Origin of the sequence: Microbacterium sp. (assembly GCF_031178445.1) — a bacterium.
Taxonomy (GTDB): domain Bacteria; phylum Actinomycetota; class Actinomycetes; order Actinomycetales; family Microbacteriaceae; genus Microbacterium.
This window is the reverse complement of sequence record NZ_JAPSIY010000002.1, coordinates 342,571-457,913: the sequence shown is the minus strand read 5'-3', so window position 1 is coordinate 457,913 and position 115,343 is coordinate 342,571. Positions and strand designations below refer to the sequence as shown.

General features: G+C 69.3%; 99 protein-coding genes (2 of these 99 only partly in view). 37 read left to right on the top strand and 62 right to left on the bottom strand.

Annotated features, from left to right (window positions below):
• Positions 1-313 carry the 3' portion of an alpha/beta fold hydrolase gene (locus RIN43_RS04955; RefSeq protein ID WP_309127773.1) on the top strand. The gene continues 974 nt to the left of window position 1, outside the view, so only the last 313 of its 1,287 coding nucleotides appear in the window; its start codon lies beyond the left edge, outside the window; the stop codon is at positions 311-313.
• Positions 314-368: 55 nt separating this feature from the next.
• Entirely contained in the window at positions 369-1,598 is a 1,230-nt protein-coding gene (locus RIN43_RS04950; protein WP_309127772.1) for an MFS transporter, read from the top strand.
• Positions 1,599-1,616: 18 nt separating this feature from the next.
• Here the strand turns inward: RIN43_RS04950 and RIN43_RS04945 are convergent, their stop codons facing one another.
• Entirely contained in the window at positions 1,617-2,981 is a 1,365-nt protein-coding gene (locus RIN43_RS04945; RefSeq protein WP_309127771.1) for a TIGR00366 family protein, read from the bottom strand.
• Between the two features lie 102 nt (positions 2,982-3,083).
• On the opposite strand from RIN43_RS04945, the gene RIN43_RS04940 reads away from it, so the two are divergent.
• Both RIN43_RS04940 and RIN43_RS04935 read left to right on the top strand, forming a co-directional pair.
• Positions 3,084-3,803, top strand: coding sequence for a DUF6882 domain-containing protein (locus RIN43_RS04940; RefSeq protein WP_309127770.1), 720 nt, complete (start codon positions 3,084-3,086; stop codon positions 3,801-3,803).
• Between the two features lie 76 nt (positions 3,804-3,879).
• Positions 3,880-4,428 (top strand): hypothetical protein, encoded by a 549-nt coding sequence (locus tag RIN43_RS04935; RefSeq protein ID WP_309127769.1) that lies wholly within the window; start codon positions 3,880-3,882, stop codon positions 4,426-4,428.
• Between the two features lie 3 nt (positions 4,429-4,431).
• Here RIN43_RS04935 and RIN43_RS04930 read toward each other — a convergent pair whose 3' ends face one another.
• Positions 4,432-5,319: a bifunctional methylenetetrahydrofolate dehydrogenase/methenyltetrahydrofolate cyclohydrolase gene (locus tag RIN43_RS04930; protein WP_309127768.1), complete on the bottom strand. Its 888-nt coding sequence runs from the start codon at positions 5,317-5,319 to the stop codon at positions 4,432-4,434.
• Between the two features lie 113 nt (positions 5,320-5,432).
• A complete protein-coding gene (gene glyA / locus RIN43_RS04925) occupies positions 5,433-6,707 on the bottom strand; it encodes a serine hydroxymethyltransferase (protein ID WP_309127767.1) in 1,275 nt (424 codons plus the stop codon).
• Positions 6,708-6,876: 169 nt separating this feature from the next.
• On the opposite strand from glyA, the gene RIN43_RS04920 reads away from it, so the two are divergent.
• The 6 genes from RIN43_RS04920 (at position 6,877) to RIN43_RS04895 (ending at position 14,172) form a co-directional block, all read left to right on the top strand.
• Complete coding sequence (locus tag RIN43_RS04920) at positions 6,877-8,394, top strand: beta-N-acetylhexosaminidase (protein ID WP_309127766.1); 1,518 nt, start codon at positions 6,877-6,879, stop codon at positions 8,392-8,394.
• Complete coding sequence (locus RIN43_RS04915) at positions 8,391-9,578, top strand: amidohydrolase family protein (RefSeq protein WP_309127765.1); 1,188 nt, start codon at positions 8,391-8,393, stop codon at positions 9,576-9,578. Before RIN43_RS04920 ends, RIN43_RS04915 begins: the two co-directional genes overlap by 4 nt.
• Positions 9,579-9,957: 379 nt before the next feature.
• Complete coding sequence (locus tag RIN43_RS04910; RefSeq protein WP_309127764.1) at positions 9,958-12,045, top strand: sigma-70 family RNA polymerase sigma factor; 2,088 nt, start codon at positions 9,958-9,960, stop codon at positions 12,043-12,045.
• A gap of 9 nt (positions 12,046-12,054) precedes the next feature.
• Positions 12,055-12,426: a YrdB family protein gene (locus RIN43_RS04905; RefSeq protein WP_309127763.1), complete on the top strand. Its 372-nt coding sequence runs from the start codon at positions 12,055-12,057 to the stop codon at positions 12,424-12,426.
• Positions 12,423-13,784: an FAD-linked oxidase C-terminal domain-containing protein gene (locus tag RIN43_RS04900; RefSeq protein WP_309127762.1), complete on the top strand. Its 1,362-nt coding sequence runs from the start codon at positions 12,423-12,425 to the stop codon at positions 13,782-13,784. Before RIN43_RS04905 ends, RIN43_RS04900 begins: the two co-directional genes overlap by 4 nt.
• Positions 13,777-14,172, top strand: coding sequence for an NUDIX domain-containing protein (locus tag RIN43_RS04895; protein ID WP_309127761.1), 396 nt, complete (start codon positions 13,777-13,779; stop codon positions 14,170-14,172). The genes RIN43_RS04900 and RIN43_RS04895 overlap by 8 nt, the downstream gene beginning before the upstream one ends.
• 96 nt (positions 14,173-14,268) lie before the next feature.
• Here the strand turns inward: RIN43_RS04895 and nagB are convergent, their stop codons facing one another.
• Genes nagB through RIN43_RS04880 form a run of 3 tightly spaced genes read right to left on the bottom strand, consistent with a single transcriptional unit; the run spans position 14,269 to position 17,184 of the window.
• On the bottom strand, positions 14,269-15,048 hold the full coding sequence (gene nagB, locus RIN43_RS04890; RefSeq protein ID WP_309127760.1) for a glucosamine-6-phosphate deaminase: 780 nt from the start codon (positions 15,046-15,048) through the stop codon (positions 14,269-14,271).
• Positions 15,041-16,003, bottom strand: coding sequence for an ROK family protein (locus tag RIN43_RS04885; protein ID WP_309127759.1), 963 nt, complete (start codon positions 16,001-16,003; stop codon positions 15,041-15,043). The genes nagB and RIN43_RS04885 overlap by 8 nt, the downstream gene beginning before the upstream one ends.
• Positions 16,000-17,184, bottom strand: a complete 1,185-nt coding sequence (locus RIN43_RS04880; RefSeq protein ID WP_309127758.1) for an ROK family transcriptional regulator — start codon at positions 17,182-17,184, stop codon at positions 16,000-16,002. The genes RIN43_RS04885 and RIN43_RS04880 overlap by 4 nt, the downstream gene beginning before the upstream one ends.
• 175 nt (positions 17,185-17,359) lie before the next feature.
• On the opposite strand from RIN43_RS04880, the gene RIN43_RS04875 reads away from it, so the two are divergent.
• Positions 17,360-18,820: a L,D-transpeptidase family protein gene (locus RIN43_RS04875; protein WP_309127757.1), complete on the top strand. Its 1,461-nt coding sequence runs from the start codon at positions 17,360-17,362 to the stop codon at positions 18,818-18,820.
• A 143-nt stretch (positions 18,821-18,963) separates the two neighbouring features.
• On the opposite strand, the gene RIN43_RS04870 is transcribed toward RIN43_RS04875, so the two are convergent.
• Entirely contained in the window at positions 18,964-21,180 is a 2,217-nt protein-coding gene (locus RIN43_RS04870) for an NADP-dependent isocitrate dehydrogenase (protein WP_309127756.1), read from the bottom strand.
• Between the two features lie 94 nt (positions 21,181-21,274).
• Between RIN43_RS04870 and RIN43_RS04865 the strand changes: the two genes are divergently transcribed.
• Complete coding sequence (locus RIN43_RS04865) at positions 21,275-21,733, top strand: GNAT family N-acetyltransferase (protein WP_309127755.1); 459 nt, start codon at positions 21,275-21,277, stop codon at positions 21,731-21,733.
• A 167-nt stretch (positions 21,734-21,900) separates the two neighbouring features.
• On the opposite strand, the gene RIN43_RS04860 is transcribed toward RIN43_RS04865, so the two are convergent.
• From RIN43_RS04860 to RIN43_RS04825, 8 genes are all read right to left on the bottom strand, one after another.
• Positions 21,901-22,725, bottom strand: coding sequence for a hypothetical protein (locus tag RIN43_RS04860; protein ID WP_309127754.1), 825 nt, complete (start codon positions 22,723-22,725; stop codon positions 21,901-21,903).
• A gap of 116 nt (positions 22,726-22,841) precedes the next feature.
• Positions 22,842-24,650: an ABC transporter ATP-binding protein gene (locus RIN43_RS04855; RefSeq protein WP_309127753.1), complete on the bottom strand. Its 1,809-nt coding sequence runs from the start codon at positions 24,648-24,650 to the stop codon at positions 22,842-22,844.
• Entirely contained in the window at positions 24,647-26,569 is a 1,923-nt protein-coding gene (locus RIN43_RS04850) for an ABC transporter ATP-binding protein (RefSeq protein ID WP_309127752.1), read from the bottom strand. The genes RIN43_RS04855 and RIN43_RS04850 overlap by 4 nt, the downstream gene beginning before the upstream one ends.
• Positions 26,570-26,914: 345 nt before the next feature.
• Positions 26,915-27,412, bottom strand: coding sequence for an MGMT family protein (locus RIN43_RS04845; protein ID WP_309127751.1), 498 nt, complete (start codon positions 27,410-27,412; stop codon positions 26,915-26,917).
• Entirely contained in the window at positions 27,409-28,923 is a 1,515-nt protein-coding gene (locus RIN43_RS04840; protein WP_309127750.1) for an AlkA N-terminal domain-containing protein, read from the bottom strand. Before RIN43_RS04840 ends, RIN43_RS04845 begins: the two co-directional genes overlap by 4 nt.
• Positions 28,924-29,219: 296 nt before the next feature.
• Positions 29,220-30,827: a bifunctional phosphoribosylaminoimidazolecarboxamide formyltransferase/IMP cyclohydrolase gene (gene purH / locus RIN43_RS04835; protein ID WP_309127749.1), complete on the bottom strand. Its 1,608-nt coding sequence runs from the start codon at positions 30,825-30,827 to the stop codon at positions 29,220-29,222.
• Between the two features lie 36 nt (positions 30,828-30,863).
• Positions 30,864-31,445, bottom strand: coding sequence for a phosphoribosylglycinamide formyltransferase (purN, locus tag RIN43_RS04830; protein ID WP_309127748.1), 582 nt, complete (start codon positions 31,443-31,445; stop codon positions 30,864-30,866).
• A gap of 43 nt (positions 31,446-31,488) precedes the next feature.
• The gene (locus RIN43_RS04825) at positions 31,489-32,748 is read right to left on the bottom strand and encodes a DUF6350 family protein (RefSeq protein WP_309127747.1); all 1,260 of its coding nucleotides are present in this window, start codon (positions 32,746-32,748) and stop codon (positions 31,489-31,491) included.
• A gap of 95 nt (positions 32,749-32,843) precedes the next feature.
• On the opposite strand from RIN43_RS04825, the gene RIN43_RS04820 reads away from it, so the two are divergent.
• Positions 32,844-34,334, top strand: a complete 1,491-nt coding sequence (locus RIN43_RS04820; protein WP_309127746.1) for an NCS2 family permease — start codon at positions 32,844-32,846, stop codon at positions 34,332-34,334.
• A gap of 53 nt (positions 34,335-34,387) precedes the next feature.
• On the opposite strand, the gene RIN43_RS04815 is transcribed toward RIN43_RS04820, so the two are convergent.
• Positions 34,388-34,804 (bottom strand): VOC family protein, encoded by a 417-nt coding sequence (locus RIN43_RS04815; protein ID WP_309127745.1) that lies wholly within the window; start codon positions 34,802-34,804, stop codon positions 34,388-34,390.
• Between the two features lie 78 nt (positions 34,805-34,882).
• Here RIN43_RS04815 and RIN43_RS04810 point away from each other — a divergent pair, with 78 nt between their 5' ends.
• On the top strand, positions 34,883-35,455 hold the full coding sequence (locus RIN43_RS04810) for a TetR family transcriptional regulator (protein WP_309127744.1): 573 nt from the start codon (positions 34,883-34,885) through the stop codon (positions 35,453-35,455).
• 101 nt (positions 35,456-35,556) lie between these two features.
• Here RIN43_RS04810 and sucD read toward each other — a convergent pair whose 3' ends face one another.
• Both sucD and sucC read right to left on the bottom strand, forming a co-directional pair.
• Positions 35,557-36,459, bottom strand: a complete 903-nt coding sequence (sucD, locus tag RIN43_RS04805; RefSeq protein WP_309127742.1) for a succinate--CoA ligase subunit alpha — start codon at positions 36,457-36,459, stop codon at positions 35,557-35,559.
• Positions 36,460-36,486: 27 nt separating this feature from the next.
• Positions 36,487-37,653, bottom strand: a complete 1,167-nt coding sequence (gene sucC / locus RIN43_RS04800) for an ADP-forming succinate--CoA ligase subunit beta (RefSeq protein WP_375163700.1) — start codon at positions 37,651-37,653, stop codon at positions 36,487-36,489.
• Between the two features lie 170 nt (positions 37,654-37,823).
• Here sucC and RIN43_RS04795 point away from each other — a divergent pair, with 170 nt between their 5' ends.
• Together RIN43_RS04795 and RIN43_RS04790 are read left to right on the top strand one after the other, a co-directional pair.
• Positions 37,824-38,498 carry a helix-turn-helix domain-containing protein gene (locus RIN43_RS04795; RefSeq protein WP_309127741.1) on the top strand — a complete coding sequence of 225 codons (675 nt, stop codon included), beginning with the start codon at positions 37,824-37,826 and terminating at the stop codon, positions 38,496-38,498.
• A gap of 47 nt (positions 38,499-38,545) precedes the next feature.
• Positions 38,546-39,775, top strand: a complete 1,230-nt coding sequence (locus RIN43_RS04790; protein ID WP_309127740.1) for an acyl-CoA dehydrogenase family protein — start codon at positions 38,546-38,548, stop codon at positions 39,773-39,775.
• Here RIN43_RS04790 and RIN43_RS04785 read toward each other — a convergent pair.
• Positions 39,772-40,593, bottom strand: coding sequence for a TetR/AcrR family transcriptional regulator (locus RIN43_RS04785; RefSeq protein ID WP_309127739.1), 822 nt, complete (start codon positions 40,591-40,593; stop codon positions 39,772-39,774). The genes RIN43_RS04790 and RIN43_RS04785 overlap by 4 nt on opposite strands.
• A gap of 86 nt (positions 40,594-40,679) precedes the next feature.
• Between RIN43_RS04785 and RIN43_RS04780 the strand changes: the two genes are divergently transcribed.
• Positions 40,680-41,075, top strand: coding sequence for a VOC family protein (locus RIN43_RS04780; protein ID WP_309127738.1), 396 nt, complete (start codon positions 40,680-40,682; stop codon positions 41,073-41,075).
• A 58-nt stretch (positions 41,076-41,133) separates the two neighbouring features.
• On the opposite strand, the gene RIN43_RS04775 is transcribed toward RIN43_RS04780, so the two are convergent.
• Positions 41,134-41,625, bottom strand: coding sequence for a hypothetical protein (locus tag RIN43_RS04775; protein ID WP_309127737.1), 492 nt, complete (start codon positions 41,623-41,625; stop codon positions 41,134-41,136).
• Between the two features lie 127 nt (positions 41,626-41,752).
• Between RIN43_RS04775 and RIN43_RS04770 the strand changes: the two genes are divergently transcribed.
• A complete protein-coding gene (locus tag RIN43_RS04770; protein WP_309127736.1) occupies positions 41,753-42,787 on the top strand; it encodes an ATP-dependent DNA ligase in 1,035 nt (344 codons plus the stop codon).
• 6 nt (positions 42,788-42,793) lie between these two features.
• Here the strand turns inward: RIN43_RS04770 and ligD are convergent, their stop codons facing one another.
• The 5 genes from ligD to RIN43_RS04745 form a co-directional block, all read right to left on the bottom strand.
• Positions 42,794-43,855, bottom strand: coding sequence for a non-homologous end-joining DNA ligase (ligD, locus tag RIN43_RS04765; RefSeq protein WP_309127735.1), 1,062 nt, complete (start codon positions 43,853-43,855; stop codon positions 42,794-42,796).
• A 72-nt stretch (positions 43,856-43,927) separates the two neighbouring features.
• Positions 43,928-45,067, bottom strand: a complete 1,140-nt coding sequence (locus RIN43_RS04760; protein WP_309127734.1) for an SseB family protein — start codon at positions 45,065-45,067, stop codon at positions 43,928-43,930.
• Positions 45,068-45,127: 60 nt separating this feature from the next.
• Positions 45,128-47,587: a UvrD-helicase domain-containing protein gene (locus RIN43_RS04755; RefSeq protein WP_309127733.1), complete on the bottom strand. Its 2,460-nt coding sequence runs from the start codon at positions 47,585-47,587 to the stop codon at positions 45,128-45,130.
• Between the two features lie 52 nt (positions 47,588-47,639).
• Positions 47,640-48,671, bottom strand: a complete 1,032-nt coding sequence (locus RIN43_RS04750) for an ABC transporter permease (RefSeq protein ID WP_309127732.1) — start codon at positions 48,669-48,671, stop codon at positions 47,640-47,642.
• Positions 48,668-49,657: an ABC transporter ATP-binding protein gene (locus tag RIN43_RS04745; RefSeq protein WP_309127731.1), complete on the bottom strand. Its 990-nt coding sequence runs from the start codon at positions 49,655-49,657 to the stop codon at positions 48,668-48,670. The genes RIN43_RS04750 and RIN43_RS04745 overlap by 4 nt, the downstream gene beginning before the upstream one ends.
• A gap of 37 nt (positions 49,658-49,694) precedes the next feature.
• Here RIN43_RS04745 and RIN43_RS04740 point away from each other — a divergent pair, with 37 nt between their 5' ends.
• Together RIN43_RS04740 and RIN43_RS04735 are read left to right on the top strand one after the other, a co-directional pair.
• The gene (locus RIN43_RS04740; RefSeq protein WP_309127730.1) at positions 49,695-50,087 is read left to right on the top strand and encodes a YccF domain-containing protein; all 393 of its coding nucleotides are present in this window, start codon (positions 49,695-49,697) and stop codon (positions 50,085-50,087) included.
• 61 nt (positions 50,088-50,148) lie between these two features.
• Positions 50,149-50,550 carry a pyridoxamine 5'-phosphate oxidase family protein gene (locus RIN43_RS04735; protein ID WP_309127729.1) on the top strand — a complete coding sequence of 134 codons (402 nt, stop codon included), beginning with the start codon at positions 50,149-50,151 and terminating at the stop codon, positions 50,548-50,550.
• 48 nt (positions 50,551-50,598) lie between these two features.
• Here RIN43_RS04735 and RIN43_RS04730 read toward each other — a convergent pair whose 3' ends face one another.
• Together RIN43_RS04730 and RIN43_RS04725 are read right to left on the bottom strand one after the other, a co-directional pair.
• Positions 50,599-53,478 carry a lamin tail domain-containing protein gene (locus RIN43_RS04730; protein ID WP_309127728.1) on the bottom strand — a complete coding sequence of 960 codons (2,880 nt, stop codon included), beginning with the start codon at positions 53,476-53,478 and terminating at the stop codon, positions 50,599-50,601.
• 109 nt (positions 53,479-53,587) lie between these two features.
• Positions 53,588-54,574, bottom strand: coding sequence for a glycerophosphodiester phosphodiesterase family protein (locus RIN43_RS04725; protein ID WP_309127727.1), 987 nt, complete (start codon positions 54,572-54,574; stop codon positions 53,588-53,590).
• Positions 54,575-54,661: 87 nt separating this feature from the next.
• Between RIN43_RS04725 and RIN43_RS04720 the strand changes: the two genes are divergently transcribed.
• Together RIN43_RS04720 and RIN43_RS04715 are read left to right on the top strand one after the other, a co-directional pair.
• Positions 54,662-55,594, top strand: coding sequence for a Bax inhibitor-1/YccA family protein (locus RIN43_RS04720; RefSeq protein ID WP_309127726.1), 933 nt, complete (start codon positions 54,662-54,664; stop codon positions 55,592-55,594).
• Between the two features lie 178 nt (positions 55,595-55,772).
• Positions 55,773-56,045: a GlsB/YeaQ/YmgE family stress response membrane protein gene (locus RIN43_RS04715; RefSeq protein WP_309127725.1), complete on the top strand. Its 273-nt coding sequence runs from the start codon at positions 55,773-55,775 to the stop codon at positions 56,043-56,045.
• Positions 56,046-56,110: 65 nt separating this feature from the next.
• Here the strand turns inward: RIN43_RS04715 and RIN43_RS04710 are convergent, their stop codons facing one another.
• Positions 56,111-57,391: an RNA polymerase sigma factor gene (locus RIN43_RS04710; RefSeq protein ID WP_309127724.1), complete on the bottom strand. Its 1,281-nt coding sequence runs from the start codon at positions 57,389-57,391 to the stop codon at positions 56,111-56,113.
• 2 nt (positions 57,392-57,393) lie between these two features.
• A complete protein-coding gene (locus RIN43_RS04705; protein ID WP_309127723.1) occupies positions 57,394-57,819 on the bottom strand; it encodes a YciI family protein in 426 nt (141 codons plus the stop codon).
• A 141-nt stretch (positions 57,820-57,960) separates the two neighbouring features.
• Here RIN43_RS04705 and RIN43_RS04700 point away from each other — a divergent pair, with 141 nt between their 5' ends.
• Positions 57,961-58,632, top strand: coding sequence for a DNA alkylation repair protein (locus RIN43_RS04700; protein ID WP_309127722.1), 672 nt, complete (start codon positions 57,961-57,963; stop codon positions 58,630-58,632).
• Between the two features lie 39 nt (positions 58,633-58,671).
• Here the strand turns inward: RIN43_RS04700 and RIN43_RS04695 are convergent, their stop codons facing one another.
• Genes RIN43_RS04695 through RIN43_RS04685 form a run of 3 tightly spaced genes read right to left on the bottom strand, consistent with a single transcriptional unit; the run spans position 58,672 to position 62,194 of the window.
• The gene (locus RIN43_RS04695; RefSeq protein ID WP_309127721.1) at positions 58,672-60,111 is read right to left on the bottom strand and encodes a glycosyltransferase; all 1,440 of its coding nucleotides are present in this window, start codon (positions 60,109-60,111) and stop codon (positions 58,672-58,674) included.
• A 5-nt stretch (positions 60,112-60,116) separates the two neighbouring features.
• The gene (gene guaA, locus RIN43_RS04690) at positions 60,117-61,703 is read right to left on the bottom strand and encodes a glutamine-hydrolyzing GMP synthase (protein ID WP_309127720.1); all 1,587 of its coding nucleotides are present in this window, start codon (positions 61,701-61,703) and stop codon (positions 60,117-60,119) included.
• Positions 61,700-62,194: a DUF3817 domain-containing protein gene (locus RIN43_RS04685; RefSeq protein WP_309127719.1), complete on the bottom strand. Its 495-nt coding sequence runs from the start codon at positions 62,192-62,194 to the stop codon at positions 61,700-61,702. Before RIN43_RS04685 ends, guaA begins: the two co-directional genes overlap by 4 nt.
• A 105-nt stretch (positions 62,195-62,299) precedes the next feature.
• On the opposite strand from RIN43_RS04685, the gene RIN43_RS04680 reads away from it, so the two are divergent.
• Entirely contained in the window at positions 62,300-62,929 is a 630-nt protein-coding gene (locus RIN43_RS04680; protein WP_309127718.1) for a glyoxalase, read from the top strand.
• A gap of 129 nt (positions 62,930-63,058) precedes the next feature.
• Here the strand turns inward: RIN43_RS04680 and RIN43_RS04675 are convergent, their stop codons facing one another.
• The 4 genes from RIN43_RS04675 to RIN43_RS04660 all read right to left on the bottom strand — a co-directional run bounded on the left by RIN43_RS04675 (position 63,059) and on the right by RIN43_RS04660 (position 71,688).
• Entirely contained in the window at positions 63,059-67,693 is a 4,635-nt protein-coding gene (locus tag RIN43_RS04675; RefSeq protein ID WP_309127717.1) for an ExeM/NucH family extracellular endonuclease, read from the bottom strand.
• Between the two features lie 163 nt (positions 67,694-67,856).
• The gene (locus tag RIN43_RS04670; RefSeq protein ID WP_309127716.1) at positions 67,857-68,657 is read right to left on the bottom strand and encodes an SURF1 family cytochrome oxidase biogenesis protein; all 801 of its coding nucleotides are present in this window, start codon (positions 68,655-68,657) and stop codon (positions 67,857-67,859) included.
• The gene (locus RIN43_RS04665) at positions 68,654-69,772 is read right to left on the bottom strand and encodes a GuaB3 family IMP dehydrogenase-related protein (protein ID WP_309127805.1); all 1,119 of its coding nucleotides are present in this window, start codon (positions 69,770-69,772) and stop codon (positions 68,654-68,656) included. Before RIN43_RS04665 ends, RIN43_RS04670 begins: the two co-directional genes overlap by 4 nt.
• A 227-nt stretch (positions 69,773-69,999) precedes the next feature.
• Complete coding sequence (locus RIN43_RS04660; protein WP_309127715.1) at positions 70,000-71,688, bottom strand: ATP-binding cassette domain-containing protein; 1,689 nt, start codon at positions 71,686-71,688, stop codon at positions 70,000-70,002.
• A gap of 389 nt (positions 71,689-72,077) precedes the next feature.
• On the opposite strand from RIN43_RS04660, the gene RIN43_RS04655 reads away from it, so the two are divergent.
• Entirely contained in the window at positions 72,078-72,923 is an 846-nt protein-coding gene (locus RIN43_RS04655; protein WP_309127714.1) for a type IV toxin-antitoxin system AbiEi family antitoxin domain-containing protein, read from the top strand.
• Positions 72,924-73,127: 204 nt separating this feature from the next.
• On the opposite strand, the gene RIN43_RS04650 is transcribed toward RIN43_RS04655, so the two are convergent.
• The 4 genes from RIN43_RS04650 to guaB all read right to left on the bottom strand — a co-directional run bounded on the left by RIN43_RS04650 (position 73,128) and on the right by guaB (position 78,083).
• Positions 73,128-74,591 (bottom strand): aminotransferase class V-fold PLP-dependent enzyme, encoded by a 1,464-nt coding sequence (locus RIN43_RS04650; RefSeq protein ID WP_309127713.1) that lies wholly within the window; start codon positions 74,589-74,591, stop codon positions 73,128-73,130.
• Positions 74,588-75,952 (bottom strand): MFS transporter, encoded by a 1,365-nt coding sequence (locus tag RIN43_RS04645; protein ID WP_309127712.1) that lies wholly within the window; start codon positions 75,950-75,952, stop codon positions 74,588-74,590. The genes RIN43_RS04650 and RIN43_RS04645 overlap by 4 nt, the downstream gene beginning before the upstream one ends.
• A 152-nt stretch (positions 75,953-76,104) precedes the next feature.
• On the bottom strand, positions 76,105-76,380 hold the full coding sequence (locus RIN43_RS04640) for a DUF2277 domain-containing protein (RefSeq protein WP_309127711.1): 276 nt from the start codon (positions 76,378-76,380) through the stop codon (positions 76,105-76,107).
• Positions 76,381-76,580: 200 nt separating this feature from the next.
• Positions 76,581-78,083 (bottom strand): IMP dehydrogenase, encoded by a 1,503-nt coding sequence (gene guaB / locus RIN43_RS04635; protein ID WP_309127710.1) that lies wholly within the window; start codon positions 78,081-78,083, stop codon positions 76,581-76,583.
• Between the two features lie 240 nt (positions 78,084-78,323).
• Here guaB and RIN43_RS04630 point away from each other — a divergent pair, with 240 nt between their 5' ends.
• Genes RIN43_RS04630 through RIN43_RS04615 form a run of 4 tightly spaced genes read left to right on the top strand, consistent with a single transcriptional unit; the run spans position 78,324 to position 82,406 of the window.
• On the top strand, positions 78,324-79,670 hold the full coding sequence (locus RIN43_RS04630; protein WP_309127709.1) for a branched-chain amino acid ABC transporter permease: 1,347 nt from the start codon (positions 78,324-78,326) through the stop codon (positions 79,668-79,670).
• A gap of 3 nt (positions 79,671-79,673) precedes the next feature.
• Entirely contained in the window at positions 79,674-80,651 is a 978-nt protein-coding gene (locus RIN43_RS04625; protein ID WP_309127708.1) for a branched-chain amino acid ABC transporter permease, read from the top strand.
• A 28-nt stretch (positions 80,652-80,679) separates the two neighbouring features.
• The gene (locus RIN43_RS04620) at positions 80,680-81,666 is read left to right on the top strand and encodes an ABC transporter ATP-binding protein (protein WP_375163705.1); all 987 of its coding nucleotides are present in this window, start codon (positions 80,680-80,682) and stop codon (positions 81,664-81,666) included.
• On the top strand, positions 81,663-82,406 hold the full coding sequence (locus RIN43_RS04615; protein ID WP_309127706.1) for an ABC transporter ATP-binding protein: 744 nt from the start codon (positions 81,663-81,665) through the stop codon (positions 82,404-82,406). Before RIN43_RS04620 ends, RIN43_RS04615 begins: the two co-directional genes overlap by 4 nt.
• 188 nt (positions 82,407-82,594) lie before the next feature.
• Here RIN43_RS04615 and RIN43_RS04610 read toward each other — a convergent pair whose 3' ends face one another.
• A complete protein-coding gene (locus RIN43_RS04610; protein WP_309127705.1) occupies positions 82,595-83,851 on the bottom strand; it encodes an ABC transporter substrate-binding protein in 1,257 nt (418 codons plus the stop codon).
• A 139-nt stretch (positions 83,852-83,990) separates the two neighbouring features.
• Positions 83,991-84,917: an EamA family transporter RarD gene (rarD, locus tag RIN43_RS04605; protein ID WP_309127704.1), complete on the bottom strand. Its 927-nt coding sequence runs from the start codon at positions 84,915-84,917 to the stop codon at positions 83,991-83,993.
• A gap of 159 nt (positions 84,918-85,076) precedes the next feature.
• Here rarD and RIN43_RS04600 point away from each other — a divergent pair, with 159 nt between their 5' ends.
• The 3 genes from RIN43_RS04600 to RIN43_RS04590 all read left to right on the top strand — a co-directional run bounded on the left by RIN43_RS04600 (position 85,077) and on the right by RIN43_RS04590 (position 90,439).
• Entirely contained in the window at positions 85,077-86,906 is a 1,830-nt protein-coding gene (locus RIN43_RS04600) for an Hsp70 family protein (RefSeq protein ID WP_309127703.1), read from the top strand.
• A 15-nt stretch (positions 86,907-86,921) separates the two neighbouring features.
• The gene (locus tag RIN43_RS04595; protein ID WP_309127702.1) at positions 86,922-89,468 is read left to right on the top strand and encodes a LuxR C-terminal-related transcriptional regulator; all 2,547 of its coding nucleotides are present in this window, start codon (positions 86,922-86,924) and stop codon (positions 89,466-89,468) included.
• 134 nt (positions 89,469-89,602) lie between these two features.
• Positions 89,603-90,439: an IniB N-terminal domain-containing protein gene (locus RIN43_RS04590; RefSeq protein WP_309127701.1), complete on the top strand. Its 837-nt coding sequence runs from the start codon at positions 89,603-89,605 to the stop codon at positions 90,437-90,439.
• Between the two features lie 475 nt (positions 90,440-90,914).
• Here the strand turns inward: RIN43_RS04590 and RIN43_RS04585 are convergent, their stop codons facing one another.
• The 5 genes from RIN43_RS04585 to groES all read right to left on the bottom strand — a co-directional run bounded on the left by RIN43_RS04585 (position 90,915) and on the right by groES (position 96,460).
• Positions 90,915-92,546, bottom strand: a complete 1,632-nt coding sequence (locus tag RIN43_RS04585; protein WP_309127700.1) for a dynamin family protein — start codon at positions 92,544-92,546, stop codon at positions 90,915-90,917.
• A complete protein-coding gene (locus RIN43_RS04580) occupies positions 92,543-94,405 on the bottom strand; it encodes a dynamin family protein (protein WP_309127699.1) in 1,863 nt (620 codons plus the stop codon). The genes RIN43_RS04585 and RIN43_RS04580 overlap by 4 nt, the downstream gene beginning before the upstream one ends.
• Positions 94,406-94,444: 39 nt before the next feature.
• On the bottom strand, positions 94,445-94,669 hold the full coding sequence (locus tag RIN43_RS04575) for a hypothetical protein (RefSeq protein ID WP_309127698.1): 225 nt from the start codon (positions 94,667-94,669) through the stop codon (positions 94,445-94,447).
• A gap of 102 nt (positions 94,670-94,771) precedes the next feature.
• On the bottom strand, positions 94,772-95,959 hold the full coding sequence (locus tag RIN43_RS04570; RefSeq protein WP_309127697.1) for a hypothetical protein: 1,188 nt from the start codon (positions 95,957-95,959) through the stop codon (positions 94,772-94,774).
• A 204-nt stretch (positions 95,960-96,163) separates the two neighbouring features.
• Positions 96,164-96,460 carry a co-chaperone GroES gene (gene groES, locus RIN43_RS04565; RefSeq protein WP_067242196.1) on the bottom strand — a complete coding sequence of 99 codons (297 nt, stop codon included), beginning with the start codon at positions 96,458-96,460 and terminating at the stop codon, positions 96,164-96,166.
• Between the two features lie 190 nt (positions 96,461-96,650).
• Here groES and RIN43_RS04560 point away from each other — a divergent pair, with 190 nt between their 5' ends.
• Positions 96,651-97,847: a class I SAM-dependent methyltransferase gene (locus RIN43_RS04560; protein WP_309127696.1), complete on the top strand. Its 1,197-nt coding sequence runs from the start codon at positions 96,651-96,653 to the stop codon at positions 97,845-97,847.
• Here the strand turns inward: RIN43_RS04560 and RIN43_RS04555 are convergent, their stop codons facing one another.
• The 11 genes from RIN43_RS04555 to coaA form a co-directional block, all read right to left on the bottom strand.
• Positions 97,848-98,975 carry a hypothetical protein gene (locus RIN43_RS04555; protein WP_309127695.1) on the bottom strand — a complete coding sequence of 376 codons (1,128 nt, stop codon included), beginning with the start codon at positions 98,973-98,975 and terminating at the stop codon, positions 97,848-97,850.
• Between the two features lie 37 nt (positions 98,976-99,012).
• On the bottom strand, positions 99,013-100,140 hold the full coding sequence (locus RIN43_RS04550; RefSeq protein ID WP_309127694.1) for a hypothetical protein: 1,128 nt from the start codon (positions 100,138-100,140) through the stop codon (positions 99,013-99,015).
• Complete coding sequence (locus RIN43_RS04545; protein WP_309127693.1) at positions 100,137-100,580, bottom strand: hypothetical protein; 444 nt, start codon at positions 100,578-100,580, stop codon at positions 100,137-100,139. Before RIN43_RS04545 ends, RIN43_RS04550 begins: the two co-directional genes overlap by 4 nt.
• Positions 100,577-101,635: a tRNA (adenosine(37)-N6)-threonylcarbamoyltransferase complex transferase subunit TsaD gene (gene tsaD, locus RIN43_RS04540; protein ID WP_309127692.1), complete on the bottom strand. Its 1,059-nt coding sequence runs from the start codon at positions 101,633-101,635 to the stop codon at positions 100,577-100,579. Before tsaD ends, RIN43_RS04545 begins: the two co-directional genes overlap by 4 nt.
• Positions 101,632-102,201, bottom strand: a complete 570-nt coding sequence (gene rimI, locus RIN43_RS04535; protein WP_309127691.1) for a ribosomal protein S18-alanine N-acetyltransferase — start codon at positions 102,199-102,201, stop codon at positions 101,632-101,634. Before rimI ends, tsaD begins: the two co-directional genes overlap by 4 nt.
• Complete coding sequence (gene tsaB, locus RIN43_RS04530) at positions 102,198-102,785, bottom strand: tRNA (adenosine(37)-N6)-threonylcarbamoyltransferase complex dimerization subunit type 1 TsaB (RefSeq protein ID WP_309127690.1); 588 nt, start codon at positions 102,783-102,785, stop codon at positions 102,198-102,200. Before tsaB ends, rimI begins: the two co-directional genes overlap by 4 nt.
• 35 nt (positions 102,786-102,820) lie before the next feature.
• Positions 102,821-103,300: a tRNA (adenosine(37)-N6)-threonylcarbamoyltransferase complex ATPase subunit type 1 TsaE gene (gene tsaE / locus RIN43_RS04525; protein WP_309127689.1), complete on the bottom strand. Its 480-nt coding sequence runs from the start codon at positions 103,298-103,300 to the stop codon at positions 102,821-102,823.
• Positions 103,297-104,397: an alanine racemase gene (alr, locus tag RIN43_RS04520; protein WP_309127688.1), complete on the bottom strand. Its 1,101-nt coding sequence runs from the start codon at positions 104,395-104,397 to the stop codon at positions 103,297-103,299. The genes tsaE and alr overlap by 4 nt, the downstream gene beginning before the upstream one ends.
• 58 nt (positions 104,398-104,455) lie before the next feature.
• Positions 104,456-104,821, bottom strand: coding sequence for a holo-ACP synthase (locus RIN43_RS04515; RefSeq protein ID WP_309127687.1), 366 nt, complete (start codon positions 104,819-104,821; stop codon positions 104,456-104,458).
• Between the two features lie 170 nt (positions 104,822-104,991).
• Positions 104,992-106,836, bottom strand: a complete 1,845-nt coding sequence (glmS, locus tag RIN43_RS04510; RefSeq protein ID WP_309127686.1) for a glutamine--fructose-6-phosphate transaminase (isomerizing) — start codon at positions 106,834-106,836, stop codon at positions 104,992-104,994.
• Positions 106,837-106,913: 77 nt separating this feature from the next.
• A complete protein-coding gene (coaA, locus tag RIN43_RS04505) occupies positions 106,914-107,855 on the bottom strand; it encodes a type I pantothenate kinase (RefSeq protein ID WP_309127685.1) in 942 nt (313 codons plus the stop codon).
• Positions 107,856-107,911: 56 nt separating this feature from the next.
• On the opposite strand from coaA, the gene RIN43_RS04500 reads away from it, so the two are divergent.
• The 3 genes from RIN43_RS04500 to RIN43_RS04490 all read left to right on the top strand — a co-directional run bounded on the left by RIN43_RS04500 (position 107,912) and on the right by RIN43_RS04490 (position 110,801).
• Positions 107,912-108,877, top strand: a complete 966-nt coding sequence (locus RIN43_RS04500; RefSeq protein WP_309127684.1) for a Ppx/GppA family phosphatase — start codon at positions 107,912-107,914, stop codon at positions 108,875-108,877.
• Positions 108,878-108,887: 10 nt separating this feature from the next.
• Positions 108,888-109,910: a UDP-glucose 4-epimerase GalE gene (gene galE / locus RIN43_RS04495; protein ID WP_309127683.1), complete on the top strand. Its 1,023-nt coding sequence runs from the start codon at positions 108,888-108,890 to the stop codon at positions 109,908-109,910.
• 69 nt (positions 109,911-109,979) lie between these two features.
• Positions 109,980-110,801, top strand: a complete 822-nt coding sequence (locus RIN43_RS04490; protein ID WP_309127682.1) for a hypothetical protein — start codon at positions 109,980-109,982, stop codon at positions 110,799-110,801.
• Between the two features lie 43 nt (positions 110,802-110,844).
• Here the strand turns inward: RIN43_RS04490 and RIN43_RS04485 are convergent, their stop codons facing one another.
• Entirely contained in the window at positions 110,845-111,747 is a 903-nt protein-coding gene (locus RIN43_RS04485; RefSeq protein WP_309127681.1) for a hypothetical protein, read from the bottom strand.
• Positions 111,748-111,822: 75 nt separating this feature from the next.
• A complete protein-coding gene (locus RIN43_RS04480) occupies positions 111,823-112,110 on the bottom strand; it encodes a PqqD family protein (RefSeq protein WP_309127680.1) in 288 nt (95 codons plus the stop codon).
• Positions 112,111-112,182: 72 nt separating this feature from the next.
• Here RIN43_RS04480 and RIN43_RS04475 point away from each other — a divergent pair, with 72 nt between their 5' ends.
• Positions 112,183-113,079, top strand: a complete 897-nt coding sequence (locus tag RIN43_RS04475) for a helix-turn-helix domain-containing protein (protein ID WP_309127679.1) — start codon at positions 112,183-112,185, stop codon at positions 113,077-113,079.
• An 18-nt stretch (positions 113,080-113,097) separates the two neighbouring features.
• Here RIN43_RS04475 and RIN43_RS04470 read toward each other — a convergent pair whose 3' ends face one another.
• On the bottom strand, positions 113,098-114,141 hold the full coding sequence (locus tag RIN43_RS04470) for an ATP-binding protein (protein WP_309127678.1): 1,044 nt from the start codon (positions 114,139-114,141) through the stop codon (positions 113,098-113,100).
• A protein-coding gene (locus RIN43_RS04465) for a polysaccharide biosynthesis tyrosine autokinase (protein WP_309127677.1) crosses the window boundary here: on the bottom strand, positions 114,138-115,343 show its 3' portion. 321 nt of this gene lie beyond the right edge of the window; only the last 1,206 of its 1,527 coding nucleotides appear in the window; the start codon falls outside the window, past its right edge — the gene reads right to left on this strand; it ends in the stop codon at positions 114,138-114,140. The genes RIN43_RS04470 and RIN43_RS04465 overlap by 4 nt, the downstream gene beginning before the upstream one ends.

Sequence of the window (115,343 nt, the reverse complement as noted above, 5' to 3'; positions counted from 1 at the left end):
CACCGGTGAGATGATCTTCCCGTGGCAGTTCGAGCAGGATCCCGCCCTGGTCCCCTTCGCCGAGACGGCAGAGATCATCGCCGGGTATGAGGGCTGGGCGCCCCTCGTCGACACGGCTGCGCTCGAGGCGAATACCGTCCCCGTCGCGGCAGCCGTGTACCTCGACGACATGTTCGTGCCTGCGGATCTGTCGCTCGAGACGGCGGCGGTGATCCAGGGCATCGGGCTCGACGTCACCAACCGCTACCAGCACGATGGGATCAGACAGGACGGACCGGCGATCCTGACCCGGCTGCTCGACCTGACGCGCTGAGCGCCGCACCTGCGGCATGCCAGGATGATCGGATGCTGCATATGAGGTCACGACGGTGAACCGCGCGTTCGCCGCGATGGGCGACCGCAATTTCCGCTGGTTCTTCCTCGCCAGGGCGATCACGATGGTCACCGGCTCGATGTCGGCGATCGCGCTGGCGTTCGCCGTGCTCGAGATCGACAACCACCCCGAGAGCCTGTCGTTCGTACTCGCGGCGTTCACGCTCAGCAACGTCGTGTTCGTCCTGTTCGGCGGGGTGGTGGCCGACAGACTCCCCCGCGCGCTGGTCATCCAGACCTGCTACGTGATCGATATCCTCTCGATCGGCGCGATCGCGGTGCTGCTGTTCACCGGCACCGCGACCATCCCGGTCATCGTCGGGCTCGCCGCCCTCAACGGCGCCTCGACGGCGTTCGTCCTGCCCGCGATGCAGGGCATCATCCCGCAGCTGACGACACCGGAGCACCTGCAGCAGGCCAATGCGATGCTGTCGTTCGTGCGCTCGACCGTCGTGATCGGCGGTCCTGTCATCGCGGGCATCCTGGTGACCACGGTCGGGCCCGCCTGGGCGATGATCGTGCAGGTCGTCGGCTGGCTGGTCGCGATCCCCGTCCTCGCCCTGGTCAAGCTGCCTCGGCCGGCCGGAGCCGGGCGGTTCTCGCTGTTCTCCGATCTGCGCACGGGGTGGAGCGAGTTCTGGAGCCGCTCCTGGCTGTGGACGATCGTGCTCGCCTTCATGCTGATGAACGCCATCCACGTGGGTGCGTGGGGCGTTGTCGGTCCGTACATCGCGAAGAACGACGAGCGCCTCGGCATCGCCGGATGGGGCTGGGTCGTCAGCGCCGAGGGCGTCGGCGTGCTCCTCATGACGCTCGTGCTGATGTGGTTCCCGCTTCGGCGGCCGCTGCGGTACGGGATGCTCGGGATGGCCGCTTTCGCGATCCCGCTGACAATGCTGGGCGTGCACCCCGCAGTCGTGCTGGTCGCGATCGCCGCCTTCCTCGCCGGAGCGGGAGCCGAGGTGTTCAGCACAGGCTGGAACGTCGCGATGATGGAGAACATCCCCGGCGACAAGCTGTCCCGCGTCGCCAGCTACGACATGCTCGGCAGCTTCGTCGTGATGCCGATCGGCACCCTGGTGTACGGCTGGCTGATCACGCGGGCCGACCCCGCCACCGTGCTCACCACATCGGCGATCCTCTACGCGGCGATCGCCCTCGTCACGCTGATCGTGCCGAGTGTCTGGCGGATGGGGCGGGTGGAGGCGGCGGCCGTCGCGAAGTGACGGCCGCCGCCCGCACGGTCAGAGACTGATGAGGAACAGGGCGGCCGCCATCACCACGCCCGACCCGAGCAGCGTGACGAACGTGTAGCCGAGGATGTCTCGCATCTTCAGCCCGGCGATCGCGAGCACCGGCAGAGCCCAGAACGGCTGGATCATGTTGGTCCACTGGTCTCCATAGGCCACGGCCATGATGGCGATCGCCGGATCGACGCCCAGCTGATTCGCCGCGTCGAGCATGATGGGTCCCTGCACGGCGAACTGGCCGCCGCCCGAGGGTACGAAGAAGTTCACGATGCCGGCTGAGAGCAGAGCGAGCACCCCGAAGGTCACCGGTGTCGCGATGGACACGAAAGCGTTCGAGAACAGCTCGATCAGCCCCGAGCTCACCATGATGCCGAGGATGCCCGCGTACAGAGGGAACTGCAGCAGGATCTCGCCCACGTTGGACGCGGCCTTCTTGGTGAGGAAGATCAACTCGAACGGGCTGCGCACGAGCAGCAGGATCAGGGCCAGGAACGACCAGTTCACGATGTCGAGCGTGAGTGTGCCCCCCTGCACGAAGTGCACCACGAGGTAGGCGACCAGTCCGAGGCCGAGGATGAGAGTCAGGATGCGGGACGCGTCGATCCGGTCGGCCGGGGTGACGACTTCGTCGCCGGCCTCGTCCATCCCCTCCGAGCCGACGTGCGCAGGCAGTTCGTAGACCGGCTCGCCCTTGCACGGCCGGATCATGAAGAAGAGCAGCGCGCACACAACGATCACGCCGAGCGCCGCCAGCATGTTCCAGCCCGAGAAGACGGTCTGCGAGACCGGCACCACCTCTCCTCCCAGGCTGGGGGCGAGGAACGAGTCGGGGGTGGCTGCGGTGAGCGGCCCCGAACCGGAGTAGCCCATGTGCCACACCACGAAGCCGGAGTATCCCGCGGCGACCAGCAGCGGGAAGTGCACCTTCATGCCGCGCTCACGCGCCTGCACGGCGATCTCGCGGGCGAGCAGCGTGCCGACGATCAGGCCCAGTCCCCACGTGATGAGGCTCGCGATCGCAGCGATCACGAAGACGAACACGTACGCGGTCGCCGCCGTGCGGGGCACGCGCGCCAACCAGGCGAGCAGGCGTCGCACCGGCCTGGTGTTGGCGAGCATGTACCCGAGAAGCAGGATCAGGCACATCTGGGTCATGAACGCGAGAAGCCCCGCGAGCCCGTCGCCCCATCCCTTGACGACATCGACCGGGCTGGTCCGGGTCAGGGTCATCGCGAGCACGGCGACGACCAGTGTGAGGACGATCGCGAAGGTGAGCGCGGATGGCACCCATCTCTCGAGGAAGCGGTTCACAGGGCGCATCACACTGCGCCGCTCAGGTCTGGTCTGCGTCGTCGGCATGACTGAAACTCCTTCGTTCCGGACGTGTCCTTCGACCATATCCATCCGCCCTGGACCCCGCAGATCCTGCCGATCCATAGCCAGCGCGACCAGACTGAGCCCATGACCTTCGAGATTCTCACCGCTCTCGCCGATCGGGCAGCCCTGTTCACCGCCCTCCGCCAGGATCAGCTGGCCGCCGCGACGGACGCTCTCGGCGAGCATCGCTGGGACGCGGACCTCGCCGCAGGCACCTTCACCTTCACTGCCGAGACGGATCCGTCGCGCACGCTCGTGGCCACCCCGCACCTCGTCGCCTCGATCGCACCTGGCCCCCGATCGCTGATGTGGTCGTGGGCTCTCCCACAGGGTGACCGCACCGGCGTCACGGACGATCTGCGCGCGTACGGCGAGCAGCACGGGATCACAGAGCTCACCACGGGCGAGGTCGCCTTTCCCGACGACATCGGCGACGACGTGGACGACTGGATCTCACGACTCGCCCACACCGTCGCCGGTGCCGCCGTGGAGATCACCGGCCTCTCGCCCTACTACTCCGCGCCCGCGGGCGGCGCGCGGGCCGTGCTGCTGCTCGACGCCCCGATCGAACCGCTCACCGTTGCCGCCGCCGTCGCCGCCCTGCCCCGCATCCTGTCCGGAACGGCGATGCGCGACCCTCGCGCATCGGTCTGGGACCTCGCCCGCCTCGCCGGGTGGACCATGGAGTGGACCGACGACGCGTTCAGCGGTGCCCTCGTGAGCGACAGCACGGGAACCGCGACCTTCCGGTTCGATGAGCAGGCTCGCATCAGCGGTGTCGAAGGACGAATCGGCGGCGCCTGAATCTCCGGGCCGCCCGCTGGCGCACTTCTCAAGGGATCGGATCGAGGTTCCGCAGAACTGTGCCACGCTGGATGCCATGAGGAACAGCATCATCCGCTTCGGCGCGCTCTACGTCTTCACCGTGGCGGTGCTCCTGGTGATCGGCCTGACGCTGGGGAGCGTGCGGGTCGGCCTGCACGCGCTGTGGGCGGGCGTCGTGCTCACCCTCGCGGCGCTCTTCGTCAAACCGGTCCTGCGCTCACTGTTCCGCAACGCCGCCGATCGCCGCGGCCGCGGTGGTCAGAAGGCCGTGCAGTATGCACTGGTGTACGCGGTGGAACTCGCCCTGTGGCTGCTGACGGTGTGGCTGACGCCCGTGCGCGCGTCCGGGTTCTGGGGCATCCTGCTGCCGCCACTGATCCTGCTGCTCGGCTGGGTGGTCTACGACCGGATCGACGACCGCCTGCACACTCAGGTGGGACGCGTCTACGACGCGGCCGAGGCGAAGCTGCGGGGCGCACCGGCGCCCACCCGCACGGCGGCGCCCTCCGGTTCTCCCGCCACCGGGCCGTCGACCGGACATCGAAGCGAGCCGGACGACGGGCTCACCCCGGAACAGCGCCGCATGCTCGACGAGCTGGGCTGAGCCTCACGCTCGCTCAGTGAGCCGCTCCGCAGCCTCCACGACGTTGGTCATGAGCAGTGCGACCGTCATCGGGCCGACTCCGCCCGGGTTCGGCGAGATCCAGCCGGCGACCTCCGCCACGTCCGGGTGCACGTCCCCGTAGACCTTCGACTTGCCCGTCTCGGGGTCGTCCTCCCTCGTCACGCCGACGTCGAGTACGGCGGCGCCCGGCTTGACGTCCTCGGCGCGGATGAGGTGCTTCACGCCCGCCCCCGCGACGATCACATCCGCCTGTCGAAGGTGAGGCGACATGTCTGGGGTGCCGGTGTGCACCTGCGTGACCGTGGCGTTGATGTCGCGACGGGTGAGCAGCAGTCCCATCGGGCGGCCGATCGTCACGCCGCGGCCCACGACCACGACGTGCTTGCCCTGCAGGTCGTAGCCGTTGCGCCGCAGCAGCTCGATCACGCCGCGGGGCGTGCACGGCAGGGGCGTGTGGATCGGCGCGTTGACGTTCAGCACCAGGCGGCCGAGGTTGGTCGGATGCAGGCCGTCGGCGTCCTTGGCGGGGTCGATCCGCTCAAGGATCGCGTCGGTGTCGAGGTGCTTCGGCAGCGGCAGCTGCACGATGTACCCGTGGCACTCGGGATCGGCGTTCAGCTCGTCGATCAGGGCCTCGACCTCGGCCTGGGTAGCGTCGGCCGGCAGTTCGCGCTGGATCGAGTTCATCCCGATCGCCTCGGACTGCCGGTGCTTCATCCCGACGTACAGCTGGGATGCGGGATCGGCGCCGACGAGCACCGTGGCGATACCGGGCACGACCCCGCGTTCGCGCAGCGCCGCGACCCGCTCGGCGAGCTCGGTCTTGATGGCGGCCGACGCCGCCTTGCCGTCCAGGATCTTCGCGGTCATGCACCGCTCCTTTCACACCGGTGCGAAACCACATTCCGCATGAGACACCGCGCCACACGTGGCGTCTCATGCGCGAATGGGCTTCTCACGCGAACAAGCCGATCCGGGCGCGCTTACTGAGCCAGGTCGGGGTAGAGCGGGAAGGCCTCGGCGAGGGTGGCGACGCGGGCGCGCAGCGCCTCGACGTCGGCGTCCGGCAGCAGGGCGAGGGCGATGATGTCGGCGACCTCCGTGAACTCGGCGTCGCCGAAGCCGCGGGTGGCGAGCGCCGGCGTGCCGATGCGTAGGCCGCTCGTGACCATCGGGGGGCGCGGGTCGTTCGGCACTGCGTTGCGGTTCACGGTGATGTGGATCTCGTGCAGCAGATCCTCGGCCTGCTTGCCGTCGATCTCAGCGTCGCGCAGGTCGACCAGCACCAGGTGCACGTCGGTGCCGCCCGAGCGCACGGCGATGCCGGCATCCTTGACGTCCTGCTGCGAGAGACGGTCGGCGATGATGGCGGCACCGCGCAGCACGCGCTCCTGTCGCTCCTTGAACTCCGGCGTCGCCGCGAGCTTGAACGCGGTGGCCTTGGCTGCGATCACGTGCATGAGCGGGCCGCCCTGCTGGCCAGGGAACACCGCCGAGTTGATCTTCTTGGCGATGTCGGCGTCGTTGGTGAGGATGAAGCCGGAGCGGGGCCCGCCGATCGTCTTGTGCACGGTCGACGAGACGACGTGCGCGTGCGGCACCGGGTTTGGGTGCAGGCCCGCCGCGACGAGACCGGCGAAGTGCGCCATGTCCACCCACAGGATGGCGCCGACCTCGTCGGCGATCTCGCGGAACTTCGCGAAGTCGAGCTGGCGCGGGTAGGCCGACCACCCGGCGATGATCACCTTCGGCTTGTGCTCGATGGCGAGCGCGCGCACCTCGTCCATGTCGATCATCGACGTCTCGGGGTTCACGCCGTAGGCGACGATGTCGTACAGCCGGCCGGAGAAGTTGATCTTCATTCCGTGAGTGAGGTGGCCGCCCTGGTCGAGCGAGAGACCGAGCAGCGTGTCACCGGGGCGGGCGATGGCATGCAGCACAGCGGCGTTCGCGGTGGCACCGGAGTGCGGCTGCACATTGGCGAACTCCGCTCCGAACAGCTCCTTCGCGCGGGCGATCGCGAGCTCCTCGGCGACATCGACCTCCTCGCAGCCGCCGTAGTAGCGGCGGCCGGGGTAGCCCTCGGCGTACTTGTTCGTGAGCACGGAGCCCTGCGACTGCAGCACCGAAACGGGCACGAAGTTCTCGGAGGCGATCATCTCGAGGTAGCCGCGCTGGCGGTTCAGCTCACGCTCGAGCACCTCTGCGATCTCAGGGTCGACCTCGGCGAGCGGGGCGTTGAAGTAGCGGTCGGTCATGACGTTCTCCTGTTCACACGGTGAAGGGGGTGTTCCTCATCGGCCCAGGCGCGCGGTCGATTCCTATGAGGCCGCTCCCCGGTGGTGACCCACCCAGACGCCAGTCGCGACGGTGAAAGCTTAGCGGATTCATCCAGAGCGCGAAGGCGTCGCGCGGTAGGTTTTGTTCATGGTCTTACCTGATCCGCTCCCCCTCGTTCCCGCGCCCCTGTCGGCGATCTCGGATGCGGGCCGCACGCGCCTGAGCGACAGCACGCGCGTGATCGGCGACGCGTCCGCCGCGGCCGCGCTCATCGAACGCGTCGCGGCCCGCTGCGGCATCCGCATCCCGCTCGTCGCGGGTGAGCCTCGACCGGGCGACGTCGTGCTGCGCCTCGACGCCACCTCGGGGCCTGCCGAGGCCTACCGTCTGCGCGTCGGCGACGTCATTGAGATCACCGGGGCGGACGCGGCGGGTCTCTTCTACGGCATCCAGACGCTGCTGCAGCTGCTTCGCGAGGACGACGAGGGCTGGGGCTGGCAGCGCGTGCGGATCGAGGATGCTCCGCGCTTCGCGTACCGCGGCATGATGCTGGACGTCGCCCGCCACTTCTTCCCCGTGGCGGAGGTCAAGGCCGTCATCGACCGCGCGGCGGCGCTCAAGCTCAACCACGTGCACCTGCACCTCAGTGACGATCAGGGCTGGCGCCTGCACATCGACTCGTGGCCGCTGCTCTCGCAGATGTCCTCGGTCTCGAGTGCGAATGGCGATCAGGGCGGCTGCTACAGCAAGGACGACTACCGGGAGATCGTGGCGCACGCGGCATCACGGCACGTCACGATCGTCCCCGAGATCGACCTGCCAGGGCACACCCATGCGATCGGGCTGGCGTATCCCGAGCTCGTCGAGGATCCGGTGATGAACGATCACCTGCTGGCCGACGCCGCGCGTCTGGGCCAGGCGCTTCCCGTCGCAGGCGAGCCCTACACGGGCTGGGGCGTCGGACATTCCAGCGTGCGCATCAGGCAGGAGCGCACCTGGCGGTTCGTGCGCGACGCGCTCACCGAGCTTGCCGAGCTGACGCCGGGCCCCTACCTGCACATCGGCGGCGACGAGTCGCTCGGCACGAGCAAGTCGGACTTCGCATACTTCATGGAGCGCGCCACCGCTCTCGTGGTCGAAATCGGCAAGACGCCTGTCGCCTGGCACGAGGCGGGCGCCGTCGACCGGATCGCGGAGGGCACCGTCGGGCAGTACTGGGGCCGTACTTCCCCCGAAGGCACCCATGCCGCCGAGGCGGCGCACTTCGTGCACAGGGGCGGGCGTCTCATCCTATCGCCGGCCGACGCGAGCTATCTCGACATGAAGTACTCAGACGACTTCCCCCTCGGCCTGTCATGGGCGGGCGTGACGGACGTACGCGATGCATACGACTGGGAACCGGCCGCGGTACTCCCGGTCGACGACGAGGCGATCCTCGGCGTGGAGGCACCGCTGTGGACCGAGACCGTGCGCAGCCTTCACGACGCAGACCAGCTCACGCACCCGCGCATCGCGGCCGTCGCCGAGCTCGCTTGGACGTCAGCGGACAACCCGGAGCGGCGCATCGATTCGCTGCGCCACCGCATCGGCCGGCAGGCACTGCTGTGGCAGTCTGATGGCATCCGTTACCACCCCATCGCCGAGATCCCCTGGAGCACCCGTTGACCGAAACCACAGACACGCATCGCTCACGGGTCATCCACTCCGCCCGCATCATCGACGGCGGCGCCATCACCGAGGACGCCTGGGTGCGCTTCGAAGAGGGCCTGGTCACGGCGCGCGGCACCGGCGCCGGCTGGACGGATGCCGATGAGGTCATCGACGCCACCGCCGCAGCGGGCGCGGACGCGGTTCTCACTCCGGGATTCATCGATATCCATGGCCACGGCGGCGCGGGCGCGGCCTTCGATGACGGCCTCGAGGCGATCCGCACCGGCCGCCGCATGCACCGTTCGCACGGGACGACCCGGGCCGTGGTCTCCCTGGTCACGGGAACGATCGATGATCTCGCCCGTCGGGTGGAAGAGATCGCCGACCTGATGCTCACGGATGCCGACATCCTGGGCAGCCATCTCGAAGGCCCCTTCCTCGACCCCGGCCACCACGGGGCGCACGAACCGAGCCTGCTGCGCCACCCGCAGGCGGACGACGTCGCCCGGCTGCTGGATGCCGGGAGGGGCACGGTGCGGCAGGTGACCATCGCCCCCGAGCTGCCCGGCGGCATGGAGGCGATCCGCATGATCGTGGATTCCGGTGCTGCCGCGGCTGTCGGTCACACGGACGCGGATGCCGCGATCGCGCGTGCCGCCTTCGAAGCGGGCGCATCGATCCTCACGCACGCGTTCAACGCCATGAACGGCATCCACCACCGCGCACCGGGACCGGTGCTGGCCGCCGCCGCGGATCACCGTGTCGTGCTCGAGGGGATCGCCGACAACATTCACCTGCACCCGCATGTCATCAAACTGCTCTTCGACGCCGCCCCGGGCCGGGTCGCGCTGATCACGGATGCGATGGCCGCGGCGGGCAGCGCCGACGGGCATTACGACCTCGGCGCGGTGAAGGTCACCGTGAAAGACGGCATCGCCCGTGCGGATGACACCGGTTCCATCGCCGGCTCCACGCTCACCCAGGACGTCGCGCTGCGCCGCACGGTGGAGGCCGGGGTCGACCCGACGGCAGCCGTGCGCGCCCTCACGGAGACGCCGGCCGCTGCGATCGGATTCGGCTCCTGCCTCGGCCGTCTGCAGGAGGGCTACATCGCCGACGCGGTGCTGATGGACGCCACCCTGTCGGTGCGCGGCGTCTGGAGCGGTGCTGCGCCCGCGCGGCTGCGTCACTCGGGCTGAGAGTTCCACGCGGAAAGCGAGCGGCCGCCGTGCTCCCCAGCACGGCGGCCTCTCGGTCCCCAGCGAGCTGGCCAGGTCCGGAAACTCCTCCCCCGAGGCTTCCGGAACCTGACCGATCGATGCGTCATACCTGGCATCGGGCCCTTCAGCCGCCGCCCCCCGGTGGGGCTTCAGAACCGCTCTACAGAATGAGACGACGAGGAACCCGGTTCATTACGCGGGTCCCGAAAAAGAATCCGAGATCGGCGGATGCCTCGTCTGCGAGTTATGCACAGGGGTGGCCGCGACCTGTTTTTCGGGTGAGAATGGATGAGGCGCGTGATGAATCGATGGTTCACGCGTCTCTTCTTGTGAGAGCGTTCCCGCGCTCACTGATGGGATGAACAACGTGCACGACCAGGACATGGATCGATCGGCCGCAGCGGACGCCGATCTCGTCCTGCGTACCCGCTCGGGCGATACCGAGGCGTTCGGCGAACTGTGGCGACGCCACTACTCGTCGGGGACCGCGGTCGCACGCTCGATCACCTCTTCCATCGATCCGGACGACCTGGTGCAGGAGTCGTACACGCGCATCTACCAGGCGATCCTGAAGGGCGGCGGTCCGAACGGGTCGTTCCGCGCGTACCTGTTCACCAGCATCCGCAACACCGCAGCCGCCTGGGGTCGCGCCCGACGTGAGACCGCGATCGATGAGATGGAGGCGGTTCCCGACCCGGACAGCACCGATCAGGCCGCCGACGAAGCGCTCGATCGGGGCCTCACAGCACAGGCGTTCCGCAGCCTTCCCTCGCGTTGGCAGGAGGTGCTGTGGTACTCCGAGATCGAGCGGATGAAACCGGCCGAGATCGCACCGCTGCTCGGGATGAAGGCGGGCGCCGTCTCGCAGCTGGCGTTCCGCGCCAGGGAGGGTCTGCGCGAGGCGTGGATCCAGGCGCACCTGCGCAGTGCGGCCGCCGGTTCCGACTGTCAGTGGACCATCGAGCACCTCGGCGCGTACTCACGTGGCAACCTGGGCACGCGCGACCACAAGCGGCTCGAGAAGCACCTCGATGAGTGCACTCGCTGCATGATCGTCGCAGCCGAGGCCAAGGACGTGTCCAACCGTCTGGCCCTCGTGCTGCTGCCCCTCGTGCTGGGAGCCACCGGCGCGAGCGGCTACCTCGCCACCCTGCAGGGCGGCGGCACCCCCATCGTGGCGCTCGCGGCGATGCCTTCGAACGTGGTCGAGGGGGCGGTCGTCGTCACAGCCGGCGGAGCAGCGTCCCTCGGCACCGGCGGCAGCGTTGCGGGCAGTGCGTCCGCCGGAGCCTCGTCCTCCTCCGCGGCCGGCGGGCTGAGCGGAGTCGGGGCGCTGGTCGGCGCCGGATCGGCGGCCCTCGTGGTCGCCGGCGTGGTCGCCGCCGCAGCTGTCGTGCCGGGCATGCTGCCTTCTGCCCCCGCGACCTCCCAGCCGAGCGCATCGGAGACGAATTCGACGTCCATTCCGTCCGAGGTGTCACCCGACGCGTCCATGACGATCGAGGACCCCGTGGTCATCGAGGTCGCCGACGAAGCATCCCCGGCCCCCGAGCCGGAGGAGGCGCCGGAGCCGCCGGCCGCCGAGGAGACCGTCGCTGCACCGGCCGCTCCCCCGCCCGTTCCGGTCGTCCCACCGGAGACCACCGAGCCGGGCACCGATCCGGGCACGGACCCCGGTACGGATCCCGGGACGAACCCCGGCACGGATCCGGGTACCGGTCCCGGAACGGACCCTGGCACGGATCCCGGAACCGATCCTGGCGAGACCGATCCCGGCACCTTGACCTGGGAAGCCGCGACGATCATCAGGGACGACCAGGGACGCATTCACTATCTCGTGCCGGTGCACGCCGCACCGGGCTCGACCGTTCAAGCACGGATGGTCCAAGCGTCGGCCGCGCGAGGAAGCGAGATCCTGCTCGACGAAGCCGGGACCGGTGTGGTCAGTCTGCGTCCGAATCCCATCGAGATCATCGGCGACGCGACGGTGTGGTTCCGCGTGATCATCGACGGTGTTCCCGGGGACTGGCAGAGCACGACGCTGTGGAGCCTCCACCAGCCCGGTTCGCTGCCCGACCCCGAAGACCCTGAGGACCCGGCGCAGCAGGTTCCGGAACCCGACGAGCCCTCCGCTGGGGAACAGCTGGGCGACGGCACACTGCCGGGTGACACGAACGTGCAGCCGCCGGCTGAGGAGCCCGCGGAGTCTTCGACTGCGCAGCCTTCGACCGAGCAGCCTTCGACCGAGCAGCCTTCGACCGAGCAGACGTCCGACACAGCGCAAGCGGAGCCGTCGACCGTCGCCTCCCCCGATCCCGCAGACACACAGGAGTCTGCCTCGGCCTCGGACGCGGTGAGCACCGCTGCTGCGGAGCCTGCAGACGCGGTCGCAGCCCTCACGACCGCCGTCACCGCGGCCGCCGAGGAGCCCTCCTCGGCCGAATAGACTGGAGTCATGGCCCAGGACTCCGTCACCGAACCGGGTGTGAACCGCCCGGCGCTCACACCGCTCGACATCGTCCGGACGCTGGTCCTCGTGGCCTCTCTCGCGACACTCGCTCTGTGGGGCTTCGCGACCTGGCCTCTGCCGTGGAACATCGTCGTCGGCATCGGCGCGCCCCTGATCGTGCTGCTCGTGTGGGCGCTGTTCCTCTCCCCCCGCCCTGTGCTGCAGCTGCACCCGTTCCTGCGTGCCGCCGTCGAGCTGATCATCTACGCCGGCGTGACTCTCGCGTGGTGGTCGATGGATGCCGCGTGGGCCGGAATCGCATTCGCCGTCGTGGCCGTGTCGGCCGGAGTCGTGGCGGGTCGTCGGGCCCTGGCGTGAACATCGTCGATCGTCTCCGCGACGAACTGGGCGAGATCGTCGACACGACTGCCGAATCGCTCGAAGCAGCGCGTGCGGATGCCAGCGGGCATCGATCCCCCGGCCGCCCCCTCGCCGTCGTACGCGCTCGCACCGTCGACGATGTGCAGCGCACCATGCGCATCGCCTCGCAGACCGCGGTGCCCGTGGTCGTCCGCGGGGCCGGCACCGGGCTGGCGGGCGCCGCCAACGCCGGACCCGGCGAGATCGTGCTGTCGACAGCCGACATGAACCGCATCCTCGAGGTACGCCCCGACGACCTCATCGCCGTGGTGGAGCCAGGCATCATCAACGCGGCGCTGAACGCCCAGCTCGCCGAGCACGGGGTGTGGTGGGCCCCTGATCCCGCCAGTCGCGAGATCTCGACCGTGGGAGGGAACATCGCCACCGGTGCCGGCGGCCTGCTGTGCGCCAAGTACGGGGTCGTGCGCGATGCCGTGCTCGGGGTGGACATCGTGCTCGCCGACGGCCGGCTGCTGCGGCTGGGCCACCGCACCGTCAAGGGCGTCACCGGCCTGGACCTCACTTCGCTGGTGATCGGCTCAGAGGGCAGGCTCGGCGTGATCGTCGGCGCCACTCTGAAGCTGCGCCGCCTGATCGAGGGCGTGGTGTGCACCCTCACCGCCTCGTTCCCGTCCGTCCGCGCGGCCGCCGCGGCCTCTTCCGCGGTGACGGCTTCGGGTGCGCAGCCGGCGATCATGGAGCTCATGGACGCCACAGTCCTGGCGGGCGTGCACGCGCTGCTCGGCCTGCCCGCACCCGCCCCCGGCGCCTCACAGCTGACCATCCAGACCGACGGACCGGCGGCGCGCGAAGAGGCCGAGCTCATCGCTCAGGTGCTCACCTCCGCCGGCGGGGCCGTGGCGCTCACCGACGATCCCGACGAGGGCGAGCGGATGCTGCGCATCCGGCGCTCGACCCACCCCGCTCTCGCGTCCATGGGCACCACCCTCATCGAGGATGTCGCCGTGCCGCGCAGTGCGATGGCGGCGATGTTCGACGAGATCGAACGCATCGAGCACGCGTACGGGGTCCGCATCCCGACTGTCGCGCACGCAGGTGACGGGAACCTGCATCCGAACTTCGTCTTCGACGGCGACGAGGTGCCTGCGCACATCTGGGCTGCAGCCGACGAACTGTTCCGCGCGGCGGTGCGCCTGGGAGGCACACTCACGGGCGAGCACGGCATCGGCACGCTCAAGAGCCGCTGGCTCGCCGAGGAACTCGGCGACGACCAGTGGGAGCTGCAGAGAAGGATCGTTCAGGTCTTCGACCCGCAAGGGATCCTCAACCCGGGGAAGGTGTTCGCCGATGCCTGACATCCACGTCAGCGCCGCCGTCGTGGTCGATGCCGCCGGGCGTGCACTCGTGGTGCGCAAGCGCGGCACCACCCGGTTCATGCAGCCCGGAGGCAAGCCTGAGATCGGTGAGACGCCTGCGCAGACGCTGGTGCGCGAGCTGGAGGAGGAGCTGGCGCTGCGCATCGACGAATCGCAGCTGCGACCGCTCGGCACCTTCGTCTCCGCCGCGGCGAACGAACCCGGCCATCGCGTGGTCGCGACGGCCTTCGCCGTGCACGCGGAACCGTCCGACGTCGTGGTTCAGGCCGAGCTGGCGGAGCTGCGCTGGCTGGAGCGCGGCGAACTCGACGCGGTGCCGCTGGCTCCGCTCAGCGAGGAGCATCTGCTTCCCATCGCCTGGTCGTGACCGACTCGCGCCGCCCCTGTCATGGGCGCGACGAGCCGGTGCATCGGGGCACGCGTCACAGCTCGCCTCAGCGCGAACGGCGAGTGAGCGTGCGGATCAGATGCCCTGCCAGGCGGGCTTGTTCGCGAAGGTGTACCGGTAGTAGTCGGCGAGCTTCAGCTCGGACGCCGCAGCTTCGTCGACCACGACGGTCACGTGCGGGTGCAGCTGGATCGCGGACCCGGGCAGCATGGCGCTCACCGGGCCCTCGACGGCCGCCGCGACTGCCGCGGCCTTGCCCTCGCCGAACGCTAGCAGCACCAGATGGCGGGCACGCAGGATCGTGCCCAGCCCCTGCGTGATGCAGTGCCGAGGCACCTCGTCGATCGAGTCGAAGAAGCGCGCGTTGTCCTCGCGGGTCTGCTCGGTGAGCGTCTTCACCCGCGTGCTGGACGCGAACGACGATCCCGGCTCATTGAATCCGATGTGCCCGTCGGTGCCGATGCCGAGGATCTGCAGGTCGACTCCGCCCGCGGCATCGATCGCCAGCTCGTAGTCATCGCCGGCGTGCTCGATGGTCTCCACTGCACCGTTGGGCACGCGGATGCGGGCGGGGTCGAGTCCCAGCGGCTCGATGACCTCGCGGGTGATCACCGAGCGGTAGCTCTCGGGATGTTCAGGGTCGAGGCCGACGTACTCGTCGAGCGCGAAGCCGCGCACCCGCGAGACGTCGTGGCCCGCAAGACGCTCGCGCAGGGCCTCGTACACCGGAAGCGGGGTCGAGCCGGTGGCCAAGCCCAGAACGGTGTCGGGCTTGGAGTCGATCAGCGCCACGATCTCGTCGGCCACGAGCGCGCCTGCGGCAGCCTTGCTCTCCACGATGACGACTTCAGCCATGAGCGATGATCTCCTTCTCGAGGGGTGTGTGCTGCGCGACATCCGCGCCCAGAAGCGCCGCCCCGATCGCCGAGACAGGCGAGGAGGCGGGGAGCAGTTCGATTCTCTCATCGAGCCCGAGTGAGAGCAGAAACGGCGACTCCGCGGCGTCGTCGCGCAGTGCCTGGCGGATGCGAGGTTCGATGCGATCCGCGAGCGCGGTCAGGCCCCCGCCGATCACGACCCGCTCGACATCCACGCTGAGCACCAGCGCGCGCACAGCCGCGGACACCCCGCGTGCGAGGTCGTCGCGCAGAGCGATCGCCGCTTCCTCCCCGGCATCCGCCGCATCCAGCACGTCTCTGACCGGGAAGGCCCCTCCACGAGCCCAGGCTCTCGCGATCGCCCCGCCGCCGCACAGCGTCTCGATGCATCCTCTCTGCCCGCAGCCGCAGAGCCGGCCGCCGGGATCGACGACGAGATGCCCCACCTCGCCTGCCGTTCCTCGCGCGCCGCGCCAGATGCGGCCGTCGATCACGATGCCGGCCGCGACGCCGGTGCCGATGTTCAGGTACGCCATCGGCTCCCGGTCGCCGTGCAGGGCTGCCGCTCCCAGGGCGGCCGCCTTGACGTCGTTCTCGACATGACACGGCGCGTTCAGCAACGCCCGCACCTGCGGCCCCACATCGAGGGATTCCACGCCGAGGTTCACGGCGTGCAGAACGCGGCCCGCGTCCGCATCGACGAGTCCGGGAATGCCGACGCCGATCGAACGAATCTGGCCGGCCGCCGCGCCCGCCTGCGCCGCGAGATCCTGCGCCGCCTCGGCGATCCCCCGGATCACGGCGACTGCGCCCCAGCCGGTGGCGCGGCGGGTGCGCGCGATGATCTCCCCGTCCGGCGCCAGGGCGACGCCGGCGATCTTCGTACCGCCCACATCCAACCCGATGCGCACACCCTCCACGGGCACGCTCACGACACTCCCAACTGGGCGGAGAGCACCATCACCGCAGCACCGCGCAGCACGATGTCGCGCTGATCGCTGAAGCGGATGATCACGTCTTCGAACACCCCGTCGAGGGTGCGCTCATGGAGCGTTCTCGTCGCGGCGTCGACGAAGGGGTCCGACAGCGCGGTGCGATCGCCGGAGAGCACCACCTCCGACAGATCGAGCGCGGCGACGATCTGAGCGATGCCGATGCCGAGCCGTTCGCCCGCCTGCCGCAGTATCGCGTCGCGTTCGTCCGGCGCGGCCGCGACCGCGTTCTCGAGCCTGGGCACGTTGACCCATGCCTCCAGGCAGCCGTGTCTGCCGCAGGCGCACTCGGGGCCGGGATCGGTGCCGACCACGACGTGCCCGATCTCTCCCGCGGCGAAGCGGCCGCCCACCAGCGGCTCTCCCCCGGTGATGAGCCCTGCGCCGACGCCGCGGCCGATGCGGATGAGCATCAGGTCCGCAGGGGCGTCGCCGAAGGTGTACTCGGCCAGCACGGCGGCGTTGGCGTCGTTGCGGGCCAGAACCGGCAGACTCAATTCGCCTTGCAGTCGGCTCTCGAGCGAGAAGTCCGACCATCCGAGGTTGGGCGCGCTGAGCACCACGCCGTCGGGCCGCACGACGCCGGGGGTTCCTATGCCGATGCCGAGCACGGGCCGCGTGGCGGCATCGAGCAGCAATCCGGCGAGCCTCCGAACGGCAGCGTAGGCGAGCTCAGGCTCCGCCGCGTCAGGCAAAGGCACCGAGCGGCGCTCGAGGACGCTGCCGTCGAGATCCAGCACGGCGCCCTCGAACTCCGCGGCGCCGGAGAGGTCGATTCCTATGATGTGGTGCCCGGTGCGGTCGATGTCGATGAGGATGGCCGGCTTCCCCGGCCCTGTCACCTCGCGTACGCCGATCTCGGTGACGATCCCGTCCGCGATGAACTCGGCCACCAGATCCGAGATGGTGACACGGGTGAGCCCTGTCTCCCGCGAGAGATCGGCACGGCTGAGCGCACCGCGGTGGTACAGCGTCTGCAGCACCAAGGCGCGGTTGTGCGCACGGGCCTGCTCCGGCAGCACCTTGGTGCGAGAGCGGAGCCTGCTGCCGGCGCCGAAAGAATGCGGGCGACCGCCGGTGAGCACGGCCCGTCGACCACCGCTCGGATCTGGTGAGGTCATATTTGTTAGTAGACCTTACGAACATCGGGCCCGCAACAGCGAGACGCCGTTGCACCGTGAGGTTACCGAAACGTTACCCCATCCCCCGCTCACACCGCCGGACGTTGCCCTGCCGTTATCGATGGTCCCGTACCATGAACCAAGAACGTCACGCTGATCATTGGGGGGTGAGTCCGTGACTGATGTGATCTCCGGACCCGACACGGGCGCACTCGACGCGCTCTCGTCCGACGCGCCCACCGAGGCGAAGCCTCCCATCGACGGCGACCGTCCGATGGAATGGGCGCCGAACGAACCCGCACCCAGGAAGCGCCGCACCGGTCTCTGGGTCGGCCTCGGCGTCGGCGCGCTCGTCCTGGCCGCCGGCGGCGCGTCCACCATCCTCATCGCGCCGGGCACGACCGTCGCCGGAGTGTCGGTGGGGGGCATGACTCCCGGCATGGCGGCAGAGGCCGTCAGCGGGCGCCTGGCTTCGGCGACGATCGAGCTCACCGGCGCGGGCGCAGGCGCCACGGTGAGCGGCGCCGACCTCGGCGCGAGTGTCGATGCGATCGCATTGACTGAGCAGGCCTTCGCCGATCGACCGATGTGGAACATCGGCTCCTGGATGGGCGAGCCCATCGTCGCCGATGTGACCCTCGACGCATCGGCCGCCGAGCGTGCTCTGCACGCAGCCGTCCCCGACAGCTTCGTCGATGCCGTCGATGCGACCGTCACCTACGACGCGGAGGCGAAGAAGTACGTCATGACCGCCGACGAACCGGGCACGGGCATCTCGGTGCCCGAGCTCGAGAAGGCGTTCACCGCTGCCGCGCTCGACGGCGACCTCGACTTCACATTCTCCGGCGACCCGACCGAAGCACCTGCCGACATCACGACCGACGAGGCGACGGCGACGGCCGACCAGCTCAACGGCATGCTCGGCCAGCTCGGCTTCTACGTCGGCGACGAGCGCACCGTTCCCGTCTCACCCGACGTCGCGTCGACGTGGCTCTCAGTGCAGGCTCTCGACGGCGAGCTGACGGTGAGCGCCGACTCCGCCGCGATCCAGACCGTCGTCGACACGCTGCCGAAGCTCGTCGACCGCGATGTGGTCAACGCCACGAACATCGTCGATTCCAAGGGCAACGTGCTGCGCGAAGTCACCCCTGGTAAGGAAGGCCGAGTGCTCGGAGACACCTCCGACGCGGCGACGGACTTCGCCGAGGCGCTCGAGAGCGGCGACGCGACGTTCGACCTGCCGGTGACCACCACACCGTTCGAGACGACCGCTCTGTACCGGCGCATCGAGACGGATCTCGGCAGCCAGCGGGTCTACCTCTACGAGAACGAGAAGCTCGTCAACTCGTGGGCGATCTCGTCGGGATTGGCGGAGACGCCCACTCCCACCGGGCGGTTCAAGGTGTTCGCGCACACCGCCCTCCAGGACATGGGCTGCTTCGAAGGCGCCGCCTACTGCACCGAGAACGTGCCCTGGAACACCTGGTTCGCTCCGAACATCGCCTTCCACGGCGCCTACTGGCACAACAACTTCGGACAGCGCATGAGCCACGGCTGCGTGAACCTGCCGCCGTCGCTCGCCAAGCAGATCTACGACTGGGCCCCCGTAGGGCTCGAGGTCTGGGTCCACAGCTGATCCTGATCAGGGTCGTCGGCCCGGACCGCCCCGGCATCGCTCCTGCGACGCGACGACTTCGGTGCGCTCCGACCCTTGCATCCGTGAGCGCATACGCGAGGAGGGCGGATGCTGCGCAGCATCCGCCCTCCTTCTCTTCGGCGTCAGATGGCGTCGATGACGGCGTTGAGCGTGGCCGAAGGACGCATCGCCTCGGTCACCTTCTCGGTGTCGGGGCGGTAGTAGCCGCCGATGTCGACGGGGGTGCCCTGCACGGCGTTCAACTCTTCGACGATCTGCTGCTCCTTCGCGGTCAGCGATTCGGCGATCGGCGCGAAGGCGGCGGCCAGGTCGGCGTCCTTGGTCTGCTTCGCCAGCTCCTGGGCCCAGTAGAGGGCCAGGTAGAAGTGGCTGCCGCGGTTGTCGATCGTGCCCAGCGCACGCCCGGGCGAGCGGTCCTCCTCGAGGAACGTGCCGGTCGCCGCATCCAGGGTCTCAGCGAGCACCCGCGCCTTCTCGTTGCCTGCGCGGTCGGCGAAGTGCTCGAGCGACGCGGCGAGCGCGAAGAACTCTCCGAGCGAATCCCACCGCAGGTAGTTCTCACCGACGAGCTGCTGCACATGCTTCGGCGCCGAGCCGCCCGCACCGGTCTCGAACAGGCCACCGCCGGCGAGCAGCGGCACGATCGAGAGCATCTTGGCGCTGGTTCCGACCTCGAGGATCGGGAACAGGTCGGTCAGATAGTCGCGCAGCACGTTGCCGGTCACCGAGATCGTGTCGAGCCCGTGACGCATACGCGCCAGCGTGTAGCGGGTGGCCTCCTCGGGCGCGAGGATCGTGATCGTCAGGCCCTTGGTGTCGAGCGTCGCCAGCCCCTGGTGCACCTTGGCGATGATCTGCGCATCGTGCGAGCGGTTCGCGTCGAGCCAGAAGACGGCCGGTGCGCCGGTGGCGCGGGCGCGGGTGACGGCCAGTTTGACCCAGTCCATGACGGGGATGTGCTTGGTCTGAGTCGCACGCCAGATGTCGCCGGCCTCGACCTGGTGCTCGATGAGGACGTTGCCCTCACCGTCGACCACCTGCACGGTGCCCGCGGCGGCGATCTCGAAGGTCTTGTCGTGGCTGCCGTACTCCTGCGCCGCCTGCGCCATCAGACCCACGTTCGGCACCGTGCCGATGGTGGCGGGGTCGAGCGGGCCGTTCGCGATGACGTCGTCGATGACGGCCTGGTAGACACTGGCGTACGACGAGTCGGGGATGACCGCGATCGTGTCGGCCTCTCCGCCGTCGGCCCCCCACAGCTTGCCGCCGTTGCGGACGAGAGCGGGCATCGAGGCGTCGACGATCACGTCGCTGGGCACGTGCAGGTTGGTGATGCCCTTGTCGGAGTTCACGTACGACAGTCGCGGACCCTCCGCCATGGCCTTGTCGAATGCAGCAGCGATCTCGTCGCCCCCGGCGACCTCGGCGAGCCCCGAGAGGATCGAACCGAGACCGTCGTTCGCACTCAGTCCGGCCTCGGCGAGCTTGTCGCCGTACTGCGCGAAGACATCCTTGAAGAACGCCTTCACCACGTGCCCGAAGATGATCGGGTCGCTGACCTTCATCATGGTCGCCTTGAGGTGCACCGAGTAGAGCACGTCATCGGCCTTCGCGGCTTCGAGAGTCTCGGTGAGGAAGGCGTCGAGGTTCTTCGCCGACATGAAGGTGGCGTCCACGATCTCCCGCGGCAGCACCTTCAGTCCCTCCTTCAGCACGGTCACGGTGCCGTCGGCGGCGGTGTGCCGGAACGTCAGTACATCATCGTGAGCGGCGACCCAAGAGCGCTCGTTGTGCTTGAAGTCGTCGTGCCCCATGGTCGCCACACGCGTCTTGGAGCCCTCTGCGAAGGGCTTGTTGCGGTGCGGGTGCTTCTTCGCGTAGTTCTTCACTGCGAGTGGCGCACGGCGATCGCTGTTGCCCTCGCGCAGCACGGGGTTGACCGCCGAGCCCTTGATCCGGTCGTAGCGCGCCCGCACATCCTTCTCATCGAGGGACTGCGGCTCGTCCGGGTAGTCCGGGATGTCGTAGCCCTTCTGCTGCAGTTCGGCGATCGCCGCCTTCAGCTGCGGGATGGACGCCGAGATGTTCGGCAGCTTGATGATGTTCGCTTCGGGGAGCGTTGCCAGCCCGCCGAGCTCTGCCAGAGCGTCGCCGACCTGCTGCTCGGGGGTGAGCTTCTGCGGGAAGGCCGCGAGGATCCGCCCGGCAAGCGAGATGTCGCGGGTCTCGACCTCGATCCCCGCCTGACCCGTGTATGCCTTGATGATCGGCAGGAAGGAGGCGGTCGCCAGTGCCGGCGCCTCGTCTGTATAGGTGTAGATGATGGCGTCGTCGGTCACCGGAACTCCGTTCGCGAGGGCTGTTTATCTCGATACCAAGATACCCGAGTCTCCTTTCCGACACGGATCCCCACGGAGGGGCTAGCCTGGGAGCATGACGGAACTGCGCGTGGAAGAACTCTCCGCGGCGACGATCGTCGCCGTCAACAATCTGTCGCTCAAGCCCGGGCAGGAGCAGTTCCTCGCTCCGGTGTCCTACGGGATCGCCTCGACGGTGGTGAACCCGCAGACGTCCTGGCAGCGGGTCGTACTCGACGGTGACGAGGTCGTGGGCTTCGTCAGTGCGAGCCTCGGTGCCGACACACCTGACGAGCATTTCCAGAACGTGCTCTGGCGGATCAACGTCGACGCAGACGATCAGGGCCGGGGCATCGGACGGTTCGCCGTCAACGCTCTCATCGACGAGGCCCGCGCGCGCGGCGTCGACCACGTGAACGTGATCTATGAGGCCGGAGCCGACGGACCCGAGGCGTTCTTCCGCCGCGTCGGGTTCGAGCCGGTCGGCGAGACCGAGTACGCCGAGGTCATCGCCACGATCCGAGTCACGGACTAGACCGGCGGCGGGATCCCGGATTCCCTCCCCCACCGGGGTCCCGTCGCCGCTTCACGCGCGCAGGGTTTCAGGCGGACTCCACCTGTGAAGGCTGCTGCGGCATCCCGCATCCTTCAGACCTGCCTCCGTCCTTCGGAATCGCTGCCGGGGCTGGCGACGGCCCGGGTTCAGCGTTCGTCGTCCCGGGGACCCCGGCGGCCGGGCCGGTCGTCGGAGCGTCCGCGCTCGTTCCAGGCGCTCAGCACCTCCGTGGTGCGGTTCAGTACCTCGGTGGTGCGCACCATGAAGGTGCGCGCGGCGTCGCGGAGGGCCTCGGGCACCTCGCCCTGGCGGGGTTCGCCGCGCACCGAGCGTTCGGCGATGTCGAAGCTGCGCTCCAGGCGCTCCACCGCGTCGCGGTAGGCCCCGTATTCGGATGCCGTGAATCGGGCCGCATCCGCCCTCGGGCGCAGTTCACGTGCCTCCTGCAGCGCCGCCAGGAACGCCGATGTGGTGGGGTGGCGTCCATCGCTCATCGCGGGGAACGCCAGGAGCTTCGCCGGGTCGGTCTCGTACTCCATCCAGCGGGCGAGCACCGCGTCGTGGCGGGCGCGAAGGCGATCGAGCGGAAGCTCGCCGCCCGCTGTCAGGGCGGTGCGCTCTGCGGTAAGACGTGCCCGGCCGGCCTTCACCCTGGCGGCCGCGGCCTTCGACTGCAGTTGCAGGTCGTGCAGGGCGCGTCGCGCCGCGGCGACGGCCCCCGCGTCCGCCCTCGACGCCGCCCGCTCGGCGACGACGCGCGCCACCTCGGCACGAGCCACTCGCACCGCGTCGGCGGCGGCCCTGGCCTCGTGCTGGGCGCGTCGCAACTCGAGGCGCGCAGCCTCGTAGCCGAGCCGCTTGCCGCTCACCAACTCACGCCTCCGGAACGCGGCGAAGCCGATCGCTCCGGTGCCTGCGGCAGCGGGAGCGATCCACCACAGCTCGGCGGCCGCCGCCAGGATCTGATCCACACCTTCAACCTAACCACGCACCACCGGCCGGAGAACAGATGGACGTGCCCGCCTGCGCCGACCATCGCGATCGGTCACCGGCGGGCACACGCTATCCCTGTTCGTCTCGGCAGGGCTCAGACCAGCGTCTGCTGCCACGCCGCGTGCAGCTGGGCGAACTTGCCCGTACCGCCGATGAGCGCATCGGGCGAGTCGTCCTCGATGATGCGTCCGTGCTCCATCACCAGCACGCGATCGGCGATCGCGACCGTCGAAAGGCGGTGCGCGATGATGATCGCCGTGCGGTCGGCCAACAGAGTCTGAAGCGCGTCCTGGATGAGCCGCTCGGACGGGATGTCGAGTGATGCGGTCGCCTCATCGAGGATCAGCACTGCCGGATCGGCGAGGAACGCGCGGGCGAAGGAGATCAGCTGACGCTGCCCCGCCGAAACGCGGCCGCCGCGCTTGTTCACGTCGGTGTTGTAGCCGTCGGGCAGCGACGAGATGAACTCGTCGGCGCCGACCGCGCGCGCAGCCGCGCGGATCTCATCGAGCGTCGCGTCCGGCTTGCCCAGCGCGATGTTGTCGGCCACCGTTCCGCTGAACAGGTATGCCTCCTGGGTGACCATCACGATCGCCCTGCGCAGATCCTTCGGATGCAGCATCCGCAGGTCGACGCCGTCGAGCGTGACCCTGCCCTTGGTCGGGTCGTAGAACCGCGACACGAGCTTCGCGAGCGTCGACTTTCCCGCTCCGGTGGTGCCCACCAGCGCGATCGTCTGGCCGGCGGGGATGTCGAGCGTGAAGTTCGGCAGGATCGTCTTCTCGCCGTTGTATCCGAAGGTGACCTCGTCGAAGCGGATCGCGCCACGCGACTCCCACAGGTCGACCGGCCGCTCCGGGTCCGGCACCGTCGGCTGCTCCTCGAGAACGCCGGAGACCTTCTCCAGCGCCGCCGTGGCGGACTGGTAGGAGTTCAAGAACATCGCGATCTCCTGCATGGGCGCGAAGAAGTTGCGCACGTACAGCACGGTCGACAGCAGCACGCCGACACCGAGCACGCCCTCGGACACCCGGATGCCGCCCCACAGCACCACCAGCGCCAGAGTGAGCGCCGCGACGGCCATCAGTCCGGGCTCGAAAGTGCCGAACAGCACCATCGATCGCCGGTTCACATCGCGATAGTCGCCGGCGATCTTGCGGAAGGTCTCGTCGTTGCGCGGCTCCTTGCGGAAGGACTTCACTGCGCGGATGCCGGTCATCGTCTCGACGAACTGCACGATCACTTTCGCGCTGATCACGCGCGATTCGCGGTACACCAACTGCGAGCGACGGTAGAACCAGCGCATCAGCAGCACCAGCGGGACGCCGGCGAGCGCGAGGATCGCGCCGGCCTGCCAGTCGGCGATGACGAGCGCGATGAAGGTGAACAGGCCGAACAGCACGCCGGAGACGAGGTTGTTCAGACCGCCGTCGAGCAGCTCGCGGATGGAGTCAAGGTCACTGGTCTGCCTCGAGATGATCCGCCCCGAGGTGTACGACTCGTGGAACTCGAGGCTGAGGCGCTGGGTGTGCAGGAAGATGCGTTTGCGCAGGTCGAGCAGCACCGCCTGGGTGATGCGGGCTGCGAGCACGACGTAGATCCCGATCAGCGCGGATGCGCTGATGCCGGCGATCAGGAAGATCGCCGTGATCATGAACGCGGGCATCCAGTCGCTTTCCTCGAGCAGCACGGGCAGCGCCCGATCGAGTCCGATGCCGATCAGAATGGGCCCGGCGACCTGCAGCGCGGTCGACACGACGAGCACGATCGCTGCGATCACGATGCGCAGGCGCAGCGGGTGGATCAGCGACCCGAGCAGGCGCAGCGATCGCTGCCTGATGGCGCGGCTCTCCTCCTTGGTGTAGTTGGAGCGGTCCTCGTCCTGGGTACCGGTGATGGTCATGCCTGCACCTCCTCTTCCTCGTCGACTTCTGCTTCGGTGACGGCGGCCTCCGCTTCCTCAGCGGCGTGCACCTCGGCGGCGTGCGCCTCGGCGACCGCATCCGTGATGATCGGGATGGCGCCGGTGCGAGCGGCCTCCTCGGCCTCGAGGCTCGAGATGACGTGGCGATAGTGCGCGCTCGTGCGCAGCAGCTCGCTGTGCGTGCCGACGGCGGTGATCCGGCCACGCTCGAGAAGGGCCACCCTGTCGGCCAGTGCGACTGTCGAAGGGCGATGCGCCACGATCAGCGCCGTGGTATCGGCAAGCACGTGCCGCAGCGCTTCCTCCACGAGCGCCTCGGTGTCGACGTCGAGCGCCGACAGCGGGTCGTCGAGCACCAGCACCTTGGGCTTCGCCGCGACGGCGCGCGCGAGCGCGAGTCGCTGTCGCTGCCCGCCCGAGAGGCTGAGCCCCTCTTCGCCGATGATCGTCTCCACGCCCTCGGGGAGCGAGTCGACGAAGCCGGCCTGTGCGACATCCAGGGCTTCGCGCAGCACACGCTCAGCCTCTTCGCTGTGCAGGTCGAGGTCCGCCCGGCCGAGCAGCACGTTCTCGCGCACGGAGGCCGAGAAGAGCGTGGCGTCCTCGAAGGCCATCGCGACGTGCCTACGCAGGTCCGACAGCTCCAGGTCGCGCACGTCGACACCGTCGAGGGTGACCCGACCCGCCGTCACGTCGTACAGGCGGGCAGGCAGCGTGGTGAGCGTCGTCTTGCCCGAACCCGTGAGTCCGACCAACGCCATGGTCTCGCCAGGGCGAAGCACGAGGTCGATGCCGTCGAGCAGGTCGCGCTCGGACGCACCGGCATCCTGATAGCGGAAATGCGCACCCTCGAAGGCGAGCTCTCCGCGCGGCTCGTCGATCCGCACCGGCTTCTCAGGATCGGTGATCGTGTTCGTGGCCTGGAAGATCTCGAACACCCGGTCGGTGGCCGTGCGGGCATCCAGCATGAACGAGAACAGGAAGCCGATCGACTCGATCGGCCAGCGCAGCACCGTCGCCATCGCGAAGAACGCGAACAGCTGCGGCAGTTCGATCGCTCCCTGCCAGATGAGCCAGATGCCCGAGATCAGGCTGAGGCCGAAGGCGATCTGCGGCATCAGGTCGAGCCAGAACCAGATCTCGGCGATGGCGCGCGCCTTGCTGAGCTCGGTCTCGCGCAGCGTCTCGGCCTGGCGGCTGAACCGGCTCAGGGCGTGCTTGCCACGGCCGAACGCCTTGAGCACGCGGATGCCGTGCACGCTCTCCTCGACGCTGGTGGCGAGGTCGCCGGCCTGGTCCTGGCTGCGCCGCGCCAGCGTGCCGTAGCGCTTCTCGAACAGGTAGCCCTGGATCCACATCGGGATGCCGGTGACGAGGAAGATCACACCGAGCAGCCAGTGCCATTGGAACAGCAGCACCGCGCCGATGATGATCGTGAGGATGTTGACGACCAGCAGGATCAGGCCGAACGCCAGCCAGCGTCGGATGAGACCGATGTCCTGCATCATGCGGCTGAGGAGCTGGCCCGACTGCCAGCGGTCGTGGAAGGAGACCGGCAGCGACTGCAGCCGCGAGTAGAGCTCGGAGCGCATCTGGAACTCGACCTCGGTGGCGGGGGTCAGCACGAACCAGCGGCGCAGCCAGACCATGACCGCCTCACCGAGCGCGAGAGCGAACACGGCGAACGCCCCCGCGAGGATCAGGCCGACCACGCCTGATTTCAGCGGGCCGGCCACGAGCTGCTCGAGCACGATGGGGATCATCAGGGCGATGACGGCGGCCCCGAGTGCGCTCAGCGCGCCACCGATGAGACGTCCGACGATCGGGCGGACGAACGGTTTCAGGCGCCAGAGTGCGGCGAAGGTGGACAGGGATGACGAGGATTGCGTGGCAGACATGACTCTCAGGCGTTATGAGCGGACGACGAAGACGGTGGATGGGATGCCGCGGCATCCTGAATCAGGCGGAGGACGCGAACGGAAGCGCGTCGCTCGCGGTTTCTAACGGCGCAGCAGAGGCGCGCGCGAGCCGAGGGCGATGAACTGCGGGACTGTCGAGATCATGGTGTCCTCCTCGGGATCGGCTTCGTCGGCCGGTCGGCGCGACAGCCTTCGAGCCTATTCCTATGAACCCGCTGGGGGCAAGAGGAATTCCTGTTTCCGGTCAGCGCTTTCCGGCACCGAGTGGTCGACGCCGTGGTATCGGCGCCGACCACTCCCGCCCCGCTCAGTCGTCCGTTCCGCTCAACGGGCTGCAGCTTCCCTGTCCAGCAGGCTCTGCTTCACATCGAGCCCCCAGGCGAAGCCGCCGAGAGAGCCGTCGGAGCGCAGCACGCGGTGGCACGGCACGAACAGCGCGGGCGCGTTGCGGGCGCAGATCGAGGCGGCGGCACGCACGGCTTGCGGGCTGCCGAGCGCGGTGGCGAACTCGGTGTACGTCAGCGGGCGGCCGGGCTCGATGCGACGCAACGCCTCCCAGCCTGCGTGCATGAGCGCAGTGCCGCGCTGATGCACGGTCACCCTGTCGATGGCCGCCAGGTCGCCGCTGTAGTAGGCGAGCGCCGCAGCCGCGGCATCCGTCTGGCCGTCGCGAACGGCTGCTGGACGCAGCGACGGGTGCACGCGCGCGATGATCGCGTCATGGTCGGCGCTCCAGCCCGAGGCCAGCACCCTCTGCTCGTCGTCGGCGAGGATCGTGAGGGCGCCGTCGGCGGTGTCGACGGTCTGAATGACAGCGTTCATGATGACTCCTTCTCGGATTCGGTCCTTCTCGCCGCACGCCGGGTGGGACGCACGGGTGCCGCACGCCACAGGTGCGCGGTGAGGTAGCTGCGCCATGGTGCGGTCCGGGCAGCCCATTCCACGACGCCCGCCGGGTCGTTCGGGATGCCGGCCGCCGCGGCACCGGCACGCATGGCCACATCACCCGGGAGCAGCACGTCCGGATCGCCGATGACCCGCATCCGCACGTAGTCGGCCGTCCACGGGCCGATTCCAGGCATGGCTAGCAGTGCAGCCCGCTGTGTCGCCGCGTCGTCGCCGACGCCAAGCGTCAGAGAGCCGTCGGCGAGCGCTGCGGCGGCGCCGGTGACGGCTCGGATGCGTGCCGCGGGACCTCGCAGCACCTCGGCCCCGCGCTCCGCGATCGCGGTCATGGTCGGGAAGAGCGTGCCGGAGGCCTCGCCGTCGCCGACGCGTTCGCCGAGGGCCTCGGTGAGGGCGGTGAGCGCGGTGCGGGCGGCGGCGACCGTGATCTGCTGGCCGATCATGGCTCGGATCAGCATCTCGTGCGGGTCGACGGCCCCTGGAACCCGGATACCTGGTACCCGGGCGACGAGGGGCCCGAGCTCGGGATGCACTGCGAGCGCCTCGTCGACGGCGAGCGGATCGGCGTCGAGATCGAAGAGCCGCCTGGCGCGAGCGACCAGAGGTGAGAGATCGCCGAGCCTGGTCAGCCTGGCGCGCAGACGCATGCGGCCGTCATCGCCGCGACGGAGCTCGAACCACGCCGGGCCGCCGGCCAGTCGCAGGTGGCGGGCGAAGCTGGATGTTCCGGCCTCCTCGGCGCCGGGGATCGCACGCGCGGCCATCCACGCGAAGAGTCCATCGGTGTCGATCGGGTCGCGGTGCGGCAGCAGCAGATCGATCGATCCGGGAAGTTGCTCCTGCGCCCCGGAACCGAGGTGGCGCCGGGCACGGAGCGCGCCCGGTGCCAGGTCGAACACCTCGCGGATCGTGTCGTTGAACTGGCGGATGCTGGCGAAGCCGGCTGAGAACGCGACGTCGGCGATGGGCAGGTCAGTGCCGACCAGGAGCATGCGTGCGGTGTGCGCTCGCTGCGCTCGTGACAAGGCCAGCGGCCCCGCACCGAGCTCTGCGACGAGCAGTCGGGTCAGGTGGCGGGATGAGTATCCGAGTCGCGTGGCGAGTCCCGTGACGCCTTCGCGCTCCACGACCCCGTCCGCGATGAGCCGCATGGCACGAGCGGCGAGGTCACCGCGCACGTCCCAATCGGGCGAGCCCGGCGCCGCCTCAGGCAGACAGCGTTTGCACGCGCGGTACCCCGCTTCGTGCGCGGCGGCGCTGGTCGGGTAGAAGGTCACGTTCGCTGCCAGGGGCGTGCGCGCAGGGCAGCTCGGCCGACAGTAGATGCCGGTCGACCTGACCGCGGTGACGAACTGCCCGTCGAACCGGGTGTCACGCGAGCTGATCGCGCGGTACCGCTCGTCGAAGGTCATCGTCGGTGCGTTCATGCCTCTACCCTGTCACGTCCGATTCCCGCCGGCTGGCGGAAATCGGACGTGACAGTTGGCGGGAATCGACGGCGAGACGCGCCTCGGCGCAGCGCGAAGCACTGGAAGGAGCTCAACACCGAAGGTCAGCGACCCTCCACCCCAGAGGCGCCCCGCGCGACCCGGAGGCTCGGCGCAGCGCGAAGCGCTGTAAGGAGCTCAACGCCGAAGGCCAGGGCCCCCGCACCTCAGAGGGGCCCCGCGCGCCCCGGAGGCTCGGCGCAGCGCGAAGCGCTGTGCCGAGGGGCGCGTGGGGATCAGTGGAAGAAGTGACGCTCGCCGGTGAAGAACATCGTCACGCCGGCCTTGCGCGCCGCATCCACGACCTCCTCGTCGCGCACCGACCCGCCGGGCTGCACGATCGCCTTGATGCCCGCGTCGATGAGCACCTGGGGACCGTCCGCGAACGGGAAGAACGCGTCAGATGCGGCGACCGAGCCCGCCGCGCGGTCTCCCGCCCGCTCGACGGCGAGGCGGCACGAGTCGACCCGGTTCACCTGGCCCATGCCCACGCCGACGGTCGCGTTGCCCTTGGCGAGCACGATCGCGTTCGACTTCACCGCGCGGCATGCCTTCCACGCGAAGATGAGGTTCTCCATCTCGGCGTCGTCCGGGCGCTCACCGGAAACCAGCTCCCAGTTCTTGGCGACCGAGACGATGTCGTCCGGGAAGCGGTCGGCGTCCTGAAGCAACAGTCCACCCGACACCAGGCGCACGTCCATGCGCTCCTGCTGCCAGTCGTCGGGCAGCTTCAGCAGTCGCAGGTTCTTCTTGGCCTTGAACACGGCGAGGGCCGCAGGCTCGAAGTCCGGCGCCACGATGACCTCGGTGAAGATGTCCTTCAGGTTCTCGGCCATCTTCAGCGTGACCGTTCCATTGGTGGCGATCACGCCGCCGTACGCCGACACCGGGTCACACTCGTGCGCTCGCAGATGCGCGCTCGCGATCGGGTCGAGCGCGTTGGGGGCAGTGGTCGCGATTCCGCACGGGTTGGCGTGCTTGATGATCGCCACGGCCGGCAGCACCATGTCGTACGCCGCACGCAGCGCGGCATCCGCGTCGACGTAGTTGTTGTACGACATCTCCTTGCCCTGCAGCTGTGTCGCCTGCGCGATGCCATGCCCGCCGGCGCGCGTGTAGATCGCACCGCGCTGGTGGGAGTTCTCGCCGTAGCGCAGTGTGGCGAGCCGCTCCGCCTTGATGGTCAGGTGCGCGGGGAGATCGCCGTTGTCGGCGAGAGTGCCCTCCGCGAACCACTGGGCGACGGCGGAGTCGTAGGTGGCCGTGTGCGAGAACGCTCGCGCCGCCAGCTCGCGGCGCTGGCTGAGTGTGGTGCCGCCCTCGGCGATCGCCTCGATGATCGCGGGGTACGACTCCGGCGAGACGACGATCGCGACGTTCGCGTGGTTCTTCGCGGCGGCGCGGACCATCGCGGGGCCGCCGATGTCGATCTGCTCGACGACCGCGTCGGGCTCAGCGCCGGATGCCACGGTCTCGACGAACGGGTACAGGTTGACGACCACGAGTTCGAAGGGCTCGATGCCGAGGTCGCCCAGCTGGCGCGCGTGGTCCTCGAGGCGCAGGTCGGCAAGGAGGCCGCCGTGCACCTTCGGGTGGAGCGTCTTGACGCGGCCGTCGAGCATCTCGGCCACTCCGGTGACGGCGGCGACGTCGGTCACCTCGTACCCGGCGTCGCGGATGGTCGCGGCGGTCGAGCCGGTCGACACGATCTCGACGTCCGCTTCGGCGAGAGCGCCCGCGAGCTCGAGCAGGCCGGACTTGTCGCTCACCGACACGAGTGCGCGGCGGATCGGAACGAGATCGCGGTCGCGGTACAGCGAGGGGTCCAGGCGGGGGCCGGCCATGGGAATGCTCCTTCGTTCGGGCGTTCTGGGGAGGGGTCAGGGGGCGAGTGTCAGCTCGCCGGTGGCGATGCGGCGCACCACGTCGATCAGCAGCCGCCGCTCGACGGGCTTGATGCGCTCGTGCAAGGTGTGCTCGGTGTCGCCGGGCAGCACGGGGATGCGCTCCTGGGCGAGGATGGGGCCGCTGTCGATGCCGTCGTCGACGACGATCACGCTGGCGCCGGTCTCGGTGACGCCGGCGGCGAGCGCATCCCGCACGCCGTGCGCGCCCGGGAACTCCGGCAGGAACGCGGGATGCGTGTTCACGATGCGGGGCGCATAGCGGGCGACGACGGATGCCGGCAGCAGTCGCATCAGTCCGCTGAGCACGATCAGATCCGGGGTCCACACATCGAGTTGACGGGCGAGCTCCTCGCCCCAGTGCTCCCGGCTCTCGTGCAGGTGGAAGGGGACGGTGAACGACGGGATGCCGAACTCTTCGGCGTGGGCCAGTCCGGGGGCGTCGCGGTCGGCGCCGACGACAACCACGCGTGCCGGGAAGTCAGGGTGGCTGGCGGCCTCGAGCAGGGCTCGCAGGTTCGAGCCGGTACCTGAGATGAGAACGGCGAGCGTCAGCACCGAGCCAGTCTACCGGGGCCCGCACTCGCGACCGGACGAGGAGTCAGTCGTCGAGCGCGGCCATCTCGGCTCGCCAGCGGTCGGTCCGCTCCTCTGCCAGTTCATCGCGATGTCGCGGTGTGAGCATCAGGATGCCGCAGCCGATCAGCACCTCCACACCGACCGCGAGCGCGAACGGCCCCGGCGCCGGACCCGCCTCCGCGAGCCGCCCCGGCCCGATCGATCCTGATGCGAGCACGGCGGCCAGCGCCGCCATGCCCGCCGACAGCGCGGCGACACCGGCGGTGATGGCGGTACGGGGCCAGAGTTCCTCTCCCTGACCCTCCCACACGAGCCGCGAGCGGATCATCCAGCCGGCGAGCGCTCCGGCGGCTATCGGCACGAGCACCGACACGAGCATCCAGATCGAGGAGTTCTCGGGCACGAGTCCCAGCACGGGAATGCCGGGCAGGACGCCCAGCTGTGTACCTGCCGGCGACACGGCGGTTCCGGTGCCGAGCGCGAACCCGGGGCCGGCGAACCAGCTCGCCGACCAGACGACGAGCGTAGGCAGATAGGCGAGGTGTCCCAGGGTCAGCATGACCGCGCCGAGCACATCCACGCGTGCCGCTTCGAAGAGCGAGATGACCTCTCCCCCGCGCAGCAGGGTCATCGCTGCGACGCCGAGCGCGCCTGCTCCGGCGAGCACCGTGACGACCACCGCGGCGCCGCGCACCGACTCCGCAGGTACGGGCGACCACTCGTTCCACCCGTCGACGATGTCGTGCACGCGGTCGACGACCCCGCCGTCGCCTTCCGCCCAGGCGTAGCGGATCGCCCCGACGAGGAGCCCTGCCGCGTACACGGCGGTGGGGATGACGACTCCTGCCCAGTGCGCGTCTCGCAGCACCTCGGATCGCGCGCTGAAGGTGACCACGGCGGCGATCGCGGCGAAGACCCCCGCACCGGAGGCGACGCCGACCGCCCATGCCCCCGAGGAGGCGGCTCGTCTGCCCGAACGGGCGGCGAACAGCAGGGTGAACAGCAGGATCGCGAGCGGCGGCACGGAGAGTGCGAAGCGAGCAGCCTCAGCCGGGATCGCGAGGTTCGACAGCAACTGCGCCGGCAGCACGACATCGAGCGGCACACCGTGCGAGAACCGCCATAGCGTTCCGCTGACCGGCCAGAGGGCGCCCCAGTCTGCGGCGAGCCCGAAGGCCAGCACCCAGAGCACGGTCAGCGGCGCAAGCAGGGTCGCCAGACCGACCGCCGCCGCGATGACGGCGTCGAGTGCGGCGAGAAGCGCGACGAGGAGGCGTTGCATGTCCTCTCGAGCCTACGACGGCGACCTGCATGCATCCGGGCGCCCACGCGCAGGCGCCGCGCGGACACGATAGGTTTTCTGCGGAGGTTCACCCGATGACAACTGGCCCTGCTGCCCCTGCGCGAGAAGCGCGACGCGACAACGAGCCGCGCAACGCGGTCGACCGATTCTTCGAGATCACGAAGCGCGGTTCCACCTTCGGCGCCGAGATCCGCGGTGGACTCGTGACGTTCGTCACCATGGCCTACATCGTGATCCTGAACCCGATCATCCTGTCCGGCACGCCCGACGTCGCGGGGAACGCCTTGGAGTTCGGTCAAGTCGGGGCGGCGACCGCGCTCACCGCCGGCGTGATGACGATCCTGTTCGGGCTTGTCACGCGCCTGCCTTTCGCGTTCGCAGCCGGCCTGGGCATCAACGCGTTCGTCGCGTTCAGCGTCGTCGGGCAGGTCACCTGGCCCGAGGCGATGGCGCTGGTGATGATCAACGGCGCGATCATCGTGCTGCTGGCGGCGACGGGGCTGCGGAAGGCGATCTTCGACGCCGTCCCGTTCCAGCTCAAGATCGCCATCACCGTCGGCATCGGCCTGTTCATCGCTTTCATCGGCTTCATCAACTCCGGCTTCGTCACGGCGACCGGCGCATCCTCGCCGCCCGTCGGCCTCGGCGTGAACGGTTCGGTCGCGACCATCCCGACCCTGCTGTTCGTGGTCACGCTCGTGCTGACCGGCGTCCTGGTGGCGCTGCGTGTCAAGGGCGGCATGCTGATCGGTCTTGTCACCGGCACCGTGCTCGCCGTCATCGTCGAGGCGATCTGGCATGTCGGCGCTCGCAGCTTCGACGCCGAGGGCAACGTGGTCAACCCCGGCGGATGGGGACTCACCGTGCCCGCGCTCACCGGTTCGCCCGTGAGCCTGCCCGATCTCAGCCTCGTCGGCCAGGTCGACTTCGCGTTCGACTTCGGCAAGGTCAGCGCCGTGGCCCTGGTGATGATCGTCTTCACGCTGCTCTTCACGAACTTCTTCGACGCGATGGGCACCATGACCGGCCTCGCCAAGGAGGCGGACCTCGCCGATGAGAAGGGCGACTTCCCGCGGATCAAATCGGCGCTGGTCGTGGAGGGCGTCGGCGCGATCGCCGGTGGTGCGACCTCGTCGTCGTCGAGCACCGTCTTCATCGAGTCGGGCGCCGGCATCGGCGAGGGCGCGCGTACGGGACTGGCGAACGTCGTCACGGGTGTCGTGTTCCTTCTCGCGATGTTCCTCACCCCTCTTACCTCGATCGTGCCGACCGAGATCGCGGCGGCCGCGCTGATCATCGTCGGAGCGATGATGATGGCCCAGATCCGCCACATCGACTTCGGAGACTTCCGGGTGCTGCTGCCGGTGTTCCTCACGGTGACGGTCATGCCGCTGACCTACTCGATCGCGAACGGGATCGGGGCGGGTTTCGTGAGCTGGGTGGTCATTCACGCGCTCTCCGGCAACGCCCGTAAGGTCAGCCCGCTGCTCTGGGTGGTGGGCGCCGGCTTCCTGATCTTCTTCGCCCGCGGGCCGATCGAGATGCTCTTCGGCGCCGGTCTCTGATCGACGATGACGAGGGGGTGCGGATGCTGCCGGCATCCGCACCCCCTTCGCGTTCATTCGCTGATCTGGCCGATGTAAGCGGCTGCGAACTCGGCGGACGGCTCGATGGGCTCGATGACGTCGATGAGCACCCCGCCCGGCGCCTCGACGATGAAGTGCCGCTGCCCGAAAGCCTCATCCCGGAGGGTGAGCCGCTCCACCAGGCCGTGTCGCCCCACGAGCCGGGCGTGCTCGGCGGCCGCATCGGCGACTTCGAAGTTCAGCAGCATGCCCTGCACGGGTCGCCGGAAGCCCTCGGGGATGGTCTCGTGGCCACGGTCGAGCACGGCGAGCTCGCCAGCGTCCGAGGTGAGGCTCACGTACCACTCGCTCTCGAACGTGGTGTGGAACCCCAGGATGTCGCGATAGAAGGCGGCTGACGCCGCCACGTCGTCGACCATCAGCACCGGATAGAAGCTGGTCACAGTCATGCAGATCTCCTTTACGTACACCAAGTATGTATCTCTGCGACTACGATACATACGTCGCGTACGTAAAGGAAGGCCCTCATGCCAAGAGCCAGCGCAGCGGATGCCGCGGCGACCGCCGCTCGCATCCGCACTGTCGCCGCGCAGCGGTTCGCCGTCGACGGGTACGCCGCGACGTCCGTCGATGACGTCGCCACGGATGCCGGGGTGACCCGCGGCGCCGTGTACCACCACTACGACTCGAAGCCTGGACTGTTCGCCGCCGTGGTGGCGCGGTTGCAGCAGGAAGTCGCGGATGCCGTCGTGCAGGCCGCGGGCGATGGCGCCGGGGACGACGGACTGCGACGCGGGAGCCACGCCTTCCTCGATGCGATCACCGCGGACGGACGGGCACGCGTGCTGTTGCGCGACGCTCCGGCGGTGCTCACCTGGGAGACGTGGCGGGAGACCGACGCACAGACCTCGGCGGTGCACCTCCGTGAGGCGCTCACCGGTGCCGGCGTCGCCGCCGACATGCTCGGCGCCACCACCGCCCTGCTGTCCGGGGCGATGAACGAGGCCGCACTGTGGCTCTCGGAGCGCGCGGGCGACGCGGCGGCGCGGACCGCGGCCCATCGGGGTCTGGACCGGCTGCTGGACGCCGTCGTCGACTGAGCGAGTATCCGCCCTCTCCCCCGCGTCGGTGCCGGTGGTCGCTCCGGGAATGACGAAGGCCCCGGGGTGGAGCCCGGGGCCTTCGTGTTCAGCCTAGCGGATCAGAGTCCGGCGATGATCTCGCGCATCAGCGCGGCGGTCTCGCTCGGGGTCTTCCCGACCTTGACTCCGGCGGCCTCGAGGGCCTCCTTCTTGGCCTGTGCCGTGCCCGCAGAGCCGGAGACGATGGCGCCGGCGTGGCCCATGGTCTTGCCCTCGGGCGCGGTGAAGCCCGCCACGTAGCCGACGACCGGCTTCGACACGTTCTCCTTGATGTAATCGGCCGCGCGCTCCTCCGCGTCGCCACCGATCTCGCCGATCATGACGATCGCCTTCGTGTCGGGGTCGGCCTCGAATGCGGCGAGCGCGTCGATGTGCGTGGTGCCGATCACTGGGTCGCCGCCGATGCCGATGGCGGTCGAGAAGCCCAGATCGCGCAGCTCGAACATCATCTGGTAGGTCAGGGTGCCCGACTTCGACACGAGGCCGATCGGCCCCTTGCCGGTGATGTTCGCGGGCGTGATGCCTGCCAGCGCCTCACCGGGAGTGATGATGCCGGGGCAGTTCGGGCCGATGATGCGCGTCTTGTTGCCCTTCGACTTGGCGTAGGCCCAGGCCTCGGCACTGTCGCCGACCGGGATGCCCTCGGTGATCACGACGAGCAGCGGGATCTCGGCGTCGATGGCCTCGATCATCGCGTCCTTGGCGAACTTCGGCGGCACGAATGCGACCGACACGTCGGCGCCGGTCTTCTCCATCGCCTCCGCGACCGAGGCGAACACGGGCAGCTCGACCTCGCCCTCGTGGGGCTTCTCGTGCGTGACGGTGGTGCCGGCCTTGCGTGCGTTGACGCCGCCGACGATGTTCGTCCCCGCCTTCAGCATGAGTGCGGTGTGCTTGGTGCCCTCGCCGCCGGTGATGCCCTGGACGATGACCTTGGAGTCCTTGTTGAGGTAGATCGACATTTCTCTCGTTCCTTCAGTCTCGTACCGTCAGGCGTTCGCCAGCTCGGCGGCCTTGTCGGCGCCCTCGTCCATGCCTGCGGCGAGGGTGACCAGCGGGTGGTTCGCCTCGGCCAGGATCGCGCGGCCCTCTTCGACCTGGTTGCCGTCCAGTCGCACGACGAGCGGCTTGGTCGCCGAGTCGCCGAGGATCTCAAGTGCCTTCACGATGCCTTCCGCGACCGCGACGCACGACGTGATGCCGCCGAAGACGTTCACGAAGACGCTCTTGACCTGCTCGTCACCGAGGATGACATCGAGGCCCGAGGCCATGACCTGCGCGTTCGCGCCGCCGCCGATGTCGAGGAAGTTCGCCGGCTTCACTCCGCCGTGGTTCTCGCCGGCGTAGGCGACGACGTCGAGCGTGGACATGACCAGACCCGCACCGTTGCCGATGATGCCGACCTGACCGTCGAGCTTGACGTAGTTCAGTCCGGAGGCCTTGGCCTTAGCCTCGAGCGGGTCGGCAGCAGCCTTGTCCTCGAGCTCCTCGTGCTCGGGGTGGCGCACCTCGCTGCCGTTGTCGTCGAGCGACACCTTGCCGTCGAGTGCGATGATCTCGCCGTCCTCGGTGCGAACCAGCGGGTTCACCTCGACGAGCGTGGCGTCCTCGCCCTTGTACACCTCGTAGAGCTTGACGAACACGTCCGACACCTTCTCGATGAGGTCTTCGGGGAAGTTCGCCTCGCGGGCGATCTCGACGGCCTTGGCCTTGTCGATGCCCGTCAGCGGGTCGACCTCGACGCGCGCGAGCGCTTCGGGCTTCTCGACTGCCAGCTGCTCGATATCCATGCCGCCCTCGACCGAGCACAGGCTCAGGTAGGAGCGGTTGGCACGGTCGAGTAGCACCGAGAAGTAGAACTCCTCGGCGATGCGGGCGCCCGCGGCGACCATCACGCGCTTGACGACGTGCCCCTTGATGTCGAGTCCGAGGATCGCCTTCGCGGCCTCGTACGCCTCGTCAGGGGTCTTCGCGACCTTGACACCGCCGGCCTTGCCGCGCCCACCGGTCTTCACCTGCGCCTTGACGACGACGACGCCGCCGAGCTTCTCGGCCGCTGCCTTCACCTCCTCGGGGGTGTCGGCGACGATGCCGGCGAGAACCGGCACTCCGTAGCTTTCGAAAAGGTCTCGTGCCTGGTACTCGTAGAGATCCACGTGCTGTCCTTCGCTGGTTGCGGCGGTTGGGACGCGACAGTTCTGTCGGGTGTCGATAAGATTCGACCCGATTGACCAGCCTACTACCGCTGGACACCGCGAGTTGACGGGCTCCCCGGCATGCGTCACAGCGCTCCGCCGGCGGCCGCAGAGGGCTAGGCTTCTCTGCTATGACCGAGCACGCCGATGTGTCACGCGCACGCACTGCGGTCGTCGCCGCAGCCCTCGAGCTGTTCTCCCGCCACGGCTTCGAGCAGACCTCCGTCGAACAGATCGCCAAGGCGGCCGGCGTCTCCCGATCGACCTTCTTCCGCCAGTTCGGCGGTAAGGAGGACGTGGTGTTCACCGACCACGACTCGCTGCTCGACGAGCTGCGCACCTTCCTCGACGAGCCGCACGATGATCCCTGGGCTGCGGTCTGCGAGGCCTCGGAGCGCGTCTTCGGGCACTTCGCGCGGGACCCGGAACTGGCCAGGCACCGGTATCAGATCGTGCGCGACGTTCCTGTGCTGCGCGAGCGCGAGATCGTCACGGTCTTCCGATACGAGCGCCTCTTCGACGAGTACCTGCGCGATGCGCTCCCCGGCATCGACCCGATCGACGCCGTCGGGTACTCGGCCCTCGTCACCGCCGTGCACAACCACGTTCTGCGTCAGCTGCTGCGCGGCAAGCGCGTTCCCCTGTCGACCCTGCGCACCGCACTCGATGACGTGCGCAGGCGCTACGGTGTGCTGCCCGAGTCCTCGCAGGCCGCGACCGATGATGTGGTCGTCGCCGTCTTCCCCCGGTCGATGCCGATCGCCGAGATGTCGCGGCGCGTGCAGGCGGAGCTCAGCCATAGCTGACACTCAGTCCCGAGATATCTGACACTCAGTTCGGGTAGAGTGCCGCCATGAGCAGCGCATCCTTCCCGGGCGAGAGCGTCGAGCGTTACGACGTCACCTCGCGGCTCGAAACGGACTACTACGCGGTCTTCGACGACATCTCCGAGCGCGATCGCAGCGTCTGGGACCGCGCCAGGGCGTACGTGGACGAGGTGGCCCCATTGATGGTCTCCGCGTGGGACCGCGCCGAGTACCCGCTGGAGGCTGCGAGGAAGCTGGGTCAGTACGACCTCGTCGTCGACGGCATCGACCACCCGGATCTCACCCGCATCTCGCCTCTCGCCGCTGGGCTGGTGAACATGGAGATCTCACGAGGCGACGGCTCGCTCGGCACGATCCTGGCCGTGCAGGGCGGACTCGCACTGCGCACGCTGGCCCTATTCGGCAGTTCCGAGCAGCAGCAGCGCTGGCTGAAGCCGGTCGCCGAGGCGTCGGTGCTGGCCTCCTTCGCCCTCACCGAGCCCGATCACGGATCGGATTCCGTCTCGCTCGAGACCACCGCCCGTCGCGAGGGCGGCGAATGGGTGCTGCGGGGCGCGAAGAAGTGGATCGGAAACGGGGCATCCGGTGGCATCACACTGGTCTGGGCGCGCGTCGACGATGAGGGCGCCGACGACCACGGCGACGTGCGGTGCTTCCTCGTGGATCAGGAGGCGCCGGGGTATCGGGGCACAGTGATCGAGGGCAAAGCGTCTCTGCGCGGCATCCACCAGGCGCACATCCGTCTGGACGACGTCCGCCTGCCCGCCGACGCCGTCCTGCCGGGAGCGAAGAGCTTCAAGGATGCGTCGGTGGTGCTGTACTCGACGCGATCGGGCGTCGCCTGGTCGGCGCTCGGACACGCCACCGCGTGCTACGAGGCGGCCCTGTCGTACTCGCTTCAGCGCGTGCAGTTCGGCAAGCCGCTGGCCAAGTTCCAGATGGTGCAGGAGCGTCTCACGCACATGCTGGAAGATCTGACGGCGATGCAGCTGTACTGCCGCAGGTTGGCCGACCTCGAGCAGTCCGGGCTGCTGCGGCCGACCCAGGCGTCGCTCGCGAAGTTCCACAACACCCGTGCGGCCCGCCGCATCGCGGCCACCGCGCGCGACCTGCTGGGCGGCAACGGGATCCTGCTCGAGAACGGGGTCATGCAGCACATGGCCGATATCGAGGCCATCCACACTTACGAGGGCACGGAGAGCGTGCAGGCGCTCCTTCTCGGCCGCGACATCACGGGCATGAGCGCCTTCGCCTAGTCAGCCGCCGGGGGCGGCGACGGCGGGCTGACCGGGTCGATCAGCGTCGGACAGCGCCGCTCGATCAGCCTCTCCAGTCCATCCAGGGCGCACGCGAGCCCGAACGCCCAGGAGCGCTCGTCATCCCATGCCGAGCCCTGCAGCTCGCCCGCGGCCGCGCCGATGCGCACCGCTCGCGGGTAGGCCGAGGGGTCGAGCGCCCGCGCGAGCACCGGCTGGTTGGCGGCCCACCAGTCCGCATCGCTCATCGCCGAGTCCGTCGTCGCACGCTGAGCGTCGTGCGCGGCCCGGCAGTGCGACTGCACGAAGCCGAGCAGGAAGGTCAGGGCCGCGTCGACATCGGCGTCCGAGAGTCCGGTGCCGTCGAGCGATGCGAGTTCGTATTCGTACTTCGCCATCAGGCCCGGGCCGAGCGGCGGACGGCTGAGCGCGGCGACCTCTGTCATCCACGGATGCTGCGAAAGCAGCATCCGATTCGCCTCCGCAACCGCCGTCAGTCGTTCCCGCCACGACTCCGCGCGCCACTCACGTCGCGGCATTCGTGCGTACAGCGCGTCGACCATCAGATCGAGGAGCTCGGGTTTTCCGGGCACGTAGGTGTACACCGACATCGCCGCGATGCCGACGCTTTCGGCCACGGCGCGCATGGTGAGGGCGGCGAGCCCGTTCGCGTCGGCGAGCTCGAGCGCGGCATCGACGATCTGCGACACCGTGACCGACCGTGCCGGGCCCTTCCGAGGCGCGGTCTGGGCCGGCGTTCCCCAGAGCAGTCTGAGCGTGACGCTGGGCTCCCCCGCCCCTGTGCGATGGGGATTCATGGACGACATTCTTGCATTATCTCACCGTACGCGTTACGTTGTACAACGTACGCCGTACAGCGTACGATGAATAGAGGAGTCCACGCATGCATGTCACCGAATCCGCGATCTCACTCAACGTCCCCGATGTCCAGGCATCCGCCGAGTGGGTGCAGTCTCACCTCGGCTTCCGCGTAGCGATGGAAGCCGACGGCTTCTGCTCGCTCTCGCATCCCGACGCGGGCTTCAACCTCATCTATCTGCGGGTCGGGCTGACGACGTTCAAGCCGGAGGCGATGGCAGGTCGCGCCGCAGGCCTGCTGGTGGTGTTCACGGTCACCGACATCGACGCCGAGTACGCCCGCCTGCGGCAACAGGGAGTGCAGATCGTCACGCCGATCGAGACCGAGTCGTGGGGAGAGCGCTATTTCCAGATGAGCGACCCCAACGGCGTCGTCTACCAGCTCGTGCAGTGGATCCCGGTCGAGCAGTCCGGCGAGTGACAAGCGAGCCGCCTCGAAGCGCTCGTCGAACCGAGTGAGGTAGTGCTGGAGCGTGCGTTCAATCGCAGCCGCAGGCGCCGGAAGGGCCGCGCACCATGAAGCACACGTCGCACACCCCGTAGTCGCGTTCGACCGGCTTGGTCGCCCGAGGAGCGCGGGGCTCCGCCTTCGGCTTCGGCGAGGTGCGACTGCCGGAGGGACGCTTGGCCGGGGCCATGCCTGGCAGTTCACTCGGGTGCGTCACGTAGAAGTACGGTGCGCGGCCCTCGCTCGGCTGCAGCTTCAGTGCACCGGAGGGCAGCACGACCTGCTCGTCTTCGGTGAACCCGTTGGTGTACGTGCGTCCGATGTGCAACGGCGCGCCCTCTCCGCGGCGCAGGGCTTCGATGTAACGGCCGCGGTCGATGAACGCGGTGACGCCGACGGCGTCGACGACGGCGCCGATGAAGGCGTGATTCTCTTCGGGGATACGGTGCGCGCGCAGCGCTTCGGCGAGTGATCGGTACGGGCGGGAGGTTCCTGCGGGCGTGGGCCCCTGGACTTCGTTCATCAGTTCAAGGATCCCACGTCGAGCGCGGCCCGGGTTACCACTTCCCGACGCCACACCGCGGGACGGGGATCCGCGAGCGACGCTCCCGTCTCTCGCGTCGAGCACGCCGCGCAGGCAGGATGGTGTCATGTACGAGATCCCTGCGCCGATGCTCGCGAAGGCCGCTGCGGCGGTGCCGGACCCCGCGAAGAAGCCGATGCTGTATGAACCGAAATGGGACGGATTCCGCGGCCTGGTCGCCTGGGACGGGGACACGCTCGAGATCGGATCCCGCGGGGCCAAGCCGCTGACCCGCTACTTTCCCGAGCTGGTGGAGCAGCTCGCCGAGATACTCCCCGGCCCGTGTCTGCTCGATGGAGAGATCGTCGTCGCGACCGGTGCGGCCGGAGCGCAACGCCTCGACTGGGAGGCTCTCAGCCAGCGCATCCATCCTGCGGCCTCACGGGTGGCCAGGCTCGCGGTCGAAACGCCCGCAATGTTCGTCGCCTTCGACCTGCTCGCCGAAGGAGACGAGGATCTGCAGCAGCATCCGTTCCGCGAGCGCCGGGCGCGGCTCGAGAGGCTGCTGGCGGACGCTCGGCATCCGCTTCACCTCACCCGGACCACCGAGGATGCGGAGCTCGCACGCCGCTGGCTGGCGGAGTTCGAGGGCGCGGGCCTCGACGGCGTCGTCGCGAAACCGCTCGACGATCCGTACGCACCAGGCAAGCGCACGCTGATCAAGGTGAAGCACGCCCGCACCGCGGATGTGGTGGCGCTCGGGTACAGGGTGCACAAGAGCGGCTCCGGGGTCGGCTCGTTGCTCGTCGGGCTGTTCGACGAAAGCGGTACGCTGCGCCAGGTCGGAGGCGTTGCCGCGTGGAGCGATGCGATGCGGCAGAAGCTGGTCGAAGAGCTCGATCCGCTGGTCGAACGCGACGAGACGGGCGGGGCGGTCACGGGCGAGGGCGAGCGCTCACGGTTCAGCGGCGCGAAGGACGTCTCGTTCGTGCGACTGCGGCCGGAGCTCGTACTCGAGGTGCGCTACGACCAGCTCGAAGGCGCCCGTTTCCGGCACACGGTGCAGTTCGAGCGCTGGCGCCCCGATCGGGATGCGGCGTCATGCACTTACGCTCAGCTCGACACCGTCGACGGCTACGATCTCGCCGACGTGCTGACCTGAGCGGGGTCATTCCTCGACGCGGTTGCCCTCTTCGTCCCAGTTGGCCGCGACCTTCTTGCTGGGCTGCACGCGCGGAGGCTCGCCCGGCATCTTGGGGAACTCCGGCGGAAACGGCATCTCTCCGAGCCCGTTTCCAAGGTCTCGCTCCCACCACTCCAGCAGGGTGTCGATCCGGCCCGGTGCCGACTGGATCTCGGCCCACGGGTCGCCGATGTCGGCGAGACGCTGCGGGATGCTGCGCACCGTGAAGGCCGCCGGATCCACGTCGTCGAGCTCGTCCCACAGCAGCGGTGTCGCCACGGTGGCGTTCGGTAGTGCGCGCGGGCTGTACGCGCCCGCCATCGTGCGGTCGCGGTTCGCCTGATTGAAGTCGACGAAGATCCTCTTCCCGCGCTCCTCCTTCCACCAGTTCGTCGTCACCTGATCCGGCATGCGCCGTTCCAGTTCTCGCCCGGCGGCGATCACGGCGTGACGGACGTCGAGGAACTCGTGTTCGGGCTCAATGGGGCAGAACACGTGCAGCCCGCGGTTACCGCTGGTCTTGATGAACGGCTCGAGCCCCGCCTCGCGCAGCACCTCGCGCAGCCCGTGGGCGGCGACGACCGCGTCGGCGAAGTCGGTGCCAGGCTGAGGGTCGAGGTCGATGCGCAGCTCGACGGGGTTGTCGGTGTCGGTGGCGAGCGACGACCACGGATGGAACACGACAGTGTTCATCTGCACGGCCCAGACGATAGCGCTCGGCCGGTTGAGCACGATCTGCGGGTGACGTCTGCCGCTGTTGTACGTCACGGTGACGGCGTCGACATAGTCGGGCGTGCCCTTTGGGGGGTTCTTCGAGAAGAACTCCTCCCCGCCGATGCCGTCGCGGAAGCGCTGGAGTGAGACGGGGCGGTTGCCGTTCGCGTTCAGAAAGGGGCCGGCCACGAGCTGCACGTACTCCGCCAGTTCCGCTTTGGTGATGGGCCCGCCTTCGGCATCGGGCCAGACGGCCCGGTTCGGGCTCGACAGATCGACTTCGCGATCTCCTTCGGGGTCGGCGACGGTCACGGTCACGCGCTCAGAGGCCATGATCCGACCTTAGGCGGTCGCGCCTTCGTCCCGGTAGTGGTGCGGCGGCCTGATGCTCACCGGGCCGGAGAACTACTCCGCGTCGAGATCGACGGCCAGCACCATGACCGGCGCGAGAGCGTCGCGCTCGACCGCGAGCGAGGGGCCGGCCACGTCGATCAGCACCCCCGCGATGTCGGGATGCTGACTGAGAACCTTGCCGAGCTGCTCGGGCGGGAAGGGCATCGGCTTGTCCTTGCGGCCGAGGACGACGACCTCGAGCGGGTGCGAGAACACCTGCAGGAACCGGCGTCCGTCGGCGCTGCGCGCCTCGGCGATGCCGATCGGCTGGCCGCTTCCGCCGTCGTTCACCGCGACCCACGTGCGCTTCTTCGCGAGCACCTCGGCAACGCGGGCGGGCGTCGTCTCATCGCGCGGCGCCGCGAGGAGCGACTTGAGCTGCGTATCGTCGTCGCCCTGCTCCAGTGCCCGCTGCAGCAGCTCGGTGGGGAACACCGCGCGGTGCGGAGCGGAGCTGTTGTCGATGATGATGCCGGTGAAGCCGCCCGAGACCACCTGGCGGTACACCGAGGCGACCGGTTGCGCGATGGCCGAGGTCGCCGCAGCGTCTTCCTCACCCTGCACCGAGGCACGCAACGCCGCCCCCGAGGTGTAGGCGAGCATGAACGAGCGATCGCCGTCACGAATGACGCCGACGGACAGCGGCTTGCCGGCGGTGAGCTGCTCGCGTGCGTCGCCGTGCACCCGCAGGTACAGATGCCCTTGCAGCGACTGCCGCATCACGCCGAGCAGCTGCTCGTTGGTCGCGCCGTCCTCCAGCTGCGCCAGCGCCTCACGCAGCAGCACGTTGTCGTCGAGCCCGTCGACCGAGTGGGTCTGCTCGGGCGGCAGCGCCGGTGCGAGCGGAAGCCGGGGGGCTGCCGCCGGGGTCGCCGGCACGGCCGCGGGCCCCGCTGACGCACTCGACGTCCTCTTCGCAGCGCGCGGCGGCTCGACCTGGGAGGGCTCCGCAGGCAGGCTCATCTCGGGGCCGGCCTCCGCGCCCACGCCGCGAAAGGCCTGCACCGAGATGCCGACGCTCGGTGCCGGCTCGATGGACGCCTCCGGCTCCGCGACGGACTGGTCGGCCGCATCCTCCGCGTGCTCCTGATCGACCGGCAGACCTGCGTCCTGGGTGTCGACGGACTTCTTGCGGCGTGAGAAGAGGGCCATATCTGCCAGCCTAACCCCGCCTCGGCGCGCGATCCGTCCGGTGCCGGACGGGACGTCTGCTCAGAGTTTCGTGATGGGCGCGATCTTGATCAGCAGCTTCTTCTGCCCAGCGCTGTCGAAGCGCACATGCGCGATGCGCTTCGCGCCCTCGCCCGTGACGGCCTCAATACGACCTTCACCGAAGTCGTCGTGGCGGATGCGGTCGCCGGCGGCCAGCTCGAGGTCGCCGTTGTCGCGAACCTTCCCTGTGACCTTGTTCGGGAAACGATCCATCGCCGTGGACAACGGCTTGAGCTGGTCACGCTTGGGCAGCGGGCTGACTCCGAAGCGGTCGCCTCCGCCGAATCGATCGCGTCCGCCGGGGCGCGCGTTCAATGCGCGCGACTGCATGCCGCCGCGCGAGTTCACGTCGCCCGGCGACTGGCGCCAGTCGATCAGGTCGGCGGGGATCTCCTGCAGGAAGCGGCTTGGCATCGCCACCGACACCTCACCGAACTGCGCCCGCGTCATCGCGAGGGACAGGTGCAGGCGCTTACGCGCACGGGTGATGCCGACGTAGAACAGCCTCCGCTCCTCCTGCGGGCCGCCCGGCTCACCGGCCGAAATGCGGTGCGGGATGAGGTCCTCTTCGACACCGGTGACGAACACCGCGTCGTACTCGAGCCCCTTGGCGGTGTGCATGGTCATCAAGGAGACGGTGCCGGACTCGTCGTCGAGGTCATCGGCGTCCGACACCAGTGCCACCTCGGTGAGGAAGTCGACGATGGTGCCGTCGGGGTTGTTGCGTGCGAAATCCCGCGTGACGGCGATGAACTCGTCGAGGTTCTCGAGGCGTGCTTCGTCCTGAGGATCGCGGCTGGCGCGCAGCGCGTCGAAGTAGCCGCTCTTGTTGAGAAGCAGGGTGAGGCCCTCGGCGACGGACGTCGCCGAGGGCAGCTCGCCGGAGGCGGGCAGCATGATCGCTGCGGCATCATCGAGAAGCGCGTCGAGCTGGGCGATCGCCGTCTGCAGCTTGGGACCTACGCCGAGCTCACCGGGGTGGCGCAGGGCGTCGCGGAAGCTGATGCCGTGCTCCTCGGCGAAACGGGCGATCGACGTCTCGGTGACGTCGCCGATGCCGCGGCGAGGCTTGTTGAGGATGCGGCGCACGGCCATCTCATCGGCGGGATTGGCGACGGCGACGAGGTAGGCGAGCGCATCCTTGATCTCGGCGCGTTCGTAGAACTTGGTGCCGCCCATGATCTTGTAGGGCACGGCCGAGCGGATGAAGATCTCCTCGAGCGCACGCGATTGCGAGTTGGTGCGGTAGAACACCGCCATCTCCGAGTAGGGGATGCCGGCGCGTCGCAGCGCGTCGACCTCATCTGCGACGAACTGCGCCTCGTCGTGCTGCGAGTAGCCGGTGAATCCGACGATCTTCTCGCCGGGGCCCTTGTCGCTCCAGAGGTTCTTCGCCTTGCGGTCGAAGTTGTGGCCGATCACGGCGTTCGCGGCCGAGAGGATGTTCTGCGTCGACCGGTAGTTCTGCTCGAGCAGCACGACCTTGGCCCCGGGGAAGTCGCGCTCGAACTCGCTGATGTTACGGATGTCGGCGCCGCGGAAGGCGTAGATCGACTGGTCGGAGTCGCCGACCACGGTGAGCGAGGCACCCGCGGACTGCTCATCTGCGCTCGGCTGCGGCTCGGGTTCGAAGATCATCATGCCGTTCGAGGCATACGGCTCCGGCGCCGACCCCGAGACCGGTCGCGTGAGCTCGTGGATCAGCGCGTACTGGGCGTGGTTGGTGTCCTGATACTCGTCGACCAGAATGTGGCGGAAGCGTCGACGGTAGGTGTCGGCGACTTTGGGGAACGCGCGGAACAGGAACACCGTCTGCACGATCAGGTCGTCGAAGTCGAAGGCGTTCGCCTTCTGCAACGCCCGCTGATAGTCGGTGAAGATGTCGGCGAACTTCCGCTCGGCAGGGTCCGACAGGTTCGCCTGCCGGGCGAAGCCCTCGGCATCCGTCAGCTCGTTCTTCAGCTTCGAGATGCGTGATTGAGCGGCTCCGGGGGTGAGCCCGTAGGCGTCGGCCTCGTGCTCCTTCACGAGCCGCTTGAGCAGCGCTCGCGAATCGCCCGAGTCATAGATCGTGAATGACCGCGTGAAGCCGAACTGCTCTGCTTCACGGCGCAGGATGCGCACACACGCGGAGTGGAACGTGGAGATCCACATGCCGCGTGCCGTTTCGCCGACGAGCGCCTCGACGCGCTCGCGCATCTCACCGGCCGCCTTGTTCGTGAAGGTGATGGCGAGGATCTGGCTCGGCCAGGCCTCTCGTTCACGCAGGAGCAGCGCGATGCGGCGGGTGAGCACGCTCGTCTTGCCCGAACCGGCACCGGCCACGATGAGCAGCGCCTGACCGCGGAACGTGACGGCTTCCCTCTGCTGCGGGTTCAGCCCCGCGAGCAGAGCGTCACGCCCTCCGTCCGAAGGGTGGGGAACGGTGGTCGAGGGCACGATGAGAGGGGCGTCGGTCATGGCCTTACGAGTCTAGGCGCGGTGACCGACACCGGTATCCAGCGAGGATCCGTCAGGCGATGCGCGTGCCCGGCGGCAGCCGTCTTGCAGGAGTGCGCGTTCGCGCCCAGGCCGCGGCGAACAGACCGCCTGCGATCAGCACCTGCACCCCCAGCCCGACGAACCAGCTCGGCGCGCTGCTCTCGACAAGGTCCTCCGGTGTGCGCCCTTCGGCCGGGCCGTACTCGAACCCTCGATCGCAGGGATCCCAGCGCTCGGGCACGGGCGGATGCTGCGCAGCGCGCACCCCGGTCTTGATCTGTCCGAAGAGATCCTGCGGATAGCCATCACGGAACTCGACGGGGGTCGCATCGGCCAGCACGACGAACGGGTTCGCCGCCAGCACTCCCCACACAAGATCGAACCGGGGCGTCTGCTGCTCGAACTCGTCCCACCGATCGCACACTGGCTCGCCGGTCTGCTCGTTCCACGGACGCTCATAGCGCACCGTCTCTGTGCGGATCGCCGTTCCCGCGAGGGCGAACACGATGAGCGTGCCGATGACGAGTGCCGCGACGGCGAGGTAGGTCGTGGCGATGGAGAACAGAGGGCGGGCGATCAGCCCGCTCAGCCCCACGCCGATGGTGGCGACCACCACGATCTCGGCCAGCAGCACCAGGATCGAGACGAGGAACATGCCAGGACTGACCCCGCCGCCCAGCAGCGACACGGCCAGGAACGGCAGCGCGACGAGCAGGAAGGCCGTTCCGGTCGTGACCGCGGCCAGGAGCTTGCCGAACATGATGTCGCCGGTGGTGGCGAGCGTCACCTGTATCGGCGCGAGCGTCGCAGCGTCGCGGTCGCCGTTGATGGCGTTGCCGCTGAGCGTCGGAGAGACGAGCACGACCAGCAGCAGGACGAAGTTCACGACGATCGAATAGACCCCCGCGCTCGGAGCCTGCTGGAAGGAGAACACCGCGAACGAGAGGCCGGTGATGCCCAGCAGCAGCACTGCGAAGACGCCGAGCAGCACGTACCAACCGACGCTGCGCAGGCGCTGGGTGAGCTCGAGCCGGGCTATGGTGACGATCCGCGCGAGACTCATGCGCCTGCTCCTTCTGCAGGGAGCACAGGGGGCGGAGGCGGAGCTGTCGCGGGCGGCGGAGCTGTCGCGGGAGGCGGCGATGTCGCGGGGTGCTGCAGCGAGAGGAACACGCTCTCCAGCGCGCTCTGCGCCGGAGAGAACTCCAGCACGGGCAACCCGGCCGAGACCAGTCGGCGCAGCCCCTCGACCGCCTCGCTCTCGTCGGCGAAGGGGAGCAGCGCGTCGCCCCTGTCGTCGGCGACGGACTCCGGGGGCACGCCGAGCGCTTCGGCGACCGCCGCCACGGCGGCGACGGCCGAGCTCAGCCGCACGCGATAGGTGCGGTCGGCAGGGCCCGCACCAGGGTCGACCACCGACCCGGCGACAAGGAAGACGGCGTCATCGATGACCTCCTCGAGCTCCGAGAGCACGTGGCTCGAGATCAGCACGGTCGTACCCTGTGCCGCGAGGTGACGCAGCAGCAGGCGCAGTTGCACTCTCGCTTCGGGGTCGAGGCCGGACGCCGGCTCGTCGAGCAGCAGTACGGCGGGCCCGTGCACGAGGGCGCGCGCCAGGCCCAGCTTCTGCTTCTGTCCCCGCGAGAGGACCCGCGCTGGTGACGCCGCGTGTTCGGAAAGGCCGACGAGCTGCAGCAGGTCGTCGGCGCGACGGGCGGCGTGCTCCGCGCTCAGGTCGTGCAGCCGCGCGGTGGTGATGACGCTCTCGCGTGCGGTGAGCGACGGCCACGCGCCGAGCGAGTCGGGCATCCATCCCAGAATCCGCCTGACCGATGAGGGATCCGCTACCGGGTCGACGTCGCCGATGCGGATCGTGCCGTCATCGGGTTCGAGCAGTGAGGCGAGCATCAGCAGCAGTGTGGTCTTGCCTGCGCCGTTCGGCCCGACCAGGCCTGTGACCCGCCCCGGTCTCGCCTCGAAAGTCGCGTCCCTCACAGCGTGCACTGCGCCGAATGAACGCCTCACTCCCTGCGCGACGATTCCGCTCATGGCCTCACCCTAGGCGACGGGTGCGACAATCATGTGCATGCGCACGATCCTCAACATCATCTGGGTCATCTTCGCCGGCTGGGCACTCTTCCTGGGGTACGTGTTCGCCGGCATCCTGCTGTGCGTCCCGATCGTCACCATTCCGTGGGCGATCGCCTCGTTCCGCATCGCGCGCTACGCGATCTGGCCGTTCGGGCGGCAGATCGTCGACAGATCCAAGTCGGGCGTCGGTTCGTTCCTCGGAAACGTGCTCTGGGTCGTGCTCGCCGGATGGTGGCTCGCCATCGGGCACATCCTGTCCGGCATCGCGCTGTGCATCACCATCGTCGGCATCCCGATGGGAATCGCCGACTTCAAGATGGTGCCCATCTCGCTCATGCCCCTCGGCAAGGAGATCGTCTCCACCCGCACAGGCCCCTTCGCCCGCTGAGCCGTCGAGGGTACGATCGTCCCACGGCGGCCCTCCCCCGGTCGTCGTGGAGGTGAACGCCATGATCGGCATCATCGATGAGGACGAGTGCTTCGCCCTTCTGCGAACCACGACGGTCGGACGGGTGGGCTTCGTGAATCGCGGGCGCATCGAGATCATTCCCGTGAACTACCGACTGCACGGGCGGGAGCTGCTGCTGCGCACCAGGTCCGACGGTGTTCTCGCCGGTCTCCCTGAGGAACCCGATGTCGCCTTTGAGGTCGACCATCACGACGACCTGGCCGGCGCGGCCTGGAACGTGCTGCTCAGCGGGCACGTCGAGGCCATGTCCCGCGAGCAGGTGGAGGCGCTGCCGGCCGCCGAGCGCGTGCATCCGTGGGCCGGCGGAGAACGAACACTCTGGCTGCGGTACGTCCCCGATCGCGTCTCCGGCCGGAGGGTGCGACGACCGCAGACCGGATGAACATGCGCCTTCACCCCGTGGAGGACCACGGGGTGAAGGCGCGGGGCGTCACGCCCGGCGTCGCCTGGCGACAGCCAGCGCGCCGAGCGCCAGCAGAAGCAGGCCTGCGAAGGCCGCGGCATACGGCGATGCGGAACCGGTCGTCGCGAGCGCACCGTCCTGTGCGCCGGGCTCGACGTCGGCCGGCCGCTCCGGGCCCTCGGCGTCGGGATCCGCGCCCGGTTCCTCACCACCGGGCTGCTCGCCCCCGGGCAGTTCGCCACCGTTCGCACCCGGCAGGGTTCCCACTCGCAGCGCCTCCGCAGCCAGCCCGTCGGCGAACCACCACACCGGTCGGGTGCCGTCCTGCGACAGCGAGGCAGGCGCCGTGGCGAATCCCTCGTTGTTGATGTCCGGCATCCCGGCGGGGCGTGCGAAGTGCGCGATCGCAGGCGCTGCAGTGCCGTTCAGCGTGATCTGCGCCGACCGGCCCTGGCATCCGTCGTCGCACACCGCCCACAGCACATCGAGCACCGAGTCGTAGTCCAGACCCATTACGCCGGCCAGTCCGGGAGCGATTTCGGCGATGAGAGTCGCCGATCCGTCCGAGCCGAGGGCGAACGCGTACACGCGTCCGCCGTCCTCCACTGCGACGAAGAACAGCCCGTCCCCGTGTCCGGGATGGTCAGCCGGGCGATAGGCCGCGTTCCTGGTCTGGTCGAACAGAGCACCGGCGAGAACGTCGTCCGGCACCCACTCCACGGCTTCGATGCCGAGGTTCGCGCCGACCGCGGGCAGCAGCGCGGTGAGATCCCACTCCCGCTCGGCAATCAGGTCGCCCGCCGCGGCATCCGGATCCACCTTCAGCACGACATTGCGATTGACGCCCTTCGCACTGTTGTCACGCTCGGCGGCGACGTAGACGGCGCCGTCGTCGTCCACCGTCACACCCTCGGTATCCGGCCCCGCGGCGCCCGGGTCACCTGCATCCTTCTGGAAGCGGATGCGCTTGCCCTGCTCCCAACCGGCGAGCTGCTCGACCGAGCCGTCTGACGACGCCTTCAGCTTCCAGAGCCGGCCCTCGCCGTTGTCGATGCCCCACAGGAAAGCACCGTCGGCGGTCTGCTGCACATCCAGCCCCGAGCTGTCTTCGAGAAAGGTCGGGCTCGTGTCCAGCGCGCGCACCTGCTGCGATCCCGGCCACGGCGACACGGCGGTCTCCCCCGCGCAGGCGTTCGTCGTCCCCTTCGTGGACTCAGCTGTCACCGCGAATGCACCGGTCGTGTCGGGGCAGCGCCCCCAAGTGCTCGCCGCGTGGCCGGGTCCCCAGGACGTCTCGTCGATGAGCCGTTCCCCGTCGAACAGCCGCACGGCGTCTGCGCTGCCGAGCCCGAAGCCGAGCTGGTCGCGCTCCAGGACGAGTCGACCGCCAGATGCGATCCTGGTGCCGTCAGGGATGCGGTACTCATGCGCCTCGTCGTCGTCCTTCACCACGACGCCCGAGACGTCGAGCGGCTCCGAGGTCGGGTTCACCAGTTCGATCCAGTCGTCCGGCGAGCCGCCGTCCGACTCCACCTCGTTGATGCGAACGGGGTTGCCGCAGGCGTTGCGCGCGCCCTTGGTGGACTCCGCGAGATCGACGAACTCGCCCGTACCATCAGGGCAGCGCGCCCATACGCCGCCGGCATGAGACGCGTAGACGTACTCGTCGACGGTCGCTCCGTCCGCGTCGCGGAGCGTGACCGTGTCGCCGCCGCCCAGGCCGAAGACGAAGTCACCGGGCTGGTCGAACACGAAGAGCGCGCCCGGCTCGAGAATCGTGCCTGGCGCGAGCGGGATCGTCTCACCGGCGTGGCCGACCGGGTCACCGTCCATCACCGACCAGCCCGACATGTCGACCGCGGCCGTGCCGGTGTTGATCACCTCGACCCAGTCGGTGTCGTCGCCGTTGGACTCGATCTCGTTGATCGAGACATCCGGCAGCACGCACGAGTTCGAGCCACCCGGGGTCGGGTGCGCGAGCACGAGGGCCCCGATCCCGTCGGGGCAGCGGGCGAGCGTGGCGGCGGCGAAATCGCCGTCGATCGCGGCATGACCGGCCCAGGGGCGGGTGCCATCGATCAGTGTCCCGGCTGGATCGAAGAGCCTGATGCGATCCGCGCTGCCGATTCCGATCGCCTCACGGAACGCCGCCTCGGATCCGCCCACGAGCCCGAGCGTCGCCTCGTCGACGACCAGGAATCCACCAGGCTCGATCGCTGCCCCGGGCGGGAACCGCCAGCTGTGGTCGTCGGAGTTGTCGCGGACCTCATATCCCGAGACGTCGAGAGCGACCTCGCCCGGGTTGTGGAACTCCACCCAGTCGGCCGGCTGCGAATCGACCTCATTGATCAGGATGGCTCCGGCGGCGGGCGGCGGCTCCGCACCGAACACGTTCGGGCCGCCCTTCGTCGACTCGGCGGTCATCGACCAGACCGGCACACCATCGACATCGCGCACCCCCCAGCTCGGCAGGGCGTGCGTGTCGGCCGGCCAGGTCGTCTGCAGCAGCGGGTTCGCGCCGTCGGCACCGCCGGGGGCGAAGACGCGGACGCTGTCGCCCTTGCCCAGGCCGAACTCGAAATCGCCCTGCCCGGCATCGTCGGCCGTGTCGATCACCAGATACGCGCCTGGAGGGACGATCGTGCCGGCGGGAAACGCATACGGGTTCTTCGGACTCTCGTCCTGCACGATGTAGCCGCTGAGGTCGACCTCGCGATCGGTGGGGTTGTGGAACTCGATCCAGTCCCCGGGGCTCCCGCCGCTCGAGATGACTTCGCTGATCCGGATGCCGAGTACGGCGGCTGCGCCAGGGTCGGCGGCGTGGACGGCTGTGGGCGCAGCGAGCAGGGCGGTGGCGCTCAATGCGCCCACCGCCATCGTCGCGAGCCCGCGATGAATGCGGGACATGAGGCTCCAGGGTGGAATCGGACGGGTCCGACCCAGATCACCGGGTGCGGCTTACCGCCGGGGAGCCGGGCGGTGTCCGCCCGATGAACTCGGGGTGACCGGGCCCCTGTCAGTCGCGGAAGAACGCCACGCCGAGATCGGGATGATCGACGAAGACGCCGTCGATCCCCGTGTCGGCGATCGTTCGCCACTCGGCCTCGTAGTCGCCGAACGTCGCCTTGCCCTTGCCCGCGCGGAACTGCGCTGCGAGGAAGGCGTTCTCGGGCCGGCACGTCCAGGTGAAGACCTTCAGGCCGCGGGCGTGCGCGTCCGTCACGATCGTCGCGGACGCGTCCAGAAGCATGCTCTTGCTGACGCTGACGCCGTCCACGACACCGGCAAGCCGATCCAAGCCCGCCGGCGTGACCTGCGAGCGGTAGGTGGGAGCGGCCCTGCCCATCGCGTAGACGAGGTCGAAGGGCCTGCCCGATGCCTCGATCAGGTAGACGTACGACGCCGCGATGCCCTCGCGCTTCAGGCGTTCGAGCACTGTCCGCTCGAACGCCTCGATCACCAAGGGCAGTTCGCCTCCGGCCCAGCCGCCCTGCCGCAGATCGCGCACGATGAGCGGCACGAGGTCGAGCCCGATGCTCTCGAAATAGGTCGCGTGCTTGATCTCGAGCACGATGCCGATCTCGCGGCCGTACTCGTCCGACCCCGACCGGATCAGCTCGAGCAGGTCGCTGAGCCGCAGGATCGGCTGGACGTCGTCGAAAGTGGCGCTGGAGCGCCGCAACCGCGGCAGCCGCTCACGCGTGCGCAGGGTGGAGAGCTCGGCCCAGGTGAAGTCCTCAGTGAACCAGCCGGTGAGCGAGACGCCGTCGATCTTCTTCGAGGTGCGGCGAGAGGCGAACTCCGGATGCTCCGCGACATCCGTGGTGCCCGAGATCTCGTTCTCATGCCGCAGCACGAGCACGCCGTCCCTGGTCGCGACGACGTCGGGTTCGACGGCGTCCACACCCATCGCGAGCGCGAGTTCGTAGGACGACCTGCTGTGCTCGGGGCGGTAGCCGGGAGCACCGCGATGCCCGATGACGAGCGGCGATTTCCTGGGCACGCTCACAGCGTAAAGCACCCCGCTCATAGCCTCCCGCCGGTATCGTTTAAGAAAGCGTTGACCGATCCCTCGGGAGCAGAGGCCACCATGAGCAATTTCGCATTCAACAATCCGGCGTTCCAGCAGGACCCGCGCAACGTCGCGACCTACCCGGGTGGCAAGCAGGCCGCCCAGCCTCAGTACGCGCCGCCGCCCGCTCCGGGCGCAGCGCAGACCGCCTCGTTCCAGCACGCGGGCATGGATGCCGCTGCGAACGCCCAGCTCGAGGGCATGTACGCGGCCCCGCCCGCCGGTGCACTCGAGACCGACCGCATGTCGGTCGAGGACACCGTGTGGAAGACGGCCGGTCTGTTCGGCATCCTGCTGGTGACGGCCGTCGTCGGCTGGGTCTGGACCGCCACCGGCTTCTACAACACCGGCCAGGCCGACTTCGTGCCGTGGATCGTCGGCGCACTCGGCGGATTCGTGCTCGCCATGGTGATCACCTTCACCTCGCGCAAGAAGATCCGCCCGGCGCTCATCTGGGCTTACGCGGCGTTCGAGGGCTTGTTCGTCGGTGGCATCTCGGCCTTCTTCGAGATCATCTGGCCCGGCGTCGTCATGCAGGCCACCCTCGCGACGCTCGCCGTCGTCGGCGTCACCCTCGCGCTGTTCGCCAGCGGCAAGGTCCGGGCCAGCGCGAAGATGACGAAGATCGTCATGATCGCGATGGTCGGCTACCTGGTGTTCTCGGTGCTGAACCTGATCCTGATGTGGACCAACGTGCTCCCGCAGGACCAGATGTTCGGTCTGCGCAGCATGGAGGTCTTCGGCATCCCGCTCGGCGTGATCATCGGCGTCCTGGTCGTCTTCATGGCTGCGTACTCGCTCGTGATGGACTTCGACCAGATCCAGCAGGGCGTGCGCAACGGTGCACCCCGCAAGTACGGCTGGCTGGGTGCGTTCGGCATCATGGTCACGGTCGTGTGGCTGTACGTCGAGATCCTGCGCATCCTCGCGATCCTGCGGGGCAACGACTGACAGATCTTCTTCTGAAGGGGGCCGCTCTCGATCGGAGAGCGGCCCCTTTTCGCGTCAGGGGAGACTCATAGCCCATTTCGGGATGCGGCCACAAGGGGTTCACTTCTGCACGTCGGATCGGGCATTCTTGTGTGCACACACGGCAACCCGCCGTGACACACAAAGAACGGAGACTCACATGGGCTTCCTCGGATTCCTTCTTCTCGGTCTCATCGCCGGCGCGATCGCCAAGCTGATCCTGCCCGGCAAGCAGGGCGGCGGCTGGATCGTCACGCTGCTGCTCGGCGTCGTCGGCGCACTGCTCGGCGGTTGGATCGGCGGAATGATCTTCGGCCGCGGACTTGAGGAGTTCTTCGACCTCGGCACCTGGCTGCTCGCGATCGGCGGATCCATCATCGTCCTCCTCATTTACGGCCTCATCGTGGGCCGAGGAGACCGCAGCAGGGCCTGATCTCCGCCCCGAACCGAGAAAGGCAGGTCCCCGCAAACGGGGGCCTGCCTTTCCGCGTTCCCCCGTCAGTTGCGCGCCTTCCGTTCGAGCAGCGCGCGTTCCCTGTCGTTCCCGGCGAGCCCGGCGGCCACTGCGAACTCCGTTCGCGCCTCCTCGGTGCGGCCGAGACGCAGCAGCAGCTCGCCCCGGGTGGCGGGAAGCAGGTGGTATCCCTTCAGCTTCCCTCGGGCGATCAGATCGTCGACGATGCGCAGCGCGGATGCCGGGCCCGTCGCCATCGCCACCGCCGCGGCCCGGTTCAGTTCGATGATCGGTGACGGCGTCAGCCGTCCGAGAGCCTCATAGAGGACCACGATGCGGTCCCACTCGGTGTCGTCGACAGATGTCGCGACGGCATGGCGCTCGGCGATGGCGGCCTGCAGGGCATAGGCGCCGCGACCCCGCCCGAGTGCATCCGCCTTCGCCAGGGCGGCCCGCCCGCGCGTGATGGCAGCGCGATCCCAGCGCGTGCGGTCCTGATCGGCGAGCAGCACGGGTTCGCCGTCGGCGTCGACACGCGCCGGGAAGCGTGCGGCAGTGAGTTCCATCAGCGCGAGCAATCCGAGCGCATCCGGTTCCCGCGGAACCAGTCCGACCAGGATGCGCGCCAGTCTCGTCGCTTCGCGTCCCAGATCCGGCCGCATCCAATCGCCGCCCCCGCTCGCGGTATGCGCTTCATTGAAGATGAGATAGAGCACGCCGAGCACGGCGCCGAGACGCTCCCGGAACTCCTCGCGCGGCGGAAGCTCGAACGGCGCCTTCGCGGCGCCGAGCGTCTTCTTGGCCCGCACGATCCTCTGCTGCACGGTCGCCACCGGAACCAGGAACGCGCGGGCGATCTCTTCGCTGGCGAGTCCGCCGACCACTCTCAGTGTGAGGGCGACCTGCGCCTCGCGCGAGAGCACAGGATGACAGGCGATGAAGATCAACCGCAGCACATCGTCGTCGATCACATCCGGGTCCCACGGCAGAGCGGCGGTCGCCTCGTCCTGGTCTCCCTCGACATCATGCGCGATCACGGCGAGCCGCTCGTCGTAGCGCTCCCTGCGGCGCCATGCGTCGATCGCTCTCCGCTTCGCCACCGCCGTGAGCCAAGCCGCCGGATTGCGAGGAACCCCGGCATCCGGCCAGTGCTCGAGCGCTTCGGCCAGGGCGTCCTGCGCGAGGTCCTCGGCGAGCGCGAAGTCGCCCACCATCCTGGTGAGCGTGGCGACGATCTTCGCCGACTCGATGCGCCAGACGGCGGCGACGGCGCGCCCCGCGGCATCCTGCACTGCGGGGCGCACCGTCGAATCGTCGTCGCGCATGGTCAGCCCTGAGCGCGCTGGGCCTGCTCCTCGCGCCAGCCTGCTTCCTTCTCGATCCACTCGTTGTCGGCCGGGAAGTCCTCCATCTCGGTCACCCGACGCACCTCGAGGAACGCACCGGGTCCGAGCGGAGCGCGGCTCGCCCACTCGGCGGCCTCTTCGCGGGTGGCGACCTCGATGATCCAGAAGCCGTTGAACAGCTCCTTCGTCTCGCCGTACGGTCCGTCGGTGACCAGCGGCTTCTCGGCGCTGAAGTCGACGACGAACCCTTCCGCCGCATCGGTCAGGCCCTCGCCCGCCAGCAGCACGCCCGCCTTCATCATCGACTCGTTGTACTTGCCCATCGCCTCGATGACCTGCTCGAAGGGCATCTCCTCGTAGGCCTTCACAGCCTCGTCGGTCGCGCGCATGATCAGCATGAACTTCATGGTTCTTCTCCTCTTCAGGGGCCGTCTCTCGACCCTCTCACTGAAGACGTCGAACGAGAAGACCGCAGATCGACATCTCCGAGAAGATCTTGCGAAAGATCTTCTCCGCGTCCCTGCGCCGTCGCGTCCTACGCTGGTGCGATGGCAGCATCCGCACGGGTCATCGCCCACATCAGAACGCAGCTGCGCGCGGCAGCGGACCCTGCGCGGGCGCCCGTGCTGCAGGCATATCTGAAGTCCTCGATGCCGTGCCTCGGGGTGCGCGTGCCAGAGGTGCGCTCGCTGGTGAGACAGTGCACAGCGGACGTCCTCGACGCCGACGTACTGCAGCAGGTCGCGCTCGAACTGTGGCGATCTGCCGAGTTCCGAGAGGAGCGCCACGCCGCTCTCGCGATCATGGCGCTGCGACCGCTGCGTGGAGACCCGGCGACTCTGCCTGTGCATGAGGAGATGATCCGCACCGGTGCCTGGTGGGATCTCGTCGACGAGGCGGCGCACCGGCTGCGCGAGCTACTCGATGCGAATCCCGCCCAGCTGGCCGTGACGATGCGGATCTGGGCGGACGACGAAGACCTCTGGATCCGTCGCGCGGCGATCATCTGCCAGATCGGTCGGCGGGATGCGACCGACCGCGAGCTGCTGGAGTATGCGATCGAGGCGAACATCGACGATTCCGAGTTCTTCATCCGCAAGGCCATCGGATGGGCGCTGCGCGAATTGGGAAAGTCCGACCCCGACTGGGTGCGGACGTTCGCCGCACGGCGTCCGCTCTCCCCGCTGTCGCGACGCGAGGCCCTGAAGCACCTGGGCTGACGGCCGGACCCGCGCCCGCGCCCGTCCCGTCCGTCGCGCTCAGCGGCGCTGCGGGCCGTCGAGGGCGGCGCGCACGGCGCCTGCGAGGGCGGTCATGGCGGCATCCTCACTCCACGCGGATGCCGCCGCAGGCGCCTCCCCGGCCAGCCGTTCGCGCAGCTCGGCATCGGTGAGCACCTCGCGGACGCCTTCGGCGAGCGCCTGCTCGTCGCCCGACGGGATGAGCAGTCCCCCACCGCGGCGGAGGACGTCACCGGGGCCGTAGCGCACGTCGTAGGAGATGACGGGGCAACCGGCGGCGAGCGCCTCGACGATGGACAGGCCCTGCCCCTCGAACGCTGTCGAGGTCACCATCAGCGAAGCGCGGCGGAGGACCGCCGCCGGGTCCTCGGTACGGCCCATGAGCCGCACCCGATCGCCGGCCGCCAGGCGATCCATCAGCTCGCCGAGCTCCCCGGTCGAGGGGCCGTCTCCCCAGATCTCCAGCCGTGCGCCGGGAACGTCTGCCATGAGGAACGCGCGGACGAGGTGGTCGATGCGCTTGCCCGGCGCGAGACGCGACATGCTCACGACGAGACCCGGCTCGCGGGCCGAATCGTCCGCCGCACCGAGCCGGATCCCGTTCGGCACCACGAGGTGCTCGGCGTCGTCGCCGAACCGGGCCACGACGTCGTCGCGCTGCGCCCGCGTCGGCCAGGTCACGGCGTCGAAGCGGTCGCTGATGGCGAACCAGCGCGCCCACAGCGGGTTCAGGGCGGCTTCCGGCGTGTAAGGCGGCTCGAGGTGCATGGTGTGGATCGCGTGCACGATGCGCACCCGGGGGTGCGACCAGTTCGCCAGCAGCTCGCCGAGCTGACGCGACTCGCAGATCACCACGACCTGCCTGCCTGCCTCGTCGGCGACGTGATCCAGCCAGGCGCGATACAGGCCGCCGAAACCGGGTAGGGTGCCGACCTCCACGCTGCGCTCGTCGTACACCCGCACCGGAGCCGCGCTCAGATGCCAGTCCGGATTCCCGTGAATCACGGGCAGGGCCGCGAAGGGCCGGCCCGCGGCATCCGTCAGCTCTCGGTACGCGTCCGCGACGTCGAGTCCCGCGCCGGTCGAGTGCGCGGCATCCTTTCGGGCGAGCGGTCTGTTCGCGTCCTCATCCGGTGCCTTCGTCGTCGCGGCGGCGACTCGCAACCAGCCGGCAGCACCGCCATCGGGGGCGGCGGCTTCGTCGAAGAGATTGCGCAGCTGGATGCTGTCGGGCAGCATCCCGAGACGGCGGAACTCGCTGCGATGCGACGCGTGTGCGCTCGCGTCCCCGGGGTCGAAGGTCAGCACCTGCACGTCGGCACCGCGCTCGGCCATCTGCCTGGCCCGTGCCGCCGTCGCGATGGTGTAGCCACCGTCGAGACCGGGGATCAGCCGGGTGGACAGCACGAGAAACGCCGCGTCGGGGAAGAAGTCCTCCCCCGGCGCGGCGTCACCCATGCGGTCTACTCCCACTCGATGGTCGCCGGCGGCTTGGAGGTCACGTCGAGCACGACCCGGTTCACCTCGCGCACCTCGTTGGTGATGCGGTTCGAGATGCGGGCGAGCACATCGTACGGAAGTCGGGTCCAGTCGGCGGTCATGGCGTCCTCGCTCGAGACCGGGCGCAGCACGATCGGGTGGCCGTAGGTGCGGCCGTCGCCCTGCACGCCCACCGAGCGCACGTCGGCGAGCAGCACCACCGGGCACTGCCAGATGGCCTCGTCGAGACCGGCCTTCGTGAGCTCCTCACGCGCGATCGCATCGGCCTCGCGCAGCACCTCCAGCCGCTCGCGGGTGACTTCGCCGATGATGCGGATGCCGAGCCCGGGGCCGGGGAACGGCTGACGACCGACGATGGCCTCGGGGATGCCGAGTTCGCGGCCGATCGCACGCACCTCGTCCTTGAACAGGGCGCGAAGCGGCTCGACCAGCTCGAAGTCGAAGTCGTCGGGCAGCCCGCCCACGTTGTGGTGCGATTTGATGTTCGCGGTCCCCGCTCCCCCGCCGGACTCGACGACGTCGGGGTAAAGGGTTCCCTGCACCAGGAACTTCACGGGAGCCCCGCCCGAGGCCTTGGCCTCTTCGACGAGATCGCGCTGCACCTGCTCGAACGCCCGGATGAACTCCCTGCCGATGATCTTGCGCTTGGTCTCGGGGTCGCTGACACCGGCCAGGTGTCCGAGGAAGGTGTCGGCGGCGTCGACGGTGATCAGGCGCACACCGGTGGACTCGACGTAGTCCTTCTCGACCTGCTCCCGCTCGCCCTTGCGCAGCAGACCATGGTCGACGAAGACCGCGGTGAGCTGGTCGCCGATGGCCTTGTGCACGAGAGCGGTGGAGACGGCCGAGTCGACGCCTCCGGAGAGCGCGGAGATGACGCGGGCGTCACCGACCTGCTCCCTGATGCGTTCGATCTGCTCGGCGATCACGTTGTCGCTGTTCCAGTCGGCGGGCAGACCCGCACCCTTGTGCAGGAAGTTCTCGATGATGGCCTGGCCGTGATCGGAGTGCTTCACCTCGGGGTGCCACTGCACGCCGTACAGCTTGCGCTCCTCGTTCGCGAATGCGGCCACCTTGGTGGCGTCGGTGGTGGCGAGCACCTCGAAGCCCTCCGGTGCGCGGGCCACCTGGTCGCCGTGGCTCATCCACACGTTCTGCTCGGCGGGCTGGCCAGCAAGCAGAGAGCTCTGGTTGTCGGGGATGTGCGCATCGGTGGCGCCGTACTCGCGAAGACCGGTATGTGCGACCTCGCCGCCGAGCGTCTGCGCCATGTACTGGAAGCCGTAGCAGATGCCGAGTGTCGGCACGCCGAGGTCGAACACGGACGGATCGAGCTGCGGAGCACCGTCCTCGTAGACGGACGACGGGCCGCCGGACAGGATCAGTGCCACGGGGTTCTTCGCCGCGATCTCCTCGGCGGTGGCGGTGTGCGGCACGATCTCGCTGTACACGCCGGCCTCACGGACGCGTCGTGCGATCAGCTGGGCGTACTGCGCCCCGAAATCGACGACGAGCGCGGGGCGCTGCAGGGTCTCGGTCTGTTCGGTCAACGGGCACCTTCCGTGGCAGAGGTAGTGGCATGCGGGGCTGCGTTCGTGGACGCGACAGCGGCCTCACGCGAGTCGAGGTAGGCCTTCACGTCGCGCGCGACGCGCGTCTCCATGAAGAAGGAGAGAAGCGGGATCACGCCGCCGAGGGCGAGCATGATGAACCGCAGGAACGGCCAGCGCATCAGGCTCCACATGCGGAAGCACGCGAAGAGGTACACGACGTAGAACCAGCCGTGCGCGATGAGGATGCCGAGCGAGAGGTTCACGCCGTCTCCGGTCGACTCCAGGCCCTCAGGGCCTTCGACGACCTCGGCGAACCAGAGCAGCCCGCCGGAACCCCCCGCGAACAGCTCGAGGTGGATCGGCGTGTACTTCAGCACCATCTCGGCGACCAGGAGGAGCAGCATGACTCCCGTGATGATCGATGCGATCTGGTAGAACTTCAGCGCACCACGGATCGCCGGGAAGCTGGCGGCTTTCGGTTCGGGCATGCGTCCATTCTAGTCGGCGGCCTTCGGCTCGGATTCCGGGCCGGAACCGGGATCGGTCAGGAATCGAGAAGCGGCCCGGGTGGCGCCATCCGTAGCGTCGGAGCCATGACGAACACAATCGACTCCATCACCCTCGACGTCGCCGACATCCCCTCGGCGCAGGCCTTCTACGACCGGGCGTTCGCCCTCGGCGACCGCCTGCGATTCCGCACCTCGGACGCCGAGACCTCCGGCTTCCGCGGCTACACGCTGTCGCTCGTGGTCTCGCAGCCCGCGAACGTACGCGCCCTCATCGACGCCGCCGTCGCGGCCGGTGCGGCAGTCATCAAGCCCGTCACGAGATCGCTGTGGGGCGTGGGCGGCACCGTCCAGGCTCCGGACGGCGCGATCTGGAAGGTCGCGACGTCCGCGAAGAAGGACACCGCTGCCCCGAGCCGTTCGATCGATGAGATCATCCTGCTCATCGGCGCCGAGGACGTCGTCGCCTCACGGGCGTTCTACGCCGGGCACGGCATTCCCGTCGCGAAGAGCTTCGGCCGCAGCTACGTGCAGTTCGACACGGGCTCGAGCCCGATCGGTCTCGGCCTGTACCGCCACGCGTCGCTCGCCAAGGATGCGGGAGTCCCCGCAGCCGGTACGGGCTCGCACCGGCTCGTGGTGAATGGGAGCATCGGGCACCAGGTGGATCCCGACGGGTTCCTGTGGGCGCCGGCCGATGCGCTCGCCGAAGTCTGAGTCGGCTCGTCCGCTGACCTTCCCCGGGATGCCGGCCGCCGACTCGTCCGCGCCGGCCAGCATCCTGGACCGCGACGGAGGCCGCCGGGATCACTCCCGACGGCCTCCGTCTCCTGCTGGCTCAGAGCCTCAGAACCATCCGGTGAGGAGGTCCCACAGCCAGTCGAGGACGTCCTTCACCGCGCCGCCGATCCCGCCCTTGCGGTTGACGTGCACCGTCGCGGTGGCCTCGTCGCCGTCGGCCTGCGAGACCGCGACGGTGTACTTGCCGGGCTGCGCGTTCGCCGGCACCCGCACCTCGGTGGCGAACGAGCCGTCCTCGCCGATCTGCACCGTGCCGAGGTCGACGGCCTGACCCTTCTTGGGTCGCAGCTCGATGCTGACGGTCTCACCGGGCTGATAGTCGGAGCCGGTGATGGCGAGAGTCTTGCCCGCAGCGACCTTCGCAGACCTGAGCTCGATCGTGCCAGCGAACTCGACTGCCTCCTCGCCACCCGCGATCGTGAACGGCACCTGCGCGCTCGTGCCCGTAGAGGCGACCGACACGGTGAGCGGCTGGTCGCCGGTGACGCCCTCCGGAACGGTGAACGTCAGGCTCGCGCGTCCGACTTCGTCGGTGGTGTCGACGACCGTGGTGTCGATCGCCCCAGACGCCAGTTGCGTGTCGCCAAGGGAGACCGTCACGTCTCCGGGAGCGGGCTCGCCCGCGCTGAACGCCAGCGACGACAGTGAGAGCGTCACCTCGTCGCCCGGTCGGTAGCCGTCACCGGATGCGGTGCTGAGCACCGCGCCCACCGCACGCTGCGCGTAGTCGGGCGCCGACGTGTTGTTCGCCGCGAACCAGTCGACCATCGATTGCAGGTCGACCTTGCCGGTGTCCTTCTTGTCCGTCCCCTCGGCGAAGGTGAAGAAGTTGTCTCCGCCGCCGGCGAGGAACGAGTTCGCCGCTACGGTGTACGACGCCGCCGGGTCGATCTGCGCCCCGTTCAGGGTGATCGAGGTGATGCGCTCGCCCTGCGCCGCGTTCGGGTCGTAGATGTACTCCAGCCCCTTCGAGACACCGAGCTTCAGGAACGGCCGGCTGGCGTCCGCGGGCTGCCATTGCTCCTCGAGCACCGCCTTCACCTGCGCGCCCGTGAGGGTCAGGGTGACCAGCGTGTTGGCGAACGGCTGCACCGTGGCCGCCTCGCGGTAGGTGACGTTGCCGTCGGGGTCGCTCGTGCCGCTCGACGCGAAGGTGAGGTTGGCGCGGATGCCACCCGGGTTCATCAGCGCGAGGTCGGCGCCGGTCGCCCACTTCTGCACGTCGGCGACGAAGTTGCCGATCGTCGACTCGCCACCGCGGTTCTCGGTCTTGCCGTCGCTCTGACGAGCGCGGTTGAAGTCCGCGGTGATGTCGCCGACCTTGACGGCGCCGAGCACGTCGGCCTCCTTCTTGGCCGCGTCGACGATCGCCTGCACCTCGGGGACCGCCGGATACTGGGCGACCCAGGTGTCGTCGACCTTCTTGGTCAGCGGCCGGATCTCGTTGACGATCGAGAGAAGCTCCTTGCTCTCGCGGTCGACCTCCAGGCTCATCACTCCGAGGTTCTCGCCGTATTGCCCCGCCGAGACGACCGGGCGGCCGTCGATGACGTGGTTGTACGCGAGGTGCGTGTGCGCCGAGACGATCGCGTCCACATCGTCATCGACGCCGTACACGACCTCGCCCAACGGGGTCTCGGGCGTGATGCTGTCGGGCTCGACCGTCGTCGCTCCCTCGTGGACGAGCAGGATCACGACATCGGCCTCGCCGTTGGCGGCGTCGCCGTCACGCAGGTCGTCCGCCACGGCGTTGACCGAGTCGACGATGCTGCGGACCTCGAGATCCTTGATGCCCTCGGGCGATACCAGCGAGGGCAGGTCCTCGGTGACGGCGCCGACGAATCCGACACGCACCCCGTCGAGCTCCTTCACCCAGGCCGGTGCGAGAGCGGTCTCGCCGGTCTCGGTGAGGAAGACGTTCGACGAGATGTACTCCCAGTCGGCACGCTCCTGCACCCGATCGCGCAGGTCGGCCCAGCCCTGGTCGAACTCGTGGTTGCCTGCGGCACTGACGTCGAGTCCCGCCGCGTTGAGCGCATCGATGGTCGGATTGTCGTCCTGGATGAACGACGTGAACGTCGATGCTCCGATCAGGTCGCCTGCGGCGGCGAAGATCGTGTTGGGGTTCTCCTCGCGGAGCTGCTGCACCGCTCCGGCCAGCACCGCGGCTCCCGCACTGGCGTTGTCGGCTTCGATGCGTCCGTGAAAGTCGTTGATCGTGGCGATGTCGATGCTGACCGGCGGCTCATCGGCCGAGACGCCCACCACGATCGGGTCGTGGTCGCTGGAGCGGAACGGGGTTCCCGACTCGGTGGCGCCGAACGCGTAGCCGCGGTCGCTCCACTCCGGTGAGTTGATGCTCCACACGCCCGCACCGGTGATCGACGCCGCGAGAGACGGCGAGGCGATGACGTGGTCGAGCGAGCCCAGCTCGCCGTCGAACGTGTAGGTGTACTGGCCGTCTGTCCTGTCGGCGACCAGAGCGCTCCACCCGGCCGCGCTGAACACGTCGATCGGATCCTCTTCGCTGTAGGCGTTGAAGTCGCCGATCAGCAGCATGTCAGTACTGCCGGTGTCCTCGGCCAGCCGGTCGGTGAACTCGAGCAGCGACTGGGCCTGCCGGACCCTGTCGGCGTTGAAGTGACCCTGCCCGTCGGCTGGTTCGGCGCCGTCTCCCGACTTCGACTTGAAGTGGTTGGCGACGACCGTCACCGTGCGGCCGTCGATGTCGAAAGCCTGCGCGATCGGCTCGCGAGCGTTGCCCCAGACGGTCTCATCGGTGATGGTCGCACTGGCGCCCTCGGGCGTCACCGCGTCCTTCTTGTAGATGATCGCGTTGGTGATGAAGTCGGTGGTCGCAGCATCCGTGAGCGGTTCGGGCGTGGGCACGAACGCCCACTCCTCGCTGCCCGCGGCGGCGTTGAGGCCGTCGACGAGGTCTGCGAGCGCGGAGTCGACGGGCTTGCCGAATCGGATCGAGTTCTCGATCTCCATGAGCGAGACGATCTCGGCGCCCGTGCCGTTGATGGCGGAGACGATCTTCGACTTCTGGATGGCGAACTGCGCGGCATCCGCTGCGCCGCGCGCGTTCGAGTTCTCCGACTTCAGCGTCGTGAAGTAGTTGTACACGTTGAACGAGGCGACCTGGACGTCTCCGCCCACGGAGGGCGCTTCCTCCCGCGGGTTGGCCGTCGTGAACGAGATCTTCGCCTCGTCAGGGGACTCGCTCGACAGTGGCGTCACCGGCTGCAGTCGCCAGTCGTCGAAGCCGTACTGGAGCACGAAGCCCTTCCCGCCGAAGTCGACGAGGTCGCCGTTGCGCACCACGGTGTCCTTGCGGAAATAGGGCTGGTCACCCGGGTGCGCGGCGTTGCCGACCTGAACGCTGTAACCATCGTCGAGAAGGATGCGATCGGCGCGGTTCGCCTCGGCGATCGCGTCGGCTTCGGCGCCGGGGCGCTTCAGCTCGGTGCTCTTCACGTTCAGCTCGCCCGGGTTGAGCCACAGGGTGCCGTAGTTGTAGAGCTGGTGGCTCGAGGCCACCGCGTAGTCGCCGGTCGGCGTCACGAGCATGCTCTCGTACGCCTCGCGGTCGTCGCCGACCACCGTCGCAGGCAGCGGCGTCGCGGCGGGTACGCCCGCATCCGCGGTGACGACCGAGACGCCCGCGGCGGACGCCGGAGTGATCTGCGTCTGCCCGAAGTACTCGCTCACCACGCCGGTGACCGACACGAGGTCGCCGATCTCGCCGGGGACGGACTTGCCGTTCAGGTAGACGAAGACGCCGTCGGATGCTCCCGGTGTGGCGTCATGCTCCCCGCCGGAATCCCGGCTCTGGATCACCACTCCGCCGTATCCGCCGGAGCGGTGGTCGGCAGTGATGACCCCCTCCACCGTCACGGTCTCGCCGTTCAGCGGCGACGTGCCGCCGGTGCCCTGCACCTCGGCGATGGTCGCCGCGGTCGGCTCGGTGCCCGGGTCGGTACCGGGGTCGTCGTTCCCGGAGTTCTGCGGCGTGACGTCAGCCGAGAGTGAGAAGTCCGCGCTGTTGTCGTCGGTGTCTGCACCGTCGGTGCGGTTCAGCGACTTCACGTCGCGGTTGCTCGAGGGTGCTGCTGCGGCGGCGCCCTCGAAGGTGTTCGAGGTGCCGTAGCCGAGCACGTCGATCACCGCGTCGGATCCGGCGACGGAGCCGGTCGGAAGCGTGACCGCCGCTTCGCCCTCGACCAGGGCGATGGTGCCGGCCGAGCCGCTGACGTTCAGGCCGGTGCCGACCGCGTCGGGAGCCGGCAGTGCCGCACCGGCGGTGCCGTTGCTGCCGCCCTGCACCAGGAAGTACCCACCTGCCGGGATGACGCCGGAGAGCGGCACGACGGCGGTCGATGCGCCCGTGCCGCTCGCCGACCGGTACTGCAGCGACATGCCGTCGAGCGTGATGTCGGCGGACGTGGGGTTGTACAGCTCGACGAACTTGCTGGTGAACGCGGCGCCGGCGCTGCCGCCGGACAGGTACGCCTCGTTGATCACCACGCCGGTGCCGGCGGGGTTGGCGAATGCGGGCACTGCGACGAGTGAGCCGAAGCCCAGCCCGGCGGCCGTGGCCATGGCGAGGGCGCAGATGCGCCCCCTGCTCCTGTGCGAGACGAGAACCGTGCGGCTGGCGTCATCGGGGGCGGACATCATCAATGCTGTCTCCTCGGTCGGGTCGGACGACGGGTCTCGTGAACCCGCCGCCGCACGCGCACCGAGTGGTGCACGCGCACGGAAGCGACCCTAGAGCGGTTCACCGACATCCGGCAAGCATGTTCGTGAAGCCGTCACGCGACGGTCACCGAACGGTCGTCTAACCCGCGGACTCCTCGAACTCCTCGACCTCGCGCTCCCAGGCGTCGCGCGCGAGCCGGTACCAGAGGTAGAACGCGAAGCCGGCGAACACCGCCCATTCGGCGGCGTAGAAGACGTTCAGCCAGTTCACCGGTGACTTCTGCTCCGGTGGCGGAGAGGCGATGTCGACCAGTCCCGCAGGCGCCTCGGCCGACGCCAGATACGGTCGGTAGACGGCGAGCTGCTCGGTGTCGTGCCACCGGCTGAGCAGCGCGGCCGTCGACATGCGTCTGAGCTCGTACGGATCGCTGCGCGGCGGAAGCTCGACGCCCTCGTCGTCGATGACCCTTCCGGTGATGCGGGCCTCCGCGGCGCCGGCGGCGGCGAGTTCGCCTGCCGCGGCGTTCGCCTGCTCGCGGGTCTCAGCCCAACCGAGCGCCACGGCGATCGAGGTGCGCTCGGCGACGCGCAGCTGTCCTGTGACCCAGTAGCCCGCGGCTCCGTCGTTGAAGCGTGCCGACACGACGATGAAGTCCTCCGGCACCCAGGTGCCGTTCGCCTCGACCCGCTGGCCGCCGAGCGGTTCGGGCAGGTACTGGCCCGGCTCGACGACGTCGTGCAGCGCACGCACCTGCTCGGTCGCTCCGGGCTCGGGCGGGTCGGTGTCGATGGCGCGGGCGAGCTGCCACTGGCCGAGCCAGGCGAAGACCCCGGCGACGACCAGGCAGAGCAGCAGTGTGCCGATCCATCGCGGGCGCAGCATCACCTCGCGCAGCGTCGGGGGGAACGCCGGCGGCACCTCAGGCCCGGAGGAGGTCATCCCTGCTCGTACGGCGCGAGCACGACCTCGACCCGCTGGAACTCCTTGAGGTCGGAGTAGCCGGTCGTGGCCATCGACTTGCGAAGCGCCCCGATCAGGTTCGCCGTGCCGTCGGCCACGGGCGCGGGACCGTACAGGATCTCCTCGAGCGTGGCGATGCCGTCGACGGGCACACGACGCCCGCGCGGAAGCTGCGGGTGGTGCGCCTCAGCACCCCAGTGGAAGCCCCGCCCTGGAGCATCCGTCGCCCGCGCCAGCGCCACGCCGAGCATCACGGCGTCAGCGCCCATCGCGAGCGCCTTCACGATGTCGCCCGAGGTGCCGACGCCTCCATCTGCGATGACGTGCACATAGCGTCCGCCGGACTCGTCGAGGTAGTCGCGGCGCGCGGCCGCCACGTCGGAGACGGCGGTCGCCATCGGCGCGTGGATGCCGAGGGTGGCGCGCGTGGTGGATGCCGCTCCCCCGCCGAAGCCGACGAGCACGCCGGCGGCACCGGTGCGCATGAGGTGCAGCGCAGCGGTGTAGGTGCCTGCTCCGCCGACGATCACCGGCACGTCGAGGTCGTAGATGAACTTCTTGAGGTTCAGCGGCTCGGCCACGCTCGAGACGTGCTCGGCCGAGACGGTGGTGCCGCGGATCACGAACAGGTCGACGCCGGCGGCGGCGACCGTGTCGTACAGCTCCTGCGTGCGCTGCGGGGTGAGCGATCCTGCGACGGTGACTCCCCCCTCGCGGATCTCGGCGAGGCGCTGCGTGATCAGCTCCGGCTTGATCGGCTCGGAGTACAGCTGCTGCATCCGCACCGTCGCGCGCTCGGCCGGGAGCGTGGCGATCTCGTCGAGCAGGGGCTCGGGGTTCTCGTAGCGGGTCCACAGGCCCTCGAGGTCGAGCACGCCGAGGCCGCCCAGCTGCCCCAGCATGATGGCCGTCTTCGGGCTGACCACGGAGTCCATGGGCGCGCCGAGCACCGGGATGTCGAACGGGAACGCGTCGATCGTCCACGCGGTGGACACGTCCTCGGGGTTGCGGGTGCGCCGCGACGGCACGACCGCGATGTCGTCGAACGTGTACGCGCGGCGCGCGCGCTTGCCTCGGCCGATCTCGATGTCCATGCTCACTCTTCCAGCCTACCCGGCGGCGCCGACGCGGCCCGCGCTCGGCATCCGTCGCTGTCGGGACGCGCCGGCCCCGAGATCAGGACGTTCACCGAGGACAGGACGGATGCTGCGGAAGCATCCTGTTCTCGGCGAATCTCCTGTCCTCGATGACGGATGCCGCGGCACCGGTGACGGATGCCGCGGCACCGGTGCACGTGCGCGGCCCGCGCGCTCGGCATCCGTCATCGCGCCCGCACGACCCGGCGTTCGTCCCAGACCGGCGCGTCGGACTCGTAGACCTCGCCGTCGTGCCCGAACACGAGGAACCTGTCGAACGAGCGCGCGAACCAGCGGTCGTGCGTGACTGCCACGACGGTGCCCTCGAAGCGGGCGATGGCCTGCTCGAGCGCCTCGGCGGACTCCAGGTCGAGGTTGTCGGTCGGCTCGTCCAGCAGCAGCAGGGTGGCGCCGCTGAGCTCCAGCAGAAGCACCTGGAACCTCGCCTGCTGCCCGCCCGACAGCTGGTCGAAGGCCTGCTGCGTCTGCCGCACCAGCCCGTAACGGTCGAGTGCCGAGCTGGCCGCATCCCTCGGCATGCCGGCGCGGCGGTCGTCGCCGCGGTGCAGGATCTCCAGCAGCGTGCGCCCCGCGAACTCCGGGTGGGCGTGGGTCTGCGCGAACAGACCGGGCACCACCCGCGCGCCGAGCACGGCCGATCCCGTGTGCGCGACCGGATCGAGCGTCTCGGAGGCGTCGACGAGGTGCCCCAGCGTCGGGTCGGGGTCGCTTCCTCCGCGGGCGAGCAGCCGCAGGAAGTGCGACTTGCCAGAGCCGTTGGAGCCCAGCACCGCGACGCGATCGCCGAACCAGATCTCGGCGTCGAAAGGCCGCATGAGCCCGGTGAGCTCCAGGCGAGTGCACACGATCGCACGCTTGCCGGTGCGGGCCCCGCGCAGTCTCATGTCGAAGTCCTGCGCGGGCGGGCGCTCCTCGGGCGGCCCCGCCTCCTCGAACCAGCGCAGCCGGGTCTGCGCGGCGCGATACCGCGACGCGAAACCGTCGTTGGCGGCTGCTTTGACCTTCAGCGTCGCGACGAGCGTCTTCAGCTTGTCGTGCTGCTCGTCCCACCGACGGCGAAGCTCGTCGAGCCGGTCCATGCGGTCCTCGCGCGCCTGGTGGTAAGTGGCGAAGCCACCGCCGTGCACCCACGCGGTCGCCCCCGCCCCGCCAGGTTCGAGGGTGACGATGCGATCGGCGGCCCGCGCGAGCAGCTCACGATCGTGCGAGACCAGCAGCACGGTCTTGGGTGTCTCGCGAAGGCGCCCCTCTAGCCAGCGCTTCCCGGGTACGTCGAGGTAGTTGTCCGGCTCGTCGAGCAGCAGCACGTCGTCGGGCCCTCGCAGCAGGGCTTCCAGTGCCAGACGTTTCTGCTCTCCGCCCGATAGCGTGGCGAGGTCGCGGAACCGGGCGCGTTCGAAAGGCACTCCCAGGGCGGCGATGGTGCACTGGTCCCAGACGGTCTCGTGCTCGTAGCCGCCTGCGTCCGCATAGTCGGCGAGCGCCGTGGCGTACCGCATCTGGGTGCGCTCTGTGTCGTCCTCGATGAGCGCGTTCTCGGCAGAATCCAGCGCTTCTGCCGCAGCCCTGATGCGCGCCGGCGCGACCCGGATCAGCAGATCGTGCACAGTCGTCCCGCTCTCACCGTGCCCGACGAACTGATCCATGACGCCGAGCGAGCCGTCGATCGTGACCACACCCCCGTCCGGGGCGACGTCGCCGCGGATGATTCGCAGCAGAGTCGATTTGCCGGCCCCGTTCGGCCCGATCAGGGCACTCGTCGACCCGTTCCCGACCCGGAACGTCGCCTCATCCAGAAGCGGCCGCCCGTCCGGGAGGGCCAGTGAGACCGCGCTGACGTCGATGTAGCCCACGGCGAAGTCCTTCCGCCCGCCGTGCGTCCGTCGTGCAGCGAGCCGACCAGGCTATCAGCATCCGTCGCCGACGTGGCACCTCGGGCCGCCCGCCGCCCCTGCCTTGTCTCCCGCCGCGCTCTCCCGCCGCGCTCTCCGCCGCGCTCGCTTCCGCCGTCTCAGCCACGCTCTCCGCCGCGCTCGCCGCCGCGCTCGCTTCCGCCGTCTCCAACTCCCAGAACAGGACGAACGCCCGCAACAGGACGGATGCGGCGAAAGCATCCTGTTCTCGCCGATGCTCCGTTCTCGGGCGCCGCGACGTCCTGCACACCCGGCCGCGGCCGCGACTTGTGCACATCTTGCGGGATGCGGCGCGCACGGACTTCGCGACGCGTGCACGCTCTGGTTGCATGAGAACTCGCCTGGAGACCTGGATGCGGCAGCACGACGGCATTGCGCACAGCCGCGACCTGCGCGCGGAGGGGTTCACGCCGCACGAGGTCCGGCAGGCGGTGCGCCGCGGACAGCTGCAGCGGGTTCGACGGTCATGGCTGCTCACCCCTGAGTGCACACCGGAACGACGGGCGGCCGCCGAGGTCAGCGGGCGTGTCACCTGCGTCACGGCTGCCCGGCGACTGCAGCTGTGGTCCGAGGATGCTCCGCAGACGCACCTGGCGGTGCCGTCGACGTCATCGCGGGTCTCGGGGCACGGACGCGTGCTGCATTGGGCCAGCGGCCCCGTCCCAGTCGCCCGATTCGCCGTCGACGATCCGCTGCTCAACGTGCTGTATCACGTCGCGCGGTGCCTGCTGCCCGCACAGGCGGCCGACGTCTGGGAGGCCGCGCTCCGCCGGAACCTCGTGACGCTTCCCCAGCTTCGCCGCACGGCCTGGCGCAGCTCCGCGGCGAACGGCGTGCTGGAGCGCGTCGGCGGCTTCTCGGACTCCGTCCTCGAGACACGCTTCGTCGCCATCATGCGCAGCTGCGGCGTGGAGGTGCGCCAGCAGGTGCTGATCGACGAGCACCCCGTCGACGGGCTGATCGGGGAACGGCTGGTCGTGCAACTGGACGGATTCGAGTTCCACAGCAGGCCCGCGGATCGCCGCAAGGACCTCCGCCAGGACGCGCGGCTCGCACTGCTCGGCTACACGGTGCTGCGCTTCGACTACCAGCAGGTCATGTTCGACCACCGCTACGTCCAGCACACGATCCTCAACGCGGTCGCGCAGGGCCTGCACCTGGGCCCCCGACGCTGAATGACCGTCACCGAGAACAGGATGGACACCGGAAGCAGGACGGATGCCGCGGAAACGTCCTGTTCTGGGTGAATCGCCTGTACTCGCGTGCGGGACGGCCACGAGGCACGGGCGCGGGACGGCACGAAGACACGCGCGCGGGACGGAGGCGGGACGGATGCAGGACACGCGCGGAGCGCGGTACACGCGCGGACCGGCTCGCGATCACGGCTCTGACAGCCTGGCCAGAAGCTCGGTGAGCAGCGCCTCTGCGACGGGCGCGGGAAGCCGCTCGATGAGCGCCATGAGCATCGCCATCGGCTGATCCGCCGAGACGCGGCCCGCACCGGCGAGGCGCAGCAGTCGCCAGGCCGCGCTCGGGCCCGGTACGCGCCCGCCCTCGCGGTAGCCCAGGATGCGCAGCGCCGCCACCAGCATCCGAGCATCGGCGGCCCGCACTCCCCTCACCGAATCGGATGCCGCGCGCAGCGCCGCACCGAGCTCCGCCATCTCCTTCTCGTGCACAGGGGTGAGGGTGAAGTGCGCGCTGTGCGGAATCCGGGTGCCATCTGCCTGCGTGAGGCCCGGTTGGTGCTGCACCTTCCAGCCGTGAGCCAGCATCGCGTCGGCGAGTCGGTGCGGATCGACGCGCTCCCGCGCCGACACGTTCTTGTCGGCGACGAGGGCGATGGCTGGTCCTGCCGGAGCGCCCATCACCGCCAGTCCCTGGATGCCGTCGACGATCCGCCTGAACTCGGCCGCCGCACGCGCCGTCGAGGCGGTCAACTCGGCGTAGCCGCGTTCGCCGAGATGCTGCGCGATCGCCCAGGCGGCGGCAAGAGGCGACGCCGAGCGCGAGCCGAGCAGCGTCGGGTTCACGACGGGATAGCCGGGCCAGCGCGTCGTGGCGAAAAACTGCGCCCGGTGGCGACGCCGGCCCCCTCCACCTCCGTGCAGCAGCACGGACACGCCTTTGGGTGCGTAGCCGAACTTGTGCAGGTCGGCCGAGATGCTCGTCACACCCCTCACCCGGAAGTCCCAGGCGGGAAGACCGGGCCACCAGGGCAGCACGAACCCTCCGAAGCAGGCGTCGACATGGCAGGACACACCCCGATCGGCGGCCGCGGAGGCGACCTCGGCGACGGGGTCGAGCGCCCCGGTCGGATATGCGGGTGCCGAGACGACGACGAGGGCGACGTCGTCGTCGAGACGATCGACGAGGTCAGCGGCGCGCACCGTGCCGTCCGGCGCGCACGGCACGGGGTCCCAGTCCAGGTCGAACAGGGCCGCCGCCTTCTGGAACGCCGCGTGCGCGGTCGTCGGCGTCACCAGTCGCGGGCGGCCGGTGGCATCCGGATGCTGCGCCCGCCACAGATCCCGCGCGGTCTTGACCGCCAGCAGGCAGCTCTCGGTGCCTCCGCTGGTGATCGATCCGACCACCGACCGGCCGCCGCGCAGCATCCGTCTCGCGAACCCGATCAGGTCGCGCTCCATCGCCGAGATCGACGGGAACACCGTCGGGTCCAGGCCGTTCAGCGGGCGGGCGAGTCGTGCGGCGGCATCGGCGAGGTCGTCGAGCTCGTCGCGGCCGGAGTCGTACACGTACGAGAGCACGCGGCCGCCGTGGGTCGGAGCGTCGGCGGCCCGCAGCGCCCGCAGGCGCTCGAGCACCGCGACGGCATCTGTCATGCCGCCGTCCCCACGATGTCGTGCTCCCGCAGGCGGTAGCGCGCCAGCGTGATCAGGCTGATCGCCATGAGCACTGCGGGCAGGATGCTGAACGACACGGCGATGCCCGCCACGGCCGCATCCGGCTGCACGACCTCCCGCCCCGCGGTGGTCTCGAGATAGCCGGTCGCAGCCAGCACCAGCGCGAGCACCGTGCCGCCCAGCGCCATGCCGGTGGTCTCCCCCGCCGTCCACACGCCACCGAAAACGCCGGAGCGGTTGTCCCCGCCCGTCGTGCTGCGGTCGTAGGCGATCACGTCTGGCAGCATCGCCATCGGGAGCGTCTGCATCCCGGCGTACGCGGCGCCGGCCAGCCCCACCGGCACCAGGATCCACCAGCCCGGCACCCACACCATCGCGGCGAGGATGAGCGTGGCCAGCAGGAAGATCGAACTGGCGAGGCGGAACGAGCGTTCCTTGCCGAGGCGGTCGGCGATCGCTTTCCACACCGGCGCCATCAGCAGCGCGGGAGCGATCAGCGCGACGAACAGCTGCGTCACCGCCGTCTCGTCCTCGAGCACCCAGCGCGCCACGTACTGCGCGGCCGCGAGCATCAGGCCGGTGGCCAGCCCCTGCAGCATGAAGGTGGCGAGCAGCGCACGGAACGGCTGACTCTGGCGCAGTACGGCGATGCCGCCGCGATAGTGCTCGGCGATCGACGCGCCGGGCCGCACCGGCAGCAGCGGCCGGCGCGGCGCGACACCGGCCGAGATCAGCATCGCCGCGCCGAGCACGACGGCCGCGACGGCGGCCATCACGAGGTAGCCGAGCAGCGGGTCGTCGGGGAACAGGGCGCGCACCTCGGGGCCTCCGGCGCCGAACAGCAGGATCGCCACGGTGAGCACCACCACCCGCCAGCTGAGCAGCCGGGTGCGCTCGCGATAGTCATCGGTCAGCTCCGCGGGCAAGGCGATGTAAGGCACTTGGAAGAGGCTGAAGAACGTCGCGGCCGCCATGAAGGCGACCAGCACCCAGATCGCGGACGGTACAGGTCCGAGACCGGCCGGCACGGCGAACGTCAGCACGAACGCGAGCGGCAGACCGACCGCGCCGATCAGCATGGTGCGGGCGCGGGTGCCCGAGTGCGCGAGCGAACGGTCGCTGAGTCCGCCGATGACAGGGTCGATCAGCACGTCCCAGATCTTGGCCGCGGTGACGATCGCGCCGGCCGCCAGCGCCGTCACGCCGAGCGAGTCCGTCAGGTAGTACACCAGCACCAGACCCGGCAGAGTGGCGAAGCCGCCGGTGCCGAGTGATCCCATCGCGTAGCGGGAGACCTGGCCGCGGGTGAGCCGGGTGAGCGAATTCAGCCCTGAATCCATGGCCTCACTCTAGCGTCGGGCGCCGTTACAGCCGGGCCGGCCCGTTGCGCGCGGACGCTGCAGGTCGTACGGTTCGGCCGGCGGATCGTCGGCGTGTCCACCGGCGGACCTGCCGATGACCGTCGACCGGTCGTGCCGAAGCGCGTCGGGGGTCAGGCGGCGTAGCGGCCCGAGGCGATCGCGCGGGCGCGGGCCTTCTCGGCTTCCTCCTCGCGGTTCTTCGGCGGCCGGGTGGCGACCAGGTCGTTCAGCAGGTGCTGCGTGGTGTGTGCGATCTCGGCGACGGCACGGTCGAAGGCCTCCTGGTTGGCCTTGGACGGCTTGGTGGTACCGGCGATCTTGCGCACGTACTGGAGGGCGGCGGCGTGCACCTCGTCAGAGGTCGCGGCCGGTTCGAAGTTATGAAGGGTGTGGATGCTTCGGCACATACCGGCACGCTACGCCGAGCATTCCGCATCCGGAACCCCTCCGCGGCGGCTCGACCTCGCCGGTCCGCCCGTGGCGCTGCTAGATATCGCTTGCGCGGCGGGAATTCACGCCGCCGGAGCGGCGAACAGCAGCGCGAAGCGGATGCCGCAGGGAACAGCAGCGCGAAGCGGATGCCGCAGCATCCACTCGCCTCACGCGATCACTTCTTGTAATTGGGCGCCTCGACGACGATCTGCACGTCGTGGGGGTGCGACTCCTTCAGCCCCGCCGAGGTGATGCGCACGAACCGGCCGCGGGTCTTCAGCTCCTCGATCGTGCGCGCGCCGACGTAGAACATCGACTGCCGAAGGCCGCCGACGAGCTGGTATGCGACGGCCGAGAGCGGACCGCGGTAGGGCACCTGGCCTTCGATGCCCTCGGGGATGAGCTTGTCGTCGCTGGGCACGTCGGCCTGGAAGTAGCGGTCCTTCGAGTACGAGGTCTGCTTGCCGCGCGTCTGCATGGCCCCGAGCGATCCCATGCCGCGGTACTGCTTGAACTGCTTGCCCGACTGGAACACGATCTCGCCCGGCGACTCGTCGGTTCCTGCGAGCAGCGAGCCCAGCATGACGGCGTCGGCGCCGGCGACGAGCGCCTTGGCGATGTCGCCCGAGTACTGCAGTCCGCCGTCGGCGATGACGGGCACTCCGGCCGGCTTGGCCGCGAGCGACGCCTCGTAGACGGCGGTCACCTGGGGCACGCCGACACCGGCGACCACACGGGTGGTGCAGATAGAGCCGGGGCCAACGCCCACCTTGACCGCATCGACGCCGGCGTCGACCAGCGCCTGCGCGCCTTCGCGGGTCGCGACGTTGCCGCCGATGATGTCGATGGCGTCGAACGAAGGGTCGGCCTTCAGCCGCTTGACGAGGTCGATCACGCCCTGCGACTGACCGTTCGCCGTGTCGACGACGAGCACGTCGACGCCCGCGTCGCGCAGCGCCTCGGCGCGCTCCCACGCGTCGCCGAAGAAGCCGATAGCCGCGCCGACGCGCAGACGACCCTGCTCGTCCTTGGTGGCGAGCGGGTACTTCTCGCTCTTGTCGAAGTCCTTGATGGTGATGAGGCCGGCCAGCTTGCCGTCGGCGTCGATGAGGGGCAGCTTCTCGACGCGGTGCTTGGCGAACAGCGCGATGACCTCGCCCGCCGCGACTCCCACCGGCGCGGTGATCAGGCCCTCGCTGGTCATGACGTCCTTGACGAGCGTCGACTGGCGCTCGAAGCCCGACACGAAGCGCATGTCGCGGTTGGTGATGATGCCGACCAGGCGCCCGTCGCCGTCGACCACGGGAAGACCCGAGATGCGGTACTGCGCGCACAGCGCGTCGACCTCCTCGACGGTCGCGTCGGGCGTGGTCGTGATCGGGTCGGTGATCATGCCTGACTCGCTGCGCTTGACTCGGTCGACCTGCGCGGCCTGATCGGCGATGGACAGGTTGCGGTGCAGGATGCCCAGACCACCCTCGCGTGCCATGGCGATCGCCATGCGGGCCTCGGTGACCGTGTCCATCGCGCTAGAGAGCAGCGGGGTCGCGACGGAGATGCGGCGGGTCACCCGCGACGACGTGTCGGCCTCGCTGGGGATCACGTCGGTGTGCCCGGGCAGAAGCAGCACGTCATCGTAGGTGAGTCCGATGAAACCGAACGGGTCGTGCTGCTCCATTGTGGGGGGCTCCTCTGCGCCTGCGGCGCGGTCGATGTGGGTTTGAGCGACGGGGCGACGGCGGCCGGGGGACGGTGAGCGTCCGTCGTGTAATGATTCTAAACGCCGTGACGCGCCCGGTATTCCGATCCGGACACGGAAGGTGCGATCCCGCGGTGTCGCACGTTACGCTCAGTGCGACGTCCATCACCCGATCGGCAAACCCTGGCCGGTCCGGTATGCACTCGATGTGGAGGATGCGTGGGACTCAGATCAACGGCCCTTCGGCGACCCCGAGGCTGGCTCTTCGCCGTGCTCGTGTCCCTGGCGGCGACCCTGCTGGTGCTCGGCGCTCCGGTGAGCGCTCACGCCGACACCACGGATGACGGCCAGGAGATCACGGACTTCTACTTCGCAGGCAACATCACCTTCGAAGGCGAGCCGATCGAGGGCGTGGGGCTGAAGGTGGAGGGCGGCGGCTTCGAAGCCGAGACAGAGACGGATGCCGAGGGCAAGTGGCGGCTCTACGTGCCCGAGAAGGAGAAGTACACCATCTCGGTCGACGAGGACACGCTGCCTGAGGGCGTCATCGTCGACGTCGGGCAGCTGCCCGAGGGCGTGAGTCCTGTCGACGGCACGAGCGGGTCGTTCGAGGCGGAATTCGGCCTCACGGGCACGAAGATCGTCAACCTCTTCCTCGGCGAAGGCGAGCGGGTCTCGGTGTCGATGCTCGACCAGATCGTCTCGCGCGCGGTCGGAGGAATCAACTTCGGACTGCTGCTGGGCCTGGCATCCATGGGCGCCGCCCTGATCTACGGCACGACCCGCCTGTCGAACTTCGCACACGGCGAGATGGTCACCTGGGGCGGTGTCGTGGTGGTGCTGGTCGCCTCCTTCTGGCAGCTGCCGCTGTGGCTGGGCATCGTCGCCGCCGTGCTCGCCGGCGGTCTGCTCGGGTGGGCGATGGATGCCGGGCTGTGGCGCCCCCTGCGCAGGCGCGGCCTCGGGATCGTGCAGCTGATGATCGTCAGCATCGGCCTTTCGCTCGCCATGCGGTACGTGCTGCAGTACATGATCGGCGGTGGCACCCTGCAGCTGCCGGGTGCCAGCCCCACGCCGATGCAGTTCGGCCCCGTCTCCCTCTCCTACATCGACCTGATCGCGATGGGCACGAGCCTTGTGGTGATCATCGGCATGGCGTACTTCCTCACCCGAACGCGGATCGGCAAGGCGACCAGGGCGATCTCCGACAACCCGCAGCTCGCCGCCGCATCCGGCATCGACGTCGACAGGGTCATCCGGATCGTGTGGATCCTGGCAGGCGTGCTCGCCGCCATCTCCGGCATCCTGTGGGCGTACTTCCGCCCCGGCGTGAAGTGGGACATGGGCATGCAGATGCTGCTGCTGATGTTCGCCGCGATCACCCTCGGCGGGCTGGGCTCCGCCGTCGGCGCCCTGATCGGCTCGATCATCGTCGGCCTCGCCGTCGAGGTGTCGACGCTGTGGATCCCGTCCGACCTCAAGTACGCCAGCGCCCTGCTCGCGCTGATCCTGATCCTGCTCTTCCGACCGCAGGGTCTGCTCGGACGCAAGGAAAGGCTGGGCTGACGCATGGACTTCGGATCGATCTTCGGCAACTCGCTCGCCTATCTCTTCAGCCCGGTCACCATCGCGTACGCGCTGGCGGCGACGGGACTGGCCGTGCACTTCGGCTACGCCGGCCTGCTGAACTTCGGAATGGCGGCGTTCATGGCGGTCGGCGCCTACGGCTACGCCATCCCCGTGCTCAGCTTCGGCCTGCCGTGGTGGTTGGGCATGCTGATCGGCCTGCTCTCGGGTGCGCTGTTCGCGCTGGTGCTCGGCATCCCGACCCTGCGGCTGCGCGCCGACTACCTCGCGATCGCGACGATCGCGACAGCCGAGGTGGTGCGCCTGCTGTTCCTGACCGAGCTGTTCGCCGAGTACACCAACTCGTCCGGCGGCCTGACCGGCTACCACGGTGGCTTCCGCGACATCAATCCGTTCCCGCCGGGCACGTACGGCTTCGGCCCGTGGACGTACAGCGCGACGCAGCTGTGGGACCGGGTGTTCGGACTGATGCTGCTCATCATCGCGGTGCTGCTGGTGTGGGCTCTCGTGCGCAGCCCCTGGGGGCGCGTGCTGAAGGGCATCCGCGAAGACGAGGACGCGGTGCGCTCGCTGGGCAAGAACGTGTTCGCCTACAAGATGCAGTCGCTCGTCGTGGGCGGTGTCATCGGAGCTGCTGGCGGCATCGTGTTCGTGCTTCCCTCTGCCGTCGTGCCCGGCAGTTACTCCACCTCGCTGACCTTCTTCCTGTGGACGGTGCTGCTGCTGGGTGGTGCGGCCACGGTCTTCGGGCCCACGCTCGGAGCCCTGCTGTTCTGGGTGCTGTTCGCGTTCCTCGGCAACCTGCTGCCGCAGATGGCGAGCGCCGGCATCCTGCCCATGTCGAGCGCACAGGCCGAGATCGTGCGGTGGATCCTCGCCGGTGTGGTGCTGATGCTCATCGTGGTCTTCCGCCCGCAGGGCATCCTCGGAGACAAGAGGGAGATGACCTTTGTCAAGTGACGACACCCACTCGTTCCGCGAGCCCGCAGTGAGGCCCGCGGCCGACGAGCATGCAGCGCCCGCCGGGGCGCCCCGGCCGAAATCGACCGGCCTCGCGAAGGGACCCGGCGTGCCCGGGGTGGCGAAGGTCGACCCGATCCTCGTCATCGACGGCGTCGAACGGCATTTCGGCGGGCTGACCGCCGTGGACGTCGACCACCTCGAGATCCCTCGCGGCGCGATCACCGCCCTGATCGGTCCGAACGGCGCGGGTAAGACCACGCTGTTCAACCTGCTCTGCGGGTTCGACAAGCCCAACAGCGGATCGTGGGTCTACAACGGCAGGAACCTCGCCGGCATCCCGTCGTTCAAGGTGGCGCGGATGGGTCAGGTGCGCACCTTCCAGCTCACCAAGGCCCTGTCGCTGCTCACCGTGCTCGAGAACATGAAGCTCGGCTCGCCCGATCAGCCGGGCGAGCGGTTCTGGGCGAGCCTCGTCCCCGCGATCTGGCGGAAGAAGGAGGCGGAGATCGAGGAGAAGGCGCGCGACCTGCTCGTGCGCTTCAGGCTCGACGCCAAGGAGCAGGACTTCGCCGCGGCCCTGTCGGGCGGACAGCGCAAGCTGCTCGAGATGGCGCGGGCGCTGATGAGCGACCCGAACCTGGTGATGCTCGACGAGCCCATGGCCGGTGTGAACCCGGCGCTCACCCAGTCGCTGCTCGAGCACATCCTCGATCTGAAGGGCCGCGGCATGACCGTGCTGTTCGTCGAGCACGACATGCACATGGTGCGCCACATCGCCGATTGGGTCGTCGTGATGGCCGAGGGCAGGGTCGTCGCGGAGGGGCCGCCTGACGCGGTGATGGCGGACCCGGCCGTGGTGGACGCCTACCTCGGCGCCCACCAGGACGTCGACCTCGGCGAGGTCACCGGGCGGATCGCCACCGTATCGGACACTGAGGCAGCCCGCATCCGGCAGAAGATCGAGGCCGAGGCCGAGGCGGAGCTGGGTCAGGAAGAGGAGGAGCGGCCATGACGGATGCTGAAGGCGACGTCGTCGTCGAGCTGACCAACGTGCACGCCGGGTACCTGCCAGGCGTGAACATCCTCAACGGCGCGAACCTCATCGCACGCAAGGGCGAGCTGGTCGGAATCATCGGCCCGAACGGGGCCGGCAAGTCGACGCTCCTGAAGGCCATCTTCGGCATGGTGCAGGTGCGCGAGGGCGATGTCACCGTGAACGGCTCGAGCATCCTCGGGCTGAACGCCGACAAGCTGGTCGCGCGCGGTGTGGCGTTCGTGCCGCAGACGAACAATGTGTTCCCCTCGCTGACCATCGCCGAGAATCTGCAGATGGGGCTGTACCAGAACCCGAAGATCTACGCCGAGCGGCTCGAGTTCGTCACGGGGATCTTCGAGGAGCTGGGCACGCGGCTCAAGCAGCGTGCGGGTTCGCTCTCGGGCGGCGAGCGCCAGATGGTCGCGATGTCGCGCGCGCTGATGATGGACCCGCAGGTCCTGCTGCTCGACGAGCCCTCGGCCGGTCTCAGCCCGGTTCGGCAGGATGACGCCTTCATCCGTGTCTCCGACATCAACAAGGCCGGCGTCACGACCATCATGGTCGAGCAGAACGCACGACGCTGCCTGCAGATCTGCGACCGCGGGTACGTTCTCGACCAGGGCAAAGACGCGTACGAGGGCACCGGCCGCGATCTGCTCAACGATCCGAAGGTGATCGGACTGTACCTGGGGACCCTGGGCACCGACGCCGCCTGAACGGGCGCCGCCTCGGACCGCCTGCGCAGGCCGTCACGCCGAAGGCGCCGACGAGCCCGGGCACTGCCGAGACCCCGAGCCGCAGATGTCTGCAGATCGGGGTCTCGTGCCTGGGCAGGGGTGTCGGCGGACTCCAGGCACGAAGAAGGCCCTGGATGCTGCAGCATCCAGGGCCTCCCGTCCCCGTCTTACTTGATGCGGGTGTGGGTGTTGCCCTCGCCGTACTCGTAGACACCGATGGCAGCGCCCTCGGGGTCGTTGTCCTCGTTGAAGGTGACCTCGCCGGAGAGTCCGTCGTAGTCGGCTTCGCCGCCGCCGTTGATGATCTCGGCGCATTCGGCGTAGGTCGAGCACTTCTCGCCCTCGCCCTCACCGCCGGAGACCGAGCGCATCTCGCCTGCGATGTCGGCGCCCTCGATCGACTGGGCCTTCAGTGCGGCCAGCGCGATCAGGATGACCGCGTCGTAGGCCTCGGCCGAGTAGGTCACGGCGTCGATGGGCTCGTTGCCATCGGCGGTCCAGACCTCGTTGAGCTGGTCGATGAAGTCATCGGGCAGCTCGGCCCCGGCACGGGTGCCCTTGGAACCGGTCAGGTCGGCCGACAGGTCGGGCCAGTCCTTCAGGTTGCCGTCGACGAGGTACAGCTTGCCGGTGTCGATGCCTGCGTTGCCGAGCAGCGGCGCGATGGTCGCGAACTGGTCGTACGACACGATCGCGACCGCATCCGGCTTCGCGGCGGAGATGGTCTGTACCTGCGCGTTGAACTGGCCGTCGCCCTGGTTGTACGAGGCCTCTGCGACGACCTCGCCGCCGGCGCCCTCGAACGTGTCCTTGATGGACTGGAAGAGGCCCTTGCCGTAGGGGTCGTTCTGGTAGATGATGCCCAGCGTCGTGTTGCCGTCCTCGGCGATCTGGTTGCCGAGCACCTCACCCTGCAGGTTGTCGCTGGGGGCGGTGCGGAAGTACAGCGGGTCCAGACCGGTGAACTCGGCCGACGTGTTGGACGGCGAGACGGTCACGATGCCGGCTCCGACGTTCCCGTCGAGGATCAGCTTGGTGACGCTCGACGAGGCCGCACCGATCATGGCGGTGATGTCCTCGCTCTGCAGCTTCGCGATCGAGGTCTCGTACGCCTTGTTGTCGAGGTCGCCCTCGTCGGCGGTGGTCAGATCGATGGTGACGCCGGCGGCTGCCTCGTTGACCTCCGAGACGGCCAGCTGCACGCCGGCCTCCATCGGAGCGCCGAGGAACGCGAGCGTACCGGTCGCCGGCAGCAGCGAGCCGAGCTTGAGCGTGAGATCTACGGCCTCGCGAGGCTGCTCGGAGCCCTCATTGGGCGATTCCGCCGGCGTGCTGCTGCACCCGGCGATCACGAGTGCGGAGGCGCTGATCATCGCAGCCGCCGCGAAGACCCTCGCAGTGCGCGAGCCCTTCAATGCGTTCATGTTGCTCCCTTGCTTAACTGAACGTGTTTCACCACGGTCGGGTGTCTTCACCCTATGTGATCGGGTGCGGGCCTTCTGTCTCGGTCCCCTAACGATCCGAGTGCCTGTGCGTGCAGCCGGCCGACTGCACGCACAGGGCTCAGACGAGCGGTGCCGGCTTCTCGCGACGGCCGCGACGAGCGGCGATCGTGAGATCGACGATGAACACCGCGATCGCGACCCAGACGATGACGAATCCGGCCCAGCGCTCTGGCGGCATCGGCTCACCCAGCAGCGCCCACCCGACCAGGAACTGCATTACGGGGGTGATGAACTGGATCATCCCGACCAGGCTGAGGTCGACCCGACGTGTCCCCGCCGCGAACAGCAGCAGCGGCACAGCGGTGGCGACGCCGGCGAATGCGACCAGCGCGGTGTGCCAGGCGCTCACATGTCCGAAGGTGATCCCGTCGCTCTGCCCGACGACCACCAGCGTGACGACGGCGATCGGGATGAGCCAGAACGATTCGAGGGTCAGCCCGCTGACGGCGTCCACCGATGAGCCGATCCTCTTCTTGACCAGTCCGTACACGCCGAAGGACGCCGTGAGCGACAGGGCGATCCAGGGGAAGGCGCCATAGGCGACCACGATGACGACGACGGCGATCGCGGCGATGGCGATCGCCGCCCACTGCAGTCGGGTGATGCGCTCGCGCAGCACGAAGACGCCGAGCAGCACGGTGAAGATCGGGTTGATGAAGTAGCCGAGGCTGGTCTCGATGACCTTGCCGTCGAGGGTGCCGAGCAGGAACACCTGCCAGTTGATGTAGATGAGCAGCCCCGCGAGTGCCGTCCATCCCAGCAGGCGCGGTTGCCGCACGATGGCGACGAGGGCGGGCCATCCGCGCATCACGGTGAGCAGCAGGATGCAGAATGCGAGCGACAGCAGCACCCGCCAGGCGACCACCTCCCACGGCCCCGTAGGGGCGAGCGCGAGGAAGTAGAGCGGCAGCACACCCCAGATGAGATAGGCGCCGACCGTGTAGGCGATTCCGCTGCTGCGCGTGGTGTCGAGGGCGGTGCTCACCGGTCAAGCTTAGGCGCCGCGCGGTATACCAGGATGCGGCCTCTGGTGCCGCGTCGGTTTACGCCCTATAGTGACACTGTCCAAAGCTTGGGGGAGCTGGATAAGACTGGGGAAAAGCCGATGTGCCCATCCGGGTACTCGCTCGCGATCGATGCTGGGGTGACCTCTTTCACGGCGGCCACCGCTCGCATCGCGCCGAGCGGAGGAGTCGATGTCGCGCCGTTCGCGGCCGACGGCGAACGTTCCGTCATCGAGGCTGTCGCGTTCATCGCCGACGATGGCGACGTGCTCTTCGGGTCGGCGGGTCTGAAGAGCGGCCTGGAACGTCCGGAGCGATTGATCCGCGGATTCCTGCACCACGTCGGCGATGACGTGCCGCTGGTGGTCGGGGGCTTCGCGGTGCGCGCCGAACACCTCGTCGCCCGTCTGGTGCGTTCGATCGTGGCGGCGGTCTCCGAGCGTGAGGGCTCCCGGCCGCTGATGGTCGCGGTCACCCACCCCACGGGGTGGGGTGGGCACCGTGCAGACGCGCTCCGCGAGGCGATTCGCCAGTGCGGGGTCGGAGAGGTCGCGCTCACCGCTGCCGCCGTCGCCGCCGTGCACGCGCTCGAACCGGAAGGGCCGGAGGCCGCCGGCATCGTCGCCGTCTACGACCTGGGCGGGTCGGGGTTCGAGGCGAGCGTACTGCGCGACGGCGTGCTGCTCGGCACGTTCCGGCAGGAGGTCGGCGGTGCCGACATCGACGAATCCCTGCTGCGGCACGTGCTGGCCACCTCGCCCGGGCCCGAAGGCGGGGAGAAGAGCTCCCTGCACCACGACACGCAGATGCTGCGCCGCAGCGCCGTGCACGCCAAGGAGACGCTGTCCTTCGAATCGGATGCCGTGATGCCCGCGCCCGGCGGGGCCGACGCCGGCATGGTGCGGCTGACACGCGCTGAACTGGAGGATCTCGCCGCAGAGCCACTGCGCATCACCCTCGACGCGCTGGAGCGGGTGCTGGAGATCACCGGGGTCGACGAGGGCGACGTCGACGAGATCCTCCTGGTGGGAGGCGCATCGCGCACGCCGCTGGTCGCGCAGCGTCTGTCCGAGCGGTTCGACCGCCCCCTGACCGTGCCGGATGACCCGCGCAGCGCTGTCGCCATGGGCTGCGCCCGCCTGTCCTGGCAGGAGGGCGAGCGGCGTCGCGAACTGGCAGCCGCGGCATCCGCGGCATCCGCACCCGATCTCACCCCCGTGTCGATGACCGACCGTGCGCCCGTTCACCGGTCGCTGCGCCGCGGCGCCGGCAAGCGCCAGGCAGTCGCGCGGCTCTCGGTGCCGTACGCCGCGGCCGCCGCGCTCGTGGCCGCGTCCGTACTGGTGGCGGGCGGACTGGTGCTCGGCACGACGACGCGTCTCGGCGCGGGCGGCGACGCCGCGGAGGCAGCAGGCCACGTGCTCGCAGGCTCCCATGGCCCGCTGGCGCTGGACCGCTCGGCCTCGTCAGGCTTCACGACCGCCGCCGCACCGTCATCCTCTCCCGAGGCGGGCGAAAGCACTGCGCCGCCGGAGCAGTCGGATGCATCAGACGGCGCCGAGGCAGGTGGTGGGCCGCGTATCACTCCACCTGACTCCACCGACGATGCTGGCACGGCGCCCTCCCGGCCCTCGGGCGGGACGACCTCGCCTCCCGCATCCGGCGGTCGCCCCTCCCCCGCGCCCGGCGAGGCGGAGCCCACCCCCGCGACTGATCCTGCACCGGAGCCGGCCGCGACGACCGACCCGACGCCGACTCCCGACCCTACGACCGATCCCGCCCCCGTCACCGACCCGACGCCGACGCCGACGCCTGAACCCGATCCGGTCACCCCCGCCGACGATACGTCGACGCCTGCCGATCCGCAGCCGACCCCGGATCCGACGCCGGAACCGGCGCCCGAACCCGCCCCGGAACCCGAGCCCACCCCGGAGCCGTCGGGCCCACCGACCGCGGAGCCGGTCGCCTGAGCGCCGATCGACGTCATGACGACCACGACGACAGTTCTCTCGACGTCAGCAGGCGGCCCGATCGCCTGGGAGCGGCAGCTGCAGCCGGTGCTCGAAACCATCGCCGCACCGGTTCCGCGGGCCGTGCTGATCGGCAATGCGGGATCGGGCAAATCCACCGGACTGCGGCATCTGCGCGATGCGCTCGCGCGCCGAGGGCGGGAGACGACCCTGCTGCGCGGACCGGAAGCGGATGTGAGCCGCATCTCGCGGTCGCACGTGCTGATGGTCGACGACCTGCACCTGTGGGATGACGCTCTGCTCGCGCCGCTCCGTGAGCGGGCGGAGGATCCCGACGCCGCTCTCATCGTCGCCAGGCGTCCATGGCCGGCGACGGCCGCGTCGCGCGACATCGTGCGGATGCTGGAAGGTCACAGCCCCGTCGTCGTGCTGGGGCATGTGCTGCGCTCGGACCTGCTCGATCACCTCGGTGACGAGCGTGCGATGTCAGACGGATGCGTCGAGCACGTGCTCGAGATGACCGGCGGCGTGGCCTGGTTGGTCGACGAGACTCTGCGCCGGCACGACGAGCGCGACTGCGCCGGCGGCCGCGGCCATGACGAACTCGATCGATCGCTCGCCGAGGCCATCGCCCACCGGCTCGACACGGTCGACCGCGAACTCCGCGAGCGGATCGAGGAGATCTGTGTCGCACCGGTCGGTGCCGCCCTGCCAGCCGACTCGCCGGACGAATGGCTGAAGCGGGGCCATGCCGAGGGCCTACTGCAGCGCAACGGCCTGCCCGTGCCGCTGGTACGGCGCGCCGTACGAGCGAGCATCCCCGCCCGCCGGCTGCTCGAGGCGAGCCTCCGCTCCGCCGGCGGGCTGCAGGCGCAGGCCGCAGAGGAATCGGCTCTGCTCACCGGGCTGCAGGACGAGCGCATCTCCGTCGCACTCACGACGTTCGCCGACGATCTGCTGCGCAGCGACCCGCTGCGCGCCGCGGACCTGTACCGGCGCGCGATCGACTGCGGCGCCCCCGCCGCCGAGCTCATGCCACGGCGGGCCAGAGCGGCGTGGTCCTCCGGCGACTTCCAGACGGCCGCCGCGCTCGCCGAGGACGCGCTGAGGGAGCATCCGCTCGACGACAGCATCGCGGACGCACGCCGCGACGGGCTGTCGGACATCACCGCCGCGGTGTGGGCGTCCAGGGCGATGATGCAGAGAGCACACGACGTGCATCGCCTGGTCCTCCCGACGGATGCAGCGCGCATCGCAGACGCGACCATCGCCTCATTCGGTGTCGGCTCCGTCGACCCGCCCGACGCCGCCGCCCCCGGCGCCACGCTGCCTTCCGCGCACAGCGTCTCGATGGAGATGCTTCGCGCCGGTCTGCGCGCGTCGATCGCGCCGGACGGCGGGGCATCCGCACTCGCCGACCTCGTGCGTGCGGCGGAGACGTACACGGCCGCGCATGCCGTCGACCCCATCTGTGAACTGCCGGCCGTGATCGCGGCTGTCACAGCGCTGAACCTCGGAGCGCTTCCAACCGCGCGCAGTGTGATCGACGACGCGATCAACGGCGACCACGGCGGCCCGTGGGCGCGTCCGCGATTGCAGCTGTGGCGAGCGTGGATCTCGGTGCAGCAGGCGCGCGCGCACGATGCACGCGAATCGCTTCGACTCGCGTCGGCCGCCCTCCCGCTCTGCGCCCGAGACGATCTGCTCGCGCACGCGGTGCGCGTGGCGCTGGCCCGACGCTACGACGACGCGGTGGGTCTCGAGGCGAGCTGGTCCGACGCCCGCGGCGTCCTGCTGCGGGCCGAGGTCGATCTCTTCCTGCTGCATCCGTTCGCGGAGTTCTTCAGCGCGGCGACCAGGGTCGGCGACGCTGAGTCGGTGCAGCCCCATCTCACCCGCGCGCTCGACATCGTCGAGCGGTTGGGCAGCCCGCCGCTATGGACGTCTCACGTCAGGTGGTCGGCGCTGCAGCAGGGGATCCTGCTGAGCAGTCCGGAACGACTCGCACCGCACGCCAAGGCGCTGGTCGCGGCGTCAGTGCACAGCCAGGTGGCCGCCTGCATGGCGAGAGCCGGCCGGGTGTGGACCGCCGTGCTCGCCGGGACGGTGGACCAGGAGGCGGTCGTTGGTGCCGCGGAGTCGCTGGCGCGGATCGGTCTGCTGTGGGACGCCGCGCGGCTGGCGGGGCACGGCGCGGCGCGCACCACCGATCGCAGGGTCGCTGCCCAGCTGCTCGCATGCGCGCGCGAACTGCACCCGAGTGAGGGCGCCCCACGACCGACGGGCGCGGAATCCGACGACGACGCCTCCGCTGCGGTCGAGACCGCCCCGGAGGAGGTGCTGAGCGATCGCGAGATCGAGGTCGCCCAGCTGGTGCTGAGGGGACGCACCTACGCCGAGATCGGTGACACGATCTTCATCTCTCCGCGCACGGTCGAGCACCACATCGCCCACATCCGGCGCCGTCTGGGGGCGTCCTCGCGCTCCGAGATGCTGGCGCGGCTGCGGCTGCTGCTCGGCGATCACGGCGCGGGGTCGGGGCCGGCGGACGGACCCCCGTAGGAGGTCCGCCCGGTATCGGGGGAATCCCCGATGCCGAGTTGGGAGCGACGCGAATACGATCCAGTTCATGATCCTGCGCGGTGACCCGCCTGGCACTGGGAGCCCGGCGATCATCCGCACTGAAGGGGGCAGTGATGACATCACCAGTCGAGACCATCGCGGACGCGCTCATCGCGTTCATCATGAGTCTTCTGCACGATCCGGACGCGGCGGAGGAGTTCATCGCGCAGCCGCAGGCCACGCTGGCGGACAACGGGCTCAGCGGCGTGTGCATGGCCGACGTCGCACAGGTCAGGCCCGTCATCGTCGATCACCCGACGGTGATCCACCACGAGAACCCGCCCCCGTCCCCGCCGCCGGGTCACAACGACCCCGTGCACGAGATCGTGCGGATGATCCAGCAGTACACGACGGTGGATGCCCGCTCGACGATCCTCGACCAGTCGGTGAACCAGAACATCTGGACCGAGGGCGGAGACGTCACGCAGCTGTTCGACCAGGACGCCGTGGTGGCGTCGGGCGACCATGCGGTCGCCGCAGGCGATGACGCCACGGTCGTGGACTCCGATGTCGACGTGTCCGTCGGCGACATCTCGGCCGGCAACACGACGAACGACCACAGCTTCAACGACACGGGCTCTGGCCCCGACGATGTGGATGTCGACGACGACGCCGCTGACGCTCCGATCGCGTCGGACGACGACGTGAGCGCAGCCGCCGCGGTCGCCGGTGAGGCGACCGCGAACGCCGTGGATACGGCAGCCGATGTCACAGAAGCCGTCGTCGCAGAACCTGCGCCGGTGCCCACTCCCGCACCGGAGCCGGCCGCCGCGCCCGCATCCGTTCCCGAGCCGGCCGATCTGCTCGAGGGGGACATGACCGCGGGCGGAGGCGATTCGTACGACGCGGATGCCGCCAGCGCCGCGGTGAACGACGATGCCCCGGTCGACGCACCGCTCGAGGATGACTGACACCACTGGGTCGGCGAACCCGGCGCCCCAGTCTCTTCCCCTCAGGGACCGGGGTGCCGGGATCGCTCTGCCCGCCGGTGTCGAGCAGCCGCATGAGGCGCCGGCGCGGCCACCGCTGACGAACCCCAACGGCCCGCCCGTGCTGGTGAAGCTCACCCCTCCGTTTTCGGTGCGGATGTGCCAGTTCCTGTGGATCCTCAGCTTCGCGGTCGGTGGATTCACGACCGTGTACTACTTCGTGATCCGCAAGGATCTGCTGCCGCTGATCTCCGACGTGGCGCGCGCGGTCACACCCGGCAGAGCGGAGGAGACGTACGACTCGACGGCGGACATCGTGTTCTGGGTGGTGTTCGCGATCGTCGTGGCGACGCTGCTCGTGCAGATCACGCTGCTCGTGTCGTTCATGAGCCGGAGGCCGCAGATCCGCTGGTGGCAGCTGCTGACCCTCGGAATCCAGGTGATGCTGGTGGTCCTCTCACCGGAGTGGGTCGCGCTGGGCAAGCAGGGAGCGCCACTTCAGCCGCTCCTCGCCGCGCAGGCCGGCCTCGTGCTGCTCGCCCTGCTGTGCAGCATCCTGCCCCGTGCCATCGCCTGGTCGGCCCGCCGGCACGACATCCGTCGCGGGCCTCAGGTCGCGTCCGGCTCCGATCTCTGACACCACCGCAGACAGGCTGCGCACCACCACGGCGCAGACTGCGACGGCATCCCGCGTGAGCAGCGGCGATTCGGCGAGCGCCCGCCAGCGGTCGATGCCCTCCATCGTCCGCTCTGCGATCTGCGAGGGTTCGGCGTCATCGGTCAGGCCGAGCCTGCGCTGCGGCGTGACCCCGTGCGCGCCGACGATCCGCTGCGCCTCCGCGGCGTCCTCAGCGGGCAGCGGGAGCCCGTCCGCGCGGGCGCGGGCGAGCAGCGACAGCTCGCGCAGTGTGTGCGCGGAAGCTTCGAATCGCTCGATGCCGGCCCGGATCGCGTCGATTCCCGAGCGGGGGCGCTGCCGGATGAGGGTGTCGAGCTGCAGCACAACCCCGCGCGCCTTCAGCGTCGCGGCTCGCGGGTGGAAATGCGTCTCGATGAACTCCTGCAGCTCCACGAGTCCGCTCTGCTGGACCATGGCCTCGGAGAGCTCGCTGGAGTTCGTCGCTCCCCCGCGGATGAGGGCCGCAGCGAGGCGCACTCCGAAGATGCCGAACCGCGACAGCAGCGCCTCGCGCACCGCGACGCTGAGTCCGGTCGCCGCGCTCTCTCGCGTGAATCGATCCGCCGAGATCAGCAGCCGCTCGCGTTCCGCGCGCTCCAGGCCCGCGAGCTCACGGAAGGCGATGTACTCGCTCTCGCGCAACGTGCGGGCGCCCTCGGCGAGGAGCCCCGCCACCGGGATCACCTCCAGAGCCAGCGAGGCGAGGTCGCCGTCGCGCTCGTAGCGGCGCGCCACCCTGCGTGCGGACACCAGCGAATCGATGCGCCCCGAGCCGACCTCATCGGAGCGGGAGAGCACGGCGACCGCGCAGACGCTCTCCGCGACGCCTGCCGAGGTGTCACGGAACGCCTCCAGGAACTTGACGTCCGACCCGTGCAGGTGGCGCATCAGGTAGACCACGGCATCCGCCGCCGACGGCGACTGCTCCGGCGTGAGGAACCGTGTGGTCCTGGCCGACGTATCGGTGGACAGCGAAGCGATGCCGGGGGTGTCGATGAGGATCTGCTTCTTCAGCGCGGCAAGCGGCCAGCCGACGTCTATCCATTCGATCTCCTCGGCCGTCCGCCCGCCGAGGTCGAAGACGAGCAACCCGGAGGTGCGCCGGATGGGCATGCGCTCCGATCGTCCGTCCCGCAGATGCATCGTGACGACCGGGGTGGCCGAGTAGCGGTACCACGTCACCACCCGCGTGCACTCCGCGGTGTCGGTGGCCGCCAGTCGCTCGCCGAGCATGCCGTTCAGCAGCGTCGACTTGCCCGCCTTCACCATTCCGGCCAGCGCCAGCCGCAGCGGTTCGTGCAGTCGAACCTCGAGCCGGCCGATCAGCTCCTGCGCCTCGCGGTCATCCGCGTAGACACTGCGCGCCGTGCGAAGCAGCTCCTCGGTGGCGGAGGTGACGGTGACCGTCATGACCGACCCGCCGGTGCAGCTCCCAGCGCACGGGCGGGTGGGGTCTCATCCTGCGGCAGCGCGGGGATGGCCCTGCGCAGCCGTTCGAGCGCCTGCAGCCGGTCCTGCAGATCCACGACGCGCTGGTCTCTCGATGCGGTGAAGTCCGTCGCCGCCTTCTTCGCGGTCAGCAGCGCCTCCGACAGCGAACGGTGCAGCTCATCGGCCATCGACCCGAAATGGTCGCGCGCTGTGCGCTGCACCAGCCGCAGCCGGTCCTTCAGCTGCTTGCCCACCTGGAAGGTGACCTCGTCGATGTAGCGTCGCACGATCACCTTCGCCTCCTGCTGACGCCGTGACAGCCGGTTGCTCATGTCCTCGCGGTAAGCGCGTCGGCCGACCAGGACGCCGGCGATCAGCGAGAGCGGGTTGATGAGCGCCATGCCGATGAGACCGGTGGCGAGGCCGACCATCAGGACGCCGCCATACGAGCCGCGTACTCCGATGTAGATCTTCTCCCCCGCGCTGAGCTGACCGGCGTCGAGCCCTGCGATCTCCTCGACCGGGTCGAGCACCCCGCGGATGTCTGACACGTCGACGGTGGGGATCTCGGCCTCGCCTCGGCTGAACAGCTCCGCGACCTCCTCGGAGAGCCACCGCGAGCGCTCATCGGTCCACACGAATGTCTCGGTGACGGCGGCGGTCACCCGCTGATCGAGCCATTCCCTGATCTGATCCCAGATCGGGCCTGGATCGCCCTCGTCGATCGCCCTCTCTGCCTCCCGCTGCACCTTGCGCAGCCGGTCGCGCACGTCGTGCTCCATATCGGCGACCAGGTCGGCGATGCCGTCGGTGAGGGTCACCTGCCATCGCGCGGAACGACCACGGAACTCATCGGCCTTCGCCTTGGCCTCCTCGAGCTCCGCGATCATGCGCGGGGTGTCGTGCGGGTTCAGCAGCGCGCTCAGCTCCGCCCGGAGCGACATGCCGAGCTGGTCGACCACCGACGTCAGGTCGTGCACCGCGCTGCGCTCATGGATGACTTCGGCGCGCCCCAGCACCTCTCTGCGCAGGTGTGCGACCAGCGCAGGAAAGCCCGACTCGTCGTTCAGCGCGCGATCCTGCAGCTCGGCGGCCAGCAGGCGCAGGTCGCTGGACACCGAGAAGATCGGCACGTCGGCGGTGCCCTCGAGGTGCTCTCTGTCGATCTCCTCGATGCGCCGCCACTGCGGATACAGGTCGATCTTGGCCAGCACGGCCGCGACGTTCGGCGAGATGCGCATGGCATGCCGCAGGAACTGCACCTCGGGCTCCGTGTACTCCTGCGACGCGTCCGAGACCAGCAGCACCGCGTGCGCTGACGACAGCGCGGCCAGCGTCGCCAGTGAGTTCGACGACTCCAGGCCGCCCACGCCCGGCGAGTCGACGAGCCTCAGGCCGCCCTTGAGGATCTCCCGGGGCAGCAGCACCTCGGCCGAGAGGATGCCGCGCTCGTTGCCGGGATTGCCGCGCTCCGACACATAGTCGGCCAGGTCAGCGAGCGGCACCTCACGGCGCTGCGGTTCACCCTCGCCCTCCTGCAGCTCGAACACCCAGGCCGAAGGCTCTTCGGCGTAGCCGACCGAGGTCGGAACGCTCGTGGCGACGTCGTCGTCGACCGGACAGGCCGGTGCGTTCACCAGCGCGTTGATGAGCTTGCTCTTGCCCTGCTTGAACTCCCCCACCACGATCACGCGGATGGATGGGTCCTCCATGCGGCTCTTCGTCTGCGCGAGACGGGATGCGAGATCCGTGCGTCCGGCTGACATGGCGAGATCGCCGACGTCGTGGATGACGTCGACGATTCCGGGTCGGTCGTCGGTGCGATCCTGCTGTGGCACGTGATCCCCTCTCGTGCGTATAACGGACGAACCGGGCGGTCAGACGATGAAGTCGCCGCCCGGCGGCATCCCGGAGTCGTCCGTGTCGGACGACTCGTCCCCCCAGATCAGCGCACTGTCGATGTCCCAGTCGGACTCGTCGATGCCGGCGATCTCCTGACTGAAGACACTGCCTGAGAACGGGTCGCTGACGGCTTCGTCCTCCCACGCCGAAAGGCCGCTCCGGTCGAGCGGCTCCGGCCGGTCCTCTGTGTCATCGGGCATGTCACACGCTCCGCGTCTGATGTCTCAGGAGTGTAGTGGTGCGCCCGGCCGCCCACCAGGGGTGGACGACCGGGCGATCCTTTCGAGTTCGTCTGCGCCTTGTCAGAAGTCGAACTCGTTCGCGTCCCCGAAGGGGCTGCCGACGTTGGAGTTGTCCACGTCGACGTCGACATCCGGGTTGGACGAGTTGTCCTGGAAGGAGTCGTTCACCGACCAGTTGTCGGAGTTGTCCGTCATCGAGTTGTCCTGGAACGAGTCCTTCACCGACCAGTTGTCGGAGAAGTCGTCGTTGAACGAGTCGGTGTTCCAGGTGTTGCCGATGGAGACGTCGCCGACGGTGATGTCGGTGTCGATGTTGCGGATGTCCACGTCATCGCCGGCCGCCACCGAGTGGTCTCCGGATGCGATGTTGCTGCTCTGACCGAAGTACTGGCTGACGTTACCGCCGGTCGCCGAACCGCCCACGGCGCCCGCGTCTCCGCCGGTGCCCGCGGCAGCATCTCCGCCCTGTGCGGCCGAGGCGCCGTCGCCGGCCGCGCCCGATGCGCCGCCTGCCCCGCCCGCACCGGCGGTACCCGCCCCGCCGGCGCCACCGGCACCGAGGCCGCCCAGCCCGCCGGCGCCGCCGGTTCCGGACCCGCCGCTGCCGCCAGCGCCACCGGCACCGGTATCGCCTCCGGCTGCGCCGGAGAACGCAGGGCCTCCCCAGCCGCCGTCGGCGTCGCCGCCGACCGCGATCGCGGCTCCGCCGCTGCCCGACGATGTGGAGATGTTCTGGTTCACCGACTGGTCGTTGACCGTCGAACGGGCGTCGACATCGATGTCGAGGTCGGCCCCGCCGCCCATGCCGTACATCTTGGCCATGCCGGCCATGTCGCCGCCGTCGAGACCGATGTTGAGCTCGTTGATGCCGGCGTCGTACTGGCGGATGCCGGTGTTGACCGAGTGGTCGTACAGCGTCTGATTGCCCGAGTCGTGCACCGAGTTGTCCTGGAACGAGTCGTTGATGGAGTCGTCCTCGTTGAACGAGTCGTCGACGTCGGTGTCGTTGTGCGACATGTTGTCCGAGTTGTCGGTGTTCTCGGAGTTGTCGTTGAACGAGTCGTTGGCGACGAAGCTGTCTTCGATGTCGGTGTTGCCGACCTCGACCTCGTTGTCCTCGACGTTGGTGTTGCCGACGTTGTTGTCCTCGACGTTGGTGTTCGTGCTCTCGTCGTGCGTGTTTCCGACGTTGGCCAGGCCCAGATTCCACTGGGCGCCCAGAACGTTGGTGTTGTCTTCCAAAGCCATGATCGATCCCCTGTTCGTGTGAGTGCCGTGCGGCGCTTGATACGAGTGTGGAACTCATCGGCTGCAGCGGCATCGGGGGTGATCCCGATCCCTCACGGGCGCGGACGGGGATTCCGGCCCGGTGATGCGGGAGACGATAGGGGGAACGACGAAGGGCCCGGATGCCGAAGCATCCGGGCCCTTCGAGAACCTGGCGTCAGTGCGTCAGCGGACGACGACCGCGAGGACGTCGCGAGCCGACAGCACGAGGTACTCGTCGGCGCCGAACTTCACCTCGGTGCCGCCGTACTTGCTGTAGAGCACGCGGTCGCCGACGGCGACGTCGAGCGGAACGCGGTTGCCGTTGTCGTCGATGCGGCCAGGGCCCACGGCCACGACCTCGCCCTCCTGGGGCTTCTCCTTAGCGGTGTCCGGGATGACCAGACCGCTGGCGGTGGTCTGCTCGGCCTCGACCTGCTGGATGACGATGCGGTCCTCGAGCGGCTTGATGGAAACCGACACGGTGTACCTCTTCTTTCTTGACTGAGATCAGAAGACTGGTTAGCACTCTCATGGTGAGGGTGCTAACTCCAGTCTATGACGAGCGTTGGCACTCACGCAATGCGAGTGCCAACGACTGCAGCTCCCCAGGGTAGTCGCACGGCGCCGCCGGCGGTGCGGGGCGGGATGCTGCGCCGCATAGGCTGGGGCGATGGAGATGTCCGAGCTCGCCGCACTGCTCACCCGTGAGGGGCTGGCTCTGCTGGAGGACACGGGCGCTCTCGAATCGAGGGACGACGTCGCCCGCGCTGTGTCCCGGCTGCGCGCGGACGGGCATTCATCTGAACTGGTGTCGGCCGTCGTCGGGCAGGCGAGCCTGCGAGCGCGGGCTGCGGTGAAGTTCGGCGAGTTCGCACAGCGGATGCTGTTCACCCGCGCCGGTCTCGAGCAGGCCACCCGGCTGAAGGTCGCTGCTCAGCATGCCGTGCGTCTGCGTCGCGCAGGCATGGCCGCCGTCTCGGATCTGGGCTGCGGCATCGGTGGGGACAGCCTCGCCTTCGCCGGAGCGGGAATCGAGGTCGACGCGGTCGACGCCGACGAGGTGACCGCCGCCGTCGCCGCCTACAACCTGGCGCCGTTCGGCGAGGTCGCATCCGTGCGGCAGGGTCTGGCCGAGGATTGCCTCCCGGAGCCGCCCCGCGCTTCGCACGCGGTGTGGCTCGATCCCGCGCGACGAACGGCGGGGCACAGCGAGACGCGCCGCACCGCGGCATCCGACTGGTCGCCGCCCCTGGACTGGTGCTTTGAGGTCGCCGGGCAGCGGCCCACAGGGATCAAGCTCGGCCCCGGGCTCGATCGCGACCTGATCCCCGGCGACGTCGAGGCGCAATGGGTCAGCGCAGACGGCGACGTCGTCGAGCTCGTGCTGTGGAGCGGCGCGTTGGCGCGCGAGGGGGTGCGCCGTGCCGCGCTCGTGATGCGCGACGACGTCCGCCACGAGATCACCGCACCGGCGGATGCCGAGGATGCTCCGGTGCGCGAGCTCGGCGCCTTCCTGCACGAGCCGGACGGCGCGGTCATCCGCGCCAGGCTCATCGGCGAGGCGGCGCGGATGCTCGACGCGGGGATGCTCGACGAGCAGATCGCCTACCTCACGGGTGACGCCGCGGTAACCAGCCCGTTCGTGCAGTCGTTCCGGGTGCGTGAGACCATGCCGGCGCACGTGAAGACGATCAACGCCGCGCTGCGCGCGAACGACATCGGCCGTCTGGAGATCAAGAAGCGGGGCATGGACATCGACCCGGCCGCCTTCCGCAAGAAGCTCAACCTGCGCGGATCGCAGGCCGCGACACTCGTCCTCACCCGCTCCGCGGCAGGCCGGGTGGCGATCCTCGCCGACCGCGTGTGATCAGCGGATCTCTCCGGTCGTGTCGTCGATCGACCCGCAGTAGCCCGAGTCGATGTCACAGGTGATCGACGGCGACTCGCGGATGACGGTGAGCAGCGGGCCGCGCCGCGGGTGCCACTTCAGGCTGTATGTGGCCTCGGGCAGACTCAGCGTCACAGGGTCGTCCAGGCCCGCCTGACCGCAGCCTCGCGCGATGTCATCCGTGACCGGGTCGACGACGAGCAGGCAGACGTCGCCGTCGGCGGTCAGCCAGACCGGGGTCTCGTCGTCGTACCCGACGATCTGGAGCTGATCGACGTCGAGGCCGGCGTCGACGAGCACCTCGGCCAGCTCGACCTCCTCCGGGGTGAACCGGTCGCGCCAGCTGCCTTGAGCGGCGTGACGGCGGATCACAGTGAACGACTCACCGGTGACCCCCTCCTGGATCGACGCGACGATGAACATCGGCTCGCCGTCGACCGACACCTGCAGCTGAGCGGAGACGCCGCCGCCCCAGCTCTCGAGCTGCCCCTGCGTGAAGCAGTCGCCGGACGACTTGTCGCCGTAGCTCAGCACGATGCACTGGCTGGCGCCTTCCTCACGAGTCGCCGACCAGACGGCCGCGCCGTGCTTCGCGCCGGCGAACCGCACTGAACCGGGATCGTAGTCGCCGGAGGTCTCGATCTGCGTGAACTGCTCGCGCTGCTCGGCTGTCATCGCCACCGCGGAGCCGGCGGTGCGGCCCGGCAGCAGCATGCCGCCGGCGAAACCCAGGACGACGGCGGCGAGCAGCGCGAGCATCAGCAGCATCCGGCGGCGGGGTGCGACGGTCTCGACGCCGGTGTCCGCGTGGTCTTCGGCTGCCCGGCTGCCGGCGACTCGAGTGCCGGCTGCCTCCTCGGGCGCCGACACCTGCCCGATCGAAGGAGGTTCCGCATCGGGGCCCGAAGGGCGCGGCTCGGCCTGCCGCTCGGCGCGAGCCGGCGGCGCACTTCGGACCCCGTGGTCGTCCCCCGGGGGGAGATCGCCCCGACTGCGGAGGTCGAGATCGCGCAGTTCGGCCGTCTCCGCCGCATTCAGCGCATCACCGCGGGAGAAGGCGCGGCGCTGCAGCTCGCGCCGCCGTGCGGCATCCGCTTCATCCAGCATCCGTCACTCCCTCGTGAACCGCACTCCGTCGCGCCCGTCACTGCAAGGCTGTCGTGCCGCCCTCGGCGTGACGCACGATCGTCAGATCGTATCCGCGGGTCGAGGAGGCGTGCACACTGTAGGTGGCGCCAGGCACCTCGAGTTCGAGCGTCGGCTCGGAGTCGTACATCAGCGTGCCGCACTGCTCAGCGATCCCTCCCTCCGCCCGCTCGACGAGCAGGCAGGTGCGCTCGCTCTCGTACAGCCAGACCGGCACCTCTCCGTCGTAGCCGATGATCTGCAGGAACTCTCCGTCGAAGCCGGCGGCCACGAGCATCTCGGCGGTCGTGAGCTCCGCTTCGTCGTACTGCGATCGCCAGTCCCACGTCTCCGAGGTGCTCTGCCGTTGCACGACCACCCTTCGTTCGCCGCTGACGTCTTCGACGAAGGTCGCCCAGAGCATGTAGGCGTCGTCGCCGTCTCGGTACTCCAGGCCGGTCTGCGGTCCGTAGTAGTAGGCACTGTCGGCCTGTTCGGGCAGCACGCACCCGGTCTTCTCGTCGTCGCCACGCGTGAGGATGAGGCAGTCCGTGGTCGAGCCGTTCTTGGTCGCCTCCCACACGCTCACGCCGTACTTGTCGCCGACCAGCTGCACCGAGCCGGGATCGTAGGTGCCCGACGCCTCGATCCGGGTCCACACCTCCTGCTGCTTTTCGCTCATCGCCGGAGCGCCATCGCCGCGCGCGAACGCCAGCCACCCGCCACCGAAGCCGAGCAGCACCGCCAGGCCCGCCACGACCGGCAGCAGCCAGCGGCGACGTGCGCCTCGCCCGCTGACCTCGCTCGACGAGGGCTGCGAAGGAGCCGCTGCCACACCGTCTGCATCGGCGGTCGGCGTCGGATCCCCCGCGCCGTGCGCCGCGTCGGCGTCGTTGACGTCGACGCTGCGCTGCTGATCGGCTGCGTCGCCATCCGGCGCGTGCCCTGGCACCGGTGAGATGACGGGCCGATCCGCCGGCTCAGGGGACGGCGCGGCGGCCACGAGCTCCGGCGGTGTCGACGTGCCACGGGCATCCAGCTCGCGCAGCTCCTGCGCCTCGGCCGGGGTGAGAGCGCCGCCCGGCGCGAAGGCACGCCGTTGCAGCTCACGTCGTCGTGCGGCATCCGCGGCGTCAAGCATGTTCACCCCATGATCTCGAACTGCATCGCGGCCCAGATCAGCCAGCCCGCGCTGAACAGGGTGGCGGCGAGCCCCAGTACCAGCGCCCAGATGGCCATGGCTCGGCTCTCGACTGGACGTCGCAACGACATGATCGCCGCGATCACCGCCACGATGGCGACCGGGATGCCCCAGCCGACGAACATCGAGGTCGCCAGCGCGACGATCGCGGCGAACAGCGCCCATGGAGCGAGCCTGGCGTCGTCGACGGGCTCAGCGGTCGAGGCGGGCTCCCACACGCTGTCGGCGAACGCCTCGGCGTCGGCATCCGGTCCGATCGTCACCGGCTCCACGCTCACAGGCCCGGTCGGGAACCTGCCGTACCCCTTCGGCGCGCCGGGCATCGGAGGCGGCCCCTGAGGTCGCTCGACCTCGGGGGTGGGGCCCTCGATGCGCGGATCGGTCATGCCGGGCTCACCTGTATCTCGGTAACGGGCAGCGTCGAATCAGCGCCGAACGCCAGCGTCGACGGCTCGCGGCCGCTCGCGATGAGCTCCGCAGCGAGGCCCGCGATCATCGCCCCGTTGTCGGTGCACAGCGCCAACGGAGGGATGCGCACCGTCACCCCTGCGGCGGCCGCGCGCTCGATCGTCACCTCGCGCAGCCGGCGGTTGGCGATCACACCTCCGCCGAGCAGCAGGCGGGGCACACCGCGGTCGGCGCACGCCGCGAGCGCCTTGGTGACCAGCACGTCGACGACGGCCTCACGGAAGCTCGCGGCCACATCGGCCACCGGGATCTCCTCGCCGTTCGCCTCGGCTCTCTCGAGCCAGCGGGCGACCGCCGTCTTCAGACCCGAGAATGAGAAATCGTAACGGTGCTTCTCCATGTCGGACGCCCTCGACAGTCCGCGCGGGAACCGGATCGCCTTCGGATCTCCGTCCACCGCGGCCCTGTCGATCTGCGGTCCGCCCGGATACGGCAGGCCGAGGATGCGGGCGACCTTGTCGAACGCCTCACCCGCCGCGTCATCGACCGTCTCGCCGAGCAGCTCCACGTCGGTGGTGAGATCGCGCACATGCAGCAGCGAGGTATGCCCGCCGCTGACCAGCAGCGCGATCGTCGGCAGCTCGAGCGGTTCCGCATCCGCGTCGAGGATGTCTGCCGCGATATGCCCCACCAGGTGGTTCACCGCGTACAACGGCTTGCCCAGCGAGACCGCCAGGCCTTTCGCTGCACCGATCCCCACCATGAGCGCGCCGGCGAGCCCTGGACCGCTGGTCACCGCGACGGCATCGAGCTCGTCGAGTGTCACCTGCGCCTCTGCGAGCGCCCGCTCGATCGACGGCTGCAGCGCCTCGAGGTGTGCGCGCGCCGCGACTTCGGGAACGACCCCGCCGTAGCGCGCGTGCTCGTCCATGCTCGAGGCGATCGTGTTCGACAGCAGTGTGCGGCCGCGCACGATGCCGATGCCGGTCTCGTCGCAGCTCGTCTCGATGCCGAGCACCAGGGGTCCGGTCATGCGCTCGCCTCCCGGTCGCTCGATTCGACGGAGATCGCACGTTCTGCCGGATCGATCTGCGGATCCTCTCCTGCATTCCGCGCGTTCTCCGGCGAGTCGTGCGAGGTCTCGGCACTCCACGCCCGCAGGTCGAGACGCATCACGACGGCATCGACGTCGTCGGGCTGGTAGTAGCGCGGGCGGCGGCCCAACTCAGCGAAGCCCTCCGAGACGTACAGCCCCTCGGCCACGGGATTGTCGGCCCGCACCTCCAGGAACAGCTCCTTCGCGCCGCGGGCGACGGCTTCGGAGATGAGGGCTCGAAGCAGCATCCGTCCTCTGCCCCGGCCACGGAACGCCTCGTCCAGCGCGATGGTCTGGATGTCGGCATCCGCACCGCCCTGCAGCGCACGCAGCCCGCCGTAGCCGACGATCCGGCCATCCACCTCGTCGACGAGGTACAGATTGTGGGCGCTGGTGACCTCGGTGCCCATGGTCTCGTCGCTCCAGGCATCGGTCGGAAAGCTCCGACGCTCGAGATCCATGATCGCGGGCAGGTCGTCGACAGTGGCGGTGCGCAGGGTCATGCGCTCACCCGCTTCGGCGCGCCCGGCTGCACGACGTCCGGCGAGCGCAGGTAGAGGGGCTCGGCGTCGGCCAGCACACGGCCCGCGGCGATCGCGCGCGCCCCCACCCGGGCGAGGGTCACGGCCGACAGCTCCGTCGCCTCGATCACCGGATCGGCGAGGTCGGTACCCTGCCTCTCGAGGCGCGTGGGTGCGACCAGGTTCGGGATGCCGCCGGCGTCCAGCCCGTCGAAGACGCTCACCGCGATCTCGCGTCGACGTGCGTCGGTGACCACTGCGACCCGCCCCGCGTCAGCATGATCGAGGGCGACGGCGAAGTGGCTCGGCACCGGCACCACGGGGATGCCGCGCCCCAGGGCGAACGCCCGCGCGGCGGCGATTCCGATCCGGAGCCCGGTGAACGGCCCTGGTCCAATACCCGCGACGACATGGCTGATGCCCGGCGTGGCGACGCGGGAGAGCAGATCGCCGATCACCTCGGCATGGCCGAGCGGGTCGGGAGTCGACGCCTCGCCGATTGTCCGTCCGTCGGCGTCGATGACGGCGACGGCCGTTCCCAGTGAGGTGTCGACGGCGAGAATCACGCTTCCAGATTAGTCTCCGAGCGTGCGCGTCGGACTCAGCCGCCGGCGCGCGCGATGGTCACGAACCGCGGGGCGTCGGCATCGAGATCCTCGTCGGCCACGTCTGCCCCGCCCACCGGGCGTTCCAGCTCGATGTCCCACCAGCTGTCGGCCACGGCATCCGCCATCGGCCTGCCCCACTCGATCACGACGACCGAGCGGGCGAAGTCGATGTCGAGGTCGTCGAGCTCGGCCGCCGAGCCGAGCCGGTACGCGTCGACGTGCACCAGCGGCGCGCCGCCCACGAGCGACGGGTGGGTACGCGCGATCACGAACGTCGGGCTCTGCACCGGTCCCCGCACGCCGAGACCCTCGGCGAGTCCGCGCGTGAACGTCGTCTTGCCGGCCCCGAGCGGACCGGTGAGCACGAGCAGATCGCCCGCTCCGAGCCGCTCGCCGATGCGATGGCCGAGCTGCTCCATAGCGTCCGCCGTGGCGATCTCGTGCCGCCCCGCCAGATCGTCGAGCAGGTTCATGACACCGTCCGTCGCGGTACGCGCGCCCCGATGCGGGTGACGATCTCGTAGTTGATGGTGCCTGCGGCATCCGCCCAGTCCGTCGCGGACGGCTGGCCCAGCGTCGGGTCGCCGAACACGATCACCTCGTCGCCGACCGCGACCGGCTCATCCCCCACCTCGACGACGAACTGGTCCATCGCGATGCGGCCGCACACCCGGTGCGGACGACCGTTGATCAGCACCGGTCCGCGGCCCGAGGCCTGCCGCGGGATGCCGTCGGCATAGCCGAGCGGCACCAGTGCGAGCGTGGTCTCGCGATCGGTGCGGTGCACGTAGTCGTACGAGACGCCCGTTCCCGCAGGAACGCGGCGGACGGCCGCGACGGCGGCGCGAAGCGTCATGGCGGGGCGCAGACCGAGGTCGGCCGAGGTGCGGTCGGCGAACGGCGAGAGGCCGTACAGGCCGATGCCGATGCGCACCGCATCCAGTCGCGCCTCGGGAAGTGAGATGGCACCGGCCGTGGCGGCGAGGTGACGCAGGTCGGGATGGACGGCGTGCGCCTCCGCCTGCTCCAGGATCTGCTCGTAGCGCCTCAGCTGCGCCCTGTCGTCTTCGGCGCTCGCGCCGGAGAGGTGGCTGAAGATCCCGGCGATGCGGATGCGGCCGATGCGCTCGAGCCGCGCCGCCTCGGCGAGCAAGCGGTCGAGGTCCTCGGCGGCGATGCCGTTGCGGGAGAGGCCGGTGTCGACCTTGAGGTGCACGGATGCCGGTGCCGGCGACGCCTCGGATGCCGCGACGAGCTGCTGCATCGATGACACGCCGATCTCGATGCCGGCCTCGACGGCGTCGTCGAAGCGGCGACCGGGTTCGTGCAGCCAGGCCATGAGCGGGGCGGTGATGCCGGCGCGGCGCAGCGCGAAGGATTCCTCCAGTGTCGCGGTGCCGAGCCGGCTCGCGCCGCCCGCCAGCGCCGCGATGGCGACCTCGGCCGCGCCGTGCCCGTAGCCGTTGGCCTTCACCACCGCGATCACGTCTGTGCCGGTGAGCCGGCGCAGGTGCTGCACGTTGTCGGAGATCGCGCCGAGATCGATCGTCGCCTCGCGGAACGGGTTCATGCCGCATCCTCCCCCGCCAGCCGCCGGGAAGTGGGGGTGTCGGCGCAGAAGGAGGCGGTCACGAGCGGTAGTCCTCCCGTTCGGCGATGACGTACGCGGCGGCCAGACCGGCGTCGTGCGTCAGAGACAGGTGCAGGCCCGTGATGCCGCGATCGGCGACGACCTGCGCAGTCGACCCGCTCAGCACGAAGTGCGGCCGCCCCGAGGCCTCTGAGGCGATCTCGATCTCGGTCCAGTAGACCCCGTCGCTGCCGCCGAGCGCCTTGATGAGCGCCTCCTTGGCCGCGTAGCGCGCGGCGAGGGATCGCAGCCGCAGGTTCTGCTCGGCGGGCGTGAACAGCCGTTCGAGCAGCCGAGGCGTGCGGGTCACCGACCGCTCGAACCGCGCGACGTCCACGAGGTCGATGCCGGTTCCGATGATCACCCGACAAGACTACTCGCGCAGCATCCGGTGCTCTCCCCGGGGCCGCGACCCCGGGGCGCCCGGCGACTCGGGGCGCCCGCGACTTCGATGCACTGCGCCCGGACCGAAATGGGGGCCGACACGCCAGAGGTCGTGTCGTCCCAGGGTCGTTCGGGTGGCTCGAAGTCAGTTCACTCGACGGTGACGGACTTCGCGAGGTTGCGCGGCTGATCGACGTCCAGTCCCTTCGCGGTGGCGAGCGCCATGGCGAAGATCTGCAGCGGCACGACGGCCAGCACGGGCTCGAACAGAGCACCGGCGAGCGGGATGCGGATGACCTCGTCGGCGTACGGCAGCACCGCGGCGTCGCCCTCTTCAGCCACGACGATGACCCGGGCGCCGCGAGCGCGGATCTCCTGGATGTTCGACACCACCTTGGAGTGGATCAGGGCCGAGTGCCGGGGGGACGGCACCAGCACGAACACCGGCTGCCCCGGCTCGATCAGCGCGATCGGGCCGTGCTTGAGCTCGCCGGCGGCGAAGCCCTCGGCGTGGATGTACGAGATCTCCTTGAGCTTGAGCGCGCCCTCGAGCGCGATCGGATAGCCGACGTGGCGGCCCAGGAACAGCACCGAGCGGGTATCGGCCATCCAGCCGGCCAGCTGGGCCACGTGGTCGTTCTCCTCGGCGAGCACCTGAGCGACCTTCTCTGGCAGCGCCTGCAGCTCGGCGACGTCGGCGGCCGCGTCGGATGCGGTGCCGCGCACACGCCCCATGTGCAGACCGAGCAGCAGAAGCGCGGTGATCTGCGCCGAGAAGGCCTTGGTCGAAGCCACGGCGACCTCGGGTCCGGCGTGCGTGTAGACCACGGCATCCGACTCGCGCGGAATGGTCGCGCCCTGCGTGTTGCAGATCGACAGGGTGCGCGCACCACGCTCACGGGCGTACTTGACCGCCATGAGGGTGTCCATGGTCTCACCCGACTGGCTGATCGAGACGACCAGGGTGTCATCGCCGATCACCGGGTCGCGGTAGCGGAACTCGTGCGCGAGTTCCACGTCGACCGGAACGCGGGCCCACTGCTCGACGGCGTACTTGCCGACCAGCGCTGCGTACGACGCGGTGCCGCAGGCGGTGATGATGACGCGGTTGATGCCGATGAGGAGATCGTCGAGACCGTCGAGCTCGGGGATCACGACCTGGCCGTCCTGGATGCGGCCGCGGATCGTGTTCGCGACGGCCTCGGGCTGCTCGGCGACCTCCTTGGCCATGAACGACGACCAGCCGCCCTTCTCGGCGGCGGCGGCGTCCCACGAGACGTCGAAAGGCTGCGCTTCGACGACGACGCCGTCGAAGTCGGTCACCGTCACCTCTGACGGAGTGATCGCGACGATCTGGTCCTGTCCGATCGCGAGCGCCTTGCGGGTGTGCTCGACGAAGGCGGCGACGTCGGAGCCGAGGAAGTTCTCGCCGTCGCCGAGGCCGATGACCAGCGGCGAGTTGCGGCGGGCGCCGACGACCAGTCCCGGCTGGTCCTGGTGCATGGCCAGCAGGGTGAACGCGCCTTCCAGGCGGTTCACGACGTTGCGGAACGCCTGCTGCAGGTCGCCCGACTTGGCGTACTCGCGGCCGAGCAGGGCGGCGGCGACCTCGGTGTCGGTCTCGCTGCGGAAGCTCACGCCCTCAGCGGCGAGCTCGTCGCGCAGCGCGGCGAAGTTCTCGATGATGCCGTTGTGGATCACGGCGAGCTTGTCGTCATCGGCGAGGTGCGGGTGCGCGTTTACGTCGGTCGGACCACCGTGGGTCGCCCAGCGGGTGTGCCCGATGCCGGTGGTGCCGTCTGCAAGAGCGGCATCCGTCAGCGAGTCGCGCAGCATGGCGAGCTTGCCCGCCTTCTTGCGCATGCCGAGTGAGCCGTTCTCATCGATGACGGCGATGCCTGCCGAGTCGTAGCCGCGGTACTCGAGGCGGGCGAGGCCCGCGAGAAGGATGTCCTGGCTGGGCCGCGGGCCCACGTATCCGACGATTCCACACATGCGTTCAAGGATAAGCGGCGCATTTTGCGAGGACGCCGCACGAATTATGAGCAGGATGCTGGATGCCGCAGTGCCCCTCACACCTTGCGCAGCAGCACGCTCTCGACCGCGTGCTCGGCTCCCTTGCGCAGAACGAGCGTCGCGCGGTGCTTCGTCGGCAGCACGTTCTCGAGCAGGTTCGGCATGTTGATGTCGTTCCAATACCCGAGCGCCGTTGTCTCGGCCTCTTCGTCGGTGAGGTGCGCGAAGACGTTGAAGTACGAAGAAGGGTTGCTGAACGCGCCCTTGCGCAGTGCGAGGAAGCGGTCGATGTACCAGCGGGTGATGTGCTCGACATCGGCGTCGACGTAGATGGAGAAGTCGAAGAGGTCGCTCACCGCGACGTCGTTCGGCACGGGCGGGGGCTGCAGCACGTTCAGGCCCTCGACGATGACGACATCGGGCCTGCGCACCACGACCGTGGCGTCGGGCACGATGTCGTAGCGCATGTGCGAGTAGAACGGTGCGCGCACCTCGGCCGCGCCGCTCTTGACCTCGGTGAGGAACTCGAGCAGGGCACGGCGATCGTACGACTCGGGGAACCCCTTGCGATCCATCAGTCCGCGCCGCTCGAGTTCGGCGTTGGGGTAGAGGAATCCGTCCGTGGTGACGAGCTCGACTCTGGGCGTGCCGGGCCATCGGCTCATCAGCTCGCGAAGCAGCCGGGCGATGGTCGACTTGCCCACGGCGACGGATCCGGCGACGCCGACGACGAACGGCGTCGTGGTGTCGTCCTCCTGAAGGAACTCGCTGGTCGCCGCGCCGAGGCGCTTGGCCGACGACGCGTACAGGCTGAGCAGCCGGCTCAGGGGCAGGTACACCTCGCGGACCTCGGCGATGTCCAGCCTGTCGCCGATGCCGCGCACCTCCACGATCTCGGTCTCGCTGAGCGGCTGGTCGAGTCCGGCCGCGAGTCGCGCCCAGTCCGCACGGTCGATCGCGCGGTAGGGAGACAGCGGCAGGTTCGGGGCGGCGCTCACGGTCTACATGGTATCGGCCGTGTCGCGAACGCCCGGCGCGCGGGTAGTCTCATCCCGTGCGCCTCGGAGTCCTCGACATCGGATCCAACACCGTGCACATGCTCGCGGCCGACCTCCGTCCCGGTGGCCGGCCCCTGGCGACGACCAGCGACCGTACGGTGCTGCGGCTGATGCGCTACCTCACGCCGGAGGGGGCGATCAGCTCCGAGGGGCTGCAGGCACTCGCCGACGCCGTCGATCGCGCGAAGCGGGTGGCGGATGCCGAGAACCTGCACACCCTGCTCGCCACCGCCACCAGTGCCGTGCGGGAGGCGGCGAACGGCGACGAGGCGATCACGCGGATAGAGGAGCGACTCGGGCAGCCGCTGCAGGTGCTCACCGGCGAGATGGAGGCGGAGCTGACGTTCCTCGCCGTGCGCCGCTGGTTCGGCTGGTCGGCCGGTCGCCTGCTGCTGCTGGATATCGGCGGCGGGTCCTTCGAGTTCGCCGCGGGCGCCGATGAGCTGCCCGAGGTCGCGGCATCCGCTCCTCTGGGCGCAGGCCGCATGACGGTCGATTTCCTGCGGCACGACCCGCCCGGTGACGAGCGTGTCGCGCTGCTGCGAGCTCACGCCGAGGCCGCGCTCGCTCCGATCGCCGAGCGCTTCGGAACCCTCCCCTCACCCGATCATGTGGTGGGCACGTCGAAGGCGATCCGTTCTCTCGCCCGGCTGGTCGGGTACCCGGCACCGGGATGGTCGGGCACCGAGCGGATGCTGCTGCCCCGTGAGGCCCTCGGCTCGTGGATCCCTCGTCTCGCGCGCATTCCGGCATCCGCCCGGCAGGAGCTGCCCGGCATCACCGCCGACCGAACGTTCCAGATCGTCGCCGCCGCGGTGTGCCTGCACACCGCCATGCGGATGCTCGACGTGCCCGAGCTGGAGGTGTGCCCGTGGGCGCTGCGAGAGGGTGTGCTGCTGCGCTACATCGAGCAGTCCGGCGCGCAAGGGGATGACCGGGAGTTCTCAGACATCCCCCGCTAACCTCGGTACCGTGCGCGTACTTCTCACCGGCGGTGCCGGGTACATAGGGTCCCATGTCGCTCTCGTGCTGCTGGAGCGCGGCGACGACGTCATCGTGGTCGACGACTTCTCGAACAGCAGCGCCGAGGCGCTGCGCCGGGTCGAGCAGCTCACCGGCAAGACCGTGCAGGTCGTAGAGGTCGACCTCGCCGATCGGGCCGCCGCGGACGCCGCGCTCACCGACCTCGAGTTCGACTCGGTGATCCACTTCGCCGGTCTCAAGGCCGTGGGCGAGTCGGTCGCTCAGCCGTCTCGGTACTACCGCAACAACCTCATGTCGACGTTGAACCTGCTCGACATCATGCGCGAGAAGGATGTGCGTAAGTTCGTGTTCAGCTCTTCAGCCACCGTCTACGGCACTCCGGCGCCGGGCGTGGCGCGGCTCGACGAGTCGCAGCCCATCGGCAGGGGCGTCACCAACCCTTACGGCTGGACGAAGGCGATGATCGAGCAGATCGTCACCGATGTGCAGCGGTCGTGGCCCGAGCTCGAGGCGGTGCTGCTGCGCTACTTTAACCCGGTGGGCGCGCATCCGTCCGGCCAGATCGGCGAGGACCCCTCCGGCGTCCCCAACAACCTCATGCCGTTCGTCTCTCAGGTCGCCGTCGGCCGCCGCGAGAAGGTGGCCGTGTTCGGCGACCAGTACGACACTCCCGACGGCACCGGAGTGCGCGACTACATCCACGTGATGGACCTCGCCGAGGGTCATGTAGCGGCGCTTCGTCACCTGGAGCCCGGCGTCGAAGCCTTCAACCTCGGATCCGGCGAGGGCCACAGCGTCCTCGACGTGGTGAGGGCGTACTCCGAAGCCAGCGGCAGGGAGATCCCGTACGAGATCGTCGCTGCGCGCGCAGGCGATCTGGCGACGCTCATCGCCGATCCCGCGAAGGCGAACGAGCGACTCGACTGGCGCACCACACGCTCGCTCGCCGAAGCCTGCCGCGACTCGTGGACCTGGCAGTCGCAGAACCCGAACGGGTTCGCAGGCGCCTGACAATCGAGCTCGGATGCCCCGCAGCACCCACCTCGCGCTGCGGATGCCGGGCGGGTCTAGGCTGTCACCATGCATCGATCCGAGGATCGCGGCCTTCTGGGGAGGCCAGGCAGCGAGATCGACGCACCCATGGCGCGCACGCGCCGTGAGCGTCGACTGCTGAGTGCCGACCCCGAACCACCGCAGCCCGCACTCGTATCCGACGGCCGGCCGCCGACCCACCTGGAGACAACGATGGCCGCCGACTCGGAGTTCTCGATCGCCGCGCTGTTCGCCGGCACCCACGAGGACCTACCCGATCTGCAGCCGAACATCCTCACGGTGTGCACGGGCAACATCTGCCGTTCGCCGCTCGCCGAGGCGGTCCTCGCCGCCCGGCTGGCGGACCTCGACCTGCGCGTACACAGTGCCGGGACTCAGGCGCTCGTGGGGCACGGCATGCCGTCCGAGGCGCGTGCACTGGCGGAGCGAAACGGCGTCACCCCCGTGCGCGCGGCCGCGCACAGGGCGCGGTTGCTGACGGAGTCCCTCATGTATGACGCTGACCTCGTGCTGACCATGACGGCGCAGCACACCACGGCTGCCGTGCAGCTGGCGCCACGGCGCCTGCACCGTACGTTCACCGTTCGAGAGTTCGCACGACTCGCAGCGACTCTCGACGACGGCGTCCTGCGCAGTGTGGCCCGTGCATCCGGCAACGTCCGTTCGCGCTTCAACTCCCTGGTACAGGCGGTGTCGGATCAGCGCGGTGTCGCCGCCCGCGCCGAGGGTGACGAGGATGTCATCGACCCTTACCGACAAGCCGCCGAGGTGTATGCGCAGTCTGAGGCGCAGCTGATCCCGGCACTCGCACAGGTGGAGCGTGTGGTCAGACTGGCGATGCAGCACTGATCCCGTCCCGGGTCGCGTGCGTCGCAGCCAGAGCTGAGAGCCCTCAGCGCCGGGAACGGGCGTAATGCATCAGCGCTGCGGTTCCGCGCCGCCAGCGCAGCAACCGGTGCGCCCACGCCTCTCGCGTTGTCGGCATGCGGCCGGGGTCGTTGCGCGGGATGTCTCGGCGCGAGATCCAGAGCGCGCGAACGAGCACCCCTGGCTTGCGATGCCACGGAGCGTTGCGAAGAGAGCTCAGCCAGGACACGGCCGCACCGTCCTCGACGGTGGCGCGGTTGATGTTCCACAGCTGCTGACTGCGCGGATCGACGTCGACATCCCAGGGCTCGCCGATGAGGTCGAACAGCTCACGCAGCACCCACTGCGCGTGTCCGACGCGTGCAACGTCGATGAACTCCTCGCGCTCAGAGACTGAGAAGTCGTCGGTGAGCAGGTGCGCGACCTGCTCGAGCTCGCCGGCATGGCGCAGCGACTTCGAGTAGCGCACGGCGTGCAGCGCGGCGATCACCGCGCTGGCTCCGCGCGAGGGAACCGTCACGCGCGCGTGTGCGACCTCCATGTCGCCGCGCGTACGCCAGAGTCGCTCGAAAACAGTCTGGTCATCGGCGAAGAAGCCGGGAAAGCGAACGTGCGCGTCGATGTCGTTCGGCCAGTCGTCTCTGATGAAGGTCACAGAGTGCGGCCCGAGGAGAGAGGGCACCTCGCGCTCGACGCGCAGGTGCCAGCCGTGGTCGTCCAGCGCCGCACAGAACTCGTCGAAGCGCTCGGGGTCGACGATGACGTCGGCGTCTGCGGCGACTCTGGGCTTTCGCAGCTCGTAGCGATCGGCGACCAGCCCTTTGATGGAGAGCGTGCGGATGCCGGTCTCGCGGCCGATCTGCGCGAGCAGGGCGTGCGCGAGCTCATTGGCCTCGCTGAGCGAGAAGCTCATCGATCGTGTCTCCACAGCATCCCCTCCCGTCGTGTCGAACATACTGCTGCCGGTGCAGCTGCGGCGCACGCCGCCCGTCTCACGGTCGATTCACGCCGCGAGCAGATTGCGTGCGACCAGGTCGGCGATCAGCTTCTCGACATCACCGCGGATGTCGTCTTCGGCGACGTCGAACAGCGCAGCCAGCCGATCGAGCAGCTCGTCCGTGGGGATCGGCCCCGCTGCCGCGATCTCCTCCCAGATCACAGCGGCACTGGCCTCGAGGATGAGCGGCGCCGCCCCCGGCGTCGTCATGTCCATCGCGACGACGCGGGATTCGCCCGATGTCCACGCGACAGCATCCGATACGCGCACCGCCGTGTTCCCCCACCCAGTCACGATTGGTAGCCTAGCGAGTATTCGCGGCTTGCCAGCGGCGATCGCCGCTGTCCCCCAACGTCGTCCCCCACTATGTCACGTACGAGCGTCGCCTCCCTGCTCTCTGCGCACCTGGGTGTTCCCACCCATGCCGCAGGGCTCGTCGCCGCGCGCACCTTCAGGTCGATCACCGTCACCTATCACCGCGTCCGTGACGCCGCGTGGGGCTGGCGCCCGCAGGGCCCGTACTCTTCGACCTCGGCCTCGGCGGCGCCGCACGCGGGCGTGCTCTTCTCCGCGGAAGGTCGGCCGGTCCCCACCGCCACCGCGCGGCCGGGACATCCCGCACCGCTCGGCCTGTTCCTCCCACCGCATGCCGAGCAGGTCCTCGACTGGGAGGACGGTTCCGAGGTGCTTGCGATATGGGTGCCCGCACCGCTGCTTCAGGAGTTCACGGAGGGTGGGATGCCGGATGCCACCGTGCTCTACGCCTCTCCCCTGACCATCGGCTTCCGCACGTTCGCGCAGGCGGTCGTGCGGCACGCTGACGACGGCTCATCGATGTCGAGGTACGCCATCGAACGGCTGCTCGCGGAGATGACGTTCGGCTCGCTTGTGGAACAGCAGTCCGTCGAGACCGCACAGCGTCCCAGCTCGCTGATCGAGCGAGCGCGATCGGTGATGCTGATGCGCAGAGAGGATCCTGCGTTCTCGACCCCGCAGCTCGCCGCCGAGCTGCACATCTCGCCTCGCCAGCTGCAGCGCGCGTTCGCCCGCGCCGGTGTCACCCCCGGTGATCTGCTGAGGCGGATGCGGGTGGAGCTGGCCGAATCCATGCTCCGCAATCCGCTGTACTCCGGGTTGACCGTCGATGAGGTCTCCCGGTACGCGGGGTTCACCTCGGCGCTCCAGCTTCGACGGGCGCTTCAGGCGGAGGGCTCCCCCTCGCCGACCGAGCTGAGGAGGGCGGAGTCCGGGGCTGCTGGGTGACCGTTGGCGCGTCGGGCGTCAGCGGCGGCTCAGCACTCCGGCGTCGATGAGCTCGTCGACGGCCGCGGCGACCAGTTCGTGAGCGCTGCCCTGCGGCGGAGCTCCGTGCTGCTCGACGACGACGTCGACGATGCCGTCGAGATCCCGCCCCGCCGCCGCTTCGGTCCATACGACAGGTGCGATGCCGTCGAGCACGTGCAACATCGAGTGCGCCATCACGATCACGTGCCCGTCGGTGAGGATGGCGTCGTCGACTCCGGAGGCGTCGTAGGGTCCTGACTCGGCGGGGGTGGGTGCCGGTTGCCACTCATGGACCGTCGGAGGCGTCGCGAACAGCTCCGGCAGCAGAGGGGGCACCGTGGCAGCTTCCGGGTATCGCAGCCTGCGCACGCCGCCTATGGCGTCGCAGAGCACCGCGATCGCGCGCAGGGGACGCTCCTGGTCACGCAGGTAGCTCATCTGCGGCACGAGTTCGGGCAGCGCGTCGACGAGCGGCAGCGGCGCGATCTCGGGTGCCGACAGCGCGGCGTCCCGCTCGATCAGCACCAGAGACGCGAGCCGCAACGGCGCCTGGGGCAGCCCTCGCAGCCCCGCCTCGTCCGGTGAGACCTGCTGCTTCGGCTTCGCGGCGCGCACCACGGACAGCGGCTTGCGATAGGGGAAGACGTTCAGCTCGGCGTCGACGGCGATGGTCTCGTCCGAGACGTATCCGCAGTGGCGCCCCAGCTCGCGACTGAGTGTGGTCTTGCCGCGCCCGGAGGGTCCGACGAAGGCGGCCACCCGCCCCGATTCGTCGGCGACGCCGGCAGCGTGGAACATCAGCGCTCGGCCGCGGAGCGCGTCCAACGCCGACAGGGTCACGTCGACGGTGAGCCGTTCCATCGCCCGTTCGAAGTCCGCGCCTGCAGAGAACGTCCTGCTGAGATCCGCCTCGCCGACGCCTTCGCTCCTGGCTCCGGACCATGCGTCCGATGCCGTGCGGCGCTGCGACGAGTCAAGATCGTCTGCGTACTCGACTCGAATCCGAACACCGAGCACGTCGATGTCGACGAAGTCGTTCACGACGACCGGTGCGTGCTACGGCGGCGCGGCCCGTTCGCGTCGACGGCCTCGACGTCTGACGGGTCGCTGTTGCCGAGTCGTGCGACGAAGTCGGCCGCGCCGGCGAGCGGAGTCTGCGTCTCGGGCTCCTCAGCCCGGTAGTAGTCACCGTGGTACTGGTAGCCGTAATACGCGGCTCCGCTGCCCCGGCGCGGTACCCTGTTCAGCACGATCCCGAGGGCGCGGGCGCCGGCGCGCTCGAGATTGCCGAGAGCCTTGCCCAGCACCTCATAGGTGGTCTTACCCACGGTCGCGACGATGATCGCTCCGTCGGCGCTGTTCGTGAGCACGGCGGCATCTGTCACCGGCACCAGCGGCGGCGCGTCGATGATGACGATCGCCTCGCGAGAGATCGCCTCAAGCAGCTCCTTCATGCGGGCAGATCCGAGCACCTCACTGGGGTTCGGCGGAATCTTCCCCGCACCGATCACCAGCAGCCTGCCGTTGCCGCCCACGCGGTGAGCCACATCCGCGAGCTCGGCGCGGCCGGCGAGCACGTCGGAGAGTCCGGCGCCCTTCGGCAGACCGAAGATCGTGTCGACCATCGGGCGACGCAGGTCGCCGTCGATCAGCGCCACCTTCTGGCCGCTGGACGCGAGCGTGATCGCCAGGTTGGACGCGGTCGTCGACTTGCCGTCGCCGGGGAGCGGGCTGGTGACCACCATCACACGCGGCGGGTTGTCGACGTCCATGAACTGTATGTTCGTGCGCAGCTCCCGCATCGCCTCCGCGATCGGGAAGAGATGCGCGTTGGCGCTGCCGGATGAGTTGCCGCCGTCGAACGGGATGAGCCGGTTGTCCGGTGTGAAGGTCTTCTCTTCGGGGACGGTACCGACCACGGCGACGCCGGTTTCACGCTCGACCGATTCGACCGAGCGGATGCGGCGATCGAGCGTGTAGCGCAGCAGACCGTACCCGACGGCGAGCGCGAGGCCGGCCAGAGCACCGATCGCGAGCGCGAGCCGCGTGTTCGGGGACGACGGGCTGCTAGGCAGCCTCGCGGAGTCGACAGGGCGCAGGAAGACGGCCCCCTGCGTCGCAGCATCGTCGGTCTCGATGACGTTGACCTCGGCCGACATGGCGCGCACCCATGCTTCCGCGATGTCTCGTGCCTGCTCGGGGCTCGATGCGTCAGCGGTGACCTGAAGCGAGGTGGTGTCGAG

Coding starts and splice junctions, on each gene's coding strand:
- RIN43_RS04945 (WP_309127771.1), bottom strand. CDS start 2,981: ATGCCGACGACGCAGACCAGACCTGAGCGGCGCAGTGTGATGCGCCCT.
- RIN43_RS04940 (WP_309127770.1), top strand. CDS start 3,084: ATGACCTTCGAGATTCTCACCGCTCTCGCCGATCGGGCAGCCCTGTTC.
- RIN43_RS04935 (WP_309127769.1), top strand. CDS start 3,880: ATGAGGAACAGCATCATCCGCTTCGGCGCGCTCTACGTCTTCACCGTG.
- RIN43_RS04930 (WP_309127768.1), bottom strand. CDS start 5,319: ATGACCGCGAAGATCCTGGACGGCAAGGCGGCGTCGGCCGCCATCAAG.
- glyA (WP_309127767.1), bottom strand. CDS start 6,707: ATGACCGACCGCTACTTCAACGCCCCGCTCGCCGAGGTCGACCCTGAG.
- RIN43_RS04920 (WP_309127766.1), top strand. CDS start 6,877: ATGGTCTTACCTGATCCGCTCCCCCTCGTTCCCGCGCCCCTGTCGGCG.
- RIN43_RS04910 (WP_309127764.1), top strand. CDS start 9,958: ATGAACAACGTGCACGACCAGGACATGGATCGATCGGCCGCAGCGGAC.
- RIN43_RS04905 (WP_309127763.1), top strand. CDS start 12,055: ATGGCCCAGGACTCCGTCACCGAACCGGGTGTGAACCGCCCGGCGCTC.
- RIN43_RS04895 (WP_309127761.1), top strand. CDS start 13,777: ATGCCTGACATCCACGTCAGCGCCGCCGTCGTGGTCGATGCCGCCGGG.
- nagB (WP_309127760.1), bottom strand. CDS start 15,048: ATGGCTGAAGTCGTCATCGTGGAGAGCAAGGCTGCCGCAGGCGCGCTC.
- RIN43_RS04880 (WP_309127758.1), bottom strand. CDS start 17,184: ATGACCTCACCAGATCCGAGCGGTGGTCGACGGGCCGTGCTCACCGGC.
- RIN43_RS04865 (WP_309127755.1), top strand. CDS start 21,275: ATGACGGAACTGCGCGTGGAAGAACTCTCCGCGGCGACGATCGTCGCC.
- RIN43_RS04855 (WP_309127753.1), bottom strand. CDS start 24,650: ATGACCATCACCGGTACCCAGGACGAGGACCGCTCCAACTACACCAAG.
- RIN43_RS04850 (WP_309127752.1), bottom strand. CDS start 26,569: ATGTCTGCCACGCAATCCTCGTCATCCCTGTCCACCTTCGCCGCACTC.
- RIN43_RS04845 (WP_309127751.1), bottom strand. CDS start 27,412: ATGAACGCTGTCATTCAGACCGTCGACACCGCCGACGGCGCCCTCACG.
- RIN43_RS04840 (WP_309127750.1), bottom strand. CDS start 28,923: ATGAACGCACCGACGATGACCTTCGACGAGCGGTACCGCGCGATCAGC.
- purH (WP_309127749.1), bottom strand. CDS start 30,827: ATGGCCGGCCCCCGCCTGGACCCCTCGCTGTACCGCGACCGCGATCTC.
- RIN43_RS04825 (WP_309127747.1), bottom strand. CDS start 32,748: ATGCAACGCCTCCTCGTCGCGCTTCTCGCCGCACTCGACGCCGTCATC.
- RIN43_RS04820 (WP_309127746.1), top strand. CDS start 32,844: ATGACAACTGGCCCTGCTGCCCCTGCGCGAGAAGCGCGACGCGACAAC.
- RIN43_RS04815 (WP_309127745.1), bottom strand. CDS start 34,804: ATGACTGTGACCAGCTTCTATCCGGTGCTGATGGTCGACGACGTGGCG.
- RIN43_RS04810 (WP_309127744.1), top strand. CDS start 34,883: ATGCCAAGAGCCAGCGCAGCGGATGCCGCGGCGACCGCCGCTCGCATC.
- sucD (WP_309127742.1), bottom strand. CDS start 36,459: ATGTCGATCTACCTCAACAAGGACTCCAAGGTCATCGTCCAGGGCATC.
- RIN43_RS04795 (WP_309127741.1), top strand. CDS start 37,824: ATGACCGAGCACGCCGATGTGTCACGCGCACGCACTGCGGTCGTCGCC.
- RIN43_RS04790 (WP_309127740.1), top strand. CDS start 38,546: ATGAGCAGCGCATCCTTCCCGGGCGAGAGCGTCGAGCGTTACGACGTC.
- RIN43_RS04785 (WP_309127739.1), bottom strand. CDS start 40,593: ATGAATCCCCATCGCACAGGGGCGGGGGAGCCCAGCGTCACGCTCAGA.
- RIN43_RS04780 (WP_309127738.1), top strand. CDS start 40,680: ATGCATGTCACCGAATCCGCGATCTCACTCAACGTCCCCGATGTCCAG.
- RIN43_RS04775 (WP_309127737.1), bottom strand. CDS start 41,625: ATGAACGAAGTCCAGGGGCCCACGCCCGCAGGAACCTCCCGCCCGTAC.
- RIN43_RS04770 (WP_309127736.1), top strand. CDS start 41,753: ATGTACGAGATCCCTGCGCCGATGCTCGCGAAGGCCGCTGCGGCGGTG.
- ligD (WP_309127735.1), bottom strand. CDS start 43,855: ATGGCCTCTGAGCGCGTGACCGTGACCGTCGCCGACCCCGAAGGAGAT.
- RIN43_RS04760 (WP_309127734.1), bottom strand. CDS start 45,067: ATGGCCCTCTTCTCACGCCGCAAGAAGTCCGTCGACACCCAGGACGCA.
- RIN43_RS04755 (WP_309127733.1), bottom strand. CDS start 47,587: ATGACCGACGCCCCTCTCATCGTGCCCTCGACCACCGTTCCCCACCCT.
- RIN43_RS04750 (WP_309127732.1), bottom strand. CDS start 48,671: ATGAGTCTCGCGCGGATCGTCACCATAGCCCGGCTCGAGCTCACCCAG.
- RIN43_RS04745 (WP_309127731.1), bottom strand. CDS start 49,657: ATGAGCGGAATCGTCGCGCAGGGAGTGAGGCGTTCATTCGGCGCAGTG.
- RIN43_RS04740 (WP_309127730.1), top strand. CDS start 49,695: ATGCGCACGATCCTCAACATCATCTGGGTCATCTTCGCCGGCTGGGCA.
- RIN43_RS04735 (WP_309127729.1), top strand. CDS start 50,149: ATGATCGGCATCATCGATGAGGACGAGTGCTTCGCCCTTCTGCGAACC.
- RIN43_RS04730 (WP_309127728.1), bottom strand. CDS start 53,478: ATGTCCCGCATTCATCGCGGGCTCGCGACGATGGCGGTGGGCGCATTG.
- RIN43_RS04720 (WP_309127726.1), top strand. CDS start 54,662: ATGAGCAATTTCGCATTCAACAATCCGGCGTTCCAGCAGGACCCGCGC.
- RIN43_RS04715 (WP_309127725.1), top strand. CDS start 55,773: ATGGGCTTCCTCGGATTCCTTCTTCTCGGTCTCATCGCCGGCGCGATC.
- RIN43_RS04710 (WP_309127724.1), bottom strand. CDS start 57,391: ATGCGCGACGACGATTCGACGGTGCGCCCCGCAGTGCAGGATGCCGCG.
- RIN43_RS04705 (WP_309127723.1), bottom strand. CDS start 57,819: ATGAAGTTCATGCTGATCATGCGCGCGACCGACGAGGCTGTGAAGGCC.
- RIN43_RS04700 (WP_309127722.1), top strand. CDS start 57,961: ATGGCAGCATCCGCACGGGTCATCGCCCACATCAGAACGCAGCTGCGC.
- RIN43_RS04695 (WP_309127721.1), bottom strand. CDS start 60,111: ATGGGTGACGCCGCGCCGGGGGAGGACTTCTTCCCCGACGCGGCGTTT.
- RIN43_RS04685 (WP_309127719.1), bottom strand. CDS start 62,194: ATGCCCGAACCGAAAGCCGCCAGCTTCCCGGCGATCCGTGGTGCGCTG.
- RIN43_RS04680 (WP_309127718.1), top strand. CDS start 62,300: ATGACGAACACAATCGACTCCATCACCCTCGACGTCGCCGACATCCCC.
- RIN43_RS04675 (WP_309127717.1), bottom strand. CDS start 67,693: ATGTCCGCCCCCGATGACGCCAGCCGCACGGTTCTCGTCTCGCACAGG.
- RIN43_RS04670 (WP_309127716.1), bottom strand. CDS start 68,657: ATGACCTCCTCCGGGCCTGAGGTGCCGCCGGCGTTCCCCCCGACGCTG.
- RIN43_RS04665 (WP_309127805.1), bottom strand. CDS start 69,772: ATGGACATCGAGATCGGCCGAGGCAAGCGCGCGCGCCGCGCGTACACG.
- RIN43_RS04655 (WP_309127714.1), top strand. CDS start 72,078: ATGAGAACTCGCCTGGAGACCTGGATGCGGCAGCACGACGGCATTGCG.
- RIN43_RS04650 (WP_309127713.1), bottom strand. CDS start 74,591: ATGACAGATGCCGTCGCGGTGCTCGAGCGCCTGCGGGCGCTGCGGGCC.
- RIN43_RS04645 (WP_309127712.1), bottom strand. CDS start 75,952: ATGGATTCAGGGCTGAATTCGCTCACCCGGCTCACCCGCGGCCAGGTC.
- RIN43_RS04640 (WP_309127711.1), bottom strand. CDS start 76,380: ATGTGCCGAAGCATCCACACCCTTCATAACTTCGAACCGGCCGCGACC.
- guaB (WP_309127710.1), bottom strand. CDS start 78,083: ATGGAGCAGCACGACCCGTTCGGTTTCATCGGACTCACCTACGATGAC.
- RIN43_RS04625 (WP_309127708.1), top strand. CDS start 79,674: ATGGACTTCGGATCGATCTTCGGCAACTCGCTCGCCTATCTCTTCAGC.
- RIN43_RS04615 (WP_309127706.1), top strand. CDS start 81,663: ATGACGGATGCTGAAGGCGACGTCGTCGTCGAGCTGACCAACGTGCAC.
- RIN43_RS04610 (WP_309127705.1), bottom strand. CDS start 83,851: ATGAACGCATTGAAGGGCTCGCGCACTGCGAGGGTCTTCGCGGCGGCT.
- RIN43_RS04595 (WP_309127702.1), top strand. CDS start 86,922: ATGACGACCACGACGACAGTTCTCTCGACGTCAGCAGGCGGCCCGATC.
- RIN43_RS04590 (WP_309127701.1), top strand. CDS start 89,603: ATGACATCACCAGTCGAGACCATCGCGGACGCGCTCATCGCGTTCATC.
- RIN43_RS04585 (WP_309127700.1), bottom strand. CDS start 92,546: ATGACGGTCACCGTCACCTCCGCCACCGAGGAGCTGCTTCGCACGGCG.
- RIN43_RS04575 (WP_309127698.1), bottom strand. CDS start 94,669: ATGCCCGATGACACAGAGGACCGGCCGGAGCCGCTCGACCGGAGCGGC.
- RIN43_RS04570 (WP_309127697.1), bottom strand. CDS start 95,959: ATGGCTTTGGAAGACAACACCAACGTTCTGGGCGCCCAGTGGAATCTG.
- RIN43_RS04560 (WP_309127696.1), top strand. CDS start 96,651: ATGGAGATGTCCGAGCTCGCCGCACTGCTCACCCGTGAGGGGCTGGCT.
- RIN43_RS04555 (WP_309127695.1), bottom strand. CDS start 98,975: ATGCTGGATGAAGCGGATGCCGCACGGCGGCGCGAGCTGCAGCGCCGC.
- RIN43_RS04545 (WP_309127693.1), bottom strand. CDS start 100,580: ATGACCGATCCGCGCATCGAGGGCCCCACCCCCGAGGTCGAGCGACCT.
- tsaD (WP_309127692.1), bottom strand. CDS start 101,635: ATGACCGGACCCCTGGTGCTCGGCATCGAGACGAGCTGCGACGAGACC.
- rimI (WP_309127691.1), bottom strand. CDS start 102,201: ATGACCCTGCGCACCGCCACTGTCGACGACCTGCCCGCGATCATGGAT.
- tsaE (WP_309127689.1), bottom strand. CDS start 103,300: ATGAACCTGCTCGACGATCTGGCGGGGCGGCACGAGATCGCCACGGCG.
- alr (WP_309127688.1), bottom strand. CDS start 104,397: ATGAACCCGTTCCGCGAGGCGACGATCGATCTCGGCGCGATCTCCGAC.
- glmS (WP_309127686.1), bottom strand. CDS start 106,836: ATGTGTGGAATCGTCGGATACGTGGGCCCGCGGCCCAGCCAGGACATC.
- RIN43_RS04490 (WP_309127682.1), top strand. CDS start 109,980: ATGCATCGATCCGAGGATCGCGGCCTTCTGGGGAGGCCAGGCAGCGAG.
- RIN43_RS04475 (WP_309127679.1), top strand. CDS start 112,183: ATGTCACGTACGAGCGTCGCCTCCCTGCTCTCTGCGCACCTGGGTGTT.